Below are 111,055 nucleotides of genomic sequence, written 5' to 3' on the forward strand. Positions count from 1 at the left end.
ATTTATTCTCATTCAGTTTTTTCATATTTGAAATCTTTATTCTTTTTTTTAAATTACACGGCATTAGAATAAAAGCGTATATTTATCTTATCAGAGAAAGAGATATTTATATCTCTATATCGTATGCCATAAATAATAGGTTTTATGGCGGGAGATGATGTTTCTCCTTTAACCGCCTTTCAATAAAGGATAATGACGTCTAACAACATTCGACTTTAAATCGTCGAGGACCGTGTATTTGTTTAAATGGATATTTATAATTTTAATTAATTATATTAATTTTTGCATTCGTCGCGTTGTTATTTCATTTTTGTCCTCTTCTATTTTCTGCTCGATAAAGAATTATCAATTCAACACGGCTGAGCGTTATACAACTCTTTCCTACTCTGAGTTTTATAATTAGTAAGGCGGTGTCTAGTGAGGCAGAGCAATGCAATACTCAACTGAAGTACAAAATATGTGTCCTATCTCTCGTGGTCCACATCACGAGTCTGCACCCATTCCTGTTGAAGGTCGCTGGGTACAACCTAAAGATGTTATTGCAATTTCTGGTGTTAGCCACGGTTGTGGTACTTGTGCACCACAACAAGGTGCTGCAAAACTAACTTTAAACGTGAAAAACGGTATCATTGAAGAAGCATTAATCGAAACTATCGGTTGCTCAGGTATGACTCACTCTGCAGCAATGGCTTCAGAAATCATCACTGGTAAAACTATCCTTGAAGCACTAAATACTGACCTAGTATGTGATGCTATCAACGTTGCAATGCGTGAAATTTTCCTTCAATACGTTTACGGTCGTACACAAACGGCTTTCTCTTTAGACGGTCTACCAATTGGTGCTGGTCTAGAAGACCTTGGTAAAGGTTTACGTAGCCAAGTAGGTACGCATTACGGTACTCGTGAAAAAGGCCCTCGTTACATGGAGATGGCTGAAGGTTACGTTACTAAAATCGCACTTGATGACAACGACGAAATCATCGGCTACCGCTTCGTTAATATCGGTAAGATGATGGAATCTATCGGTAAAGGTGTTCCAGCAGATCAAGCAATGGAACAAGCAACAGGTCAATATGGTCGTTTTGACGAAGCGGTTCGCACAATCGATCCTCGTCACGAATAATCAGCCAAGCTGTTATCCATATATTCAATTACACCTAATTTGCTAAATTTATTGAGGATTTTATCATGGCTGCATTATTTGAAAGCTTTGATCGTCGTATTAACCAAATCACACCCGTTCTAGAACAATATGGTTTTTCTTCACTTGAAGAAGCGCGTCAATACATCGAAGATAAAGGTGTTAACGCTTACGATATCGTAAAAGAAACCCAACCAATTGCGTTTGAAAACGCATCATGGGCATATGTTCTAGGCGCTGCAATCGCACTAAAAGAAGGCGCAAAAACAGCGGCTGAAGCGGCTGAGTTTTTAGGCCAAGGTCTACAAGCATTCTGTATCCCAGGCTCTGTTGCTGACCAACGTAAAGTGGGTTTAGGTCATGGTCGTCTAGGTGCGCGTCTTCTAAGCAATGAAACTCAGTGTTTTGCATTCCTAGCAGGTCACGAATCCTATGCTGCGGCTGAAGGTGCAATCAAAATCGCGCTAAACGCAAACAAGGTACGTACTAACCCACTGCGCGTTATTCTTAACGGTTTGGGTAAAGATGCAGCTTACCTTATTGCGCGTATTAACGGCTTTAACTATGTACAAACTCAGTTCAACTACACGACTGGTGAACTTGAAATCGTTAATGAACGTCGCTTCTCTCAAACACAACGTGGCGAAATTAACTGTTACGGTGCTGATGATGTGCGTGAAGGTGTAGCGATTATGCACCGCGAGAATGTTGATATCTCTATTACAGGTAACTCGACTAACCCTACTCGCTTCCAACACCCAGTGGCTGGTACATACAAAAAAGAACGTCTAGAAGCAGGCCAAGATTACTTCTCAGTTGCATCAGGCGGCGGTACTGGTCGTACTCTTCACCCAGATAACGTAGCGGCAGGTCCTGCATCTTACGGCCTGACTGACACCATGGGTCGTATGCACTCTGACGCTCAATTTGCTGGTTCTTCATCTGTACCTGCTCACGTAGAAATGATGGGCTTAATTGGTATGGGTAATAATCCAATGGTTGGTGCAACAGTGGCTGTTGCAGTAGCAATTGAGCAAGCGCAAACCGCGTAAGCAGAAATTTAGAATCTTTATCTTCAAATAACGATAAAAGGCATGGTTTTAATTAACCATGCCTTTATTTTTTCAGCTAGTTGTTAATTTTGTTGAATATAAGAAAAAAATCTCTAAAATCCTCGGTACTCAATAAACTTGATAACACTTATACCTATAAAAAAGCAGGCTTATAGGTATAATCGGCTGTAATTAAGTTAAATCGTATTACGTCATTCAGTTAAATATTATTGCATGACTTAGTTAAGGAAACATCATGATCCAAGTAGTAGGTCACAAAAACCCTGATAGTGATAGCATTTGCTCAGCACTAGTTTGTACAGCGTTTCTTAAAGCACGTGGTCTTGAAGCGACAGCAATTCGTCAAGGCGAAATGAACCGTGAAACTCAACACATCCTTGAACTTGCTGGCGTTGCAGCTCCTGAGCTACGTACAAGTGTTGCTGGCGAGAAAGTATGGTTAGTTGACTACTCTGATCTTGCTCAAGCACCTGACGACCTAGCAGACGCTGAAGTTGTAGGTATTGTTGACCACCACCGTCTAGGTGATGTAATGACAATCAATCCAATGGAAGCATGGATCTGGCCTGTAGGTTGTACTTGTACTGTTCTATTTAACCTATTTAAGATTGAAGGCCACGAAATCACACGTGAACTTGCTGTTCTTATGATGTCTGCAATCCTATCTGACACTGTTGGCTTCGCATCGCCAACATGTACACAAAAAGATAAAGACGCAGTACACGAGCTTGCTCAAATTGCTGATGTTCAAGATCTTGAAGCATTCATTAAAGCACTACTAATTGCAAAGACTGACATTGAAGGTCTTACTGCTGCGCAATTAGTTGATAAAGATCTTAAAGGCTACCCTTTCAACGACCGTGACGTTGTTGTTGGTCAAATTGAACTTGCAACACTAGAGCAAGTTGACAGCATGATTGAAGAGCTTCAAGCAGATCTACAACGTCGTTGTGACGAAGAAGGTTTAGCGATGGCAGCACTAATGCTAACAGATATTACAACAAGTACGACTCGCCTACTTTACACTGGTGATTGGAACAACATTTTAGACGCGCATGCAAAAGATGGCGTTCTAATGATGGAAAATACGCTAAGCCGTAAGAAACAAGGCTGGCCTTGGCTACAAACAGTACTTGCTTAATTATTAGGTTTTAGTACTAGCCACCAAATATGACGCGATAGGAGCTCTCTCTTATCGCGTTTTTTATTCCAACACATTCTATAGTTATCGATATAAACTATCGTTATTAGCTGTCATTTTTTTCTGAAGCCAATACAGTGACCTTCTTTATTTTTGTCCTTTTTTTAAACAATTTATAATTTACACGACTGATATTAGAGCAAATACTTTAATTTTAAGCTCATTTTATTTGTATAAAAAAACAACGTGAAGAATAAAACACAGCCAAACAAACGCTATTTATGTGACAATTGTCAAATTTACTTAGTATTCTTTTTAGGTATACATATACTTCTCTCTCTAAAAATAATGCCGCCATTTAGCACCCCAATGGAAGAGCAAGAAGCTAATAAAAAGAGAGACAGTTAATGTCCATTAAAAAACGTTATATTACATGTGTTATTGGTCTAGCCATTTCGAGTCAAAGCTATGCTGCTGGCTACCAAGTATCAGAACATTCAGCTGCGGGTTTAGGTCGTGCCTACGCAGGCGATGCTGCCTTTGCTGATTCTGCCGCCGTGTTAGCTCGCAACCCTGCCGCGATGACCTTATTTAAACACGCAGAAGTTTCTACCGTAGCAAGTGTTGTCATACCTTCTGTTGATATTTACGATCATAGCTTTGATCAAGGCGCAAAAAATATCGCCCCCGTTAGCTTTGTTCCTGCGGGCTATTATATTCAACCAATCAATGACAAAGTCGCGGTTGGTCTTGCACTTTTCAGTAATTACGGTGTAACAACAAAGTACCCTAACGATTTCAACGCAGGGTTATTGGCAGGCAAAACGTCCCTTGAAACATTCAACTTTAATCCAAATATTGCCTACCGTTTAAATCCACACTTCAGCATTGGCGGCGGTGTTAGCCTTGTTTATGCTAATGCCGAGTTTGATCGCCGTTTAGGTGTACTTTCATTGGCGGTTCCTAATAGTCAACCAAGTGACCATGCAATCAACTTAAAAGGCACAAGTTGGGGCTGGGGTTGGAATATTGGCGCACTTTATGAATTAGATCAGAATAACCGTTTTGGCCTAAGTTACCGCTCACAAGTTAATCTTAACTTTGATGGTGATTTTACCGATTATTTAGGCTCAATAACCGGTAAACCACATAACACTGTTTCTGCTAACCTTTCGTTACCGCTCCCTGCTATCGCAGAGTTTTCTGGTTTCCATCAACTAAATTCACAATGGGCGATCAGCTATAGCTTACAGTGGACACAATACAACAAGTTTAAAGAAATTCGTGCCACTAGCTCACAATGTAAGCCAGGCTTTAATGGTCAAGTTGGTACCTGTTTACTGAAAAAAGAAAATTACAAAGATACCTATCGTTGGGCTGTCGGTACGACTTACACAATGAATGATGAATGGACACTTCGTTACGGTTTTGCCCTTGACCAAAATGCAGGCCAAGCAACACTAAGTATTCCAGATACTGATCGTTACTGGTATTCAGCAGGTGCGACTTACCACTTCAACCCAGATCTTTCTGTCGATATGGGTCTTTCATACATTCACAGTAAGAAAACCACCTTCGTTGAAGATAACAGTACGTTTACCTCTCGTGGTAAAGCGTATCTTGTCGCTGCACAGCTTAACTATCGCTTTTAATGCGTTGTAACTAATTAATTATTTGGAATAAATAACATGAAATTTAATTCAATCGCATTAATCGTCGCGTCTGCATTAAGCATGGTTGGTTGTGGTGGCGGTAGTCAAACAACCGTTAAACCAACCATTGATCCTGATATTGCAGACAGCTTAAAAGCAGAAACAAAGATTGATTTTGATTTACTGTCAGCTAATAAAACCATTGTGATCCCTAGCTATCTAGGTATGGATGCACAAGATGGCACATTAGCGACACGTGAAGGCGCAACTGCACCTGAAATCGCAATGGGACAAACCGATGGTTGGAGTACAACTCAGCCTATTACGATTAATTTCAAAGGTAAGGCACTTGATCCTGCAACAGCAGCGAATAGCTTTTACTTAATTAAATCAGGCGATCCTACCAACCCTGACGATACCACACAGCCTACACAATTATCCCAGCAAAACGGGGACTTTATGGTGACGGTTTCTGGCAATAGCTTAATTGTAATGCTGCTTAAGCCTCTGGATCCATCAAGTAACTATATGTTTGCATTAACAAATGATCTTAAAGATGTAAATGGTAAAGCGGTAGGTATGAGCAACTCTTACGCTTTACTAAAAGCTGATAGCACGCCACCAGCCAAAGCATTAATTCCAGCTCAAAAGATCACCCATGCAACAGAGGAAGCATTCCATAATATCGTTAAAAAACGGGATATCATTTTCTCTTCATGGTTTACCACATTATCTGTTGGCGATGTATTGTATGCTGCAAAAATGGCGACTCTACAGACAATTTCAAAACAAATTGAAACAGATGAGCCTGTGATTGCTAGTGACGACATAGCAAACCAAGATAATCTCTATAAAATAACACGACCGCAACTTGGTGGAGCAGATGGAGCAACAACACCTGCTGGTAATGAGATTTATACTGGAACCGTTTTTCTTCCTTATTATTTATCTACAGACAGCCATAAAATATCCTCAGCCCCTAACGCACCAGAGAAATATTTAGTCAGCCCTTGGAAAAGTGATATGCCAAGCCTTGCGAAAATTAAATATATTCTGACTAACGGTAGTGAAGCTGATAAACGCGCGATTGCTTCTCAACTTTCAGATCTACATATCTCTGACATAGATCTTGCAAAAGTAGCAACAGATAAAGCGACACAAATTAAAGTACTAACAGCACTGAAAGGTCAAAAGTTAACGCTAGCTAATGGTAAGCAACTCGATCCAGAAAGATTGATCACTCGTTATAGTCCTGTTCCCCAACTACAATCAGTTGCGGCAGTACAATATAATTTAATCATGCCGAAGTTGGACAAAGAAAACCAAGAAAAATGTAAGCAGTCAGGTTACAGCGTGACGATTTTCCAACACGGTGTAACATCAAATAAAGAGCAATTTGTTTATTCGAATCCAAGCTTACCTGACAAAATTATTGGTAATCAATGTCGAGCTATTTTTGCTATTGATTTACCTCTTCATGGTACTCGAGGTGTCGGTGGTAAGAACGCTTCAGAAGATCCAAAGATGTTTCTAAACTTTATAGATCTTGCTGTAGCTAGAGATAATTTACGTCAAAGTGTTATTGATGTTGTTAACTTGCGTGCAATCATAGGCAAAGTAATAACAGACTCTGATCCTAGTGAATTAGGGGAACAACTGTCAGCATTATCTCTTAATAATGGTGTAAGTTTTGCTGGTCACTCTCTTGGCGCTATTACCGGTGTTGATGTCGCAGACATCGCGAACAGAACTATATTTAATGACCAGTATAATAAAACGTTATTTAATATTGATACCGTTGCACTCGCAAACCCAGGTGCTGAGATACCATACTTACTACTAAACTCGCCAAGTTTTAGTGATCTCATTAAAGGTGGAATAGTTGACGCGACTAACCCATCATTCTCTAAACAATGTGGTAACACAAATCTTGCATTGTGTTTTAAGAGCTATATTGCACAGCTAAATACAAGTAAAGATTCAGGGAACTCACTGGCCCAAATAACACTCGATACTTTAAATGACAATTTTAATAAGTTTGCCTATGCCGCGCAAACCGTCATGGACCCAGCAGATCCAATAAATCACGCTTCATTTATTCCAAAAACAACCGCTGTTTTATTAGAAGAAATGAAAAATGATATGGTGATTCCAAATAAATCAACACAAGGCACGGATCCAATTTATTCACCATTTACAGGAACTACGCCACTTCTAAAACCACTACAATTGACTCAAACACTCAAGTCTGTAACAGGGTCACCTCTGAAAACAGCGGTGAGATTTGAGGGTGGATATCACAGTTCAGTGCTTACACCTCTGAATCCATCCGAGCTATCACAGCCCGCAACAGAACAAAGTATTGCTGCAACAAATGAAATGCAGAGTGTTATCGCCTCATTTATTAATAGTAAAGGAACATCGCTTACTATTAATAATGGCAGTGTTATTACTTCATTTTATGATTAATAGATAACAAAGAGACAATAGCCGAGTAAGCAATTCTTACTCGGTTTACTCATTTCGCATGTACTGCATTAAACTGCTTTTTTCATTTAAAATATTTGAAAAACAATCTACAAACTTACGTCCAATTATCTTTCCTTCTCGATAATCCATTTCTAAATCATCTTTACTACTCAATAGGGCTCGGCTCTTCAATGACTTTTCAGGCGCTATTTGGATAACTTGTAACCCATCGGGTGGATTCACTAAAAAATCATTCATATCTTGGTGAGTTTTGTAATATTGAAGTAACATTTCAATTACGTCGGAATTATTACTCTGCCTCGCTAATTTTAATAAACGTTCAATATTCATATGTGATAGCCAACTTTTATTACCAAAAATAGGCAGCTTCAATGCCTCTTTACTTTTACTATCCAAATATGAAAGTTCTTTCTGTATATCATCTTTATCTTTAATATCGATAGTGTCGTTACGGTATTGTTCTCGCCACTGTTCAAAACGGTGACTTAATTCATGATGAACCGTTTTAATTTTATCTACCGATTCATTAAGGCTAAGCTTATTAATATAATAGGGTAAGTAAGTTTCAACACTTTCACGCCAGTCATCAAAGATCCCCTTATCGGCATGATTGTCATGATCAAGAGGCTCAGTTCGAATCACAATAACCAGATCAGCCCCTCGACGCCATGCTTCTTTAGCCGGTATCGCAGCGCTCACACCACCATCAACCCATTCCAGCTCATTCATATTAACAGGTAAATTGTATAAAACAGGAATAGCACAACTCGCACGCAAAACTTCATACCAATCATCTTGGTACATCGGCATATAAATATCTTCAAGGGTATCTTTACGTGTTGCGCAGGCGAATGCCTGTCGATGTTGTAGGGTTCTTTTCGCGGTATGAAAGTCGAGGGCTAATTCGCCAGTGGGAGAAACGACTTGCAGCGCCCAATCAAGGTTCATTGGCTGTTGTTTGCTTAAGTACTTATACAAGCTAAAAAATTTATCTGTTGTCGTATAGTTTTGAATAAACTGATAGCCGAAACGTGGCTGACGGCTAATAAATGAAGATAAATTGAGAGCACCTGCAGATGTGCCTATATACAAAGCAAAAGGATCAAACTCGTGTGCTAAGAAACTGTCTAAAACACCAGCCGAAAAAATACCTCGCTGTCCCCCACCCTGAACAACTAATGCTATTTTCTTATTATGTGCATCAAAAAGCTGTGATGAAAAATGTGATATCGATTCTTCATCAAAAGCACTCAAACTAAACGGCAGATAATTCATTTCTCCCCCAAAGGTTAGAAAACACTCTGACGTAATATACGTATTTAATTTAAGAGTTGGAATCGCTTATAAAAAACAAGTTAAAGAAATTAAAGCTCTATCTTATCTTTTTAACTTGCCATTGTATTACGCTAATAAGGCTACTGCTGCGTAACTAAAGATTGTCGTTAGCGTCATTGTTGCTGTAACTACAGCAAGTTTCAAATTACTATCCATACTTCGCCCCTTAAAATCTTTCAAATGTAACATTTTGTTAACCATAGTATAGTTATGTTACAGCTTTGTTATCAATTAAATTGTACAGAATTTAAGATAATTATCACATTAATATCAATACTGTATATTGCATTAAATTTTCCACTGTCATCACGGACTATCGTTTGATGACATGGTAGAAGTGAGCGCATTATTTTCTTGGGTTGGAACGCCATTGAAATCATTACATTTTGCTTTCAACAAGTGTTAGCAGGGACATCAAATGAAACTTGCGACAGCACTGCTTATTATGGTTTTAGTGCTAACAGCGGAATTTGCAAAGTGATTAACGCCGCCTATCGATATCAAACAGTCGTTAGATAGCTATAATGAAAAAGCAGAAATTAGTTGCAGTAACATGCAAATAGCCCTTTAAAATATTGCTCTTATTTTCACACCTTCCTATAAAATAAGAGCAATTATCAACGTAGTGCGGTGGCATTTCATCCCAATTTCCATTGAATAAATAAATCTATTATCAAATAAACAACAAAATACTGTATTTCGATTTAATAACATCCATCGCTATTATAAAATTAATCTATATTTAAACTTTATTTTTATTCCTTACGTTAACCATTATCACAGTAATGAATAATTGAAGAAAAGGATGCTTAAAATGAAACCGATTTATATTGGTTTAGTTACCGTAGTTGCCAGTTTTAATACCGTTGCAAAACCGGTGGATTGGACACCAGGTATCAGTGGTGATATCTCGCTCTTGGCTGCATACACTAAAACAAATTCACAGTTTGATTCTGATAATGCCACCACCTCAAATTTGAATTCATCAGGTGATGATCAAGGTCACACACGTATCGCCCCACTTGGTACACTTTCATATACTTTCAGCAATGCTAAACAGCAATTATTTTTTGGTACTGATCGTTCTGATGTCGCTTTAGGGCGTTTCCATACTGAGCTTGGCTTTCGCCAACAACTTCAAGGAAACGGCACTGTTTCGTTAAGTTACATTCCTGGATTATTAGAATTAAAAACATGGCAAAACCCCTATTTAACAGGGGAGCCACGTGTAAAAACAGGAAGTAATGTAAAAGCGGTACGTGCGCAGTGGGACAATATTGCTGGCTCTATGTACTCATTAGATACTGCATATGGTCGTTATGAAGTAGATCAAGAAAAAAGTGGAGAAGGCTTAGCTATCGATCAAAATCTACTAGATAGAAACGCAAAACTCTTTTTTGTAGAAGGAAGCCACCTACTTCCACTGAGTCGAACACAAATGCTTCGTACCGCATTAAACTACAGTGGTATTGATGCTGACGGTAAAGCAATGTCTGCCGATATTTTTGGGGGTTCAGCCACTTTTATTCAAATCTTCCAGCGTTCAAGCCTAGCTTTTACTTTAAGTTATAAGAAAGCTTTGTTTGATGCAGAAAACCCTATTTTTGATAAGAAACAAGAAGAAGACCGTTTAGGTGCCTTCCTAGCTTATGAATACAAACAACCATTTGGTTGGAAGAATTGGGGCGTTGTTTCATTAGTGGGCTACAACACCACACAATCAAATATCAACTTCTATGATGCAGATACTATGCTTGTTAGCTTAGGTATGAACTACACCTTCTAACAACAATAAATGCCATCCCTTCTTCATTGTAAGCGATGAAAATTATGGCTCTGTTATGATACAGAGCCATAAATTTTACGAGACATAACACTACTTTTCTATTAGATTAACAGCACTTTACCAAAGTTAAAGAAACGTTACTGAGTATTATGGCTGTTAATAATCGCACTGCCGATGCATCACAAGAATCTCTGCATCGAATTTTTACAGTACCGGAAGCCCCAGATTCAACACTGGGTATGATAGAAAAAGAGCTATCAGAAAACTTAAATGAATTTCTGCGTACTCACATTGCTGCAACAGAAAAACCACTACTCGAAATAGAGAAAGACTTCTCCGATCCAGCAATCCCTGAAATACCGAGCTTTGTCTCCGAGCATACCCAATTTCTATTAAATAAGCTGGTTTCGCAATCAGTCCACACCTCAGCGCCAAGCTTTATCGGTCACATGACTTCTGCCCTGCCTTACTTCATGATGCCGCTCTCTAAAATCATGATCGCGCTGAATCAAAATCTCGTAAAAATCGAAACCTCTAAAGCTTTCACTCCTCTTGAGCGACAAGTTTTAGGGATGCTTCATAAGCTCATCTTCAATGAAAATGAAAGCTTCTATCAGCAATGGATGCATAGTGCTGACCATTCCTTAGGTGCTTTTTGTTCTGGTGGTACGATTGCTAATATCACAGCATTATGGGTAGCAAGAAATACAGTCCTAAAACCTGACGGGGATTTTAAAGGTATTGCCCAAGAAGGATTATTTCGTGCGATGAAGCACTACGGTTATGATGATTTAGCGATCTTAGTGTCTGAACGTGGCCATTACTCGTTAAAGAAATCAGCAGATGTATTAGGCATTGGTCGAGATAGCCTCATTTCAATTAAAACTGATGATGATAACCGTATCAACATCGACCACCTACAGTCGACGTTAGCTGATCTGAAACAGCGTAACATTAAACCCTTCGCCATTATTGGTATTGCAGGCACAACAGAAACAGGCAATGTTGATCCTTTAGATCAATTAGCAGATATTGCCACTGAGCACGATTGTCATTTCCATGTTGATGCAGCTTGGGGTGGCGCGACATTAATGTCTAATAAGTACCGTCATTTATTGAAAGGGATTGAACGCGCCGACTCTATTACAATCGACGCTCATAAGCAGTTGTATATTCCTATGGGTGCGGGCATGGTGATCTTTAAAAACCCAGAGCTCATGACGGCAATTGAACATCATGCTGAATATATTTTGCGTAAAGGATCGAAAGATTTAGGTAGTCACACCTTAGAGGGGTCACGAAGCGGTATGGCTATGTTGCTATACGCTAGCATGAATATAATTAGTCGCCCTGGCTATGAATTGTTGATTAACAATAGTATTGAAAATGCACGTTATTTTGCTGATTTAATTAAACAACAAATAGATTTTGAGTTAGTTACTGAGCCTGAGCTTTGCTTGCTGACTTACCGTTATGTTCCGGAAGCGACGCAAGAAGCATTGTTAATCGCTACAGATGAAGAGCGCGAAACATTACTGGAGTTACTTAATGACTTAACCAAGTTCATCCAAAAACGTCAGCGTGAATCCGGTAAATCATTTGTATCTCGTACCCGCATTACACCGGAAAAATGGCAGCATAAGATAACAACTGTGTTCCGTGTCGTATTAGCAAACCCACTCACGACAGAGACCATCTTACAAAACGTGCTAAGCGAACAACGTCAATTAGCAAAAGAAAGTACCATTAGTCTGCCAAAAATAGAAAACTTAACCGCAGAAATAATGAGAAAAAAGACCGCAAATCGATATAAATAAGCTGTTTATCTATATTATTTTTTTTATTATTTAGTGTTAACGCCCAGTTTTACTGGGCTTTTTGCATTTTATAACCATTAACAATCAAAAAATTCTATGTCTATCTTATGAATAATCTGCAAATCAACTATGAACAGCACATTATTGTAGTATGAATAGCTTCAATAATTGGCCAAATATCTACTTTCATCTATCGCATAGTGTTTCTTATTTCTAAGATAAGTATTCATTGCTCTATTTTGAGCACTGTTCAATAAATTGCCTTATTCACATTCTGTCATTATTTTTTTGTGTTGTTAACGATATGATCTCAATGTTGTTCTTTATTCTCATTACTAATGTTAATGAAAAGTTTGAATAAATGTATGCATTTGAGAATGGTTAACAATTACAGTTTTTGGTTAAAAAACAAGCAAAAAGACACCTCTTCATTGATTGATTTATATCAAGAAATTAGCTCATTTTTTTCTAGAAAAAAGGCCATATCACCGAATGATATGGCCTTTTTATTTCAAAATGTTTCACTGCAATATGCAATTTTTGATATCAGTTATATCTAGTATTGAAGGAAATTAATCCCCTGCAAACATATATCCTTCACCGTGAACGGTAACAAAAATCTGTGGGTTCTTTGGATCTAGCTCCATTTTAGAGCGCATACGACGAATTAAAACATCGATGGTTCTGTCGTTTGGCGCTTCTACTCGATGGCTTAACATGTTCAAAATTCGTTCACGGCTTAGCACCACATTTGGGTGTGAAGAGAAAGCAACTAATAGCTCATATTCAGCTTTAGTTAGCTTCACTGGAAGACCATTATGAGTCAGCGCTCGTTTGTTAATATCGAACTGCCATTCGCCAAAACGAATGATGTTATCTTCTTGCATTTCGACCAAGGTTTCGTCACGTGCTTTTTCCACTAAGGTTATGCGCCACAACAAGTTTTTTACTCGAACAAGGAGTTCGCGAAGCTCAAAAGGCTTAGTGACATAGTCATCTGCACCCATCTCTAAACCCACAATTCGATCGATACTATCAGTACGTCCTGTGACCAAAATAATACCCACTTCAGAGCGACTACGAAGCTCACGTGTAAGCATCAAACCATCTTCGCCAGGAAGGTTAATATCAAGCATGACGAGGTCGATTTTTTCAGTCGCCATGATCTCTCGCATCTGTGCGCCACTATCCGCTTGGCTAACCTTATATCCTTCATTCTCAAAATACCCGACCAGCTTAGTACGGGTAACAATTTCATCTTCCACAACAAGTACGTGATGAGTCATGTTTGTCTCTTTTAGTTTTTTAGGTGTTCTTACGAAACGTTAGCACAAACCGTAGTTATTCACAATTTGTCATAAACATGAGTTTGCTATTCATTCGTACCGTTAACCTTATTCACATCGTGGACATAAGATTACCCCATAAAATTTATAACGTCACCGTAGCTTACGGTGGGCATTCATTCTTAAATGGAATCATTCAACATGAAAAAACTTTGGCAGATGTTGACAAAACCAAGTAGCAAGTATTCGATTCTTGCTCTTGTATTTGTTGGTATTGTTATCACCCTTGTTGGTATCTTTGCTGCACATAAAGGTTTTGAGCACGCATCAACCAATGAATTCTGTATCGGTTGTCATACCATGCAGCAAAACTTCGATGAGTATAAAGAATCTGTTCACTTTAAAAACGCTTCTGGTGTTCGTGCTGATTGTGTTGACTGTCACCAACCTAAAGATTTAGTTGGTATGGTTCAAACTAAGCTGATGGCATCAAAAGACGTATATAACCAATTTATTACTAAAAAGATTGATACGCCTGAAAAGTTTGAAGAGCACCGTTTAGAATTAGCTCAAATGGTATGGGATCGAATGAAAAAGCAAAATTCGAGTACCTGTAAGAGCTGTCACAATTACTCTGCAATGGATCACGCTAAACAATCACCTGAAGCTGCTGCTGCAATGACAGACGCTGCTGCAAAAGACATGAACTGTATCGAGTGTCACAAAGGTATTGCACACGAACTACCAAACATGGCTGGCGGCTTCCAGAAAGACTTCCAAGGCCTACAAGCAGAAGCAGCTGCACAAGGTGCAACCGCTGACAAGCTTTACTCTCTTGGTGAGAAAGATATGTTCGCCACTGACGATGCTAACGCTAAATCAGAAGGTAAATTACTACCAGCGTCTGAAGTAACGGTACTTGAACGTAAAGGCGACATGCTAAAAGTTGAAGTAAACGGCTGGCTAGAGAAAGCGGGTAAAGGTCGCGTTATGACAGAATACATGGGTAAGCGCGTATTTAAAGCGACTATCCGTGGTGACATTAAAGCTAACGAGAAAATTATTAAGGAAGAAACTGATCCAGCAACTGACATCGTATGGCAGAACGTAACAGTACAAGCATGGATTACTAAAGCTGACATGATCGATAGCATCCAGCCTATCTGGAACTATGCAGAAGAAATGTACGGCTCTACTTGTAACGCTTGTCACGCGGCGCCAGCACCAGGCCATTTTACTGCAAATGGCTGGATCGCAAGTCTGAAAGCCATGAGCTCTTACTACCGTCTGTCTAAGACAGAAGAACGTACGCTACTGAAATATCTTCAGAACCACGGTAGCGATACAGGCGGTGCAGGTGCGCACTAATCCTGCAGCCTAATAACAAATAAATGATAGGCGGGTGATATCACTATCCCCGCCCCATCGATAAAAATTAAAGTTTAAGGATTCTCCAACATATGGCGACTCAAACTCATAAAACTGGCATCTCACGCCGCCGCTTCCTATCTGGCCTTGCAATGGCAAGTGCTGCATCGGTTGTAGGTCCTAGCCTTCTTGCTCCTCGTAAAGCAATGGCTGCAGAAGAAGCAAAAGCAGCGTTTTCTGGCGAAGTGTTATCTGGCTCTCACTGGGGTGCATTCCGCGCTAAAGTTGTTGACGGTGTTTGGACTGAAACAACGCCATTTGAAAAAGACAAGAACCCAACAGATATGATCCAGGCGGTACGTGAAGTGGTTTATAACCCTGCACGTGTTAAATACCCAATGGTACGTATTGATTGGCTAAAGCAAGGCTACAAGTCAGATACAACACAGCGTGGTAATAACCGCTTTGTACGTGTGCCATGGTCTCAAGCGTTAGACTTCTTCTACCATGAGATGGAGCGTGTTCAGAACAACTTCGGTCCAAGTGCACTGTACTCTGGTCACACAGGCTGGCAATCAGTGGGTAAACTGCATAACGCAGGTACCATGATGAAGCGTGGTGTTGGCCTTCACGGTACCAGCCTAGGTAAGATGGGTGACTACTCAACAGGTGCTGCTCAGGTAATTCTTCCTTACGTTGCTGGCGCAATGGAAGTTTACGAGCAACAAACATCATGGCCACTAGTACTTGAGCACACTGACACTATCGTTATTTGGGCATCTGACCCAATTAAAAACCTGCAAGTGGGTTGGTTAGTACCAGACCACAGCCCATACCAGTACTATGATCAACTTGCAGAGAAAGTGAAGAATAAAGAAATCAAAGTGATCTACGTCGATCCTGTGGTTTCTAGCACTCAAAAAGTGGTTGGTGGTGAGCAGATCCGTGTTAACCCACAGACTGATGTTCCATTAATGCTTGCTATTGCACATACGCTATACACTGAAAACTTATACAACAAAGACTTCATTGCTGATTACACAACTGGCCTTGATAAGTTCATGCCTTACGTTCTTGGTAAGACTGACGGTGTTGTTAAGAACCCTGAGTGGGCTGAAAAGATCTGTGGTATCAAAGCTGATGATATCCGTGCTCTTGCGCGCACAATGGCAAGTGGCCGTACGCAAATCATCGGTGGCTGGTGTCTACAACGTATGCAGCACGGCGAACAGTACGCGTGGATGCTCGTTGTACTTGCAGCAATGCTAGGTCAAATCGGTTTACCTGGTGGTGGTTTCGGTTTCGGATGGCACTACAATGATGCAGGTTCAATCACCTCGAATGGTCCACTAATGTCAGGCTTTAGTGGTGTTACAGGTGTTGCTCCAATTCATAACGGTTCATTTAACGGTTACTCTACTTTCATTCCAGTTGCTCGCTTTGTTGATTGTATCGACAACCCAGGCAAGACCATTAACTACAATGGTCAGAAGATTAAGTACCCTATTATGAAGATGGCGATCTTCAGTGGTAACAACCCATTTGGTCACCACCAAGATCGTAATAAGATGATCAAGGCTTGGACTAAGTTAGAAACTGTTGTATCGATTGAGCACCAGTGGACAGCAACTTGTCGTTTTGCAGATATCGTATTACCTGCAACAACAACTTACGAGCGTAACGATATCGAACAGTACGGTAACCACTCTAACGCAGGTATTATTGCCCTTCGTAAGATTGTTGAGCCAATGTACGAATCGAAAGATGACTTTGAGATTTTCCGTGAGCTATGTTCTCGCTTTAACCGCGAAGAAGCATTCACTGGCGGTAAGACGCAAATGGAAATCATTGAAGAGATCTACAACGGTGCGCGTCTGCAAGGCCGTGGTCTAGGCGTTCGTATGCCTAACTTCAAGAAGTTCTGGGAAGGTGAAGGTTTCATCGAGTTCCCTGCGGGTAAAGAGTGGGTTCGCCACGAATCATTCCGTAAAGAACCTGACCTTGAGCCACTAGGTACGTCTTCAGGTATGATCGAAATCTACTGTAAGACTATCGCAGATATGGGTTACAAAGACTGTCAAGGTCACCCAATGTGGTTTGAAAAGACTGAACGTAGCCACGGTGGTCCTCGCTCTGATCGCTTCCCGATCAACATGCAGAGTACGCACCCGAAAGATCGTCTACACTCACAGCTATGTTCGTCAACGGATTTCCGTGCGACTTACGCTGTTGCTGAGCGTGAGCCTATCTTCATGAACACTGAAGATGCTGCTGCTCGTGGTATCAAATCTGGCGATATCGTACGTGTATACAACGACCGTGGTCAGGTATTAGCAGGTGCTGTTGTAACAGATGATTACCTACCAGGTGTTTGTCGTCTACAAGAAGGCGCATGGTACAGCCCATTAGAGGGCGGTAAAGTAGGTACTATCTGTACTTACGGTGATCCAAACGTATTAACAGAAGACATCGGTACTTCTAGCCTAGCGCAAGCAACATCTGCAGCTGCTGCCCTAGTTCAGATCGAGAAGTACACAGGTGTTGTTCCTGCAGTAACAGGCTTTAACGGTCCTATCTATGAAGAAGGTATCGACCCACTGTTCCCTGCTATGGATAAGTAATTTTACTTAGCTAGTTGATTAAAATAAGGCGATGAACGAAAATTCATCGCCTTTATTTCACCTTTTTAAAATAGATTCCAATATAATGTCTTAAGTTATATTTGAATGTGTTTTATCTGTCTGGAGTGACAATGCAAGAATTTATTGCTTTCAACGAACAACGTGCAGAGATCTACTGGTGGATGTCATCACTTTTCGCTCGCGAACTCACTGATGCAGATCTACATGAATACCACGGTGGTGAAATGTACACATTCCTTTCAGGCTTAGGCATGACCGAGGAATTAAAAGCCCCCGTTGAAGCTTTTCGCGAAGTAATTAATCAATCAAACACACGTCCTGATGAACAACTTGAGCTAGCGGCAGATTTCTGTGGTTTATTCTTAAGTACACCAAAAACAGGCGCGCTACCTTACGCATCTATGTATGTAGGTACTTCTGGTTTACTTAACGATAAGCCAGCACAAGATATGAATGTACTAATGAATGATTACGCGATTGCACAGCGTAAAGAATTCAATGAGCCTGCCGATCACCTTGCGGTTGAATTGGATTTCATGGGTAACCTTATCATCATGGCAAACCAGCAAGAAACTGAAGAAAAGCGTGAAGAGCTAATGCAAGCACAGCTTTCTTTTATTAACACTATGCTGCTTAACTGGTTACCACTGTTTGTGAAAGAGTGTCAAAAACGAGATCAATTTGGCTTCTATGCTGCAGCGGCTAATTTATTATTGGCATTCTGTAAACTTGATGCGGCTTTCCTTGCCGGTGAATAATCAAGCAACATGTTAATAATTAAACCTCAGTATCGACTGAGGTTTTTTCTATCTGCATTTCAAATACACAAAAAATACTAAATACTTCTAATTTTCTATTTTTTCCTCTCTCGGTTAAATATTATTTATTTTTTATCCGAAAATTAAGTTGCATATTCAAGCATATTATTCGCATTTGAAATCAATACCACTTATTACGTTGATATTTTTAATCTTTAAATTTCAAAATCTTAAGCTCACGATTGATACCGCGAATTAATGAAAAGAATTCTCATTAAGAATATCAATGAGTTATTTATGCATCCCGCCATTTTTGATTTTTTATATTGTCATACAAAAATAAAAAATCTGATATAGATCAATCATCTCTCATCATTACAAGCATAAGATCTATAAGCTATTCCCTTAGCGTATAAGTATTCATAATAAACAAGGTTGATAGATGGACTCGCATGCAGCCCTTTTCGAGCTAGGCAAGAAGCGTCTTGCAGAGTTACGAGCAATGAAACCTCTTCGTGAGGAATCATTCAAAGATAAATTAGAACAAAATGGCATTACCCGTCGTGACTTCATGATTTGGAGTGCCACTATTACATCCCTACTGGCTTTACCTTTACCGTTTAGCACCATGGTTGCAGAAGCTGCAGAGCTTTCCGATCGCGTGCCTCTTATCTGGTTAAGTCTTGCAGAATGTACTGGCTGTTCTGAATCACTAACACGTACAACCACGCCAGATATTAGTACCCTTTTATTTGAACATGTTTCTCTTGAATACCAAGAAGTATTAATGGCAGCGGCTGGTCAACAAGCTGAAGAAAACCTCGAAAACGCAATGAAAGCGTACAAAGGCAAATACCTATTAGCAGCAGAAGGCGCGGTTCCTACTGCTAATAACGGTATTTATCTTACGCTTGGCAGCAAAGCTGAAACCGGTATGTCACTGATAAAGCGTGTGGCTAACGATGCAGCAGCCGTTATTTGTGTGGGTACTTGTTCTTCTTTCGGTGGTGTACAGGCAGCTCGTCCTAACCCAACGGGTGCGAAAAGCGTAGGTGCCGTGATTGATCGTCCAGTGATTAACGTTGCAGGTTGCCCACCAAACCCAGCCAACATCACGGGTACATTGATGTACTACATTATGTTTGGTCGTCTTCCTGCTCTTGATATGTTTAACCGTCCTAAGTGGGCATATGGCGCACGTGTGCATGATAACTGTGAGCGTCGTGGCCACTTTGATGCCGGTGAATTTGTCACTGAATTTGGTGATGACAACGCAAAGCAAGGGTACTGCTTATTTAAAATGGGTTGTAAAGGTCCATACACGTACAACAACTGCCCTACTGAGCGTTTCAACGCGCACACAAGTTGGCCTGTTCTTGCCGGTCATGGCTGTATTGGATGTTCTGAACCAGATTTTTGGGATGAAATGGCGTATTTCGAAAAACCATTAAGCCGTCAACCTTTACATGGTTTAGATGCCACTGCCGATACCATTGGCGCTGTGACATTAGGCGTTACTGCTATAGGTATTGGTGCTCACGCAGTGAGTAGTATTTTTGCAAAGAAAGTCGAGGAATAATTCATGAGCAAGCGTGTCGTAATCGATCCCATTACTCGTATCGAAGGCCACTTACGCATCGAAGTTGAACTTGATGCTAACAATGTTATTGAAAAAGCTTATGCCTCTTCTACCCTGTTCCGTGGTTTAGAGATCATCATGAAAGGCCGTACACCTTATGATGTAGGCCTATTAATGCAGCGTATTTGTGGTGTATGTACATCATCACACTACCTATGTGGCACATTAGCGGTTGAAAATGCCATTAATGCCCAAGTGCCTATTAACGCGAAATACATTCGTAGCTTGATTTTAACGTCACTTGAAATGCACGACCACATTGTTCATTTCTACCTACTACACGGCCTTGACTGGGTGGATGTGGTTTCTGCATTAAGTGCCGATCCTGCAAAAGCGGCACAAGAAGCAATGAAGTGGTCAAAAATACCAATGGCCGCGGGTGAAGGTGAACTACGCGCAGTACAAGAAAAAGTACAAGGCTTAGTAAACACAGGTAAGTTAGGCCCATTTGCTAACGCATACTGGGGCAACAAAACATATGCATTTACACCAGAGCAAAACCTAATTGGTTTATCTCACTACCTTAAAGCACTTGAAGTTCAACGTATTGGCGCTGAAATGATGGCAATTTGGGGTGGCAAAAACCCGCACCCACAATCTATTGTTGTTGGTGGTGTAACTTGTGTTCGTGACATGTTAGATCCTGCTCGCCTACAAGAGTTTAAACAAAAGTTTGTTCATGTCGCTGAATTTATTGAACGCGCCTACCAAGCGGACATTTTGATGGCGGCAGCGGCATTTGGCAAAGAGCCAAGTGTATTAGGCGGCTGTAACGTTAGCACTTTCATGTGTAGTGAATCTATTCAACTAAACGAAGAAGATCAGCTATTTACTGGCGGTGTTATTCGCAATAAAGATCTAACCAAAGCAGAAAAGGTTGACCTTAGCCTGATTGCTGAAGACGTGACCCACTCATGGTACAACGCTGATAAACCACAGCACCCATTTGATGGTACAACGATTCCTGAGCACACTCCGTTTATTGAACGTGACACCTTAGAAGGTAAACGTCCAACGATTAACGAAGCCGGTAAATATTCTTGGGTTAAATCGCCACGCTATAACGGCGAGCCTGTTGAAGTAGGCCCACTAGCGACTATTGCTGTGAACTACGCAAAAGGTAATCCATACGTTGTACCAGTTGTTAACGAGTTCTTAAAAACAACAGGATTACCTGCTGGTGCGCTATTTACAACATTGGGTCGTACAGCAGCACGTATGCTTCATACCTTGATCATTGCACGTAATGGTTTAACTACCTTTGAATCTATGGTCGCCAACCTAAATTCAGATCAAACTACGTACATTGAACCAACCATTGATCCTAAAAAAGAATACAAAGGTGTAGGTGTGATTGAAGCGCCTCGTGGTTTATTAAGTCACTGGTTACGTATTAAAGACGGTTTAGTTGAAAACTATCAAGCGGTTGTTCCTACCACATGGAACGCAAGCCCAATTGATGGCAACGGCAAAATTGCACCTTATGAAGCTTCTTTAGTCGGCTTAAAGTTAGAAGATCCAACTAAGCCTCTTGAAGTTCTTCGTGTGATCCACTCATTTGACCCATGCATGGCGTGTTCAGTACACGTGATGGATTACAAAGGCCAATCTTTGAGTGAATTCCGTATTCCAGCACAAGCAGTGTAAGGAAGGAATTTATGTCAACAGATACAGTGTTGTACAAACGATCCTATGTTTTCTCTTTTATTATACGTCTATGTCACTGGCTCCGTGCTTTTGCCATATTTGGTTTGGTGATCACAGGCTTTTATATTGCTTGGCCATTTTTGGTTGCGCCAGATAACACCAACGTATTAGAGCAAGGCTGGGTACGTTTTGTCCATGAAGTACTGGGGTTTGTCCTTATCGCTGTCACGTTAATTCGTGCTTATTTGTTCTTCTTTAGCCGCAGTAATGTTGAAAGACGTTCAGTAAAAGATGCTGTAAGTCCGAATAGCTGGGTAAAACAAATCAAAGCCTATTTTTGGGTTGGACAACCACCCCATCATGGTGCTTACGGCCCGTTACAGTTAGTGGTTTATGCGGGTATTTCTATCGCCGCTATTTTCATGTGTGTAACAGGTTTAACCTTGTATGCCAACGTGTATCACCTCGGTATGGGAGGTCTATTCTGGCAGCCAGCTGAGTGGGTAACCTATGCGATGGGCGGATTAGCTAACGTTCGTGAATGGCACCACATTGTAACTTGGGCGTTCATCGTGTTTGTCTTAATTCACGTTTACATGGTGATTTGGACAGGTATTCGATTCCGCAATGGCTCCGCTGACGCCATTATGTCGGGTTTTGATTACCACCCAGTGCACATTAAAGATAAGAACAAGGGTAGCGACCCTGTTCAGCATCAAACTCACCAAACAAACACTGACCATAAAGGCCACTAGCACTAATGAAGATATTGCTACTTGGTATTGGCAATGTCTTGTACGCCGACGAAGGAGTCGGCGTACATTTCGTCAATTACCTCACCGAAAACTACCGCTTTTCACACCCAGAACATCAGATTGATCTCGTGGATGGCGGTACCCTTGCGCATAGTTTGATCCCAACCTTAACCCAATACGATCACCTTATTGTGATTGATACCGTTAATGCTGCTGGTGTAGATGCTGGCGAAGTGTACTTTTTCGATTTTGATAAAGCACCACCTGAGATCGACTGGCAAGGCAGTGCCCATGAAGTAGAAATGCTGCAAACATTGATCATGATGGAATTGGTCGGCGATCGCCCTAAAACATTCGTATTAGGTGTTACCCCTACTGTACTCGAGCCGATGCATTTAGGACTAACACCTAAAATTTATGCTGCTATTCCTACCATGGAATCAGCCATTCTGAATCATTTAACGGATCTGGGCATTAGCTGCGAACGTGTGAACAATATTGAGATTAATAGCTTGATCCCAACCGCTTATAAACGAGGAGTAGAGGCATGAAATTAATTCAATTTTCTTTTAAATGCTCACGCCAAGTGCCGTTTTATGCGCAATTATGTAATGACTATTTAGCCAATGAGCCTTATGAAATTACCGTTGGTTTTGTTAAAAATCGTTATCTAATTGAAGCGGTCGGTGAACAAGCACAACTTGAAGCATTAGCTGAAAAAATTGCCAATGATTTCCTGCTTTCCATTTGGTTAGTTGAATCTAAAGTGGAAGAAATCATCCATCGTGAAGGCAGTGTTGTTCCTCTGGTTAATACTCAACACCACTTACCTTTTTGCCAACATTGCGAACCATTGTTAGGCGATAACCAATCGCCACAATTTGGTGAGCTAGCATTACCTTGTGCATGTTGTCATGGTGAGCAGCGTTTACATCAAGCAATTAGCACCAACCAAGTAAAAGTTTGGGCTAATGATATTCTTTCCAATGGCAATGTGTTATTTACCTTAACCACAGAGCAAGGTAAACATCAGGTATTCCAACTCAGTACAACACCGGTTTTAACCTCATCGCAGGAACGCCCACAAATTCTGATCTGTAACCCTAATAATGTACCTTCGCATTTCTTTACTCCATCAGAGCACGTACTCGCGTTATCAAGCCTTGAGAAACCGCGCGTGACTGTACAACCCAGAACACAGCATCGACAGTTACAAGCCCCCTTGTATGATTTGTGTTTTAGCTATAATCGCGTACTCACAGTACTTACTGAAATTTTACGTCAACAAGGCGTTGATTTCGTATTTATTGATACCAACCATTGGCAACCCTTAATTACATGGATTGAAAAAGGTTGGAGCCAAGTCGATAGCGATCCTGAACTTGATCTTCCTGTATCAATCAAAGCACTTGAACCTTTACACGATCAAGCCTGTATCAATGGTTTAAATGCCTATTGGCATAAACGTCGTATTCATTTCGATTATAAGATAAATCATCCAAACGATGTCCCCTCTCATGCGCTGCCTATTTGTGCGCTGCATGGCGGTAATATTGAATCAGGAAATGGACGAAATACCGCGGTTATTTATTTTGGTCGATACGCCGCAGGTGAGATTGTTTGCCAAGATAAATTTACCCGTACAGATAGCTTTTTAGTTTTACCTAGCTTGCCACAAACAGGTCATGAAATTATTCGCCTAATGGCAGCAGGAGAACAAGCAGCGATTCTTGCCAAATTTAAAGAATCGCTACCTTATAGCTATCAAGCCCTAAGCCAAATTAACCTTGCTGATAGTCATAATCAGCTATCAGGTTTATTTGCTGTTGCTGCCACCATTCTTGGCTTATCAACATCGAGTACTAATAGTATTCAATACTTAAACGATGCACTGATCGCTAAAGCATTACAAAATAGTGGTCAAAAAGGTCATCGTGTTGATTATTCATTAGATATGGTGAATGGCAAACGCACGATTGAATGGGCAAAAACACTGGGCAGCCTAATGAGTTTTTGCTTAGTTGTTGATGATTCAGAGCTTGATAAACTTGCTTTTGGTATCATGGATTCACTGGCTGACTATATTGCTAACTGGCTAGAGCGTATAGATGAAACCACGGGGTTAAATGCTGTTGTTTTAGCTGGCAGTGATTTTGCCAATGAAGTGTTGACTGAACGCCTATCACTCCGTGTGGGTAAAAACTTTGCAATTACTGTTAACCGTCAATTAGAACTCGATGGTAGCAACCTAAGTGCTGGCGCGTTATACCTAAAAATGCGTCGACGTTAATTCAATTAAAGCTCTATTTAGCTTTCGATAAATAGAGCTTTAATGGTCAATTCACATAACAACGTTCTCATTAATACATGAGTTATTAATTCGTGCTTATTCTTGCTATGTGAGAACATAACATTGCAAATGATTATCATTAATGCTTAATAGCCAATTTTTTGACGCCCTGTAAAGAAAAATGAATATATGCAATAGATATAACATAATATGTTAGGCATATAGCCACTAAGATCTCAATCTGAATATCGTGTTATTCAAATTATCTTCAGAATGTTCTAGATTAACTTCATACCTAGCCGGTAATTAGGCCCCTTGCCTAAAAATAATCTGAATTCATTGATTATTAAGCCTCATTCTCAAATGAGGCTTTTTTTATTCCCTTTTAAACTACACGGTTGTCTTTCATAAAAAATCTTATTCCGCTGCAAACGTGTAACACATAAACAAGCTGTGGGGATCCGGTAAATAATCAGCAAACGGTTCACAATATTCAAAACCAAACTTTTCATATAAACGACAGGCTGACTCAAAAAAATTATGTGAGCCTGTCTCTAAGCTAATGGTCTTAAACCCCCTATTATTGGCTTCAATTAAAACATGTTCTAAGAGCCTTGCTCCCACTCCTTGGTTTCGCGCATCAATCTTCGTCCGCATTGATTTCAGCTCAGCACTTTCAGCATTTAGACGTTTAATTGCAACACAACCAAGCAACATATCTTGCTTCCAACAGGTATAAAACGTCACATCCTCAGCCTGAAGTGCATCTAAATCTAACGCATGAACACTATCAGCAGGCGATGTTGCATACATATCTTCTAAATGCTCCATCAACAACTGAATGACTTGTGGGTGTGTTAAGTCACCAATTTTAATATCCATTTAAAATTCCTTTTACCATAATCTGAGCTGCTAACTACATACCTTGAAAACACGAGTTATAACATGATCGTACTAGGTAAACATTGACTTACCTATTATTTATAAAATGGCACCATAACGAAGTGTAAAATCCTTCCTCAATTTCTCACTCGATTTCTTTTCTAAGAATGTAAGCACTCTCTAGATTTGTAACTATTCTCAATAAAGTATGTATCAAAACTGAAACAATCGGCATTCTAAATAAATTGCACTAGAGATAAAACGCTTCAACATTTTTTTCACCTTTCAGCGTTTATAACTTACGGTGAATAACGACGTGGAGAAAGAAGGAAATCATTCCGCTATTTACATCGGTTTGGTTTGTAACCCTTCGAAATAAACAATGAATATGATTAAGCAAAAACTTTTTGGTGGCATGCCTTATGCCACCTTTACTTTCCTACTCGCGCTGTATTTTACAGCCATAGTTAACTTACCTGTATATAAAGCACTGATCGGAATATTTAGTCAGCTTGAAACCGTTAAACTTGGTTTTGTAATCACGATCCCGCTTTTCTTTCTTGCCTGCTTAAACTTTCTTTTTTCATTATTTAGCTGGCCAAAGATAAGCAAGCCGTTCTTTATTATCTTGCTGATTTTATCAAGTATGGTGAGTTATGCTGGGTTCAATTATGGCGTCATGTTTGACTACGGTATGATTGCCAACATCATAGAAACTGACAGCAGTGAAGCCAGCTCTTATCTCAGCTTATACTCTGCGATGTGGACACTTCTAATGGGTGTCATACCCGCACTGCTCATCTATAAACTGCCAATCAAGCCAATAACAAACCCTATTACATTTATTACAGCCAAGCTTGTATCAATGCTAATTTCATTAGTGGTAGTTGGATTAATTGCAGCCGTCTATTATCAGGATTATGCTTCGGTTGGACGTAATAATAGCTATCTGAAAAAAGTGATTATTCCCACTCAGTTTATCTACAGCACCATTAAATACGTAAAAAACACCTATTTCACCACCCCACAGCCTTATAAACAAATAGGTTTGGATGCAAAGCAAAGCGACGCTGCCTTAGCTCAAGCACATACAAAGCCAACACTGATGATCATGGTTGTAGGTGAAACGGCCCGTGCACAAAATTACGAATTGAATGGCTATCACCGTAACACCACACCCTATACTCGTGAGCTTGATATGATCTCTTTTCAAGACGTAACAGCATGTGGCACAGCAACGGCAGTATCGGTGCCTTGCATGTTTGCCAATATGAACCGAGACAACTTCGAACGCTCGCAAGCGGATAACCAAGATAATCTCCTTGATATCATGCAGCGTGCTAACGTTTCTCAGCTATGGAAAGAGAACGATGGTGGTGATAAATCAGTGGCGAAAAATATTACTAAAATCGAGATAGATCGTTCCCGTAAAGATGAGATGTGTAACGGCTCTACCTGTTATGACATGGCATTGCTTGAAAACATTGATAAGGATATCGCAGATCTAAACGGTAATCGCATGATCACGCTTCATTTAATTGGTAGTCATGGCCCCACGTACTATCAACGTTACCCATCAAATAAAGCGATATTCCAGCCTGATTGCCCACGAGCTGATATTGAAAACTGCAGCCAAGAGCAAATCATCAACAGCTACGATAATACGATTTTATATACTGACTATGTGATCAGCCAAATGATCGAGAAACTACAACAACTGAATGAGCAATATAATACTGCGCTGGTTTATATCTCAGATCATGGCGAGTCTCTCGGTGAAAACGGCACTTATTTGCACGGTATTCCTTATCGGTTTGCCCCCGAATACCAAACCAAAGTACCGTTAATGGTGTGGATGTCGCCAAGTTTTCAACAAACGAAAAATATTGACTATACCTGTTTAAAACAAGCAGCTAGCAAAACGGGCACCTACTCTCACGATAATATCTTTCATTCCATGCTGGGCGTGATGGATGTCAGTACCGAAGAGTATCAAGCAGAATTAGATATTTTCAGTCAATGCCGTGATAAATTTGCAACTGAAGTCGCGAAATATAACAATTAAGCATCATCAATCTAACGAATAAAAGAAAAGAGAATAACGAACCTAACAACCTATTCTCTTTTCTCGTTACTTAGCGTGCTGATCAACCATCGAACTTAAATATAATGAAATTATTACTCATTGAAGATCACCAAGATATAGCCAATATCATCTTCGACTTTTTTGAAATTAAAAGTTATACCCTTGATTACGCTAACAATGGCATCCAAGGATACGAACTGGCAAAGCAACATCATTATGATTTGATCATACTTGATGTCATGCTGCCACGTATGGACGGCTACATGGTATGTCAACAATTGCGTAAAGATGGCATCGATACTCCTATACTCATGCTTACAGCCCGAGATACTCGTGAAGATACATTAGAAGGTTTTGCAACGGGTGCTGACGATTACTTAATTAAGCCTTTTGATTTAGAGATCCTTGAAGCAAGGATTACCGCTTTAACCCGTCGCCGTAAAGGAAACACAGCGGCACAAATACTGCAATTTGGTGATTTATTCCTTGATCTCAAAACTCACATTGCTACCCGTGAAAACAGACAAATATCACTAAACCCTACTCTATTTACTATTTTGAAATTAATGCTGTTACGAGCACCAGATACCCTCACAAAACAAGAATTAATTAATACCTTATGGGGCGATGATGAACCTGAAAACAATGTACTACGTAGCCACATCTATCAATTAAGAACTCAAATAGACAAAGGCTTTAATCATAGCTATATCAAAACCATCCCTAAAGTGGGCTACCAGCTCATCAAACAGATTAAAGAAGATAAGCAACAATGAAAAAACTACGCTCTGCACGCGAAATAACGTTTTTCTATTTTGCTGTTGTCGCTATAGCCATGATCACCATCCACTTCGCTTTAGTTGAGTCAACAGTGGATGATCTCGAATTATTAAATGCACAAAATGCCCTAGAACACAAAACTGAAGATATTATAAATAAGCAACAAAACTCACCTTCAGAATTACAGTACATAACTCGCACCAGCCAAAGTTATGTGGGTTTAGCCAATGTTCCTAAGCACTTTGATATTGATAAAGATCTCCCCTATAACGAGGCGATCGAAGTATACCAACCCAATGGATACGCAACAGACTATTTTGTAATGAAACGTTTAATGACCAATAGTAACGGTCATCATACTGATCTCTACACTTTTTACTTTGATGAAATCTATGAGCTTAGTGAAGATCAGATCTTTAAAGAGAATATCGAGCAAGCCGTAATTTCAGTCATACTTTTAATTATCACCTTGACGATTATGCTGCTAATTTCACGCCGCCTAAACCATCCTTTATCGGTTCTCACCCATCAATTGCGACATCGCTCTGCCAATGATTTAAGCCCAATAGTCATCCCGCAAGGTGTTAAAACACAAGAGTTAACCATGCTTGTTGATAGTTTAAACCAGTACCAAGATCGTATTAAGCAATCCATCGAACGGGAGAGAGCATTTAATCGATATGCAAGTCATGAACTTCGCACACCACTCATGGTGATAAAGGGGTCAACCTCTTTATTAGCGCATTCTTTGGCCCCTGAGTTTATTGAAAAGCAACGGGATCGTTTATCTAGAGCCTGTGATGAAATGAATGACTTCGTTACAACGTTACTTTCTCTTACTCGTGAGGAAAATCTAGATGAGCTACAAAGCCGTGAGTTAACCAAAGACGAATTAGAAGAAATAGTACAAAGTCACTTACATTTGTTAAAGAATAAGCCCGTCGAATACCGTATTGAATTAAGCCACTCTATTGACATTAAAATTCCTAAAACCAGTTTAAAAATCCTAGTAGGAAATTTACTCAAAAACGCATTTTCTTGCACCGAGACAGGTTCAGTCGTGATTCATGTTACCCCATTACATATATCGGTTATTGATACAGGGATTGGATTAGAGAAAAAGCCAAGAGGTGTGGAAGGATATGGATTGGGATTACTCATATCCCGTGATATATGCCATAAATACGGTTATGAATTCGAGCTTCTGAACAACCCATACGGTGGTTGTACCGCTCAAATAAGCATTCAGCCTACTCAGTAGTTTCACAGTATCAACAATAAAAAAGGCAGCCACTGTATTCGACAGCGCTGCCTTTATCTTATTCATAGGATTGTTGCTTTATTCCAACTCAAGTTGCATCAGTAACAAATCTTCGCCATCAATAACCTGTGTGCGATTACTCTGGCAATGGCTGCAAATAATACTGCGCTCGTTATGCGTGGTTTCTTGCCCACACTCGAAACATGATAATACTAAGGGTTGGATCTGCATTTCAAATATTGCGTCATGACAAACCCCTTCTAACTTAAAGGTTTGAAAGGCTGTTTCTAATAACGCTGGTTCAACACCGCTTAAAATACCGACTTTTATAGCAACACGAGTCACTTTGGTCGCGTCATTATCTTCGGCATGTTGTTCGCATTGTTCAATTAAAGCGCCAACAATGGAATATTCATGCATTAACAAATCCTCGGAAGTAACTCACCTTGTGGTAAATCAAGGTAACGACGGCTACCCCATCCGCTAGTTAGGATTACACGACCTGCATAATCATCACTGACTTCACCAATAATGGCAGCATCACCACACGCAGCAAATGCGCTTAATACTTCTAATGCTTTTTCTGCTTGTTCTTGTGGTAGTGCGATAATAAATGTTCCTTCGTTTGCAAGATCAAACGGTTCAAAACCGTATAACTCACAAAGCCCACGTACTTCTTCACTTACAGGCACATCATCTTCAACCACATTGATACCAATGTCAGACGCTTGCGCCCATTCGTTAAGTACTGCAGATAAACCACCACGTGTAGCATCACGCATTGCATGAATATCAAGATCTGCGGCAATTAACGCCTCAACCGCTGGCCATAAGGTATTGCAATCACTAATAAGTTCAGATTCTAGCGTTAGCCCTTCACGTGCCATTAAAATAGCGGCGCCATGACGACCAATATCACGAGAAACAATGATTGCATCACCTTGTTTTAGGTTACGTACCGAAATGCCAGATTTAGTAATAGTGCCAACACCTGTGGTATTGATAAACAAACCATCCGCACACCCTTTAGGCACAACTTTAGTATCGCCGCACACGATTTTAGCGCCAGAAATACTGAGCTCATTTGCCATGCTATCAACAATGGTCTTTAGATTAGCAACATCAAAGCCTTCTTCGATGATCACACTGCAACTCAAATACTGAGGTTTTGCGCCCATCATCGCAAGGTCGTTCACCGTACCTGCAATGGCTAATTTACCGATATTGCCACCAGCAAAAAACAATGGCGAAACCGTAAAGGAATCGGTAGTAAAAGCCGTGTTACCTTCCAGTGTTAAAACCGCAGCATCTTCTTCATTACGAAGGATATCGTTATCAAACGCTTTAAAGAATAAGCCTTTGATCAGCTTATTCATTTCCTGACCACCGCCACCATGACTTAATTGAATCGACTTGGTTGTAGATAAGGTTGTTAAATCAATATCAGTCATTATTAAACGCCTCGGTAACGGAAATAAGCATTACATGCACCTTCAGAGCTCACCATACAGCTACCTAATGGTGTTTGCGGTGTACAACCACGTCCAAAGACTTTGCAATCTTGAGGTTTCGCTAAGCCGCGAAGAATATCACCACATTGACATGCTTTATGATCATCAATCGGTGTCATGGGTAAGCAATCCGCAAAACGTATTTCAGCATCACGGTGTTGATAAGCAGCATTTAATTTCAACGCAGAATTAGCAATAGGTCCTAAACCACGCCAGCGAAAACTATCGCGCACATCAAAACAACGTTTTACGGCTTGTTGAGCAACCGTATTACCCTCTTCTGTTACTGCACGCGTATATTGCACGTCGAGTTCAGGTTCACCCGCGATTTTTTGTTTAGTGATACGTAGAATAGATTCCATCACATCAACAGGTTCAAAACCTGCAACGACTACGGGAGTATTGTATTTCTCAACCAACGGACGATAAATCTTCGCCCCTTCAATCACACTCACATGTGACGGGCCAATAAACGCATTCACTTTTACCGCTGGATCAGCCATTACCGCATCAACAGCAGGCGGCACTAAAACATGGTTAATGTGAAAGTAGAGATTATTGATTTGGCGTTGCTCTGCAAGCTCAACTAAAACGGCGGTCATAGGCGTTGAGGTTTCAAAACCAATGGCAAAGAAAACCACCTCTTTATCCGGGTTTTCTGTCGCAATGGTTAAGCAATCAAGCGGATCGTAAATAGGTCGAATATCACAACCCTTAGCACGATATTGCGCCAAACTACCTTTTGAACCCGGAACGCGGATCATATCGCCAAGGGTAACTAAAATAACATTGGGTTGGCATGCCAGTGCAGCGGCATGATCAATACGTTCTTTGGGCATAACGCAAACAGGACAACCAGGGCCATGAATAAAATCAATATTCTCAGGTAGTAACTGCTTTAAACCATACTTCATGATGGTATGTGTATGGCCGCCACACACTTCCATCACTTTTAAAGGCTCAGGTAATTGTGGCGCTATGGCTTTTATCTGCTCGGCTAAACTCAGTACAGTATCAGCATCACGAAAGCCTTGATATAACTGTTTTAAGTCAAAACTCATAATGCTAATGGCCCTGCTTCAGCCAACAGTAAACGGTACATTTCTAAACTTTCTTGGGCATCTTTATCATCAATTTTGCTCATCACAAAACCAATATGGATTAATACATAATCCCCTAACGCCAAGGGCTCAGTTAATAAATGACAGCTTACTGTTCGCTTAACTCCCATGGTATCAACCGTGACACTATTTTCTTCAGGATGTAACTCAACCACCTGTGAAGGAATAGATAAACACATGATAATTATCCTTCAATCAGATTGTTGTTAATCCATGATACAAGTGGTTGGAAGCTTTCAGGATCTTTGGTTGATAATGAAATAACTTCAACATTAGGATTAAGTTTTTGTAGTTGCGCTTTTGCTTCTTCAATACTGAAATCAAAATACGGCAATAAATCACACTTAGTAATAAGAACGACATCAGCGCGGCGGAACATCACTGGGTATTTTTCAATTTTATCATCGCCTTCTGGTACTGAGACCAATACGATATTTTTATGCGTGCCCACATCGTAACTCGCAGGGCAAACAAGATTACCGACGTTTTCAACGAAACAAATATCAAGATCATCTAATTCAATATGATGAAGCGCGGAATGCACCATGAACGCATCAAGATGGCAGGCCGAACCCGTTTGAATTTGGTAGGCATTAATCCCTTGCGCTTTTAATCGATCAGCATCGCGTGATGTTTCTAAGTCACCTTCAACAACGGCATATTTCAGCGGCGTATACTGATGTAGATGTTCTAATAAGGTCGTTTTACCGCTGCCAGGGCTACTCATTAAATTAAATGCAGTCACATTCTTAGCATTAAAATGCGCACGATTATGTGCCGCTTCTACATCATTTTTATCCAGTATTTTGTGAATTACCGATAAGGTTTTTTTATCATTAAGCTGAGGGTTTGCTTGTAATTGGTGATGATGGTGATGATCACCACCAGCGAGTGAACAACCGCAATCTTGACACATAGGAGCTCCAACCGACATCAGTTTACCGACTCAACGAGATAAAGAGGTAAACCTTAAAAGACTAAAAGGTATAAAGTGGTCATTTAATATGCAATAACCAAAAATTTAGCCTCAATTATCTATGCTATAAAAGAATATTGCAATTGTATGACGATTTATTTGCGTAGAACTATGATTTACGATATTAGTAATAAAAGTTAATACGCAGGCAATGCGAACAATTGTCAGACTATATTCAGGCTTACTGACTATCATCTGACAATACAAATTGAAACGCATCGTATATTAGCGATATCAACATAATTAAAGAGAAAGTCATATGCATACTAAAGCATCAAGCTTAAAATCAAAGCTACTAAAAGCAGCTGTTCCTCTAGCACTTGCATGCGTATTTACCGCAGCTCCTGCTATGGCTAAAGAGGCTACCGTTGTTCCAGCTGCTGCTCCTCAGATTACAGCTCAACAGCAAAATATCGCTAACCGTATTGGTGTGATTCAACAAGAGCTTGCGGGTATCCGTAATCAGACTCTTCAATCTCACCCTGAATTGGTGAAAGAGCTAAAAGCTTACGAAACAGCTTTTAATAACAAAGTAAAAGAAAAAGGTTACAACCCAGAGAAGCTAATCAAACGCGCTCAAGAAATTCAACTTGAAGCACGTAAAGACGATTTATCTAATGCGAAGCGTACTGAGCTTATCAAAGAGTTTACTAACATTCGTATGGAATTAGCGAAACAGCAGCAATCTATCCTGTCTGATCCTGCAATTAGCAAGCAAGACAAACAAGTACAAAAAGATGTACTTACAGCTATGAAAAAGCAAGATCCTAAAGCAGAGAAACTGCTTACTGAACTAGATAGCTTAGTGAAACAATTCAAAAAAAGTTAATTCCTTTTATTAACTTTTAGAAAAAAGGATAGCACTATCGCTATCCTTTTTTATAAACAAAATTTGCTATCAGCACTACTCGGCGTCAATCACCTCAAAAAAAAGAGCAGCCATATTAGCTACTCTTTCTTCTTAACTTAATGTTTCATTAAATGGCTAAGCTTATAAACACATTGGCTTATTTTCGCTTAGCATTCTCATGCCTTTAATAATTTTAAATAGCCAATAAAGTACAGCAACGATAGCAATGGCAGCGCCAACAAATGGTAGAACATTTAACACACTATTCATTACATCGTGAAGCATTGAACCTTGCACCCAATAATCAGCACCGGCAACCATACCCGTTGTTGTTGCCGCTGTTACACCCAATACCACAAAAAATGTAAAGAATAAAAAGAAGCTACGGATAATGGAGTAATAGTGGCTATATGTAAGCTCGTCAGTACCTTTGTTTAATTGGTACCCTGCATAAATGATTGCCACAATACCAGAGGTAAGCAGTGTAAACGGAGTAAGAAAGCTTGCTATATACGCAAACCAAACGCCTTTTTTATTATCCTGTGTCATAACGTTAATCCATATCTGCAATAAAGGTAATGATTTAGCTCTAATTATCACAGGTATTTCAGCGACTTCAAGTTTCGCTGCAAATTAGAATGATCAGGATCAAAACAGGCTGTTTACACTTCGCTAAAGTCTGCTATAACACCCTAAACAAACAAATGCCTGTACATTTCAGCACAGGCATTTATAAGAGAATAGTTTGAAATACTATAGCTTTTCTTCGGCTGACTCGATCTCACTCCCGTCTTTAACACGACGGTGACCTTCTTGTAGATGAACAAAATCTACTAAATCATCGCCACTGACTTGGAATGCCTGGCCAAACCCTTTAACAAATAAACCTTGAGTCGGTGCTAAGCGGAACAATGAAAAATCTTCTAACCCACTTAAGCCTTCTACAATTTCACCAAAACGCGTTTGCAGTGCAGCAATTCCTTGATGCCAACGATCTGATTTTCGTTCAATCACACTCACATCAGCTTCAAACGTTAGACGCTTGCGGGCGTAAAGCACTTTAGATGCAGATTCGTCTTCAATCATCATTAAAGAGACTTGCGGGTTTTCAAGTAGATTTCTGGCATGTTTAGCAATTTGGCTAATTAATACGTAATAACCATCATCAAGCAAAGCGAACGGTGCATAGCTCACATTGGGTTTACCGTTCGCATCTACCGTTGCTAATTGTAGCGTTTGGCATGCTTCGCGGAATTCTTTAATCTCAGGACCAAGGCGATTTTGCAAACGTTCCTGTTTTACTTCACTCATGATATTTCTTCCTCAATTTGACTAGCTTTTCTTTGGCCTAGTTCTTCGACTAGATTTATTTAATTTGTTTTAACAACTTAAATTTCTCAATTTGCTCTGGGAACAAGTTACGATGTTTATCTCTACCTAAATAGACTTTAAATACACACTCGCCTGTTACGGCAAAAAAACCGATGAAGTAACTTTCCTTCCCCATAAAAGGTTTACTGACGAGCGCAACGTCCGAGACATGATCTAAACGTAAGTGACCATGTAACTCGCCCTCTTTACCCATTAGATTATAATATCCACGCGCTTCTTTGCCTTTTGGGAACGCCGCTTTTACTTCAAAGATAGAGCCCATTGAATGCACAATCGTAGTAACAGGTCCCCATTCAGGTAACGACTCTACGATTGTTTTCGCTAAATGGCCGGGCAATAAACACACCATTTCATCAGGGTAAGACATGACAACCTCACCTTCTGTTACGGCTAATTGCTCTGCGATTGAAACAGCATGAAGTTTTGGGTTATCAGTTAATAAATCAGCGACTTTCAATTTCAATTCTTCACGAGTGTATTGCTCAAACACCTTGGTTTTCCTTCTCTTTAGATATTTTTCTATACAACCAGCTTCCATAGAAAAAAAACTATTTATTGCGTCCATAAATTCTATGCATTTTTACTTTAGCCTTTGTTACTTAAACGTTCTCAATTGAGCAAGTCTAAGTCTTACATCATCGGCTAACTGTGCTCATGATATTAACGATCAAATAATATTGCAAATGATAATTGATATTATTCGTATTTCATGGATAATGATGTTTATACTGGTTATAAACATTAGTGTTACATCTGAAAAACAACTCTAATCTATTGAATAAACGGAATTATATTAAGAAATACACCATGCAAAAAACCGCAATTAAACATTTAGTTCACATTCCTTCATCTGTTCAATAAGGCGTACATTGTGAATATAAAACGTTATCTCATTGCTGGCTGTGCCTCTATTCTCTTCCACAGTCTTATTGTGTCAGCAATGCCAGAGAAGAAGATCATTACAGTCCCTCTTGAAAAGTCGACGAGTGTGGCTGTCAACTTAGTATCACTACCTAATATAAAACCAGAAACCATCGTTGCACCTGCTACGGCTCAGCCTTCAGCAATCGTGACTCCTCAACCGGTTGTTAAAAACACACCAGCGCCAAAAACAACAATGAAAAAGTTGGTCAAAAAATCACAACCTGAAAAGAAAAAGAAAACAGTTAAAGCTCCGGTTCAACCCACGAAGAAAGCCCCAAAAAAAATAGAAAAGAAGCCAGTAGTAACGAAAAATATTCAGAAAAAAGTTGAGAAAAAAACAGCGACTAAAAACGTAACAAATGCCCAACGAAAAACTGAGAAATTTGAACTTAAACCAACAAATTCTAGCCAGCCTGTGTCATCACAACTGGCATTAAATAAGACAACTAAAGCTAAAAAAACAACCGTTGGAGCACATTCACCTCAATTGGTCTCAAAACCCACGTTTGCCACGAAACCTTCCGCTGTGAAGTATCCACAATTAGCAAAACGTCGTGGTATTGAAGGCACAGTCTTAGTTGAAGTACTGATTGCAAAAGATGGTCATCAAGTTAAACAAAAACTGGTTAAATCATCTGGTGCCAATGTACTTGATGATGCGGCACTTAAAGCGATTAAAAAGTGGCGCTTCTCACCCCATATTGTTGACGGCATTGCTATTGCACACCGTGTTCAAATTCCCGTTCGTTTCAAATTGGATTAAATCATGCCTTTTATTGATAACCTCAACCAGCAACTTGGCCTAATGGCGTGGCCTCTTATTATTTGTTCTGTGCTCACTGTTATGATTTTAACTGAGCGTCTTATTCAAGTTTTGTTATGTACCGGTGTAGGCAAAACAAAAGTTACAGCACTCCTTGCTCAACAAAACCGTCACGACGAACACGCACTAGATAATTTAACCGAGGAGCTAAAACAGCAACGCCCTTTGCTTTATAAAGGAATTGCGATGTTAATTGCGCATCGCCATTTCATTAAACCATTACGTGAAGATGCTGCCGCTATTTGGTTAATACAAAAACGCACTGAATTACGTTCAGGTTTACGCTTATTAAGTCTGATTGGTGTTATTAGTCCGTTACTTGGTTTACTCGGTACAGTGCTTGGCTTAATTGATATGTTTACCGGTATTTCCCATTCAACAGGCTCTGTGACTCCCAGCGATCTTGCTGACGGTCTTGGTCTTGCTATGCGAACAACAGCTGCTGGTTTGATCATCGCACTTCCTGCCATTACTGGTGCACAACTACTTGGGCTATGGGCTGATAATGTTACGGCTAAACTAGAACACAGTTTAAACCGTTGTAATCTTTGGCTTGAAGGAATGAATGTTGACGCTGAAAACGGGAAAACATCAGCCTGTGATACCTGCGAACAAAACCCTGCCGTTAATGGGACTGCATCATGATCAAAGCCAACAGTAGCGTTTTCCAAACTGAGGAAATGAATCCAGACCTGACTCCATTACTGGATATTATTTTTATTGTCATGGTGTTTTTACTGTTAACAGCCACAGTGAAAATTAAAGCCCTCGATGTCGATTTACCACAAACAGCAACCAAAACATTACAGACAACCCAAGCCGATCCTATTGCTATTAATTTAGTATCAGAAGCACCTTATTGGGCACTGCAAGGTAAAAATATCAATCAATGGGATGACTTCAAAACAGCCTTGTTACAAGAAGTGAAAACTAACCCAACGAAACCTGTTGTGATTGGTGCAGATAAAGCAGCCTCTGTTGAACAAATGCTCAAATTACTCGCCTTCTTGCAAGAAAATAATATCAAAGCGACTCAGCTACTTATGGAAGAATCAAACAATGCATAAACTCTCTCTATTAAAAACCTCTTTATTGACGCTGGTGTTAGGACTTAGTAGCTACGCGCAAGCAAGTACGGACTCAGCAACTGAGAAAAATAAAATCATCAGTGCTGGTGCTTCAGTTACTCAAATCATTAACGCCTTAGATGCTAATGATCAAGTCGTCGCCGTTGATCTAACAAGTAAAGGATTAGTGGAGAAATCAACCCCTAAAGTGGGTTATCACCGCCAGCTTTCAGCTGAGAACTTAATGTCTTTATCCCCGACTCACCTTGTTGGTTCTAATGAAATGGGGCCACAAAGTACACTTAACCTACTTGAGCAATCAGGTGTTGAAATTGATATTGTTAACTCAGGGGAAACCGTCAAAGATTTGCTTACACGTATTGATCAGATTGCTAAACTCACTGATCATCAAGATCGTGCTGAAAAGCTAAAACAAAAGCTTAATGTTCAGCTAGATAAAATTAATACTGCAACAGCCAATATTAAGACTCCTAAAAAAGTCTTGTTCTTAATGATCCATGATGGTCGCCCAATTAACATTGCAGGAAGTAATACTACTGCAGATAGCATCATTACACTTGCTGGTGCTAAAAACCCTGCTGCAACATCAATCAGTAACTACAAGCCTATTTCTGGTGAAGCGCTGGTTACCATGCAACCAGATATTATTTTGTTGAGCACACGTACAGCTAGCAAGATCAAAAACATGCAAGATCTTATTGCCCAAATGCCATTAATTGCCGCAACACCGGCTGCAACAAATAATGCATTACTCACAATAAAAAGTACTGCGCTCATTGGTGGTTTAGGACTCGAGAGTGTTAATGAAGCTTTAAAGCTTAATCAGGCTATTTATCCTTAAATTACGCCTCTATCTTCCCTATTTATTCGTGCGTAAGGTTGTTGTTACATGTATGCAAAACGCTTCTCAGCCCATCATATTTATATAATAAGTATCGCCTTACTTATTTTTACAGGGCTTTCTTCTATTGTTATAGGTCCTATGGCGATCAGTTATAAACAAAGTTTGTTAGCACTATTACCCGGTGATCATGAACTTGCTAAACATGTCAGCCTAGTGATCCATCAAATTCGTTTACCACGTACGCTTCTCTGTTTTGCTATCGGTGCAATTTTAGCTGTATGTGGCGCTGTACTACAGGGACTGTTTCGCAACCCGCTTGCAGATCCTGGGATCATCGGAATCACTGGCGGTGCAGGCTTAGGTGCTGCATTGGCCATTGTCTTATTTGCCCCTCTCACCGCATCATTCCCTCAGCTTTTAAACTTCGCTATTGTGCCTATTTTTGCCTTTATTGGCGGCGCAATCAGCACAGTTTTAGTTTATCGCTTAGGCACAGATAAAAACGGCACATCGGTGATGATCATGCTACTCGCTGGTGTCGCGATAACCGCAATTTCAGGCGCAGGGCTTGGGTTACTCAATTATGTTGCCGACGATCAAGCCTTACGTGATTTATCATTGTGGTCAATGGGTTCACTGGCTGGTGCAACATGGACAGGCATTATTCTCGCCTATTGCACATTCGGGTTACTCTTTACCTATTTTTATCGTCATACCAGTAATTTAAACGCGTTGTTATTAGGCGAAGCTGAAGCTCGACATATGGGGGTTAACACCCAAAAACTAAAACGTAATTTAATTATTACATGTGCTGCGGGAGTGGGTATGACTGTTGCCGTTTGTGGCCCGATTGGCTTTATTGGCTTGGTTATTCCTCATGTGGGGAGAATGCTAACTGGTCCAAATCATAGAACCTTATTGCCAATTTCGGCTTTACTTGGCGGATTAATCCTCTTGGTTGCCGATATGATTGCTCGAAGCGCATTCTCGCCTCAAGAACTGCCGGTTGGGATCATCACCGCCATGTTAGGCGCGCCTTTCTTTATCTATTTATTAGTTAATCAAAAGAGTCAGATGTCATGACGTTAAATCATTCAGAAAAGGTCGATTTTACAGCAAGTAGCGACAAAGTCTGTGTTATTCAGGCTCGCGACTTATCATTACAATTCGGTGATAAAGTCCTGCTAAATCATCTTGATATTGATATTCACGCAGGAGAAGTCACCGCATTACTTGGGCCAAACGGTGCAGGTAAAAGTACCCTGTTAAAAGTATTATGTGGTGAGATTACGCCAAAATCAGGCACGGTTTCTTTCTTTGATCAACCGCTTAATAATTGGGCTCGGGAAGAATTGGCATGTCACTTAGGTGTTCTTCCACAACATAGCGCATTATCGTTTGCCTTTACCGCGAAAGAAGTTGTCGAGCTAGGCGCAATTCCATTGCAGCTCACTTCGCCTGAACTGAAAGATGCAACAGCATCAAGCATGCAATACGTTGATATTAACAATTTAGCTAAACGTCTCTACCCCACCTTATCGGGGGGTGAAAAACAGCGTGTACACCTTGCCCGGGTTTTAACACAACTCAGTAAAGCCGGTGATAAATGTATCTTGATGTTAGATGAACCCACCTCAGCACTCGATCTCGCCCACCAGCACCACACCTTACAAATTGCCCAAAATATGGCTATACAAGGCGCCGCTGTAATTGTGGTATTGCACGATTTAAACCTTGCAGCCCAATACACTGATCGGATGATTTTCCTTAACGAAGGAGAAATAAAAGCCGACGGAACGCCAACACAAGTTCTTACTCCTGAAGTAATAGATACCTTATATGGTTGGCCTGTCAGTGTTCATACTCATCCAAGTGGTGATTTTCCTTATCTTTTATCAGCCAATCATTCTGTTTTTTAACGTTTTATCTATTAATGACTAGATATACACAATAAATTGAAGCTATTAGCATGACAAACATCGAGTTTTTACGGTTAATGATCAATTAATTCAATCAAGTTGAATAGAAAGATTGCACAACGCAAAACACACAGTAAAATGTGATCGCAAGCGATTACATGTGTAATTAGTGTAAAAATAGTTTCTATCTTCTAATGCCGCATTTTACTGCGGCTTTAGTTGTTTATGATCCATGATAATTGCAACACCCTATAATTCGGTATCAAATTGAATAATTAAGTAGCTAATAACTAAAGGATCTTCATCTCTGCGAGTGAACTCGTAAGCCATAGACTACGTAATTAATCAATTTGGTATCAAAAACCTTTGTCAGATCCTAATCTGACCATGATAAGAAGAATAAATATGGCAACCATTAAAGACGTTGCACGTATGGCAGGTGTATCAACTACTACAGTGTCGCACGTGATTAATAAAACACGCTTTGTTGCAGAAGCAACGCAACAAAAAGTTTTGGCTGCAGTAGATGAACTTAACTACGCCCCAAGTGCAGTAGCGCGAAGCTTAAAATGTAATACAACACGTACTATCGGCATGTTAGTCACTAAATCGACTAACCCATTTTTTGCCGAAGTTGTGCATGGTGTTGAAGAATATTGTTATGGTGCAGGCTACACGCTGATCTTATGTAACACCGAAGGTAACTTAGAAAAACAACGTGATTACTTACGTATGCTTTCTGAAAAGCGTGTTGATGGCCTATTGGTTATGTGCAGCGATCTGGATCAAATGTTGCTCGATTTACTTGAGCGTAAAAATGATCTTCCTATGGTTATCATGGACTGGGGCCCAGAAAGCCCACATACTGATAATATTCTAGATAACGCTGAAAACGGCGGTTATATTGCGACTAAGCACCTTATTGAAAATGGCCATAAGAAAATTGGCTGTTTATCTGGACAAGTTGATAAGTCTACTTGTCAAGAGCGCCTAAAGGGCTTCCGTAAAGCGATGAAAGAAGCAGATCTCACTGTTAATGCTAATTGGCTACTTGACGGTGACTTTGAGTGTGAGTCAGCCGTTGAAGCTGCTCATAAGTTTATCGCAATGGAAGATCGCCCTACTGCTATCTTCTGCTTTAACGACATTATGGCCATGGCTCTGATCAGTACCTTTGAACAGGCAGGTCTGCGTGTTCCTGATGATATCTCAATCATTGGCTACGATAACATTGACCTTGCGCCCTACTTTGCGCCACCGCTAACAACTATCCACCAGCCTAAACGTCGTTTAGGTAAAAAGGCCATCGAAATCTTGCTAGAGCGTGTGAAAGACAAGAATCATGAGCGTCAAACCTTTGAAATGACGCCTAAACTTGTTGAGAGAAAATCGGTTAAAGATCTCAACTAATAAAATTTATCTTTCTATGTTAAGGAAAAGCCGATAAGTTAACCTTGTTGGCTTTTTTTTTACTTATAAAAAACAATCATGAGTATTTATAATTATAAAGCTTATTAAAATAAGCTAAGAACAAATACCTGAACCAATATCACATTTTTGAGAGCTTAGATTTAATATTAAAAGTATTATTTAATATAACTTTATATAGTCACGAACTGGCAAATTAATTGAAAGATTAAGACGCAAAACCACCGGCCTAAAAATTATGTTAATAATTCAAGGTAGCGGGGTTACCGAAGGATTATTATTGAACCGACAATATTATGACACAAACTTAACAATATATTGACAGTATCAATGTGTAGATTAATTAATCTATTTCCTCGCTCTTAATGTTTAGGTGACACTCATATTTTTTCACCGAGTAGAAGCATGGATAAACCAATATTAAAAGATTCATTAAAATTATTTGACCATTTTGGTTCAATAAAATCACGGTCGATGTTTGGCGGTTTTGGCATTTTTTCTGGTGATACAATGTTTGCATTAGTTGTGAACGATAAACTTCACTTACGTGCAAATGCTGAAACTGAAAAGGAATTCAAACAAGCTGGCTTGGAACCCTATGTTTATAAAAAACGTGGCTTCCCTGTTGTAACCAAGCACTATGCAATACCCGATCAATGGTGGGATGAACCCACAAAGATTGTAGCTCAAGGTAGGTATTCACTGGATGCAGCAGAAAAAGACAAGCAAGAAAAGGAGAGTTGCGTACCTGACCGAATTAAAGATTTACCTAATCTACGATTATCAAATGAAAGAATGCTGAAAAAAGCAGGCATAAACACTATTGAACAACTTCTAGCAGTGGGCTCTCTTGGCGCATATAAAGCACTTCAAGAATCACAAACAAGTCCATTGAGTATTGAATTGCTTTGGGCATTGGAAGGCGCAATTAGCGGTCAACATTGGTCAGTTATTCCTGAGCAACGTCGAAATGAACTATTATCTGCCTTATCTTAAAAATATAAGTTGTCTTAAATATAAAATACTTAGGAATAAAAGAGCCCCATTCTTTTATTTCTAAGTATACCTTTCAAAAATAATTTCCGTATTATCCTTATCTTCCTTTATAAAATTCAATATTTATTTGGTTTAATTGCATAATAACAAACTTTTGCCATTAAATTAATTCCCTCCGTTTTGCACTCCTTGATTTATATAAATGATAATTATCTTTATTTATATTCCATGCCTAATTATTTGCTAATACGACCAATAACCCATCTTCTCACTAATAAATAACGTGGCGCTTTAAACTGTCTTATCTCCTGCTGATTTTTTCACCAACCAATTGAAGAAAAAGAAATATTTATCATTAAATGAAATACAATGTCTGTTGTTAAGGTCTACATGTTTACTACTGCTACTGACTAAGATCGTATAAGCCCTATGTTTAGGGTGTTTTTTAAGGAATAACATGCGCATTTCGATCAAAAAAATTGACTCTTTATGGGTAAAGCCTTTGCTATGGCTTCAAGCTCACCACTATGGTCAAGTATTAAACCCTGCAAAGCTATGGGGACGTAAACCAGTCTTATTTTGGTTAGTCGCAGGTTTTTTTGGTTTTCTCGACCGTAAGAAGTCACCGATTCAAGATGTCATGCGATCTTTGGTCTGTGTGCGTGTTTCACAATTAAACGATTGTGCCTTTTGTGTTGATGCCAATGGTATGAAGCTCGCCGAACGTTGTGATTCAGAAGATAAAATTAAAGCACTCGCCAACTGGCAACACTCTACGCTGTTTACAGTTCAAGAACGCGCTGTGTTGGCCTACACTGAAGCGATGACAATAACAGGCAAACGAGTGACAGATGAAATGCTTGTCGCGCTACAAGAATGGTATAGCAGTGATGATATTATTGAACTCACTGCTTTAGTTAGCTTTCAGAACTTGTCGGCGAAATTTAACACTGCGCTCGATGTGCCAGCACAAGGCTTTTGTTCTCTTCCTATTACGCCTAACGATATTGCTCAAGATAACGTGCAAGCATCAGATAAAAACATAACGAAAAAGGATCAGGCAAATGAATAAGAAAAAAACGCTATTGCTGCTGGTCATTGTCAGCCTTATTGCGTTATGGCTACATTTTGATCTAGGCCAATACCTTACCCTTGAGTTCATCAAGCAAGAGCAATTAGCCCTACAAGCAAAGATTGAAAGTCAACTTTTCACTGCTTACTTGTTTTTCTTTGTACTCTATATTGCCGTGACAGCCCTTTCCTTACCCGGCGCTGCCATTTTAACGTTGCTTGGAGCGGCATTATTTGGTTTTTGGCCTAGCCTTATTATTATTTCTTTTGCCAGCACAATAGGTGCAACATTGGCTTTTCTATCAAGCCGCTATATTTTGCAAGACTGGGTACAACAGCGGTTTGGACAACGCCTCGCGACCATTAATCAAGGGATTGAAAACGAAGGCGCATTTTATCTATTAACGCTGCGTTTAATCCCTGTAGTGCCGTTTTTTCTGATCAACTTACTAATGGGTTTAACCCCGATTAAAACTCGTACCTTCTTCTTTGTCAGTCAGCTTGGGATGCTGGCTGGAACTGCTATTTATGTGAATGCCGGTACCCAACTGAGTAACGTTAATAGTTTGAGCGAAATCATCTCATTTCCTGTATTGATATCTCTTGTATTACTCGGGATCTTCCCACTGCTCGCAAAAACAATTATTAGTTACATCAAAAGCCAAAAGGTTTATAGCGGTTGGAAAAAACCTACAGCATTTGATCAAAACCTAGTGGTGATTGGTGCGGGTGCAGGCGGTTTAGTCAGTTCCTATATCGCGGCAGCCGTAAAAGCAGAAGTCACATTAATTGAACGTCATAAAATGGGTGGCGATTGCTTAAACACAGGTTGTGTGCCATCTAAAGCCTTAATCCGTGTCGCTCATAGCGCTTATGAGCTGCAACAAGCAAAACAATTTGGTATTGAAGCTAAAATTGAAAAAATCGACTTTAAAGCCGTTATGACTCGTGTTCACAACGTTATCAAAGATATCGAACCGCATGATTCTATTGAACGTTACAGCAAGCTTGGTGTGAATTGTGTCCAAGGTGACGCGACGATTTTGTCGCCTTGGGAAGTAGAAGTTAACGGCAAAGTGATCACCACACGTAATATCATTATCGCAACAGGGGCTTCCCCATTGTTGCCCAATATTTCAGGCTTAAACACAGTCAATCCATTAACGTCCGATAACCTATGGCAACTAGATACTTTACCTAAAAAGTTATTGATTTTGGGTGGTGGTCCTATTGGTTGTGAATTAGCTCAAGCGTTTAATCGTCTTGGCGCATCTGTCATCTTAGTTGAAATGGCAGATCAGCTACTTAATCGTGAAGATAAAGATGCAGCCGATTTAATCTATCAAAAGCTAACTCATGAAGGTGTTAGAGTACTTCTTAAACACAAAGCCGTTAGTTTTGTAGAGAAAGGATCTGCGCAATATCACCACGTTAAGCTTGATGATCTTACGACAGAGCAAACGGTCGACGTTGAATTTGATCAGGTTATTGTGGCGCTAGGTCGTGTTGCTAATACCAAAGGTTTTGGTTTAGAGCGCCTAAAATTAGCAACAAATCCACAAGGGACTATCAAAGTTAACCACTACCTACAAACACAATATCCTAATATATACGCTGTGGGTGATGTGGCAGGCCCTTTCCAATTAACTCATGCAGCCGCGCATCAAGCATGGTATGCCTCAGTAAATAGTTTGTTTGGTACATTCAAAAAGTTTAAAGCTGATTACTCGGTATTGCCTGCCGTTACCTATACTGCGCCAGAGTTAGCTCGAGTTGGTCTCAATGAAAAAGAAGCTATTTCACAAAATATCAATTATCGAACATATACTTACCCTATATCCGATTTAGATCGTGCGATTGCCGACAATGCTGCCGAAGGTTTCGTTAAAGTCCTAACCCCACCCAATAGCGATAAGATTTTAGGGATCACAATTGTCGGCCATCATGGCGGTGAACTACTGGCAGAATTTACCTTAGCAATGCGCTACAAACTGGGACTGAATAAGATTTTATCGACGATTCACCCTTACCCCACCATGAGTGAAGCCACTAAATATACGGCTGGTGTATGGAAACAGGCCAATGCCCCACAAAAGTTATTGGCAATGGTTAAACGTTATCATCAATGGATGCGTAAATAGGTCATTCGATACAAGGAATTAAAAAGGACGAAACTCTGATGATGAAAAAAAATGTACTAAAAGCCTTGTCGAAAGGCATCGCGTTATCGTTAACAATTTCTAGCTTCGCTTACGCTGAAGAAACGAAAGCACCTGCAAATGAAAGTCAAAGCTGGCAACAAATTGAACAAAAAGCCAAAGGTCAAACGGTCTACTTCAATGCGTGGGGTGGCAGTCAAGAAATCAACGACTATTTAAAATGGGCCGATAAACAATTACAAAAAAGTTACGGTGTAACTCTGAAGCAAGTCAAAGTCACCGATATCGCTGAAACGACCCAGCGCCTACTGGCAGAAAAAACAGCGGGGAAAAACACCAACGGTGGGGTTGATTTAGTTTGGATTAATGGCGAAAACTTCCGTTCAATGAAGCAACATCACCTTTTGTATGGTCCTTTTACTCAACAGCTGCCCAATTGGAAATATGTTGATACTAAGCTACCGATTGATCAAGATTTCAGCGAGCCAACAGAAGGCTATGAAGCGCCTTGGGGCGTCGGTCAACTCGTCTTTATTTACGATACCAGTGTGCTTAAACAACCACCTCAAAGCTTTAAAGAGCTATTAGCATTAGCGCAAAAGAATCCTGGTAAGATCAGCTACCCTCGCCCACCAGAGTTTCATGGTAGCAGCTTTTTAAAAGCAGCATTGCTAGAGCTCACTGACGATAAAAAAGCACTCTATCAGCCGTTATCATTACCCGCAGAAAAAACGCTATTTGATAACGTGACAGCACCGCTTTGGCATTATTTAGATCAGCTTCATAAAGTGGCATGGCGTGGTGGTAAACAGTTCCCAGCGGGCACTGCAGAAACCGTACAACTGCTTGACGATCAGCAATTATTATTAGCTATCACTTTTAATCCTAACGCTGCCTCAGCTGCAATTGAGAACGGTAATTTAACTGAAAATGCGAAAACCTATGCCTTTAAGCAAGGGGCATTAACCAATATTCACTTTTTAGCGATACCATGGAATGCATCAGCAAAAGAAGGGGCACTGGTTGCGATAAACTTTTTAATGAGCCCAGAAGCACAAGCGCGTAAATCAGACACCAAGATTTGGGGCGATCCAACAGTGCTAAAAGCCCAAGCCTTTAGCCAATTAGCTGAACCTTATAAGAGCCAGTCTTTTGAGCTTTATCCATCTATTGCCGAACCCAACCCTACATGGCTAATGGCTATTGAGCATGAATGGCAAAAGCGTTACGGACACTAAACTTTGTTATGTTGCTCTAACTGTTATTAAAACAGCCAGCCCATCACTGTGCTCTGCTCTTTCATCAGCAAGTTCAATGGCACGCTGGCTGTTTTTATTAAGCTTCTTCTAATTCGATTTGCACGTTAGGCTCAAACTCTTTACTGATCATCCAACATGCTATCCATGCCGTAATAGGTGCAACAATAATCAACGATAAACTACCAATTAATGTTCGTGCAATTTCGGCTGCCACGACTTTCATGTTGATAATTTGCATCACATCGTTACCACGACTCGCAAACAACATAATCATTGTTAAAAAACTGCCTGAATAGGCTAACAATAAAGTGGTTGTCATCGTCCCGATCACCGCATTGCCAACTCGAAAACCTGATCTCAACAAATCCATTTGATTCATGTCTGGCGCATTGATTTTTAGCTCTTCCATCGTTGCTGCCATTTCCATCGCAACATCCATTGCCGCCCCACTCGCCCCAATTAAAATCGCTGCATACAGAATATCTAGCATGTTTAAATACATGCCTGTTTCAAACAATAAGGGCTGAGCTAAAGGTTGTGTCATTCCATCTAAATGAAGTAACTTGCCGACCAACACACACAGAATCATGGTGACAATTAATCCAATAATCGTGCCTGCCAATGCCGCCTTTCCTTTTGCTGTCCAACCGGCAACGGACAAAATGATCAAACTACACAGCATTAATAAACACACGGCGGTGACTAACAAAGGAGAATAACCCGCCATAAGCCCAGGGATCAGAAGCTCTACGATGATCACAATAGATCCAATGAACGACATTAACGCTTTGGCACCGACTTTTCGTGCATACAGTAACAAGCCTAAACTAAAGGCGATTGCTAAGCCGATTAATGCAGGAAGACGATAACGAGATATCACCCTTGTACGTGTGTGATCATTCTTCGCTATCGCCACTAAGACGCGATCGCCAACCTGATAATATTCATCATATTCCATCGCACCATTCATCAAATTGTAGGCAACGACTTTTTTATTATTACTCAGCGTTAAATCTAACGCCTGCTCTCCCAGACGATTACTACCAATAATGGTGACCTTGCTGTTATTAACCGCAGTTACTTCACCGACTTTATAGTCAGATCCTGTTACACCTTGACTAAACATTTCACAACACGTCACTAGAAGAACGATAAAGGCTAAAATCACACCGCGCATGTTTGTTTCCAACTGCTTTAAAAACCACGAAAAAAGGCTGTCCAAGACAGCCTTTACCTAAAAATTAATCCCTAACTACCAATTTTTACGTTCATTAATGTCGCTAATGTTTTCGCCACTTGGGTGTTATCTTCAAAATTGCCAAATTTCTCAGCACCGACACCAACTGCAGAAAGCGGTAACTGTGTCGCGGTATGCGCATAGCTTGTCCAGTAAACACCTGCTCGTTGTGAAGTGATGTGCGCTACAGCAATGGCTACTGGATCATACCCACCATAAGTCGCATCATTATGCGTGCTGTAACCATCAAAATCGGTGATATTTTTAGCACGAAGTTCGTCATCGATATCCATCGCATGATTTAGCGTTTGCTGCTCTTCCTTCGTCAGCAACTTCAAACCAAAATGTTCATCTATATGCTTCATGAAGGCTTTACGATCGCCGTTATAAACACCTTGAAGCTTATCTTCGATAGACTCATCAACATCTTTTAGCTTATCTAACTGTACAAAATAGTTCTCACCTAAGCCTAAGCCCATACCACCAGTTTCATGATCGCCCGCTACAATAATTAGTGTTTCATCTTTATGGTGCTCATAAAAATCAACAGCCGCTTTTACTGCTTGATCAAATGCGATGGTATCTTGAATCACCGTTGATACATCATTAGCATGTGCCGCGTGATCAATTCGACCACCTTCTACCAACATGAAGAAACCGTCAGGATCGTACTTCAATGTTTCGATGGCTTTTGACGTCATTTGTGCTAGAGATGGCGTACTAAGATCTTTCTTACGATCAATTTCATAAGGAAGGTGCGATGAGGCAAAAGAGGCGAAAACCTTTTGCGAGTTCGTTGGATGGAAGGCTAAGAAATCCGCCGAAGAATCAGCACCAATAAAAGTGTGGTAGCCTTTTTGTTTGAACCCATCAACAAGGTTCTTACCGTCTTTACGTTTACTGCCTTCACCATTAATAAAGTGACGAGAGCCACCACCGGCAAAGAAATCGACATTCGATGCTAGGTAATCATTGGCAATTTCGTTTTCGTTATCGCGACTAATGTTTTTAGCAACAAAAGTTGCTGGTGTCGCATGGGTCAAACGTGTAGTGGTAACAATACCTGTTGCCATCCCCTTATCTTTCGCAGCATCCAATGTTGAGCGTAACTTATGCCCTTTTGGATCCATTGCAATAACGCCATTATCCGTTTTTACTCCGGTCGCTAATGCTGTACCTGCTGCTGCAGAATCGGTTACTAAAGTATTGGCTGAATGGGTGGTAATAATGCCTGCTACAGGCATTGCATTAATGGCTAAACGTTGTGTCTGATCCCCATTTTGTTGCTGCAAGTAGTATTCACTGATCTGACGTTGGGCTGTCCCCATACCGTCACCAATCATAAAGAATACATATTTCGGCGCATCTGCTGCATGAGCACTTAAAGAAAGAAGTAAAGATGATGCAATTAAAGTGGGTTTTAAAATAGACATTGTTAACTCGCTGTTTTTATTGAATGCGAGCAAGCTACATTGCATTTATTAAACAATTCTTACAAAACACACTATATGCTTTATGGGTATTATCAATGGAATCAATATCACCTTATTAACGCATCCATTCATGATGAAGCTGCTCACTGTCGCCTAAATAATCGAGTAACCAACTGACAGCTGGGCTCAACGTTTCTGTATTCCATGCTAAACAACAGGGACTCATTGAAGGCTTCACCGCGAGCTCTTTTTCCACCAGCTCTCCTGATTCAATTTTACTGATCGCCATATGGCTAGGAACAACAGAAATGCCTAATCCAGCCTGTAAACATTGAAATGCACTGTGCCAACTTGGCACCATGATTCGACGTTGGTTATCCATTAGCCAAGTTGTTCGTTTAGGTAACGTTCGAGAGGTATCTTCTAAACAAATCGCAGGATATTGCGCTAATTCAGAAGGCTCTAACGGATGCGATGCCATTGCTAAAGGATGATCTGGCGATACCACAAACTTCCACGTTAAAACGCCCATATCACGATAATCAAAGCTGCCACCAATTGGCACTGCAGCAGTTGCGCCAATGGCAATATCAGCCCGCCCATCAGCTAAGGCATCCCATACCCCATTAAACACTTCCATTGTTAGGTGCAACTCTACATCTGGAAAATGTAAATAGAAATCTCGAACAAGGGTATTTACTCGACTTTGGCGAACCACAGTATCAAGCGCAACAGAGACATTTTCTGACCAACCATTCGCTACCCGTTGGGTTTGATATTTAATGGTATCCATCTGTTTAATAAGTTTGCGCGCTTCTTCGACGAAATACTCACCAGCGGGTGTCAATTTAACCTGCCGGTGCAATCGAACAAATAATTCGACAGCTAATCGCTCTTCTATTAATCGAACAGTATAACTAATCGCACTAGGGACCTTATGTAATTCTTCAGCCGCAGCAGAGAAGCTGCCACGACGGGCAACTACGTCAATAACTTGGAGATCGTTGTATGAAAACATATCAAATCAAATTTTTTGAAAGCAATGTTGAAATATTAGCGTTTCACAGCGATTTAAACCAGTATTACACTACACATATGTCATATAGATATAGTTATAATAAAAATGAATAAACAACACGCTAAACCATCAAAAATCACCCTATTTTGGTTCGCTTGCTTAAGCATGCTGGGCTTTTTAGCCACAGATATGTATTTACCTGCGTTTGAAACGATTCGTGCCGACTTTGCTACAACCCAATCTCTAATCGGCCTTTCGCTAAGTATCTTCTTACTTGGTATGGCATTAGGCCAACTGGTTTACGGCCCACTGTCTGATCGTATTGGACGTATTAAAGTACTACTTGGCGGTATTGCGCTATTTAGCCTTGGCTCTTTAGCCTCTGCTTTTGCGTCAAACATTGAAGTGTTCTTATTAGCACGTTTCGCTCAAGCATTGGGTGCATGTAGCGCAACGGTTATTTGGCAGGCAGTGGTTGTTGACCGTTACGAGGGTAAAACTTCTGAGCGTGTATTCGCAACCATTATGCCGCTTGTCGCGTTATCTCCAGCATTAGCACCATTATTAGGCGCACTGCTTGAGCATCACGTAGGCTGGCGCAGCATCTTTATTGCATTAGTCGGTTTTGGTGCTGTTTTAGCAATGCTAACGCTTAAAGAAAAAGAAAGTGCTGCATTAGATAAAGAGCAAGAAAGCGTAACGGTTCAACTACGTAAAGACTATAGCCAAATCCTACGCTCTAAAAAGTTCTGGGGTAACATGGTTATTTTCGCAGCATGTTCTGCGGCATTCTTTGCTTACTTAACAGGTTCGCCATTTGTTATGTCTGCAATGGGTTACTCAGGTGCAGATATTGGCCTAAGCTACGCACCACAAACTGTGGCATTTATTGTCGGTGGTTACGGTTGTCGTACTTTATTAAACCGTTACTCAGGTAAGCAACTTCTACCGTGGATTTTAGCGCTATTCTTTGCAAGCGTAGCAGTAATGTTCGTTATCTCTACGACAACAACAGTAACAACAATCTGGCCTATCTTAATCCCATTCTGCTTCCTAGCTGTTGCGAATGGTGCGATTTACCCGATTGTTATTAGCTCTGCACTGTCTGACTTTAAAAACTGTAGCGCAACCGCTGCTGGCCTGCTTAACTTTATGCAGACTATGGTGTGTTTTGCAGCAAGTGGTTTAGTTTCAGCGTTTGCTGCACACGGTCTGTTAACAGTAACAACTGGCATGTTCATTACTGGCTTTATTGCAATCGTTGGTTTTGTCCTAGTCGTTCAAGCTCGTAAAGATGAGCAAGATGTTGAACTACAAACTGCGTAATATGCTTTAACCCATCTACATACTGGGTTAACACAAGGGGGAGCTGATAATTCAGCTCCTCCTTTTTTGTTTCCAGTCTATTCAACGTGCTCGTCCACCTCAGCTAGACATGAAGCCACTCGCAAAATACAGAGCTTGAAATGAAATATCAGAATAAAAGCGTCGACAAAGGAAGATTTTAACTAGCCAATAATTGCTTGGTATTAGATTTAACATTAGTAATTGGTATTAGATTTAACATTAGTAAAGTGATGTGACATTCATTCAAGCGTCAATCTATTGAGCAACTAAGGTATTTCCAATGCTAGATACGTACCTCTCTTACATCAAAATATTAACGAAAGACTTTGCGAAATATTTTCTCGCTACGGTGTTAGTACTCAGCATAAAAGGTGAATTGTTCAACATCGGCTTGCGAGTTTGGTCAGACAACGAGATGTCATTTTATGAAGATGGTTTGTGGCAAATCACTTTGATCTTATCATTCTTGATTACTTGTTGTGTGATGATAAATAAATATGCACCTGAGTAGTTGCTCTATAATGCGATTTCTTAATCAAATACAGCATTAGATAAAGAGCAAAAAAGCGTAACGCTCACTACGTAAAGAATGGAGCCAAATCCTACGCTATAAAAATTCTGGGTAACATGGTAATTTTTCAGCGTGTTCTGAAGCATTCCTTGGTAGCTTATTTAACAGGCATGTTCATTACAATGGTTAAACCCTAAAGCTTGGATTGCATGTGTTGCTGGTGTGTCAATGTTTTCAGAAGCCAATAACAATCACATCTTTTTAAGTTTTGTATTTATTTACTTTATCGTTTGTTATCTATCATTATTTTCTTGGTCTCTCTTAGGCAGCAAGGTCACTCTCTTCCTTAATAACGAACTGAGACTAAAAGTATTCAATCTTTTTATGGGCTGTTTATTAATTCTCACCGCTTGTTATTTACTCTATACACAATTTAGTTAATGAATAAATCCACTTAATAGGGAGCTAATCATTAGCCCATATTTTCATACCTCACATCTCGCTTTCAAATCACCTTAATTAATACCAAAAAATTAAACTTTATATTAATCAATTACGTATTAGCTTTAATGTGTAAATGGAGAGTAATTGATGACAAGCAGACAAGAGTCACTATCACGTATCATCGAGATGGCTTGGGAAGATAGAACCCCGTTTGAAGCGATTGCAATACAATATGGTCTGGATGAACAAGGTGTGATCAAGCTAATGCGCCAACACCTTAAGCCAAGTAGCTTTAAACTATGGCGACAGCGCGTATCAGGAAGAAAAACCAAACACTTAAAATTGCGCTCACCATATGTCAGTCGTGGTTACTGTCCGACACAATACAAACAGCGTTAAACACGTTTTATAGGGTTATTAATGCGCCCTATTCTTACAGCACTTACCATTAATTTAATATACAGTTAAACGTGAATCTCTTCCTTTCAGCTCTTTAAACTTACCAACTTGACTAACCTTCATACTAAAAAGGCTTATTTCCTAACGTTCTAATTTTACCTCGATACTTTCCTTTTACTGTGTAGCAAAATTTTTCTTCACCAGCAACCTACTTTAACGTAGCAAATAATATCTATGTCGCATTATTAATTGTGATAATAAATATCAACTATTTTTATATCCTTACTAAGAAATACTTTTACTAAAGCTAAAATTAGAGAATTAGCAAGGTAAGTTTAATTATTTCAATATTCATCTATATAATTCAATATTTAAGTAAAAACTCTATTATTTAAATTCAAAAGTAAAATAGCGCTAACATATAGGCTTAATATAACTTTCTCCAATTTTGAACATTAATTATTCATAAAAAACATATCATCCAAGCCATTGACTAGAATGAAAAATTACATTTTATTCATCTTTTTATTTTCCTTAGTAAAAAAAATTATTGACTGAAATAAGTATTCTTTTTATAAGTGCAATTGATAAGCGATATCATTTTCGCTTGTTAATTATTTTATCTATTAGTAATTGGTTGGAGAAATAAATAATGGCAAATACTATTGCCTTATTAGGTAACCCTAACTGTGGTAAAACGACTCTGTTTAATGCCTTAACTGGCGCAAGACAACGCACAGGCAACTGGGCTGGAGTTACTGTAGATAAAAAAGAAGGAAACTACTCTTACCATAATAAGAATATAAATATTGTAGATTTGCCTGGTATTTATTCTATGTCTTCATCCGATGAACAAGGTTCACTCGATGAGCGCATCGCTTGTGAATATATTCTTTCTAATGAGGCTGATCTTGTCGTTAATATTGTCGACGCGGCCAATATTGAGCGAAATTTATATTTAACATTACAACTTCTTGAAATGAAAATTCCATGCATTGTTGTACTTAACATGTTAGATATTGCTAAACAAAAAAATATAAATATCGATGCGGAAAAGTTAGAATCTGAACTTGGTTGCCCTGTTGTTTCATTAGTTGCAAATAAATCTAAAGGACTCGATGATTTAAAAGGCTCGATTGAAAAACATTTACAAACAAAATCACTGCCTCGTCTATTTACTCAATTTCCTATTGAATTAGACCAAACCATTTCTCAGCTTTCTGACGTATTCGATGATCAAATAATTGTTAATAATAGAAAGAAATGGCTTGCTATACGCTTACTTGAATCAGATTCATCAGCCAAAAAATATATAAACGGTACAGATATCACCTCTTTTGTCTCTCAATTACAAGCCGATTTTTCAAGCACACATAATGAAAATATTGACTTATTAATTGCTGATGCGCGCTACCAAACTGTCGCCGAGATCATTCATCATTGCATCTCAAGTTACCATGCAGGACAGCATAATCTGACTCAATGGATCGATAAGATTGTACTTAACCGTTATCTGGGGATCCCGATTTTCCTCATCGTGATGTATTTAATGTTTTGGCTATCAATAAATATTGGTGGAGGGCTTCAACCTATTTTTGATGAAGGCTCTGCAGCAATATTCATTAATGGCACCGCATGGTTATGTTCATCACTCGGTTTTCCTAGTTGGCTAACTGCAATTTTATCACAAGGGCTGGGTGGCGGTATAAATACCGTTATGCCCTTTATTCCTCAAATTGGTTTGATGTTCCTTTATCTATCAATATTAGAAGATAGTGGTTATATGGCGCGAGCAGCGTTTGTTATTGATCGCTTTATGTCTACGATTGGATTACCAGGAAAATCCTTTGTTCCGCTTATTGTAGGGTTTGGTTGCAACATACCTTCCATTATGGCGTCACGTACCCTCGATACACCAAGAGATCGTATCTTAACGTCTATGATGACACCCTTTATGTCTTGTGGCGCAAGGTTAGCAATTTTCGGCGTTTTCTCAGCAGCTTTCTTCCATGGTATGGGAAGCTTTGTCGTCTTTTCTCTCTACTTGCTTGGTATTTTTGTCGCCGTTATTACTGGTTTTGTGCTGAAGAAAACCTTATTAACGGGTGAAGCATCACCTTACATAATGGAATTACCAACCTACCACCTCCCAAGCGCTAAAACGACGCTTATCCATAGCTGGAGTCGCTTACGTGGATTTTTAGTCAAAGCGTGTAAGATCATCATTCCGATTTGTGTGCTAGTAATGGCGTTGAATAGTGTCAATTTTAAAGGACAAGTTATTGAAAGTAATAACCAACAGAATTCAGCCCTATCAGAGATTGGTCGTTGGGTAACACCTGTATTGTCTCCCCTTGGCGTTAATGAGAAAAATTGGCCAGCCAGTGTGGGATTATTAACAGGATTTTTAGCAAAAGAAGTGGTTGTCGGCACTTTAAATACCCTATACACCGCAGAGTTAAGTAACAATCAAGCCGCAGATGATGGGCAATCTTTCCACCTACTGCCTGAATTAAAGGTGGCCTGGCAAGATACCATTGATGGTGTTGCCAATAGTTTTTCTTTATCAACACTTAAAAATCCGATAAAAGCCAGTGAGGCTGACGGCTCAATGGGAACAACCGCAATGGGGCAAATGCACCAAGAATTTGGTTCAATGGCGGGTGCCTATGCATACTTAATCTTTGTTTTACTTTACGTGCCTTGCGTCTCTACTATTGGTGTTATCGCCAAAGAAATTGGTCGAAATTGGGCTTGGTTATCGACAGCATGGGGAGTGGTTGTCGCCTACGCGCTTTCAATCGCCTTCTATCAAACCGCGACTTTCAAAGCACATCCATTAGAAAGTCTGCTGTGGTTATTTTTTGCTTTGAGTATCGTCACTGTATTTATTATAGGGATTAAGCGCTTATGCAATAAAGTCGATTGGCAAATGTCGATACCAGACACACCTGCGACACATAACTGCGGAGGATGCCATTAATGATATCGCTAATTACAGTAAGAAATACGGTACGTGATGCAAAAATCATTTCCTTTAGCCAACTTACAAAGCGTTTGAAGTGTGAGCCAAGATGGTTAAGTGCATTATTAGATGAATTAATTTTACGTGGAAAAGTTGAGAAATGTGATTCATCGCCTTCTTTAGCTTGCGGGAAACATTGCCAAAATTGCCAAACGCAGACAACAGACCCTGTCTACAAATGGTGTGAAAATAAAATCGCTATTTCGCTATGCTAATAGCTAAAGCATAATGAAAAAAGACCAACATATGCGTGGTCTTTTTTTATGTCTTATCAACACCTAGCGTCTTAGGTAGAGCCTACATTCTCGAAACATCTTTGATTCACTTTAGCGCTTTTTTTGCTAGCTCAAACCATTGCAATGCTTTTTGCCTTTGTGATTCGCCATACAATTGAACGAATATTTCGTCATGTAATCTTTAGAAGAGCTAAGAGCAGTAATACGCCCTTCAACATACGATAAGGTTAAAGGTTATTTGCAAAACAATAATGCAGTGATGTCACTCTTGAACTTTGCGGAATGATCGCCGTATTCATATAGGCCTACCTAATGATAATTGAAAATAGGATCAATCTTTGTATTGAATTTCTTTCATTTCCATCAGCGATTTTACGTCAGCACTGTACTCTGCAGTCGGTCTTATCAGTAACCGAGGAATACCTATTGGCTCACCGGACTCTAAGCAATAACCGTAGCTACCTAAACGAATTCGCTCTAACGCCAATTTGATTTTGGGCAAAAGTTTTTGTTCTCGTTCAACAATTCTTAAAGCAATGCCTGATTGCTCTTCTAACGTTGCGCGATCACTGACATCACTTAAATCACTCGCATCTGCCGTGTGCCCCATTTCCTCTCTCGCAGATTGAATGTGATGAGATGTCGACTCATAGAGAGCAATCAATCTTTGTTTAAAAAACGCCAATTGATAATCATTCATGTAATTATCTTCAGGCTCTTGCAATATTTGTTCTTCAGTTAGCATTCTAATTTCAGTGTTGTTCATGTTATTTCACTCATGTTATTAACAATCAAACAATCTAAAAGCTTGCCTTCCAATTCATCATCTAATGTATCTGCGATAATTTCGACACGGCTTTCAGCACACTCATCAAGCTCAACCTGTGTGATTCCATCTGCCGTTTTGTTATAACCAAAGATCCCATCAGAAGTAATAAACACGGCCTTCATTCGCTCAACATTCAATGTTTGAAAGAGCTGATGTAATGATTGACGATCAAAGACTTTTTCAGATGCAAAACGCCAGCCAATACTTTTGAAACCTTCACCTTGGTTAGTAGCTTTTATCATGCCACTTTCAGGTATCAGCTCTTCTGATAGTGCTTCTTCAGATACACTTGTCTGCCTATCACGATGGAGATAAGACGTCGGTAATACTTCTATACGGGTCTCACCATCAAACTCATTAAATGGGATCACACCATGTTTAGCAAAAATCACTTTGGTTTTTAGGCTCGCAACTTGCGCGACAAAAGCTTTCAACTTTTCTTTATCTTCTGCTTGATAAAGATCGGTCTTGTTTCCTACCACCGTATCGGCAATTGCAATCTGTTGCCTAAAGGTATCATGTGAGGTATAGCGAGGATCGGATAACTTCCTTGCATCCACTAATGTGATATTTTTCTGTAACGATAAGACATCGCGATAGTATTCAGTAGAGAGCACTTGCATCACTTCTTTAGGATGACCAAGCCCTGTGGGTTCGATGATCAAACGATCCGGTTTTGCTTCTGAAAGTAGTTGATTAAGCGCAATTTGCATTGGTAACCCAGCGGTACAGCACATACAGCCACCAGGTACTTCGCGGATAAATATTTGTTGCTCGTTACCGCCTTGACCTTGCAGTAAACTACTATCGACACCAATTTCACCAAATTCATTCACCAGCACAGCCCAACGCTCGTTATCAGGTTTACTTTTCATTAAGTGAAGAATGGCTGAAGTTTTCCCGACGCCAAGAAACCCAGTAATAATGTTGGTTGGTACCGCTAAAATTGGCGATGATATCTTAAAGCTCATTAGCAATCCTCCTGTATCCCTGAACCAGTTCGTGGTTAGCAGATACAACCGATTCAGAAAAAGCGGAATATTCAGGTGGGACTTTCGAAATACTATTTAAGTCAAAACCTGTACCAATATTCGTCATTGGCGGGACATGAAAATTTTCAGGCAGATCTAATCCATCGACAACGCAGTTATGACGGATCACACACCCTTCACCAATAACGGCATTAAATACCACAGAGTTGAAACCAATAAACACATCATCACTCACCTCACACGGCCCATGAATGATTGACCGATGAGCAATAGAAGAACGCTCACCAATAGTGACTGCAGCCCCCGCTTTTGAGTGAATAACCACACCATCTTGAATATTGGTATCGCGTTTGATCACAATTGCATCCATTTCGCCCTGCTCATTTACTTCATCAGCACGTATTACGGCATAAGGCCCAATGAAAACGTTATCTTCTACAATCACTTTGCCACAAATAATCGCAGTAGGATCAATAAACGCAGTTTCAGATATTGTTGGCATATGCCCTGTAGGGTTTCTTCTTAGCATCTCTTTTTCTCTTCACTATTCGCGCAATCATTCGCAACTTTTAATTCCCCCCTTACAGCAAAGTCGTACAGGGAATAGTTCAGTCACTACTCACGCAGTAAATCAAACATTAATGAAACGTTATAACATAACAATAATGGGTTATCTAGATGCTACTCGTACGTAAATATCAATGGTGTTTATTCTAACTAAGCTTATTGTAAAACAATTGATCAACACCGCCACGATGTCGCTTTCAACACATCGTTTTACTCTCTTTAATACATCTCAGTAAATCCCGTTCTTTCTCTTACTATATTCTCATTTTCGCTACCCATAATTGCACAACCACAATCTGAATAATTATCCAAGTTGGGTTCTTCTTAAAAAACACACCACTTAGTCAATTGTTAACATGCTATTACATCAATTTTCGCCAGCTACATTTAAACGTTAACCCTTGGTTTTAATTAGAATATAAAACCAACAAAAGACTAAGAATTAAACAATAAATTAACAAATTAAATTATTTTCAATTTTTTATTGCATAGAATTACAACTTAAGTAATATAAACCACAAGTGAGAACAAATGCAGAATAAGCGCATGGGCATTCAAGTTAGAAACATTAATAAATTCTATGGTAAGCATCAGGTTTTACACGATGTAACCTTCGAATGTAATAAAGGTGAAACGCTGGTTTTACTTGGCCCAAGCGGTGCAGGTAAAAGCTCTTTACTACGGGTATTAAACCTATTGGAAGATGCTTCTGCTGGCGAGCTGAGTATTGCAGAAAATTATTTTGATTTTAAAAAAACAATCGTTGAAAAAGATGGTTTAAAACTGCGTCGTAAAGTTGGCATGGTATTCCAACAATACAATTTGTGGCCCCACAAAACTGTGTTGGAAAATTTAATAGAAGCACCAGTAAAAGTGCTCGGTATCGATAAAGCTCAAGCGAAAAAAGAAGCGTTAGAGCATTTATCAAAATTACAGTTAGCAGATAAAGCCGATGCATGGCCTTTGCAACTGTCTGGCGGCCAACAACAGCGTGTTGCAATTGCACGTGCGTTGATGATGAAGCCTGAAGTGTTGTTATTTGATGAGCCTACTGCGGCGCTTGATCCTGAGATCACAAGCCAAATTGTACAAATCATCAAAACATTAAGCGGCACAGGCATTACCCAAGTTGTGGTTACCCACGAAGTGGATTTTGCAAAAAAAATCGCCAGTCATGTGCTTTACATGGAAAACGGCAAAATTATTGAACACGGCAGTAACGAGGCGTTTAGTCACCCTAAAACCTCACAATTTGCTGACTACTTAAAACATTAACGAATTATATCCCCCTCTATATTCGTTCGTAACAGACGCATGGAGTATCGCGATGAACAAAATTTTATTAGCTAGCATTATCGGTCTGGTTTCTTCTCAAGCTATGGCGCAAGACATTAAGTTTGCGATGGAAGCAACCTATGCCCCTTTTGAGTACATGGATGAGAATAATCAAATCCAAGGCTTTGACGTTGATATTGCTAAAGCCCTATGTAAAGAGATGGATGCTACCTGTACTTTTCATAACCAATCTTTCGATAGCTTAATTCCAGCTCTTAAATTCAAACGATACGATGCAGCTATTTCAGCAATGGACATTACTGAAGCGCGTCAACAGCAAGTCAGCTTTACTCAACCTTATTACGATAACGCTGCTGGCTTTATTTCAATCAAAGGTAAAGTCGCTGATGTTGCCGCCCTTAATGGTAAGCGTGTTGGGGTACAAAATGGTTCGACTCACCAGAGCTATTTAACCGATCAAATGTCAGGTGTAACTGCGGTTCCTTACACCAGTTACCAAGATGCCTTTATTGATATGAAAAATGGCCGTATTGATTCGATATTTGGTGATACTGCTGTTATCGCTGAATGGTTGAAAAAAGACGATAACCTTGCGTATGTAGGTAAGCCTGTGACAAACCCTAAATACTTCGGTAACGGTTTTGGTATCGCAGTAAACAAAGGCAACCAAGAATTGGTTACACAGTTGAATACGGCACTCGCTAAAATTAAGCAAGATGGCCAGTATCAAGTTATTTTTGATAAGTACTTTGGTAAGTAAATTATGATGTTATCGGGATATTCTCTTTCCCTGTTAGAGGCTAGCTGGATGACAATCCAGCTCGCTTTTACCAGTTTAGCGGTTGGATTGGTGCTGGCTATGTTGTTTGCTGGCGGTGAGATGTCTCGATTTCGCTTCGTGGCATGGCCAACGACAGCCTTAGTGACAGTATTACGAGGCTTACCTGAACTACTGATTGTTTTATTCATCTTTTTTGGTTCAGGTCAGATTTTATTTTACATCACGGGTGATTATATCGAGATCAGCCCTTTTCTTTCAGGTGTTATTGCGCTTTCACTGATTTTTGCCTCTTATGCGGCGCAAACTATCCGTGGTGCCATTAAAGCTGTGCCTAAAGGACAAAGAGAAGCAGCCAGTGCGCTTGGGATCAGCAAAGCAAGAACATTTGTCGCTATTATTATTCCCCAAGCGATCCGTCATGCATTACCAGGGTTAACTAACCAATGGTTGGTGTTATTAAAAGATACCGCCTTAGTATCGCTCATCGGTGTGACGGATCTTCTAAAACAAGCACAGTTAAGCTCTGCAGCAACGCATGAAAGTTTTACTTGGTATGCAACAGCTGCGGCAGTGTATTTAGTGATCACTCTAATTACACAACAAATTATTAAACGGATTGATGCGAAATATAGCGCTCAAGAAGGTTCAAGCAACGACAAAAAAACGGTTGTTGAAGGAGCGATGGCATGAATGAACAACACTTCTGGCAATTAATGGATGGCCTTGCCACCAGCTTACAATTGACCGTTGCATCGTTATTAGTTGGCTGTACTCTCGCTCTCTTAATGACGATGACATTGATTTTAAGAACCCCTGTTTTGCATTGGTTAAGCCGTGGCATCATTACCCTATTTACGGGTACACCTTTGTTAGTTCAAATCTTTTTGATTTACTACGGACCGGGGCAATTTGAAGGTATTCGTGAAAGCTTTGTATGGCAATGGCTCAGCCAACCGTGGTTCTGTGCGATGTTGGCACTAGCATTAAATACTGCCGCTTACAGCACTCAACTGTTTAAAGGGGCGTTTGATGCAATTCCTAAAGGTCAATGGCAAGCATGTCGTGCGTTAGGCATGGAGACCAAAACGACATTACATACCTTGTTACCTTTTGCCATTCGTCGTTCTGTACCGGCTTACTCTAATGAAGTAATTTTAGTGTTTAAAGGTACATCGCTTGCCAGCACTATTACTATTATGGATATCATGGGTTACGCTCAACGTATTAATGCTCAAACCTACGATACGTTAACTGTGTTTGCCATTGCTGGTGCTATGTATCTTACCGTTAATGCCCTGCTTTCTATTGCGTTTAGACTAATAGAGAAAAAAGCCTTGGCGTTTGAAGTGGCGAATTAAATTTCATCTTTCACCGATTAAAAAGCCGATAATACACTTATCGGCTTTTTTATTTTTAAAGGTTAAGCTGAAGCAAATGTTTTATTTCTCACTGTTTGTTGCTCTTCTTTTCTATTAGGCACAGTGTCTTTTACTTTTAAGAAAATACAAGGTACACCCATCGCAGCCATAAACCAGAACATATTTATTTCAGAATGATGCATTAACCATCCGCAAAATACAGATACAAGCGCTAATACAAAACCTGCAGGAATAGCATGGTATAATGACTGTAAAGAAACATAATTATGTTTTCGATTTTCTTCCACATAACGAACCGAAGATAAAATCGTACCAGAGAACGTAATACCATGTAGAATCTGACAGAATATAAGCACATATATATCATTTGTCGCTGCGGTTAATCCCCAACGCACCACAACAGCAATTGCAGCAAGTCTAAATAATGTTGATACTTTCCAATTAGCGAACGCTTTACGACTAATTAAGTAAAAAACGATCACAGAAATTGTCGATAGGCTCCATAAATAACCAATCGTATCAGAGTTTAGCCCCTGTTCTTTCCAGTAGACGGTACTGAAGAAATAATAACCACCATGGCTTCCCTCTAACAAAGAAGCGACCAATAAAAATAATAGTGTCTCTTTACAACATAAGACTTTGAAAATATTCTTTCTTTTTTGCTCATCATGGTGGCATACCATAGGTACTGCTGGCTTCATTAGCGTACCTAGTAATGTTGCACCCAAGCCAATAGCTCCCATGATTGGTACAGAACTGACACCAAAGTTCTGAACAACCCATCCCATACAAGCTGACGCAACCGTTAATGCAACCGCTCCCCATAAGCGAGTGTAGCCATAATCGAGTCTATCATCTCGAGCATAGTGATTTGATATCGCATCCGAAATCGCTACCGCAGGACCAATTGCTAAATTAAATAACACGAGTAGTAATGCAAGTACCCAAAATGTTGGCGTAATCGTACCTATCCAGATAAACGCAATAAAGCCTAGCAAGCTTAAAAACATTGACCAACGAAGGAACGGTATGAGATGCCCAACCTTGTGAAATAAAGGTGTTAATGTAAAGTTGATCACACAGCGAGCGGCAAGTCCAAAACCGATCAGCATCCCGATATCGGCATCTGAAATCCCTAATTTTTCTAACCATAATCCTCTAAAGGGTAAATACACCCCATACGAGAACCAGAACATAAATTGATACGTGGACATCCATACTGATGGTCGACAATTAAGCATTCGTACGATTACTCCTTTCAATGTTTGAGTAACAGTAACGAAAATAGTTATCATTAACAATTTGAAGAAATACCAAAAAATAATTAAAAACAGCCACATTACATGACTGCTTTTAGAATAAACTGAAAAATATTTTGATTTATTCCTTTAATTTCTAATGTTTTCTCAAAACAGATGTTGCGAAAATGTAAAATAATCTATCTTTATAAATGTGCGTCTATATTACGACTTCTATAAATAAGATAAAAAGGGAGATGAGCATGTCTTTAATCCTATCCATTAAGCGGTTTTTGTTTGTGGTTTTAGTTGTAACTCCCCTCGTTTCATCAGCCGATGAAATGACACCGAAACAACAATTTGAGATCGGGAAACAAAAAGCCCTTGTTTGTATGACATGCCATGGTGTCGATGGTATTTCAGCAACGGATACCTATCCCAACTTACAAGGCCAAAAGCAACAATATTTGGTCGCTGCACTTAAAGCATACAAACAGAATCAACGTGTTGATGGTTTAGCGATATTAATGCAGGGTTATGCTAAAGATTTAAGTGATCAAGATATGAAGGATCTCGCGTATTACTTTAGTACAGTAAAAACAGATACCAGCCATCAATCACAATAAACGGCATTACTTGCTAAGGTTATGACGATGGATACTCAGTATAATTATAAAATCGTTAAGTACTTTATGATCGCGAGTGTTAGTTGGGCGTTCATAGCTATGTTAATTGGTGTTATTTTAGCTGCGCAACTTTATTGGCCTGCCCTTAACCTCGATTCTGAATACTTTCAATTTGGTCGTCTCCGTCCATTGCATACTAATGGCGTCATTTTTGGCTTTGTCGTCAATCTTTTAATGGGAACGTCCTTTTATATTGTTCAACGCACCTGTAAAACACCGCTATATAACAACACTGCTGCTTGGTCTGTCTTTTGGGGTTGGCAATTTATCCTTCTTCTTGCCCTTATTACCCTGCCATTAGGTTTTACTACCTCAAAAGAGTACGCCGAACTTGAATGGCCAATTGATGTCTTAATTGCTGTTATCTGGGTGATGTACGCCATCGTGTTTTTTATGACTGTCGCCAAACGTACCGTTCATCATATCTTTGTTGCTAACTGGTTTTACGGCGCGTTTATTATTGTTATTGCGATGATTTTTATTGCTAACAATCTCGAATTGCCTGTCACGATGTGGAAATCTTACTCTATTTACTCAGGGGCTGAAGATGCTATCGTGCAATGGTGGTGGGGACATAATGCGGTTGGTTTCTTATTAACCGCTGGCATCATTGGTATGAACTACTATTTCATTCCCAAAATTGCCGAGCGCCCTATTTACTCTTATCGCTTATCTGTTATTCATTTTTGGGGCTTAGTCGGCTTTTATACTTGGGCTGGTACGCACCATCTTATTTATTCTTCTGTGCCAGATTGGTTACAAAATCTCGGCATTGTGATGTCGTTAATTTTATGGCTTCCCTCATGGGGTGGCGCGTTTAATAGCATCATGACCTTGCTCAATAATAAGCAGAAACTTAAGCACGATTACATTATGTGGTTTTTCTTCTCTGCCATTGTTTACTACGCGCTAGCGACTTTTGAAGGGCCATTATTAGCCATTCGTTGGTTTAATATGATTGCGCATAATACCGATTGGATCATCGGTCATGTGCATTCAGGAGCCCTAGGTTGGGTTGGCATGTCTGCCATTGCCGTATTTTATTACTTTATTCCTCGTTTATATGGTCACGAGCAATTGTGGTCAAATCGTTTAGTTAAATGGCATTTCTGGTTTGCGCATATTGGGATAGTACTTTATGCCGTTGCACTGTGGATAGCTGGAATTGGACAAGGCTATATGTGGCTAAAAGAAGATGCTAATGGCTCTCTTAGCTATAGTTTTGTCGAAGCGATGAACTTCAGTGCACCGTGGATGTTAGTTCGCTTTATCGGTGGTGCGTTGTTTGTGTTAGGTATAATTTTAATGATTTATAACCTATACAGAACGCTAAAACAGCCAAAACCTAGATCAGTTAAGCATCAAAATGCAGCAACAGAAAAGGTAGATACTCATGATTAATAAAGATTTTACCTCATCTGTAGTGATCCTTATTGTTGCAACAACTTTGGTTGCTGCCTTTTCATTCTTAGTATGGGTACTTCCTGCTTTTTTTTACCAAGATAAGTTAATTGCACAATCAAGCGCGAAACCATTAACCGCATTAGAAGTTGCTGGGCGTGATATTTATATCAGTGAAGGTTGCCATACTTGTCATACCATGATGGTACGTCCATTAAATGCAGAAATTAAACGTTATGGACGATATAGCCGAGAAAGTGATGATATTTATGAACATCCCAATTTATGGGGTTCAAAACGTACTGGACCTGATCTCACTAATTTAGGTCGAAAATATTCTGATCAATGGCACATCATTCACCTAAGAAACCCTCGTGATGTTGTACCAACTTCGATTATGCCCTCTTATCCTTGGCTCTTTGAACAAGTACTTGATGGTGAAGATATTGATGCAAAACTAATTGCATTACGTACGCTTGGTGTTCCTTACACTGATAAGGAAATTAAACAGGCACGATTAGAAGTAAAAGGTAAAACCAAGGCACAGGCATTAATCGCCTATCTACAAAGTCTGGGACAAGATCAAGGAGTACGACCATGAGTACTTTTTGGAGTGGTTGGGTCATTATCCTAACCCTTATTTTTCTCGCAATTATGATCGTCGTTGTTGCGTACTACTGGAAGAAAAACAGTGCAGCCAACGCTAATCGAACCGTCGATAGCTTTGATGGTATCGATGAAAACGATGCCGCCGTACCAAACCTTTTACTTCTTTCTTATCTTCTCGCTTTCATTATCGCTGCCGTTTTTTTGGTGCTCTATCCTGGCATGGGAAACTGGCAAGGACTCATGAAGTGGCAATCAAGTAGTGAAGCGGCTTCAACCTCTACTACTTCATTAGCCAAACAAATTAGCCAAGTACCTAATAGTGATACATCATTTCAAGCATTAAGTACCTCGCCTGAAATTGTGGTCGCTGGGCGTGCTTTATTTCAAACCCATTGTGCGGCTTGTCATTTAAATCAAGCACAAGGTCAGCTTCATTTCCCTAATTTAAGTGATACCGTTTGGCTTTATGGTGGTAGTGATGAGGCGATCCATCATTCGATTGTTAAAGGTCGTAACGGAGTCATGGCTGGTTGGAAAGATATTCTGACTGAAGAAGAAATTGAGAATGTTTCATATTATGTCGCTTCACTTGAAAAAAATCGCATTATCTCAGAGCCAGCGGTCAAGCTTGAACTCGGTAAAACCGTATTTGATGCTAACTGTACGGCTTGTCATGGCAGTAATGCAAAAGGTAATACTGCGATTGGTGCGCCAAATCTAACCGATAATATCTGGCTTCACGATGGCAGCGTTGAAGGTATTATTTCAACGGTAAAATATGGCTTGAACAATCTCATGCCTGCTTTTGAAGAGCAACTCAGCGATAGCGAAATTCAAGCATTAGGGGCTTATATTCGCCACCAAGGAAATAGACAAAACGAGAAACTCGCAGCACTTGATCCGGATATGGTTAGTAAAGGGCAATACCTTGCTTATGCAGGAGATTGTATTGCTTGTCACACTGGTGAAGGTGGCGAACCATTTGGTGGCGGTTTAGGATTTTTAACGCCATTTGGCACGCTTTATTCTACCAATATTTCAGCACATCCAACCTATGGTATTGGGGATTACACCTACGATGAATTTTATGATGCGCTACATAAAGGTAAAGGCAAGCATGGTTACCTTTATCCAGCGATGCCCTACTCGTCTTATCAGTATGTGACAGATGAAGACACACAAGCACTTTGGGCTTATATGCAATCGCTTAATTTTGTGAATACTCGTAATGAAGAAAACAAGATGATGTTCCCAAGTAATATCCGGTTAGGACTACTTGGTTGGAATATTGCCTTTCTTAATACCGACCCTTTGCAATACCCAGCAGATGCCACCGAACAATGGAAACGGGGTAAATATTTAACCATGGGGTTAGGCCATTGTTCGGAATGTCATACTCCACGTAACGTTGCACAAGCTTTGATAGAAAAAGAGTTATTCCAAGGCAATTTAATTGATGGCTGGAAGGCTCCGGATATTACCGCAACAGAGTTATACCAAGACCGTTGGGATGTAAAAACATTAACCGAGTTTTTAAAAACGGGTCATTCAGATAAAGGAACCGCATTTGGTGGTATGGCGGAAGTGGTACAAAACAGTACCCGCTTCTTAACAAAGCAAGACGTTGCAGCCATTGCGGAATACTTGATCACTGGTGATAAATATAACGAGTTAGATAGCTCGGTTCCTCAGCTTAACCCACCAGGCTTTGGTGACTTGGTGCCAGCCAATGTTGATATTCAAACCGTAGAGCTAAAACCGTTAAGTAGCAACGATCCTGAAAACGAAGCCAAACTATATGGTGTGTATGTGCAAACCTGTGGTGCATGCCATGGTAAAGACGGTAAAGGTAGGAAAGGGATCGCCCCTACGCTGCTTAACAACGGGATAATTATGCACAGTGATCCTTACGATACGATTGCCGTTACCATTCGTGGTTTATCGCCAAACTTCATGGAACAAGACAGTAACTTTATGCCTATGAGTAGCTTTAACTCGGTGCTCAGTGATGCCAACCTTGCGAAATTAATTAGCTTTGTCCGCGATAAGTTAGGTGATAGAACTGTACCTGTTACACCACAAGAAGTAGCAGAGGTAAGAAAAGATTTAATTAAAGGTGGCTATGCTGGGAATATACACTCCATGACAACACCAGAACAAAATCAGCCCAATAGCATAACAGAATGAGCGATTATCTAAATGGAATATATCGCTACTAATTGGTTAACATGCCATCAACAGTAACAATATTTACAATTAATATGCATTTTCTGTCTGCTTTTTATTGCCTAAGCAAAATTAATAGGTATCATCAAATTTCAATCCTTTGAGTAGAGGCGCGCTGCCTAAAAGTATCCGGATGGAGGGTGACACCTTTGAAGTCTGGGGAAAGGAGTCGGCGCCGAAGTGTTTGTTGTGTCGTCAACAATCGCTGGGTCTGCATTAAATAAGTGCAGAACTGCCATAGTTATTTTGTCTATGGAGCGCTACCCTAAGGGATACGAAGAAGTATTTTTTCTCCTGAAATCTGTTTCTCTATCCTTTCGGTAGATCTCCACCTAATATAGGTGTTTAAGAGATCCATGAATCTAGTTCAATATTCTGACTCCCTGCTATCAGTTGTACCACCCTTACTGGCGGTTGTTTTAGCAATCACTACACGACGTGTATTGTTATCACTTGGCCTTGGTATTGTTGCAGGCGCAATCCTTCTTAATGATTACAGCCCTTTAGCGGCGCTTCAATATATCGTAAATAAAGTTGTAGGCCTTGTTTGGGCAGACGGTGCTGTAAATAGCGGTAACGTTAATATGATCATCTTTATGCTTTTGCTCGGTGGTTTGATCAGCTTAATGACAGCAACAGGTGCCACTAAAGCATTTGCTGAATGGGGTGTTCGTCGCTGTAAAGATCGCCGTAGCGCAAATATGCTAACGGGTTTAATGGTTTTTGCTTTCTTTATTGATGACTTTTTCCATAGCTTATCTGTGGGGCCTATTTGTCGCCCAGTAACAGATCGCTTCAATATCTCACGTGCAAAGCTTGCTTATTTACTTGATTCAACGGCTGCACCTGTTTGTGTTATCACGCCAATTTCTTCTTGGGGTGCTTACATTATTGCTATTCTTAGCGGTATTTTAGTAACAAACCATATTACCGATATCAGTGCTATTTCATTGTTTGTTCAAATGATCCCAATGAACTTATACGCCGTGTTTACGCTATTAATGGTTATCGTTGTTATTTTCTTCCAACTTAACATTGGTCCAATGCGTCAACACGAAGCATGGGCAGAAGAAGGTAAGCTTTGGGATGAATCTAAAGGCCACCCTAAAGGCTTAGAAATTACGACTGAGTCTGAAGGCCAAGGTACTATGATTGATATGGTATTGCCTATTCTGACACTGACAGTCTCAAGCGTTATCTTTATGATCATCAGTGGTGCTGAAGTATTAAGCGCAAAAGGCGAGGCTTTTAGCTTAATTGCTTCTTTAGAGCATACCGATCTAGGTGCTTCATTGGTTAATGCATCTTTATGTAGCCTCGCTGTTTCTATTCTTCTAGCTTTACGTTTAAAGCTGCCACGTAAGACTTGGTTAACTGCGGCACCTCAAGGTGTACAAGCGATGATCCCTGCAATCATTATTCTACTTTTTGCATGGACGATCGGTACTGTTGTGAGTGATATGTCTACAGGCCAATACCTAGCCTCTTTAACAAAAGGGGGGTTCCCAACGGAATTACTACCAGCGTTAGTCTTCATCCTTTCATGTGCAATGTCATTTGCGACAGGTACAAGCTGGGGCACGTTCGGTATTATGTTGCCACTTGCTGGTGATATGGCGGTAGCAAGTGATGCTCACCTATTAATGCCGATGTTATCTGCAGTACTTGCAGGTTCGGTATTTGGTGATCACAGCTCACCTATTTCAAGCACAAGTATCTTGTCTGCAACAGGTGCAGGTAGTCACCATATGGATCACGTTATGACTCAGCTTCCTTATGCTATTACTGTCGCTTTTGGCGCACTATTAGGTTATTTGGCAATGGGTATCTTATCTTCAACAATTGCGGGTATTGCAGTAAGCTCTGTTTGGTTCCTTGCATGTTGTACGATTCACCTACGTCGTCATAAGAAACAACTGCAAGCGGTAACAGCATAAATAAATACATTAATATTAGATCATAAAATCTAATAATCCCCGTTCGTTTTAATACGCATTTGCTTTATGCTAAGTATTAGACAACGGGGATTTTTTTGTATAAAAGCTAGGAAATAGAATGGAATACTTACATACCATGGTACGAGTGAGCAACTTAGATGCTTCACTGGATTTTTACTGTAACAAGCTTGGTTTGGTAGAAATTCGACGAAAAGAAAGCGAACGTGGACGTTTTACTCTCGTATTTTTAGCTGCACCTAATCAGGCAGAAACAGCAAAAGAAACACAATCGCCTTTATTAGAACTAACTTATAACTGGGATCCAGAATCGTACACTGGTGGCCGTAATTTTGGTCACCTCGCTTTTGCCGTCGATAATATTTACGATTTATGTGCTCATTTACAAAATAATGGTGTTGTCATTAATCGCCCACCCCGTGATGGACATATGGCATTTGTTCGTTCACCTGATGGTATTTCGATTGAACTGCTACAAAAAGGTGACGCACTAGAACCCGCTGAACCTTGGGCTTCGATGCAAAACCAAGGTGAATGGTAAGAAATAGCTTTTGTTTGTCGGTATTATTTTATTCAATAATACCGACAGTTTTAGAGCCTTTAAAGCACAATAATGCCAAGTTGACTTAATAATTGCTCTTGTTGCCAGTCGCAAATTTTTACACCGTTCAAATTCACACGTCGAATATCAACCCCCTCTAAATCCACATGACAAAGATCTGCGTCTTCTACAACGCATTGACCCCACTGTTCAGAGGAAAACTCACCGCGACTTAAGTCAGATCCTTTAAACGATGTTGCCAACAAATTAGCCCCATTCCATCGGTTTTCAAACAGTTCGCACTGCTCTAATTTTATGTCTTCGAAATTGCTATAACGTAAATTGCAGCCAGTGATAAATGCCGAGCAAAAGAAAGTGTTATGGGTAATATAATTTGCAAAAGAAGCATATTGAAAATCAACGCCTTGGAGATTAGATTGTCGCATTTCTATGCCAAAACACTGCGCATTACGAAAACTAGCCATTGACAAATTACACTGCTTAAAACTCGCATCTTTGAGCTTTGAATAGGAAAAATCACAGCCTTTGTCATCCCCCACATCAATAAAATTACAGTTGATAAAACTCGCTTCAACTAAATTTGCACGTGAGAAATCACAACGATAAAACTGACAATTTTCAAAAATAGCTTCGGACAATTCTTGTTTAGAAAAGCTTTCATCTTGATAGCACTGACCTACAACATGCATACATTATCTCTTCTATTACTCTGCGACTGATCAAAAAAAAGCACAATTACTGATTGCTCAATAATAGCGCTTTCTCAATCTATTAGAACTTATTATTTAATTACTTATGAACATCACAATTCGAAGCTACTGATGATACTTGTTTTACATCTTTAACATCATAAGTATTCTGTAGGCTATGGAAAACAGTCGCATTGTAGTAATCACCATTTTCAATACTAAATGTAATTGAGTAGTTCATACCTGCAACCACTTGCTGTGTTACATGATAGATTTTACCGAGCTGATGCTCACCAGGGATTGCTTTAACGGCGTCTTTTGCTGCTTGTTCCACTTCAGGTGTTATGTCACCTTGTGCCCAACCACCAACGATTGCGTGAGAAAAATTACAACTTTCTTGCATATTCGCCTCATTCGAAGTTACGTCTTTTGCAGAATTACATGCAACTAATGTAACTGAGCTTAAAGCAATGAGTAAAACTTTCTTATTCATCATCAAATCCTAATTCACATTTTCTGCATATATATCAACAGAAAACATGATTAAGTGCAAATATACTTTATTCGAACGGTGATTTATTGCTATAAGTAATGATATAAAGCAATTATATTTGCATTTTTATATGACATACTTGCGATAAGATTGCTGATTAATATCTTCAATCTCGACTGTGACGCAAATATCATTCTGAAACATTGCTGCCACTTGGTGCAAGATGACTTCCGATAGATTATCTTTTTGCTTTGGATCTCTACCTGGAAGTACCCTTACGGTAATATGAACGAAAGGCTTTTCGGTTGTCCCTGTACGATATAACTCATAAGGTATGGCACGGGTTTTTATATCTTCTTCATCAAAAAGCCCTGAACTAAACGTCGCGTAATGCGTTGTTGCCATTAATTCATTTAAATTAATCTCTGTTTCAAGATCTTTGGCATATTCAATAATGCAATGCGGCACAGCTTATCTCCTGTATATGAATAGCTTATTTAATGACACTAGCATATATAAATAAGAGAACTCTTAGTTTGATCAGCTTTTTGATAATAAATACATTTAATATCTGAGTTCTTTTGCTTTCTGTGATTCCTGTACAAAAATAGCTCTTTTCTGTTACGTTAAATCACTGAGCATAACAATTAAAATGTTAGTACTTTTTCCGCCTTTAGTGTCCAACTTGCTAAATCATCTAACGAGCCTATTTCACAATCTTCAATGAGCAATGACTCAGACAGCCCTCGCGCACAACAACAGGTTTTACACAATTTGACCTTGCTTCCTTGTGCAATAAGGATTTCAAGCATTTGTTGAATATCATAGCCTTCTACCGGATTTTGCTGTTTCATCGCGCACATCACAGCATCAGACATTAAAAACAATTTGAGACTTACAGGTTGTTCTTCCTGTTCATTAAGTTTAATGGCTAAGCGTAATGCATTAAAAGGACGCTCAGAGCCATAAGGAGCGTCATTGATAACGATTAAAATAGTTTGCATTTAATACCCATCTAAAAAATAAAATCAATTGCCTTTATTGTCACACAAAATGAGATTAAATATATAAAAACCCCAAACACTACTGATCAATAATAGCAATAGTCAATTAATATCACAGTTCACATTTTTAATGTCTTTACGTCACTGTACGTCTACAAAACATTCAGTTAGTACACATTATTATCTCAAATTCACGTTATATGCATATTCTACTATTCTCAACTCGAATAATTTGGCACATTACCGCCTCAGTTGATTTAACACGTTTATTCATAGCAGCTGAAGTGTACTTAACCTCTAGAATGAGAACATAAAATGAGTCATCGTCTTCAACTAACCGATGCACCATCGGTCCTATTTTTATTTGGTCTTTCTGGTGCCGGTAAATCTTTTGTCGGTGATGTCATTGGTGCTCATGACGATTGGTTTGTTTACCATGCAGATGACGATTTAACTGATGAAATGCGTGAAGTTATTGCTGCGAACAAGCCTTTTACGGATGAAATGAGAGATGATTTTTTTATTCGTATCAGTCAAAAAGTTAATCACTTCCGGACTCTTTATCCCCGTGTAGTGGTTACACAAGGTGCTTATAAAAAACAACACCGTGATTTCCTACGTCAAAGTATCACAGACATAGATATGATATATGTCACTGCAACGGACTCGTTGATTCACCAACGTTTAGAGTATCGTATCAATGGTATTTCTAACGAAAGTGCAGACGCTATAAAGCATATTTTTGAAACACCTGATGATACTGTAAAAACAATTTTTAATTGTGAAGGCAAGACTTCTATCATTGCGCAATTAAACCGTTTTTATAACAATATACAATAAAAACATGATAGATAAGATCATTAAATTTTATGTTTATAAATTTAACCTTGATGCTACCTTGTTACTTTTATAACTTCCTTGAAATATTTACCCCGTCACGTTTCTCATTATTTCCCCTTAACTATATGAACACTTTAGCATAGACTTATACATTGTATGTCTATGGATTCATATTAAGGTGTCTGTGTGAATGGGTTAAAACAGTATCTTCTTGCCATTTTAGTACCATTGGTTGCTATGGTGACTATTTTAAGTCTCTATTTTTACCAGAAAGACAGTGTTCAGCTTGCAGAACATATCAAAGAAAATGAACTGCGCCAGTTAGATTCTCTTATACAAATTAGTTACTTACATCTAAACACTATCACTGAAGATTTAAACCGTCTCACTTATCAATTACAGCAAGAACCTCTTCATGAACCATTACGGGTCTTGGAAAAGGCAAATGTACTAAAACAATTTAAGAGCATCCTTATTACCTCAGAGCTCTATGACTCCATTCGATTAATTGACTATAAAAACAGCCAAGTTCTTCTCCTGGACAAGGTGAAAGATGGCTTTCATATTGATTACAGTAAAGTCATTGAAGAACCACAAGAATTAAAAAATATAGATCATACATTTTCTCTTAATAATAAAATAAGCTACATTTATAAACATCAAAATAAAGTATCATTTTATCAACATTTAAAATTAGAACACAGCAATTGGGTTGTGCAGCTAAGTTACCACCAAATCCCTGTTAGTAATATTGCAAGCAATAAAGAGCGTACAAATTTTATTATTAACAATGATGCAAAATGGATCACACAGCCATACTTAAACAAATCACTGACCCCATCAAGAGATGATAATACAAGTTCTGATGACGTACTTTTCTCTGTTACCTATCCTTATTTATGGAACGCTGTAAAACGATTAAACAAAGGACAAACGATCATTGGTGACTATCTCTACACCTATACCCCACTGATATTTAAAGATAAAAAATTAAATAAAAATATAGATAAAAACACATCTGAGTGGGTGTTAATTTCCTCACTAAATTTTGATAAAGAACTGAACAATCTGTATTTTTCTAATTTTACACGAATACGTTTAACCGCCATTTATATTACGTTTTTTATTTTAATTATTAGCTCAGCAATGTTGATACGACGATTAATTAAGAATCGTAAAAATGAACAGACATTACGTAAGCAACGAGATCAAAATCTAAAAAGATATACGGCGGTTATTAAAAATAGCGAAGATGGTATTGTAGCACTCAATAAAAATAGAGAAATTACAGCGATTAATGACGCTGCTTTTAAAATACTTAATATTCATTCTCGCGCTTTACAAAAACCATTAATAGGTCTCTTCTATTCAAAACAAATTCAAGATGAACTCACAACCTTACTTAATACTATTGATCAATTACCTAACACAGAGCATTTAAAGACTCATATAAAACTTAAATATAAACGTTCAAAACACCTTGAAGTTATTGCAACTAAGCAAGTTGATAATGTTGAAGATAACATTTTACTTCATATTGCTGATATAACTTATTGGGTTAATCGTGAGAAGAAATTACAAGCCTTATCTCGCGCAGCAGAACAAAGCGCAGAATCCGTTATCATTACCGATAAAAATGGCTTTATTCAGTATGTAAATACGGCTTATGTAAAAATGAGTAACAAGCCTTTAAATCAGCTTATTGGTAGCCACAGCTCAATTTGTATTAATGACTATATCGATAATAAGCATGAACAAGATGAACTCATTAGCAAATTAGTCTCAGGACAATCCATTCGCCATGTTATTACCAAAAAAACGGATAACGATATAATTTATATGGATTATACCATTTCACCTATTCGCGGTGATGATGGCAATATTTGTAACTACATAGCAACAAGCAAAGACATAACAGACAGAGTCAGTTATGAAAATAGATTACACCGTCTTGCACACTATGATGCATTAACCCAGTTACCGAATAGAACAATGTTTACTCAAGATATTGCACACAGCATGCAAGAAGCAATTCGACATAAGGCTCAAATTGCTATCATCGTGATCGATTTAGAATTAACAAAACAGCTTCATGAATCCATGAGTAATGAAGACATTGAAAAAATCCTTTTAATTGTCTCAAAACGGATAAAATCTAATTTACGTGAGACAGATGTTTTAGCCCGTATTGATACTAATGAATTTGGCATTTTAATCAGATCATTTCACGATTTACAAACAATCACGCAAGTGGCTGAACGATTACTACAAAATACTAATGCGCCGTTATCTATCGATAGCCAAGTACTTTCTATCTCAACTAACATTGGTATTGCATTAAGCTCAGACACCGAATCAGACCCAAAGCTGATACAAAAATACGCTCACATGGCCTTATATCGCGCTAAAGGATTATCCGGTAGCAACTACTGCTATTTCACTGAATCGATGGAAGCGGAAAACATTCAGCGTTTAATACTTGAGTCTGACCTTCGGAAATCCGTTGGTAGTGAACAATATGAATACTTCTATCAACCTAAGGTGAATGCCAATACACACACACTGTGCGGTGTTGAAGCCCTACTACGTTGGAAGAACAGCAAAGGAGAATACCGTTCACCTATTGATGTTATCCCTGTTTTAGAATCATCCGAGCTTATTATCGATGCTGGGCGTTACCTGATAAATCAAGCATGCCTTCAATTAAAATCTTGGCAAGACAAAGAGTATTACTTTGATATTGCAATCAATATTTCTGCAAGACAGTTATTAGAAGCCGACTTAGTAGAAACAATAACACAAGCGATTAACAATACGGGTTGTAACCCTCATTTTCTCGAACTTGAATTAACAGAAAGCGTGCTCATGTGTGATGTTAATTTTGCTTTAAAACAGCTTAAATCTTTACGTAAACTAGGCATTAAAATCGCTATTGATGATTTCGGAACTGGTTACTCTTCCCTCGCTTATCTTTCGCGCTTTCCTATAAACATTCTAAAAGTCGATAGAGAATTCATCAAAGATCTGCCTTTTAACAAAGACAGTATTACGATTTGTCGTTCTATCATAGAACTTGCTCATAATTTAAATTTAACAATTGTCGCTGAAGGTGTTGAAACAGAAGTTCAACTTAAGTTCTTAGAATCTCTCGGCGTGGAAGAATTACAAGGCTTTTATTTTGATAAACCATTACCATTATCCGATTTTGAGAGGAAATATTTAAACACAAATGAAATAAGGTCAACTTTAAGTTGAAAACAAGGTTCTCATCATTCTTAATGTGTCTTATTATTATGGTAATGAAATTGTTATGTAGGATGCTTTGATGAGCTTTGATGACCACTTAAATAACTTTATCAAGCAGCGCGATCAATTTGGTGGCACAGCCCAACAACGGCAGCAGAAACGTAATAGCTATGTCGTTGTCGATGCAACGGATCAAAGTAAAGCCCGTGAGTCGATGGCTCGTGAACAAGAATTAGCTGCAAAACGTGCTGAATTTGAAACCAAACAACACCATGAACGCGTGAGTGGGCGTTGTGTTTTACCAGATGAAGCACAAACATTGGAAAACAATAAATTACAAGCAAGACCGGCAGATCCTAGTCGTATCGCATATATACAGCAGCTTAAAAAAGATCTAAAACTCAAAAAATACAGTAACTGATTTTATCTTCATTCATCAAAAGGAAGCTATCGCAATAGCTTCCTTTTTTATTGTAAATAACCAAATAAAATTACAATAAGTTTTAATCACAATAAATAGAACACAAAAAACAAGCACAAATTACAGCATTGAATACTCTTAAAGTGTAAATCGCTCAATTTTTTTAATTTTTTATCCAAATAAATCAAAAAACATCTGTGCAAAAAACAACCAATCTTATATTGTGAGAAATTTCCGTTTTTTTTCAATTGCATTCATAATAACTAAAATTTCATTTTAACCTTCGTATTACAGTGCACATTTCGTTATAAATATGACTCAACTTACTGATTTAGGCAAAAACAATAAGATAAGCATATGTTTTATAATAAAAATTAAATTTAAAAGATGGCATTTATGTAATTTTTATTTGCAGTTTTAACCTTCGAAAAATAACAACCGTCAACGCATAAAAATAAAACAATTCAATAACATCAAGAGCACCAGAAAGTAACTTCATTTACTTTTTAAAGTAGGTATATTCGATATTTTATACAATATCACCACTTAAAGCTTAATTGACTACTACATTATAATTTGAATAGCAATATGGTAAGAATACCTTTTAAACGTTAAAATTAGCGTCAAAGAAGTACAATAGAAGATTATCGATGAACACAACTATTCAAATTAATGAGCTCGAATCATTGCTCATAGCAATAATCGTGCTTTTTCTAGGTTACTTTATTAATAGTAAAGTTGCGATTTTAAGAAAGTATAACATTCCAGAGCCGATTGTTGGTGGCTTGGTTGTTGCTGTTATTATAACAATTTTTCATTTCCAAGGGTTTGATATTAGCTTCAAGCTAAGTATGAAAAATGCATTAATGGAAATGTTCTTCGCAACAGTTGGCCTTGCTGCTAGCTATAAACTCTTAGCGAAAGGTGGATCACGTGTCTTCTTATTCCTAGCCTTAGCAACGGTATTTATTGTTATTCAAAATGCTGTTGGCGTTGGCTTAAGTAAGCTACTTGGTCTAGATCCATTACTGGGTCTTGTTGTTGGCTCGATTACATTATCAGGCGGTCATGGTACAGGCGCCGCTTGGGCACAAACCTTCTCGACTGACTATGGCTTAAATACGCTTGAATTATCGATGGCATGTGCAACATTTGGGTTAGTCATGGGGGGTATTATTGGCGGACCTGTCGCACAGCGTCTTATTAATAAATACAACCTAAAATCAGATTTTGGTGAAAGTGGTAATCACCATATTGATCACCCTGATCTTGTAACATACAGCGACAAAGAAGAAGATCGTATTACCTCAAAGAATACAATTGAAGTGTTATTTATTCTTCTTGTCTGCGTTGCTGGTGCATCACATGCTAAAGAGTTTGTTGATAGCTTTGGTATTAGCGCACTTCGGATTCCTGAATTTGTTTACGCACTTTTCATTGGTGTCTTCATTACTAACTTTTGTGAAGGCACTAAGTGCTACAAAATCAATAAGGAAACCGTTGATGCTTTAGGTACTATCTCGTTATCCCTATTCCTTGCAATGGCCTTGATGAGCCTGCATTTATGGGAATTAATGGATCTCGCATTACCTATGTTGGTGATTCTTATCGTACAGACCATCGTGCTCGCGCTATTTGCTTACTTCGTAACTTTCCGCGTAATGGGTAAAAATTACGATGCCGCAATTATTGCTGGCGGCCACTGTGGCTTTGGTATGGGTGCAACACCAACAGCTGTAATGAACATGGGGGCACTTGTATCTCGAAATGGGCCATCACCACAGGCATTTATGGTTGTACCTATTGTTGGTGCTTTCTTTATTGATATTACTAACCTACTTGTACTACAGGGCTATATAAGTTTCCTTGGTCACTAATAGTAATCACACTTCATAGTTCATAAAGGGGAAAGAGATGCACTCTTTCCCCTTTTGTTATTCCTTTTGAAACACTCAATAACGCCACAAATAAATAACACCCCCATTACATTCACCTCTCAATTAAAACGCTATTCAAATTCAGTTACACTCTAACTTTCATACTTTCAGCTCATTTGTAACAAACAATTTCTAGCCAATTTTAAATTTAAATAATCTTGATAAGATTCGCGCACTTTAAAAAACCCATTTAGATATAACATTATCTTTGTTGGCAAAGTGATCTGCTGACATCGCCTTAATTGAGAAAAGTATGAAAAAATTTGATAGAGCAATGCAGATCTTACTTGCTGGATTCTGCATTAATTTGTGTATGGGTATTCTTTACGCATGGAGTGTTTTCAAAAAAGCACTTGTTGTTGATTTAGGCTGGTCAAATGCCGACGCTTCGCTACCTTATACGGTTGCCATTATTACCTTCTCATTATCATTATTGGTGGCAGGTATTCTGCAAGACCGTATGGGTCCACGTCGAGTACTCATCCTAGGTACAGTGATGGTTGGTCTAGGTATGATCATTTCAAGCTTTGCTACCACGCCTACGTTACTGATCGTAACATTCGGTATCTTAACAGGTAGTGGTATCGGTTTTGGCTACGCGTGTCTTAGCCCATCTGCAATGAAATGGTTCCACCCTTCGAAGAAAGGTCTAGTTAATGGCTTAATTGCAGCAGGCTTTGGTTTAGCAGCTGTATACTTAGCCCCGCTAACATCTTTCCTGATTAAAGAAGTTGGAATAAATACAAGTTTCTTAGTATTAGGTATTGCTGTACTTATTATTGCAGTGCCTCTTGCTTGTACCATTAACAATCCACCAGCAGGCTATACACCAGAAGTCCCTTCTGGCTACGATGTAAATAATAAATCAGGTAATGCTGCAGATCTAAACTGGCGTGCAATGCTAAAAACACCACAGTTTTACTCTCTTTGGGTAATGTATGCATTTGCTTCTGCATCAGGTTTGATGATCATTGGTAACATCACCTCTATTGCAGCAACACAAGCAAATATCGCAGATGCTGCATATTTAGTTGTAATTTTAGCAATATTCAACTCTGGTGGCCGTGTAGTTGCAGGTATCCTATCTGACAAGATCGGTGGCATTAAAACCCTCATGATTGCCTTTATTATGCAAGCAATCAACATGGTAATGTTCGCAACGTTTAAGTCTGATTTTACGTTAATTATTGGTGCAGCCGTTGCAGGTATTGGTTACGGAACACTGCTTGCAGTATTCCCATCAATCATTGCTGATTTCTATGGTTTGAAAAACTATGGTGCAAACTATGGTGTACTTTATACCGCTTGGGGTGTGAGTGGTTTCATTGGCCCTGTCGTAGCGGCGTTCGCTGTTGATACTACAGGTACTTACACACTGGCATATACCGTGTGTTCTATCATGCTTGGTGTCGCGGTTGTGCTTTCTTTTGTGACTAAAAAAGTAGATTCAGTCGCACTGGCAGCAAAAGCGACAAACGCATAACGAACTAAAATATAAGTAAGAAAGACTCAATTTTTATTGAGTCTTTCTTTATAAGACAATATTCCCCAATTCGCAAAAAATTCAAAACACTAATTCGAATAATAGAAAAAAATCAGACTTAAATACTTAATACATCGACTAAATATGATATTTAAGTTTAATCTACGACAAAATACCAAACAATTTAACTACAAAGCAGCACTCCCACCAAACCGCATAAAAAATCATAATTATGCAAATTGAACATCTTTGAAGATATCAAGATACAACTTAACCTCTGCGTTCACCAACTTAAAACACCCGTTTAAATAAGGCCACGGCGCAATAATCACGCCAATACACTCATTATTTTCAATCCCTAACCTCACACTATTCAAAGCACCCAGCATGAATAATTAGTCACATATGGTAATGATTATTATTTTATTCTAATTTTCATCTTGTTAGCTTTTCGTGATCTATATCTTTTCGTTCACTAGACCTTTTATTTTCTCTTCCTATAATTAACAACTGTTAACATGTTGTTAAAATTATTAACGATCTATTTTTAATTTCACATCAAGACCAACAAAGGAAGGTACAAATGGCTAATAAATTATCAGTGGTATTTGCGGCGTTAGCCTCTTCAACTGCCCTTTTTGCTGCAAACGCCAATGCTGAAACTACGTTAGACAAAGTGATGAAACAAGGTTATGTCCAATGTGGCGTAAGTGCAGGTCTACCTGGCTTTTCAAACCCTAATGCAAAAGGTCAATGGGAAGGCCTTGATGTAGAATTCTGTCAAGCTATTGCGGCAGCAACTATTGGCGATAAATCGAAAGTTAAATACATCCCACTGACAGCAAAAGAGCGTTTCACTGCACTACAGTCTGGTGAAATTGATGTTTTATCGCGAAATACTACATGGACACTCCACCGTGATACCTCTTTAGGCCTCAACTTTACCGGTATTAACTATTACGACGGTCAAGGCTTTATGGTTAAAAAAGACATGGGCATAAAAAGCGCTAAAGAATTAGATGGTGCGGCAGTTTGTGTGCAATCAGGAACGACTACGGAGCTAAACCTTGCTGATTACTTCCGTGTTAATGGTATGACTTATAAGCCAGTTGTATTTGATACAGCACCTCAAACATCTAAAGGCTTTGATTCTGGTCGTTGTGACGTATTAACAACGGATCAATCTGGTCTATATGCTCTGCGTTTAAACTTAAAAGATCCTAATTCAGCTGTTGTACTACCAGAAATTATTTCTAAAGAGCCTTTAGGCCCTGTAGTCCGTCAAGGTGATGACCAATGGTTCAACGTAGTTCGCTGGACGCTCTTCACTATGATCAATGCTGAAGAATTCAATGTAACTTCTGCTAACATTGATAAATTAGCGAAAGAATCAAAAGATCCAAATATCCGTCGTCTTATTGGCTTAGATGGACCAAAAGGTAAAGGCTTAGGACTTAAAGATGATTGGGGCTACCAGATTATCAAACAAGTAGGTAACTACGGTGAGAGCTTTGAGCGTACTGTCGGTGAAGGCTCACCACTTAAAATTAAACGTGGTTTAAACGCGCTTTGGACGAACGGTGGTATCCAATACGCACCACCAATTCGTTAATCACACGCATAGATATTTATTGAAAGAAACATAGTACAACGTAGCACTATATAGGGATTCGGCAACGGGTCCCTACTTTTACATCTCAATAGGAACTGAGGTTGTTGTATGGCTCCTACACCACATACATCGGATGTATCGAATCCAAAGTCCAAACAGAACATTTTTTATAACCCAACTTTCAGAGCGGTTATTTTTCAACTTATTGCTGTTATTGGGCTAGTGTTCTTTTTTTACTCCATCGTAAATAATGCCCTTACCAATTTAGAATCACGAGGTATCTCGACAGGATTTGACTTTCTTAACCAAGAAGCCGGATTTGGTATTGGCTTAACACTGATTGATTACGATGAAACTTACACTTATGGGCGAACCTTTGTTATTGGATTACTAAATACTGCGTTAGTTGCAGGATTAGGTATTATCCTTGCCACAATTATTGGCTTTATCATGGGCATTGCTCGACTCTCTTCAAATTGGTTAATCAGCCGTTTAGCTGCTGTTTATATTGAAGTCTTTCGTAATATTCCTTTATTACTGCAAATCTTTTTTTGGTACTTTGCAGTACTCCAGGCACTTCCCTCTCCTCGACAAAGTATCAGCTTAGGCGAAGCTATATTTTTAAATATTCGCGGACTATCTATTCCTAGCCCTATCTATGGCTCGGGCTCTGAAATTGTTGGATGGTGTTTAGCCATTGCTGTTGTTATTTCTTTGTTCTTTTATCAATATGCTAAGAAAAAACAACAACAAACAGGTCAACAACTTCCCGTACTATTAACCGTAACAGGATTAGTTTTAGGCTTGCCGTTAATCGCCTTTTTTGTCACAGGTATGCCCATTGATTTGGAATATCCAGAACTTAAAGGTTTTAACTTTAAAGGTGGAATAACCATCCTTCCTGAACTTGCAGCCCTTTTACTGGCACTAAGCATCTATACCGCTTCATTTATTGCTGAAATTGTTCGTTCAGGTATCAATGCTGTTAGTCATGGTCAAACCGAAGCCGCTGAAGCGTTAGGGTTATCGAGAAATAAAACCTTACGCCTTGTCGTTGTACCGCAAGCACTGCGTATTATTATTCCGCCGCTCACCAGCCAATATTTAAATTTAACCAAAAACTCATCGCTTGCGATGGCCATTGGCTATCCCGATCTTATTTCTGTCTTTGCAGGAACAACCTTAAACCAAACAGGTCAAGCTATTGAAATCATAGCAATGACTATGGCTGTCTATCTCACATTAAGCCTATTCACCTCTTTGGTGATGAATATCTATAACAAGAAAGTCGCGTTGGTAGAGAGGTAATCACTATGAATAAACATCAATTTCAACCCGATCTACCGCCACCAGCTAATACCGTCGGGATTATAGGCTGGTTACGTACCAACTTATTTTCCTCTTTGACCAATAGTATCGCGACATTTCTCTTAGGCTATTTTGCTATTTTAGGCATTTGGTACATCGTTGAATGGGCATTTATTAATGCTGACTGGACAGGTGATAGCCGTGATGCATGTACCAGTAGTGGTGCATGCTGGACATTTATTAACGTCCGTTTTGATCAGTTTATGTTTGGCTTTTATCCAACAGAAGAGCTGTGGCGACCTAAACTTTTTTACGCAACATTAGCCCTGTTCATTGGACTATTAGCTTACGAAAAAACACCTTATCGTGGATGGATATGGCTATTTTTCGTCAACATTTATCCATTCATTGCCGGCTTCCTGCTTTATGGTGGCGTATTTGGTTTACCGATTGTTGAAACGCACTTATGGGGCGGCCTATTAATTACCTTAGTAATTGCGATTGTTGGTATTGTGGTTTCTTTACCCATCGGCGTCGTACTCGCCTTAGGGCGACGTTCAGAAATGCCTATAATTCGTAGTATTTGTACGGTTTATATTGAGTTATGGCGAGGTGTTCCACTGATCACCGTACTCTTTATGGCATCGGTGATGCTCCCTCTTTTCCTTTCCGCCGAAATGGAAACCAATAAATTATTCCGCGCACTTATTGGTGTGGTGATGTTTAGTGCCGCTTATATGGCAGAGGTTATTCGTGGAGGCTTACAAGCAATCCCTAAAGGGCAATATGAAGCAGCGGATGCATTAGGTTTAACGTATTGGAAGAAGATGTACCTTATCGTTTTACCTCAAGCGTTAAAGATTACCATTCCCTCTATCGTAAATACGTTTATCGGCTTGTTTAAAGATACCAGCTTAGTCCTCATTATCGGTATGTTTGATGTATTAGGTATAGGGCAAGCAGCCACCAGCGATCCTGAATGGTTAGGCTTTGCAACTGAAAGCTATGTCTTCGTTGCTTTAGTCTTCTGGATTTTCTGTTTTGGGATGTCACGTTACAGTATTTATTTAGAAAACAAATTACACACTGGGCACAAACGTTAGCAAGGACAGCATTATGACGAGTAGTACTTCAAAACCTAACACGGATAACACCAGCTCTGATCTTATGATCCAGCTAACTGATGTGAATAAGTGGTATGGTCAATTCCATGTTCTGAAAAATATTAACTTACAAGTAAAGAAAGGCGAGAAGATCGTGATTTGTGGTCCTTCAGGATCAGGTAAATCAACCATGATCAGATGTATTAACAGCTTAGAAGAACACCAAAAAGGACAAATTATTGTTGGCGGTACAGAGCTAACTGATGATTTGAAAAATATCGAATTAGTACGTAAAGAAGTCGGCATGTGTTTCCAGCACTTCAACCTCTTCCCTCACCTAACGGTATTAGAAAATTGTACTCTTGCTCCTATTTGGGTGAAGAAAATGCCAAAGAAAGAAGCAGAAGCGTTAGCGATGAAGTACCTTGAGCGGGTACAAATTACCGATCAGGCGAATAAATTCCCAGGACAACTTTCTGGTGGTCAGCAACAACGTGTTGCTATCGCCCGCTCACTTTGTATGAATCCGCAAGTTATGCTTTTTGATGAGCCTACATCAGCACTCGATCCTGAAATGGTTAGAGAAGTGCTTGATGTTATGGTTGAATTGGCAAATGAAGGCATGACGATGCTTTGTGTGACTCACGAAATGGGGTTTGCACGACAAGTTGCTGATCGGGTTATATTCATGGATCAAGGTGAAATCATTGAAGAAAATAATCCACATGATTTCTTTGATAATCCAAAATCTGATCGTACCCAATTGTTCTTAAGCCAAATATTACATTAAGCCGTATAATTTAAATGTTTCAAAGAAAACAAGTGATTAGTAGCGCTAACCATAGTTACTTTGAAACATTTACTTACACATTTGTCTGATTTTCATCGCCGCGGTTAAGTAATATACGAGCTAAGTGATGATAACGTGCTTCAGTACAAATATTTTAATGTTGAGTGCTTAGTTAAACTTGCTTTTATGGTAATTTAGCCTCATATATAAATTAATAGTCTCAATATAACTACCCTAAGGGGATTTTTATGAACGATCGTATAGTTAATCGTGACGGCGGTTACGAAGGCTTACTATCTACCAACAAGGTTCTACGTAACACCTACTTCCTACTTTCGTTAACTTTGTTATTTTCTGCAGGTATTGCAGGTGTAGCGATGGCAATGAATGTACCGCCTGTACACTGGATTGTATTACTTGTAGGTTTCTATGGTTTAATTTTCTTAACCGAACGTAACCGAGATAGCAGCTTAGGCTTAGTTTTCGTCTTCGCACTGACTGGATTTATGGGTTATACCTTAGGTCCAATTCTAAACATGTATGTTGGCGCGGGTATGGGCGATGTTGTAATGACTGCCCTAGGTGGTACAGCAGTAACTTTCCTTGGCTGTTCAGCTTACGCACTAACAACTAAACGTGACCTATCGTTCTTAAACGGTATGTTAATGGCAGGCTTTATCGCAATTCTTGTTGCAGTGGTTGCTAATATCTTCTTGAAGATGCCAATGCTGTCACTTGCTATTAGCGGTATGTTTGTTCTGTTCTCATCAGCTGCAATTCTATTGACTACACAGTCAATTGTTCGTGGTGGTGAAACAAACTACATTTCAGCGACAGTAACGTTGTACGTTTCTATCTACAACCTGTTCCTAAGCTTGTTGCAAATTCTTGGTGTTATCAACAGCGATAATAACTAATAGCAACCGCTATTCTTAATACTAAATGCCCGCTATCTTGCGGGCATTTTTATATCAGCAATAGTCAAATACATCAACATAGTGAACAGTTTTACTTGCAGCGCCGTACCACACTCACTATGCTTTGAGCCGTAATGAATACCGAGGCTCACCATGCTTGAATTTAATAAAAAAGAAATCGAAACAGATGCACAAGGCTATCTGAAAAATGTTAGTGACTGGTGTGAAGAACTTGTCCCTTTACTTGCAGAAGAAGAAGGGATTGATCTTTCTGCTGCGCACTGGGAAGTGATCCATTTTGTACGCGAATTTTATTTAGAATTTAATACATCACCGGCTGTCCGTATGTTGGTTAAAGCAATGGCGAAAAAATACGGCGAAGAAAAAGGAAATTCTCGTTATCTTTATCGCCTATTCCCTAAAGGACCAGCAAAACAAGCAACAAAATTAGCCGGATTACCGAAACCAGTAAAATGCATTTAATTCACTACTGTTACTAACCCTCTGTGGTCACAGGATACGCATTGACTTGCTATTTTGTGACCCTCTGTTATTGACAACAATGTCTACTTAATCGTAAATCCATCAACATGCCGCCATTCCAACTCTTCCGTTGTTATTGACTTAACATCAGCGAGCTTTACCCCGCTCCCTAACCAAAGTAATAACGCATCTATATTTTCTTTTTCACCACAAGCTAAAATTTCCACACTGCCATCAGGTAGGTTTTTCGCATAGCCTTTTAAACTGTATTTCAACCCTTCATGAGCAGTGTGAAAACGAAAACCCACCCCTTGCACACGGCCTGTAATATTCGCTCTTATACATAACTGTGACATTCATCACCTCAAGTTCTAAGTAATTTTGTCGATGTATATGTAGTTACACCATCAATGTTATCTCGCAACCACTTATCTATGCTCATTAGGATGTAAGTATGAAAGAAGTCGCTTTTCGATGGATCGATAAATACCTTATACATTTAAAAATTACAGAAAAATTTTACTTACTTTTTCTTCTTCCGTTTGCCGCTATTATCTTTGTTAGTGCTATTTTAGTTGATGCCGCCTCTCAACAACGCTTAGAAATAACACAGCAACAACTAAAGCTGACCGCTAACATCCTCCAACAACAAAATATTTCTTCTACTGATGCTGCCATTTTACTGCAAAATAGCGCAATAAAAGTGACAAATTCATCATCAGATTCTGTATTAGTGAATGGTCAAAATTATAGTTTACAAGCTGTCACACAGACTGGATTATTTGATTATTTATCAACAACTCAGTTTATAGTCACTGGCATTTTATTGGTTATTATTCTTGCTTCTGTGTACTACATCATGACCTTCATTGGCGGTGCGATGTTTAATATGCAAAAAGCGCTACAAAGTTTAGCCGATGGGGATCTCACCCACCGATTAAATTTCTTTCCTGTTCGAGATGAATTTAGCCTGATTGCTATCACAATTGATAAAGTCGCAGAACGTGAACAACAGTTAGTACTCGCAACGCAACAAGCTGTCGCGCTTATGCAACAAATAAGTGTGGATTTACATCGTCGCAGTGATAACAGTGGTGATTTATCACAATCTCAACAAAGCCATTTAGATTCACTCGCAAGTGCGACTGAAGAAATGGCAAGCTCAATTCGTGAAGTTGCTACCCACGCCCACGAAACATCACTGCAAACTCAAGAAGCACAATCGGTGAGTGAAAATGGTCGTGTAAAAGTAAGCGAAACAAAAAATGCCATTTCGATTCTTTCTAATGAAATTAATTCCGCCGCTCAAGCAGTATCTGCGTTAGATAGCAATGCGGCAAAAATTGATGACGTTGTCACAACCATTAATGGTATTTCAGAACAAACTAACCTACTTGCACTAAACGCAGCAATTGAAGCGGCACGTGCGGGTGAACAAGGGCGTGGGTTTGCCGTGGTTGCAGATGAAGTACGTACCCTTGCTGGGCGTACCCAAAGTGCTACTGTTGAAATTCAGCAAATGATTGAATCACTGCAACAAAATAGCCAACAGCTCATTGCTGTTATGAAAAATACCGTTGATAACGCCATTAACAGTGAACAATTAATGGATTCTGTTGATAGCGAAATTGGCCAAATTAACGAACGAAACCAAGGGATATCTGATCGTAGTTCCGAGATTGCAGCAGCTGCAGAACAACAAGGTGCTGTTGCTGAAAATATCGCAAGCAGCGTTGAACAGGTTCGCACCCAATCCAGTCAGATAGCACAGATGATCAGTGAATCTAGTAATGAGATTGAACAACTGAGCCAGCAAGCACAAACCCTTGAACACTTAATGAGTGGTTTAAAAGCCTCATAACCAGTTCCATTGCTTAAATCCTCTTTTATGCCGCTATCTTGTTTGTATCCGATAAGATAGCGGCTTTTTCATTTGATTTTATATGCCTAGAGAAAGATAATACGCCCCCACTCGAATTCCATACTGGGCATGTTCATGACAGCTTCTATTTATTTGGTAAAAGGCCGCGAAAAATCACTACGTCGTCGCCACCCTTGGGTTTTCTCTCGCGGTATTGATCGCATTGAAGGTAAACCAGGCTTAGGCGAAACCGTCGATATTTACGACAACAAAGGCGAATGGTTAGCAAAAGGCGCTTATTCACCACAATCACAAATTCGCGTTCGCGTATGGAGTTTTGAGAAAAACGAAAATATCGACGTTAACTTCTTGATTAAACGTCTAAACCAAGCACAAGGTTTGCGCGATATTTTAGCTCAGCGTGATGGCTTAACAGGTTATCGTTTAATTGCAGCAGAATCTGATGGCCTACCGGGCATTACGATTGACCGTTACCAAAACTTTTTAGTTTGTCAGTTACTCAGTGCTGGTGCTGAAGCACAACGTGATGTGCTGATTGAAGCGCTTCAACACTGCTACCCAGAATGTAGCATCTACGAACGTTCTGATGTTTCTGTGCGTAAAAAAGAAGGCTTGAAACAACGTACAGGCGTTCTTCATGGTGAAGAGCCACCTAAATTTGTAATGATTGAAGAAAACGGCGTTAAAATTAACGTTGATATTGTTGGTGGTCATAAAACAGGTTTCTATCTTGACCAACGTGACAGCCGTGAAGCTTCTGTTAAATACGTTAACGGCAAACGTGTACTTAACTGTTTCTGCTACACCGGTGGTTTCGGTCTTTATGCACTGAAAGGTGGCGCTAAAGAAGTGGTTAACGTTGATGTCTCTCAACACGCGCTTGATACTGCATTACAAAATGCACAAGACAACGGCTTCCCTGTTGAAAATGCACAATTCTTAAATGCTGATGTATTCAAATTACTACGTGAGTACCGTGATCGTGGCGAGTTATTTGATGTTGTGATTATGGATCCACCAAAGTTTGCTGAATCTAAATCTCAGCTTGTTGGTGCATGCCGTGGTTACAAAGATATCAATATGCTAGCAATGCAAATTCTTAAACCTGGTGGTACGTTACTGACTTACTCTTGCTCAGGTTTAATGGATAACGGCTTATTCCAAAAAATCATTGCCGATGCCGCTCTTGATGCGAAGCGTGATGTTCAATTTATTGAGCGTTTTAGCCAAGCGGCGGATCATCCATTAGATAGCGCCTACCCTGAGGGTTTCTACCTAAAAGGATTTGCGTGTTACGTTAAGTAATCATCAAATTAGCTTTAATTAGTGCCTAATGTAACGAAAGCCCAATGAGCATAACTCATTGGGCTTTTTATTTTCTAACTGTTTATAAGCTTAATTACAAATAGACATTATTTGTCATTGGTATTAATAAAAGAATACAATAAGAAAATACCAATAGCGCATTTAGCTATCAACAAATACAAGGAATTAACATGAAATTACGTACAGCACTTTTAACCTTAGCCGTTTGTGGTGTGAGCTTCTCTTCTTTTGCTAACGTTTCGCTTACACTACCCGACTCAGCTGATCTTGTGCTTGTTAATGGTACAAAAGCGCAAGGTAACGGCCCACTGTCATTAAAAGATGGTGATAATCAAATCGCTTTTCGCTATGAAACTAATTACCGTGAAAACGGCGATACTCACCTATTCAAATCTGAAGTTGTGATCGTCACATTTGATGGTACAGACGCACACTACACATTGAATCTACCTAAAATTCATAGCCAATATGAAGCTAGAGCATTTAACAAGCAGCCAAATGTTGTAATTACAGACAAACAAAATAATGATATCGCCATTAAGCAGGATGTATTAATCAAAAATGGCGTGCAAATTGGACGAAATTTTCAGCAAGAAATCGCTAAGTATAATTTAAGTAACGCACCAGCAGCTCTAACCACTGCTATTTCTGTTTCTGTACCTCAAGTACAACAAATTGCTGTTGAAAAAAGTGGAAAAGTCGATCAAGCCTACGTAACCAAGATGCTAAATTACTGGTACAAAAAAGCAGACAAGGCTACGCAAGAACAATTCAAATCTGCTATTAACAAATAAGTAATTTATAAAACTTTTTCTAATCAATAGGATAGCTTACAACTTGTGGCTATCCTACATATTGCATTATAAAAACACTGCGCCAAAAAAGCATTTAACCAGCACTCCTCCGACCACAAAAAAGCCCTAAATACTGTTGAAGACTTGCTTTTAATTCAATAACAGCAAGTTTATTTACATTTTTTTTACACCTTTCCGAGAGCATGTCTGAAGATCAGTACATCGCATCGTGCAAATTTAGCTATCAGCATTATAGTTTTTTTACGGCACTCAAAAAGATTCACAAAAGAATAACGGACAAACTGAGTGTTGCTTATTTTACTGAAACTAAAAGGATACCTAATGGATAATGGTAAACATGGAACGATGAGGAAAGGGATTTTCACTCTTAGTACTCTAACTATGTCATGCTTATTTGCATTCAACGCACAAGCTGCTGTTGATTGTACTGACCTTACAGAATGGAAAAGTGACAGCGTTTATACTGGCGGCGATCAAGTTAAACAAGCGGGTGTTGCTTATAAAGCAAATTACTGGACACAGAATAATTCTCCGAAAGACAACAACGGTCCGTATTCACAATGGGTTCAACTCGATCTTTGTTCTGGTGGCGAGCCACCTATCGACCCACCAGTTGATCCAGTAGAAAATGCAGCACCTACAGCAAGCCTTACAGCACCAACAGCAACAACGGCTATCACAACCGGTGAAACTGTTCTCATCAAAGCAAATGCAACCGACACTGACGGTACTATTGCGAAAGTTGACTTCCTAGTCGACGGACAAGTTGTTGGTTCAACAACAACAGCTCCATACGAGTTTGCATGGACCGCAACAGAAGGCGTACATAGCCTTTCAGTTATGGCTTTTGATGATAAAAATGCAGCAAGTAGCCAAGCAAGTGTTAGCGTCGATGTTGCACCTGAAGGACCTGTTAACGAAGCGCCTACCGTTTCTGTTGCTGTTTCAGCGACAAGTGTGGAATTAGGTGAAGTTATTACCATTACTGCTGATGCTGCAGATACTGATGGCACGGTAGAAAAAGTTGATTTCTACGTAAATGGCGCACTGGTTGGCACCGCAGCTACAGCCCCTTATGCTCTTGAATACACAACGGTTCAAGCTGGCAATGCAAAAATCTTTGCTCGTGCAACTGATGACCAAAACAAAACTTCTGATTCTGCCGTAAGTTCTGTTGCAGTTAATGGCGCTGTTGTATCAAATGGTTGTCGTCCTGACGGTTTATACCAAACTGAAGGCGTAAATGTGCCTTACTGTTCTATCTATGATGAAGATGGCCGTGAAATGATGGGGGTTGATCACCCTCGTCGTGTTATTGGTTACTTCACTAGCTGGCGTGCAGGCGATGATCCTCAAAGTAGCTACTTAGTTAACGATATTCCATGGGAACAACTAACTCACATTAACTACGCATTCGTTAGTATTGGTGAAGACGGTAAAGTTAATATCGGTGACACATCAGATCCAAGTAATGCCGCTGTAGGTATGGAATGGGATGGCGTTGAAATCGACCCAGCACTTGGCTTTAAAGGTCACTTCGGTGCACTTGCAACAGCAAAAGCGAAACACGATGTTAAAACATTAATCTCTATCGGTGGCTGGGCTGAAACAGGCGGCCACTTCGGCACAGATGGTGGTCGTGCAGCTGATGGTGGATTCTACACGATGACAACAAATGCTGATGGTTCTATTAACCATGCAGGCATTGAGAAATTCGCCACATCTGCTGTTGAAATGTTACGTAAGTACAAGTTCGATGGCCTTGATATTGATTACGAATACCCAACGTCTATGGCGGGTGCAGGTAATCCATACGATAAAGAGTTCATGGAACCGCGTCGTCCATACCTATGGGCTTCTTACCAAGAACTGATGAAAGTACTTCGTGAAAAACTGGATGTTGCTTCAGCAGAAGATGGCATTCACTACATGCTAACGATTGCAGCACCATCATCTGGTTACCTACTACGTGGTATGGAAACATTTGATGTAACGAAATACTTAGATTATGTAAACATCATGTCTTACGACTTACACGGTGCTTGGAACGACCACGTTGGTCATAATGCTGCGCTATTTGATACAGGTAAAGATTCAGAGTTAGCACAGTGGAACGTATACGGCACTGCAGCATACGGTGGTATTGGTTACCTTAATACTGACTGGGCTTACCACTACTTCCGTGGTTCAATGCCTGCTGGTCGTATCAATATCGGTGTTCCATACTACACCCGTGGTTGGCAAGATGTTAAAGGTGGGGATAACGGTCTATGGGGTCGTGCAGCACTACCTAACCAGTCTGAGTGTCAGGCTGGTACTGGTGAAGGCGAGAAGAACAACTGTGGTTACGGTGCTATCGGTATCGACAACATGTGGCACGATCTTGATCCAAATGGTAAAGAAATGGGTGCCGGTTCTAACCCAATGTGGCACGCGAAAAACCTTGAGCAAGGTATCTTCGGTTCGTACACAGCCGCTTATGGCTTAGATCCTGTTAATGATCCACAAGATAAACTTGTTGGTTCGTATACCCGTAATTACGATGATGTCGCTGTTGCACCATGGCTATGGAATGCAGAGAAGAGCGTATTTATCTCTACAGAGGATAAAGCATCGGTTGGCGTGAAAGCTGACTACGTAATTGATAAAGAAATCGGTGGTATCATGTTCTGGGAGCTTGCAGGCGACTACAACTGTTACTTATTCGATGCAAACGGTAAGCGTACTAACACTATTGACGCAACTGAAAAGGCATGTGCTTCTGGTAACGGTGAGTACCACATGGGTAATGCTATGACGAAAGCTATCTACGATAAGTTTAAGTCAGCAACTCCATATGGTAATACAATCGCAACAGGTGCAATCCCAACTCAAGCAATTGATATTGCAGTTAACGTTAGCGGCTTCAAAGTTGGTGACCAAAACTACCCTATCAACCCAACCGTAACCTTTACCAATAACACAGGTACTGATTTACCGGGTGGAACTGAATTCCAGTTTGATATTCCAGTATCTGCACCCGATAACGCGAAAGATCAATCTGGTGGTGGTCTGAAAGTCATCTCTTCTGGTCATACTCGTGGTGATAACATTGGTGGCTTAGACGGAACAATGCACCGTGTTGCCTTTACTCTGCCTAAGTGGAAAACATTACCAGCGGGTGAAAGCTACGAGCTAGACTTTATTTACTACCTACCAATCTCAGGCCCTGCTAACTACTCAGTGAATGTAGATGGTAATGAGTATGCGTTTAAGTTTGAGCAACCAAACCTACCTATCGGTGATTTAAATGCCGATGGTGGTAATAATGGTGGCGGCGATACGGGTGGTAATAATGGCAACTGTGATTCAGATGGCCTAAATACTTACCCTAACTGGCCTCAGACTGATTGGCAAGGTACGCCAACTCATGCTGGTAGCGGCGATGAAATCATCCATGATGGTGCTGTATACAAAGCTAACTGGTGGACATCATCAGTACCAGGAAGTGACGGTAGTTGGACGAAAGTTTGTAACATCTAAATCAACGTCTAAGTAAAGTCCTACAAGCAGGTAGTTCGCTACCTGCTTTTTTAGTCACTGAAATCTAGAAAATAGGCTTTTATATAAATAAGATCGTTTACGTGGTTATTTTTCAACGCAATTTCATTTTTTCCAATAAAAAGAATTATTTTTACTTTAGTGAGCACCAATGTATTTTTAACCTTTAAAACAATCACTTAGCAACCTATCGACGACTAAGCGTGTGATTTACACATCCCAGATAAACTGATATCTATAAATATAATTAAATGCTGTTCTTTTTTATAACTCACTGTTATTTAATGTTTATCTTTAATCCTTTATGAAATAAACACCACCCAACACATTCCCTTAAGGCATAGCGCTACATTCACACTACCTATTAATTCGTTATTTTTATGCTAAAGTTTAGCCCGCAAAACATCCACGTAAGCATTGTTCGATGGTAGTACTGACTTAATGAAAAAAGCGATATGTCTAATAATTCTGATCATGTGTTCTTTGTCATTCCAAACATCAGCACATGCTCTCCATACTGAAAGAAAGAATACTGATATCGTTGTAGATTATGTTTACCAAAAAGCACATTTGAAAAACAAAATTAACTACGACGTATTTAAACAAGCCTTTATTGCGTATAACAAAACCAAGGGCAAAAAAAAGTCGTTACTAACAATCATTGATTATAGTAAACCTTCGACACAAAAAAGATTTTATGTAATTGATTTAAAACAAAACAAATTACTTTACAAAACATACGTATCGCATGGCATGAATAGCGGTTTGCTTAAAGCCGATAAGTTTTCGAATCAAGTAAATTCGCACAAGACGTCACTGGGTACATTTTTAACCGAATCGACTTATATAGGTGGTAATGGTTATTCTCTTAAACTAAATGGCTTAACCCGTGGTAAAAATGACAACGCCCTAAAACGCTATATTGTTATTCATGGTGCAAAATATGTTTCTGAAAAGTTTATTAAACGTAATGGCTATTTAGGTCGTAGTTGGGGCTGTCCAGCCCTACCTGAAGCAATTGCAAAGAAAATTATTGATACTATCAAAGGCGGTAGTGTTATTTTTGCTTACGCTTAATTTATTCATTGAAACGGGCTGTTAGTATTTAGCTAAAATAAGTTAAATGATAACAGCTTTTTTGTACCTCTATTTTCAATCAAGCCTTTTACTCCCTATAACTCATCCGTTAAGTTGTGATTTACTGTGTAATGTTAGAATGGTTTTAATTTTTCGAGGTTTAGTATGAATAAAGCACTTGTTGTTATTGATTTTATTAATGATATCGTTGATTTAAACGGGAAAATACCTAGTTGTGCTCAACAAGTTATTGATAATAATACAATTGAAAATGCAAACCGCTCAATTCTATGGGCACAAAGCCAACATATTCCTTGTATTTATGTCAAAGTAGGTTTTCATAATCACTATCTCGATCTCCCCCTACACTCGCCAATGTTCGGTAAAGCGCAATCTATCAATGCATTAAACTTGAACGATTGGGGAACACAATTTCATCAAAATTTACTGATAAGTAAAGACGATATTGTGATCACTAAACCAAGAGTCAATCCTTTCCATAACACACAGTTAGATAGCGTATTAAGTGCAAATAAGATCACTGATATTTACTTTTGTGGGGTAAGCACAACATGGGCGATTCAATCTGCGGCTAGAGATGCTCATGATAGAGATTATCAGGTGCATATTATTGCAGATGCTTGTACAGCGGCAACAGAAGAAGAACACAATATTTCACTTGCAACCTTGGCTCGCATAGCAACAATACACCAATCAACGAATATTAAATAAAAGCGATGTGAGTTTCATACTGGTATGAATGGTTGAAATAAATAAACCGCATAATCTTTTTTATAGCAACAAGATATTATGCGGTTTTATTATGATTTAAATATCATCTTCCCAAGGCATATCAGGAAGCGCTGCTAAGTTTTCGCTATAACGCTTGAGATCAAATTTACCATCATTTTTCATAACATCAAAAACTTCAATGGATAATGCGCACGCTATCATTTGAATTGCTTCATCTCGTGGTGTACCTGTCATTACAAGACGCATTAGCGTTTCTTTAACAACTAACGGCTCACCGTCAGCAAGTTGATTTTCAACCGTCTCAACAAGCATATCGCCTGTCATGATATCTTCGTTTTCCATTTATAACAGCCTATCTAAAATTTGACATATTCTAACTTAACTCGTTAGGTAATAGCTAACCTAGACCAATAAGCTAAACAATATGTTTAATCATTAACCTTAAGCAATGATAACAACGCAGGTGTTGCCTCTTTCATTGATGTAAACGAATGCTGAGCCTGAGCAGTTAATTCTATATTATGACTATTTACAAAAACCGCATAGGTATTAGCATTCAGTGCTGACATTAAGCCAGTACGGCTATCTTCTACTGCAACCGCCTTTTCAGGCAGCACACGCATTGTTTTACAGGCCTGTAAATATACATCTGGCGCAGGTTTATTATTTGCCACTTCATATCCACTGAATACATGCTCAAAGAGTGCTAACCAGCCATGTTGCGCTAAAACACCTTGCACGTAATCTTTTGGAGCTCCGGTGACGACAGCCATCGGCACTTTACCCGATAAGGTTTTGAGCAATTCATCCACACCAGGCATCGGTGGTATGCCTTTTTCAACGATCATCTTCTCTGTTAATGCTTCCATCTCTTCAATCATTACCGTTTCCGTTAGCGGTATATTGTATTGATAGATAAAGTGCTCTGCGATCTGAGGCCAAGTTACGCCAGCGTACTGAGACATGAACGTCTCAGAATTTAGTTCAACGCCATAGCTAGCTAAATACTGACTCCAATTCACAGCATGAAAGCGCTCAGAGTCAACGAGTGTGCCATCAAAATCAAAAAATATCGTTTGCATGTACTACCTGAAAAATACGAATAATTCTTACTTTATAGCACGACTATGATTATCCATGTAGCTTGTTAGTTAAACATTTGTAGGGATCGTACAAGCTGCATTCTGTTCAAGTAATCTCATTACCTGTTTGATTTCAACGGCAGGGCTAAAATAGAAACCTTGAATATAGTGGCAGCCCATTTTAGATAAAATACGCACTTGAGCTTCAGATTCAACACCTTCAGCAACAACATCTAGGTTTAGCTTTCGGCTCATATCCATCACGAGAGAAACTAAAATTTGGCTTTCAACACTATGTTCTATATCAATAATGAAACTTCTATCAATTTTAATGACATTTGGTTTATTGGCGATAATAGCTGACATTGAGGAATAACCTGTGCCAAAATCATCAATCGCAATAGATATCCCTTTTTGAGAAAATTCAGATAATAATTCCAAAATATTATTACCTTCATCTAATGCTGCAGATTCGGTTATTTCAATCATGATTTTATCAAACGGTAAGTTATATCGTTCAATAACATCGTAGATATATTTTTGATCACAGCTTGAGAACTCACGAACAGAACGATTTATAGATATACAAATATCAGTAAAACCCTGCTGACGAATATCTGCAAGATCACAACACGCTTTATCAAAAACTATTTTCCCAAGATCACCAATCAGGCCATATTTCTCTGCCATCTCAACGAAAATAACAGGTGATATATACCCTTCTTCTTCATCAAACCAACGCGTAAGAGCTTCAAACTTACATACTTTACCTGTTTCAATGTCAATGATTGGCTGATAATAAACTTGTATTTTATATTCTGATATAGCTTTAATTAGACGATCTTTCAATCTTAATTGACGTATATATTCCGCTTGTAATTTTCCATCATAAATAGAAATACCATTGCACCCATTACGCTTTTGTTCATACATTGCATAATCAGCATTCTTTAATAAATCTAGATGTGTAAAACCACTTTCTGGATACGACGAAATACCAATACTAATTGTAATATCCAATTTAATAGTGTCGATATAAATAGGTTGAAGCAATACGCCTATTAAATCTTCAGCATATTTTTTAGCTTCAGAAGATGAGTAGCCTTTGAGTAAAATAGCAAATTCATCACCACCATATCTACAGACTAAACTGTCATCACTACAATGTTTTAATAACGTTTCAGCAATATATTTTAGAAGTTTGTCACCTACAGCGTGACCGTATAAATCATTGATTGCTTTAAAGTCATCAAGATCAATAAATAGAATGGAAAACGCCTGATAACAACGATCGTCTGCTTTGTTGTCTTTAACAAATACGAGTTCTTTTTCTACCATTTCACTAAAACAACGGCGATTCATAAGTGTGGTTAGCGCATCATTATTCGCATAAAAACGTAATTTTTTTTCTGTTTGTTGGCGTACGCTAACGTCATGAAAAACACCAAGATAGTTAACGACTTCATGATTATCATCTTCAATTTTATTTATTGTCATTTCTTCAGGATAAACATGACCATTTTCCCGGCGATTATAGAGCAGTCCTTTCCATTGGCCTGTCGTTTCCACACTATGCCACATGTTTTCATAGAACCGTTTATCATGCATGCCAGACGCTAATATGTTTGGATTTTTTCCGATCACATCCTCTTTTTTATATCCTGTCACTTGCTCAAATGACTTATTTACCGTAACAATATTATTGCAGTGATCAGTAATAACAATACACTCTGAAGTATTATCAAAGACAGTTTTTGCTAAATTCAATTGCTGAACAGTTGATATTGATTCTGTGATATCAGTTAACACACCAGCTATTTTTTCATTTTTACCAAAAGCATCAACTTCAACAACACGACCTTCACACTTAAACCAACGATCAGTTAAATTGCTATCATTATTAACTGAAGAAGGATTTGTTCTAAATTCAAAACTAAATAACTGACACTTATTTTTTTTAATTTTTTTGAAAGCATTAATTGCAGCTCTTCGCTCATCTTTATGAATGATTGATATCCAATCATGAAGCGAATTAACTTTACCACTTTCAACTTGCAAAAGATCCCATATTTTAGGTGATGTTATTGTCTGATTATTTGAAAAATCATACTCCCATACACCTTCTATAATTGCATTATAAGTAACATGTAATTTATTTGATGTTATAGAGAGCTCTGATGATAAATGATAAAACTCAGTTATATCTTGAACAATGCCACGTACTAGGTTTGTATTTCCATTATCATCTTTAAATATATTCGATTCATTTCTAACATATTTAATTTTCCCTCTCGGCAATAATAAACGATATATAATATTATAGCTTGAATGTGATGATATTATTATATTATTCATAAAATGAATAACACGATCTCTATCTTCAGGATGGATGTATTCCTGAACTAATTTCAAATTTGGCGTTAGCTGCTTATCGACTTCATAAATATGGTATACTTCTTGACTCCAAGTAAATGTGTTTGTCTGTACATCCCATTGCCAATTACCCAACTTAGCAACACGTTGAGATGACTCCATCTCACTTAACAACAGCTTTTGCTCAGCTAGTAATGCTAAGTAATGAAGCTCTGAACCTAATTGTTGACCAATACCCTCACACCAATTAAATTGTAAAGGTGTTAAAGTAGTGGGTTGTTCAAACAAGCAAACGAGGATACCTATCACATCATCATATTTTGAAAAAATAGGAATACCTAAATATGCTTCAAAACCATACTCAACCAGTAATTTATCTTTAGGATAAACAAGATACGCTTGCGAGCTCAGCAAGTATATTGCACCGCTTTCTAACACTTTACGACAAGGTATATCATCTAGCATATAGCTAATATTACTGACTTTTTTGTTACCATTGACGTAATAAGCTAATGACGTTGCTTTTGTACCAGTTTTATTAAAATAGGCTATATAAAAATGATCTGGCTTTAATTCATCATATACCGATTGCATGGTTTTACAGATAAAATCTTTACCATATTGGTTTCGTTTTAAAGCTTTTAGTTCAGTAACCATTAAATGCTCTAACCTAGCTGTTCTGAATTTGATTTATTTATAAAGTTTATGATTTGAATATACAGTATCATTTAATTGAAAAAAAGTTTCTAGACATAGATGCCTAGATTTGTCATGCCTATTTTGATTTAAATCAGATTACGTATTAGCTTTTAAGCAATAATTCTATGTTTTATTGCATTTTGAAAATAAATATATGAAACTTATTCTATAAAACTTTAGCCTTTAAGGCTTTTATCATATAAGAAATACTATCTTACTGATTGAAATATCTTACTATTTTCAATAATTGATATAATCAATATTAATAGTATCGTGTTTAATTTAATATTTAATTCAAATATATTACATATTAAAAAGATAAAAAGGAGCCAAAAGCTCCTTTTTTATCATTAATTAACGAGAGATATCTAATTGATTACCTGTAACCCCATTAGTTCGGAACCAACCAGCGATACTAAAACGACGTTGTGTTGCTGGCAACACTTCATGAGGGAAGAATTCAGATAAGAATACAACTAAACGCCCCGCTTTTGGGTCTAATGTTGCTAATTCATTATCATCTAAATCATACATTTTTAAACGACCACCGTGTTCGGGTAGCCAATCATCATTAAGGTAAAATACCGTTGTTAATTTACGATTTTCTTGACCACGAAAACAATCTAAATGCTTTTGATAGAAATCACCGTGCTCATATTTGGCAAAATGTGCTTCATATTCAAATAAGCCAAGAAAAAAGTGACGATTCACCTCTAGGCGAATTTCATTCATTTGTTTTAAAAAATTGGCAACAGGCTCTCCCATCTCAGCCGAGAGCCATTGAATTTTATCGCTTCGAATAGATTTTTGGGTGGTATATTCATCTTTTCGGCCAATTCCCGCTTGGCTCCAATCATCGGGAATGCAAGCTTTAAGTGCTTTAACCTCATCCTGAGCTAAAAAGTCATCCCAGACAAACCAACCTTGCGTGAATAAAGCATCAATAAGTTTGTCGTAATTCATATTCGTTCCAATCGAGATAAAAAAAGATTTATATCGCCTGTTGGGGTTGAGAGCAAATCAGAAAATTTATACTCAAATGCAATTTTTCTACTGCTGAGATGTTTTGTTACACCATTAATAAAAACCACATTATGATTAAAATAAATGATATTGTGTTTGCTGGTTTTTACTTAATTCATCAATCGACTTTACCCCATGGAAATGCTCAATCCATGCAATATTACTTCTCGGAAACTCTATTTTAATAGCTTTTTTAATGTGTTTTTTCAACGCACTAGACTCAGATACAATATTCTGCTCAATGTAGCCAAACTGCTTAAACACATAATCTGTTGATGACTGTTTCAATACTTTAAAACCACGATCTTTTTTAAAAGTCAGTACTTCAAATGCATCACCAACCTGCATCGACTTTAAAAAACGTTCACAACCGGATTCAACCTGAGAAATATGTAACTTTGACATTAGCAACCTCTTAATCAAGTAAATCTGTTTTCGCTATCAATTTACAAAAATGTGCTTTTATGAGTACTTCACTAATAAAAATCACTGTCAGTACTTCATCTTTCACTGTAAACGCAACCCTAAATGCAACATCAGGTTTCACAATAATCTTATATTCTAAGACTCTCAATTTAGAAGAAAAAGCATGAGGTACCGATTTAATTTTACCATTATGTAACGTTAATAAGAGCGGTAATCGTTCACGAAGGTCACACATGATTGCTTCTTCGTAACAGGCATGTTGATGGAAAAACTTACGTAAATGTCGATTGTTATCTATACAAATATTCATGCTTTTTTCTTTTCATATAAGAATTTTAAAAAGCATACGCTGCAGACTAATAGTTAGAAATATAAATATTTTTAAGGGAGGGTTAAGTGATAGTTAATCTCTAGAAGCTAAATGATAGCCCTTAAGATAGGGCGTACCATTAAGTTTTTATTTTTGCTATACGTTATTTAGCCGTTACACGCAGATTATTTTTATTATCTCTATTTTGGCGAATATGTTCATCACTTTGAACAATATTCTCCTGCTTTGCTAGGCGATCATATAGCACAACATTGACGGAGGCAGCTAAATTCATGCACCCAACAGTAGGAACATAAACAACATGATCGGCTTTGTCTGCAACATCTTGTGCGATTGAACCATCTTCAGGGCCAAAGATGTAAATCGCTTTTTCTGGATGCGTAAAATGAGGAAGTAATGTTGCGCCTTCTGCAAAATCGACACACACAATCTTCATATCTACGGGTAGATCATCAATCATTGATGCTACCCCAGTCAAAGGAATTGTCTGTTGCATTTGTTTCGTGTCAGTTTGAAACTTTGCCGCTTTATCATATCGGGTTCCTGTATATAAAACCGCATCCGCCTGATAACACCCTGCAGCTCTTAGTACTGCTCCAACATTTGTAGGGCTTTTAGGGTTAGTTAACCCAATAATGACTGACGCCTCTTTCATTGCTAGATGTACCTTTTCATTGTAATAAAAACGAAGATTAGAGCTTTATTTTACCAAAGCTCTAATAATGACGATATTGATCGTTGTGCTCAACAATCAACGGAATTAATGAGGAGTTAGTCTATTTCTTCGTGTTCTGCGATGCGAGCACGACGAAGTGCAGCTTCTTCCATCACAGCATTTATTTCCGCCATCACGCTATCAATATCTGCGTCGGCATCAGTTTCAACATAAATACCGGTTAGTTCAGTCTCTGGCTTTAATGTTCCAGCTTCAAATAATGCCCACATTTCTTTTGCGTATTGTGTATTAAGCAACTCAGGTACATATTGACCATAATAGTTAGCCATATTTTTAACATCACGCTCAAGCATCCATTTGGCGTTATTATTGGCTGAAGCATCTACTGCTTGCGGTAAATCGATAATTACAGGCCCATTAGCATCCACTAACACATTAAATTCTGATAAATCACCATGAATAAGGCCGATGCATAGCATACGTTTAACATAGTTAATCATTAGCTCATGGTGGTGTAGTGCCTGATCTTTAGTTAGCGTGATATCGTTGAGTCGAGGTGCAACATTGCCATTTGCATCAGTGATCAACTCCATCAATAATACGCCATCAAAACAGCCATAAGGAACAGGAGCCCTTATATCGGCTTTAGCTAATAATGATAGTGCGTCAACTTCAGCCTGCTGCCACACTTTTTCTTGTTCATCACGGCCAAACTTAGAACCTTTTTCCATCGCTCGTGCACGACGGCTATTACGTACCTTCCGCCCTTCTCGATATGAGACAGCTTTTTTAAAGCTACGTTGATCTATTTCTTTGTAAACTTTAGCGCAACAGATTTTTCCACCACTGCGAACAACATATACGGAAGCTTCTTTGCCACTCATCAATTGTGATAAAACATCATCAATAAGGCCATCCTCTACAAGAGGTTGTAATCGTGGGGGTATCTTCATTGCACCTACATAAATTAATTACAAAACAAACTTTCAATTTATCGCATTATCACTTGCTTTGAATTTTTAACAAGTATTGAAATCAATTTATTCTTATTCTCTTCAAATCGCTCTTATATTTACTAAGAAATCGTTCGATTTGGTGAGTGAAAGTGAGCTTCTAGTACTACTAAATAATTGAACCAACATCAAATCGACAAATGTAATATACCGTGTATCTATAGTGAAGTATTTCGGCTATCACAATACCTCTACTAAATTTACCGAAGTTATGCTTACTTGCCTTCCTCACGCTAATCTTTAACAAAAAAAATAACAACTATTAATGATCAGCAACGCTTTTAGCCAAGGAATGCATATGAACAAAAGAATTAAATATCTTCCCTTCTTATTACCTCTATTTAGCTTTAATGCTCAGGCAAACTCAATCGAGTGGGTTAATGGTAAAACCAAGGTCGTTAATGGCGATACCGTTATATACAATGAACAATGTTATATCGCACAAAATAATCCAGGCTCATGGGAAACACCTTCACCATCGTCTAATTGGTTTTGGCAACCGACCGAATGCGGTGGTTCTCCCCCTCCAACATGCAAGGATAATCAAGAGTTAATCGATGACATTTGTGTCGATATTGTTGAACCTGTGGTCTGTCCAAATGGTCAAATATTGGTTGATAATATCTGTGTCGATGAAACAACACCTCCGGTATCTGATATCACGTTATGGATTGCGGGAGAAACAAAAGTTAATAACGGTGATATTGTTAGCTACCAGTCTCAATGCTTTGAAGCTAAAAATGGTCCTGGATTATGGGAAACACCTAAGTCATCATCATGGTTTTGGAATGAAACAAGTTGCCCAGATACGCCCCTAGAACCGATTGAGTGCCCTGACGGCTCTACCGCACCAACGATTGCAGAATGTCCTACTGAACCACCAACAGAAGTTACTTGCCCTGACGGCACTATCGCCGAAAACTACGATAGCTGCCCTGCAACACAAGCTATTTTTGTTAGCCCTAATGGCAACGATAATAATAACGGCTCATTCACTAAGCCTTACAAAACCCTAAAGAAAGCTTTATCTCAAGCTAAAGCAGGCAGCATTATTGAACTGGCAGAAGGCCGTTATAAAACAGCAGAAGTCATTGATAAGGCTAACGGGATCAGCGAAGCACCCATAGTGATCAGAGGAAATAACAGCGTCTTTGATGGCACCATAGATATTACGACACCATGGCAACGACACGACGGTAATATTTACAAAACGCAAATCAATCAAGATATTTGGCAACTGTTTATTGACGATAAAATGGTGATGTCAGCGCGTTGGCCTAATGCTCAATTAAGTGATGGCTCACTGTGGGATATGAAGTCGACATGGCGTCATCAAGCCCCTGAAAGTCGTTTCGGTGAAATGATTGATGAACGCCCGTATGAAAAGATCACTGTTAAAAACAGTGGTAATGAATATCAACCTCTTCCTAGTGATGTAAACACACAATCACTAGCTGATTCAGGTATTGATGCAACAGGTGCCATTGCCATCATGAACATTGGTTCTTGGTTGAACTGGGCACAAGTGATTGATAATCACACGGTTGGTAGTGATCGCTTTACCTATAGTACCGATTTTTCTCAATCAGGCACTGCGATGAAAAAAGCCGCTACTAATATGCTCTCTAAAGGCAATTTTTGGGCAAATAAAAACGGCAAATATGAAGAAGGCCACTATTACCTTGAAGGTAAACTCGCGCTATTAGATAGTCCCAATGAGTGGTTCTTTGATAAGCAAACGAAAACCGTTTATTTATGGGCAGCCGATAATGCTGATCCTAACCAGCTTCATGTGCGTGGTAAGCAACAGACCTATGGCTTAACAATCCGAAATTCTAGCCACCTTATTTTCGATAATGTCGACTTTTTTGCGACAGCATTTACAGTGATAAGCTCACAGTCTATTACCTTTAATGATCTTGATGCGAAATATTACGCGTATTCAAAGCGCATGTTAGGTGACTTAACTCGCCCTCAAACCATTAAGTTTATTAATAACAATAAAGCCATCACAGAAACACACAACAAGATCACCAATAGTTACCTTGCTTACACTGATGGACCTGCGTTTGAGATGATCAAAGAAAACAGTAACGTGGTAGATAATAACCTTATCCATGATATTGACTATTCAAATCTAGGTACAGGTGGTGAAGGCTCCATTAACATGGCTTCACAAAGCCAGAATATCACTTTTAGCAATAACACTTTTCATACCGCAGGTAACTCTGAAGGTGTACGCGTTGGCGCTCGCTCTAAAGTCATTGGTAACCATGTATACAACACCAGTCTATTACAACATGATGGCGCAGCAATCAATGTGGGGATTGATGAACAAGCAGGCACAGAGATCGCTTATAACTGGGTACACGATACACCAAAAGCAGGTGTTCGTTTTGATGGTGTCGAAGGTGCGGCTAAAACAGGTAAAGATGGCTTAGTTCATCACAACGTTGTGTGGAATAGCGCCTTCAATATTATTAAAGGTGATACGCAAGGTACGTACAATAACTTGATGTTTAATAACATCATCACAGATCTAATCATCTTCAATAAAGCGTCAGCCGGTGGATTAAATTATAGTTCTGAAACGCTAAACAACTTAGTAGGGACACTTCAAGGGCGTAAATCGGGTACTAGCGAGCAATTAACTGTGCCGGGTATGGTAGCGAATAATATAACAGGTAATACATCTGAGATCTTAAGTCACTTAAGGGGCGCTTATTGGGGTGACTTTAGACCGAAAGATAACGCAATGACCATTGATATGGGAACAACTAACAGTAGCTTAATGGCGATTGATTATCTTGGCTCTTTCCCTGATATTGGTGCTTATGAATATGGAGCCCCTAACACTTGGATTCCAGGTCATAGGCATTCAATCGCCTCTAACCCTGTCCCTTTTGATAAGGCTGCCAATGTTGAGCTGAATATTGAATTAATGTTCTCACAGGATCTCAACCGATTTAGTTATGATGTCTACTTAGGTAAGAATATCGACGCCTTATTACCCATTGATAAAGTAGATAATAAGTATAGCTTGAATGATCTTTTGCCAAATACCCAATATTACTGGCGTGTCGATGTTACCGATGATAGCAAAGTAACGACTGGAAATATTTGGTCATTTCATACTAAGTAACCAAAAGAAAGCCTCAGTCTCTTTGATTGAGGCCTTCTTAATATCACCGCTATTATTACAGCGGTGATATTATCCAATAATCCACTTATCTCATTGATATATATCATATTTATAACATCAACAAGCTTAAAAAAATAAAAGATCACCGAAAATAAGTAAAAATATTTGATAATGAATAGCATATTAAAAGTATACTCTTATCTAGATCTTTCGCTAATATACTAAATAATTATATTTTCATTTGTTATATAAATAGGATTATCTCATTGAACTTTATTTCGGATAATATTGTAGCAATAACATTATCTTTATTACTCTTTAACTTTGTTATTAGTTGGTTATTTCGTTCTAAAGCGTTTGCCATTATTCGAGGCGTTATTTTAACTTTTTATAGTTTAGTTTTTCTTAGCTTATTTAGTACGTTAGTGAGTGTTATACCTCCCTTCATTATATTACTATTATGCAGTTTAGTATTTATAGACACCTTTCTTCTTCTACGACCAAAGATGCAACCTTTTTGGGTTAGAATATTAATTAATTGGCCTGGGCAATGGTTTTTAGGATCAACAATAATCGCCTTCCCTTGGGCAATATGGTTACTTTTTTTCAAAAGTGCCGACTTCTTATATGTTCCCTATATACTCGGTCTGATAGGTGTCTTACAAAATTTTCGCATAAACGAAGAGAATATATTTATTGACCTTAATAATAAGGCTCAGCCATCAGATTTGAGTCGATTAGATTTAGCAAATCCGACTTCAAATAGTGATGAAAATCTACATATTATACAATTAACAGATCCTCATTTAGGTCCATATATGTCTGTTGCTAGGCTCGAGCGCATTTGCAAAAGTGCAGTAGCGAAAAAGCCGGATCTCATTTTGTTAACGGGTGATTTTTTAACCATGGAATCAAAAGGATCAACACAAGTACTGTCACAATCACTGAGCCCACTTAAAGAATATAGTGGAAAAGTATTTGCATGTATGGGTAACCATGATTACGAAGCGCCTGAAATAGTAAAAGAAGCATTAGCTAACAATAATATTCATTTATTAATTGACGAGGCTCAGATAGTACAAACTCGTCTAGGCCCCGTTCAAGTTATTGGCTTTGATTTTCATTTTAAAGATAGAGCGTCAAAACTTCTTAGAGCAATTGGTAACTTACCTAATAAAAGCAAAGTCATTGCAAGTATTGCAATGTTACATGATCCAACACATATCCGAGATATTCCGACAAAGAGCCACTCTATAGATTTATTTTTAAGTGGTCATACCCATGGTGGGCTTATAGGGTTAGTGAGCCTCGGTTTTAAAACGACGGTGATCAGTTTATTGTCCAAATCCCCTGATCATGGGCTATGGGGAATGGAAAACACAAAATTATATGTACATCGTGGCACTGGTCATTATGGTTTTCCTTTTCGGTTAGGTGTTCCGACTGAACATAGTGTTATCAACGTTATCTTAAATAAATCAAAATAACATTAACTGAGTAGTACAGTGAACAACTCACTGTACTACCTTCTTTTAGTGACCAATGCTCTCAAATAAGCTTTAAGTACAAGTATGCGTAATAACGGCGGTTTAAAACAAAATAGGAAAGCAACCAGAAAAAGACAGGGCTAACTTTTTGATTAGACTAGAAACAACAAAGCCCCAGCGTGAGCTGAGGCTTTATCGTTTATACTGGTGCCCGAGGACGGACTTGAACCGTCACTCCCGAAGGAAACGGATTTTGAATCCGTCGTGTATACCAATTTCACCACTCGGGCTTAATTATTAGAGAATGGAGGCGCGTCCCGGAGTCGAACCGAGGTCCACGGATTTGCAATCCGCTGCATAGCCACTCTGCCAACGCGCCATTTTTACTTCTCAATTAGATGGTGCCCCGGGCCGGACTTGAACCGGCACAGCGCGAACGCCGAGGGATTTTAAATCCCTTGTGTCTACCAATTCCACCACCAGGGCACGCAATTTCTTGCGATGGTTAGACACCATCTATGATTACCGCTTTCGCCATAATCTTTAATTTGGAGCGACACACGAGGTTCGAACTCGTGACCTCAACCTTGGCAAGGTTGCGCTCTACCAGCTGAGCTAGTGTCGCATAGATTCTCATAAGAGAATGGAGGCGCGTCCCGGAGTCGAACCGAGGTCCACGGATTTGCAATCCGCTGCATAGCCACTCTGCCAACGCGCCATTTT

96 protein-coding genes, 5 tRNA genes and 3 riboswitches are annotated in these 111,055 nt (G+C 39.1%); of the genes, 64 read left to right on the plus strand and 37 right to left on the minus strand.

Annotated features, from left to right (window positions below; genetic code table 11):
* The first annotated feature begins 141 nt into the window (after nucleotides 1-141).
* Nucleotides 142-209, plus strand: a riboswitch (Fluoride riboswitch).
* A gap of 221 nt (nucleotides 210-430) precedes the next feature.
* From C9J45_RS13720 to C9J45_RS13740, 5 genes are all read left to right on the plus strand, one after another.
* Nucleotides 431-1,123: an iron-sulfur cluster assembly scaffold protein gene (locus C9J45_RS13720; RefSeq protein ID WP_005368217.1), complete on the plus strand. Its 693-nt coding sequence runs from the start codon at nucleotides 431-433 to the stop codon at nucleotides 1,121-1,123.
* A gap of 65 nt (nucleotides 1,124-1,188) precedes the next feature.
* Nucleotides 1,189-2,193, plus strand: coding sequence for a GGGtGRT protein (locus tag C9J45_RS13725; RefSeq protein WP_107206433.1), 1,005 nt, complete (start codon nucleotides 1,189-1,191; stop codon nucleotides 2,191-2,193).
* 256 nt (nucleotides 2,194-2,449) lie between these two features.
* Nucleotides 2,450-3,355 (plus strand): manganese-dependent inorganic pyrophosphatase, encoded by a 906-nt coding sequence (locus tag C9J45_RS13730; RefSeq protein WP_107206432.1) that lies wholly within the window; start codon nucleotides 2,450-2,452, stop codon nucleotides 3,353-3,355.
* 407 nt (nucleotides 3,356-3,762) lie between these two features.
* Nucleotides 3,763-5,007: an outer membrane protein transport protein gene (locus C9J45_RS13735; protein ID WP_107292659.1), complete on the plus strand. Its 1,245-nt coding sequence runs from the start codon at nucleotides 3,763-3,765 to the stop codon at nucleotides 5,005-5,007.
* Nucleotides 5,008-5,043: 36 nt separating this feature from the next.
* On the plus strand, nucleotides 5,044-7,476 hold the full coding sequence (locus tag C9J45_RS13740) for a VolA/Pla-1 family phospholipase (protein WP_107292660.1): 2,433 nt from the start codon (nucleotides 5,044-5,046) through the stop codon (nucleotides 7,474-7,476).
* Between the two features lie 45 nt (nucleotides 7,477-7,521).
* On the opposite strand, the gene C9J45_RS13745 is transcribed toward C9J45_RS13740, so the two are convergent.
* Both C9J45_RS13745 and C9J45_RS13750 read right to left on the minus strand, forming a co-directional pair.
* A complete protein-coding gene (locus C9J45_RS13745; protein WP_107246975.1) occupies nucleotides 7,522-8,772 on the minus strand; it encodes a patatin family protein in 1,251 nt (416 codons plus the stop codon).
* 126 nt (nucleotides 8,773-8,898) lie between these two features.
* Complete coding sequence (locus C9J45_RS13750; protein WP_107206428.1) at nucleotides 8,899-8,988, minus strand: YnhF family membrane protein; 90 nt, start codon at nucleotides 8,986-8,988, stop codon at nucleotides 8,899-8,901.
* A gap of 658 nt (nucleotides 8,989-9,646) precedes the next feature.
* Between C9J45_RS13750 and C9J45_RS13755 the strand changes: the two genes are divergently transcribed.
* Nucleotides 9,647-10,618: a DUF2860 domain-containing protein gene (locus C9J45_RS13755; protein WP_107292661.1), complete on the plus strand. Its 972-nt coding sequence runs from the start codon at nucleotides 9,647-9,649 to the stop codon at nucleotides 10,616-10,618.
* A 149-nt stretch (nucleotides 10,619-10,767) separates the two neighbouring features.
* Nucleotides 10,768-12,435, plus strand: coding sequence for a pyridoxal-dependent aspartate 1-decarboxylase PanP (gene panP, locus C9J45_RS13760; protein WP_107246972.1), 1,668 nt, complete (start codon nucleotides 10,768-10,770; stop codon nucleotides 12,433-12,435).
* Between the two features lie 572 nt (nucleotides 12,436-13,007).
* Here the strand turns inward: panP and torR are convergent.
* Nucleotides 13,008-13,721, minus strand: a complete 714-nt coding sequence (torR, locus tag C9J45_RS13770) for a two-component system response regulator TorR (protein WP_107206424.1) — start codon at nucleotides 13,719-13,721, stop codon at nucleotides 13,008-13,010.
* Nucleotides 13,722-13,922: 201 nt separating this feature from the next.
* Between torR and torC the strand changes: the two genes are divergently transcribed.
* From torC to C9J45_RS13810, 8 genes are all read left to right on the plus strand, one after another.
* Nucleotides 13,923-15,089, plus strand: coding sequence for a pentaheme c-type cytochrome TorC (gene torC, locus C9J45_RS13775; protein ID WP_107206423.1), 1,167 nt, complete (start codon nucleotides 13,923-13,925; stop codon nucleotides 15,087-15,089).
* A 92-nt stretch (nucleotides 15,090-15,181) separates the two neighbouring features.
* Complete coding sequence (gene torA / locus C9J45_RS13780; protein ID WP_107206422.1) at nucleotides 15,182-17,710, plus strand: trimethylamine-N-oxide reductase TorA; 2,529 nt, start codon at nucleotides 15,182-15,184, stop codon at nucleotides 17,708-17,710.
* A 131-nt stretch (nucleotides 17,711-17,841) separates the two neighbouring features.
* The gene (torD, locus tag C9J45_RS13785) at nucleotides 17,842-18,489 is read left to right on the plus strand and encodes a molecular chaperone TorD (protein WP_107261489.1); all 648 of its coding nucleotides are present in this window, start codon (nucleotides 17,842-17,844) and stop codon (nucleotides 18,487-18,489) included.
* Between the two features lie 442 nt (nucleotides 18,490-18,931).
* Nucleotides 18,932-20,068, plus strand: a complete 1,137-nt coding sequence (locus C9J45_RS13790; RefSeq protein ID WP_107206420.1) for a hydrogenase small subunit — start codon at nucleotides 18,932-18,934, stop codon at nucleotides 20,066-20,068.
* 3 nt (nucleotides 20,069-20,071) lie between these two features.
* Entirely contained in the window at nucleotides 20,072-21,775 is a 1,704-nt protein-coding gene (locus C9J45_RS13795) for a nickel-dependent hydrogenase large subunit (protein ID WP_107246969.1), read from the plus strand.
* Nucleotides 21,776-21,786: 11 nt separating this feature from the next.
* On the plus strand, nucleotides 21,787-22,530 hold the full coding sequence (gene cybH, locus C9J45_RS13800) for a Ni/Fe-hydrogenase, b-type cytochrome subunit (protein WP_107287624.1): 744 nt from the start codon (nucleotides 21,787-21,789) through the stop codon (nucleotides 22,528-22,530).
* Between the two features lie 5 nt (nucleotides 22,531-22,535).
* The gene (locus C9J45_RS13805; protein WP_107206417.1) at nucleotides 22,536-23,081 is read left to right on the plus strand and encodes a HyaD/HybD family hydrogenase maturation endopeptidase; all 546 of its coding nucleotides are present in this window, start codon (nucleotides 22,536-22,538) and stop codon (nucleotides 23,079-23,081) included.
* Nucleotides 23,078-24,820, plus strand: a complete 1,743-nt coding sequence (locus C9J45_RS13810) for a hypothetical protein (RefSeq protein ID WP_107287626.1) — start codon at nucleotides 23,078-23,080, stop codon at nucleotides 24,818-24,820. Before C9J45_RS13805 ends, C9J45_RS13810 begins: the two co-directional genes overlap by 4 nt.
* A 417-nt stretch (nucleotides 24,821-25,237) precedes the next feature.
* Here C9J45_RS13810 and C9J45_RS13815 read toward each other — a convergent pair whose 3' ends face one another.
* Nucleotides 25,238-25,702: a GNAT family N-acetyltransferase gene (locus C9J45_RS13815; protein WP_107206415.1), complete on the minus strand. Its 465-nt coding sequence runs from the start codon at nucleotides 25,700-25,702 to the stop codon at nucleotides 25,238-25,240.
* Between the two features lie 382 nt (nucleotides 25,703-26,084).
* On the opposite strand from C9J45_RS13815, the gene C9J45_RS13820 reads away from it, so the two are divergent.
* The 3 genes from C9J45_RS13820 to C9J45_RS13830 all read left to right on the plus strand — a co-directional run bounded on the left by C9J45_RS13820 (nucleotide 26,085) and on the right by C9J45_RS13830 (nucleotide 29,829).
* Nucleotides 26,085-27,767, plus strand: a complete 1,683-nt coding sequence (locus tag C9J45_RS13820; RefSeq protein ID WP_107292662.1) for a phosphoethanolamine transferase — start codon at nucleotides 26,085-26,087, stop codon at nucleotides 27,765-27,767.
* A 104-nt stretch (nucleotides 27,768-27,871) separates the two neighbouring features.
* Nucleotides 27,872-28,564, plus strand: a complete 693-nt coding sequence (locus tag C9J45_RS13825; RefSeq protein WP_107292663.1) for a response regulator transcription factor — start codon at nucleotides 27,872-27,874, stop codon at nucleotides 28,562-28,564.
* Nucleotides 28,561-29,829, plus strand: coding sequence for a histidine kinase dimerization/phospho-acceptor domain-containing protein (locus tag C9J45_RS13830; protein WP_107292664.1), 1,269 nt, complete (start codon nucleotides 28,561-28,563; stop codon nucleotides 29,827-29,829). Before C9J45_RS13825 ends, C9J45_RS13830 begins: the two co-directional genes overlap by 4 nt.
* A gap of 78 nt (nucleotides 29,830-29,907) precedes the next feature.
* Here C9J45_RS13830 and C9J45_RS13835 read toward each other — a convergent pair whose 3' ends face one another.
* The 5 genes from C9J45_RS13835 to hypB are packed head-to-tail and all read right to left on the minus strand — an operon-like array spanning nucleotide 29,908 to nucleotide 33,377.
* Nucleotides 29,908-30,249 (minus strand): hydrogenase maturation nickel metallochaperone HypA, encoded by a 342-nt coding sequence (locus C9J45_RS13835; RefSeq protein WP_107206411.1) that lies wholly within the window; start codon nucleotides 30,247-30,249, stop codon nucleotides 29,908-29,910.
* Nucleotides 30,249-31,280: a hydrogenase expression/formation protein HypE gene (hypE, locus tag C9J45_RS13840; protein WP_107206410.1), complete on the minus strand. Its 1,032-nt coding sequence runs from the start codon at nucleotides 31,278-31,280 to the stop codon at nucleotides 30,249-30,251. Before hypE ends, C9J45_RS13835 begins: the two co-directional genes overlap by 1 nt.
* 2 nt (nucleotides 31,281-31,282) lie before the next feature.
* Nucleotides 31,283-32,401 carry a hydrogenase formation protein HypD gene (gene hypD / locus C9J45_RS13845; protein ID WP_105060057.1) on the minus strand — a complete coding sequence of 373 codons (1,119 nt, stop codon included), beginning with the start codon at nucleotides 32,399-32,401 and terminating at the stop codon, nucleotides 31,283-31,285.
* Nucleotides 32,398-32,640 carry a HypC/HybG/HupF family hydrogenase formation chaperone gene (locus C9J45_RS13850; protein WP_005368247.1) on the minus strand — a complete coding sequence of 81 codons (243 nt, stop codon included), beginning with the start codon at nucleotides 32,638-32,640 and terminating at the stop codon, nucleotides 32,398-32,400. The genes hypD and C9J45_RS13850 overlap by 4 nt, the downstream gene beginning before the upstream one ends.
* A 5-nt stretch (nucleotides 32,641-32,645) precedes the next feature.
* Nucleotides 32,646-33,377 carry a hydrogenase nickel incorporation protein HypB gene (gene hypB / locus C9J45_RS13855; protein ID WP_005368248.1) on the minus strand — a complete coding sequence of 244 codons (732 nt, stop codon included), beginning with the start codon at nucleotides 33,375-33,377 and terminating at the stop codon, nucleotides 32,646-32,648.
* 319 nt (nucleotides 33,378-33,696) lie between these two features.
* On the opposite strand from hypB, the gene C9J45_RS13860 reads away from it, so the two are divergent.
* On the plus strand, nucleotides 33,697-34,266 hold the full coding sequence (locus tag C9J45_RS13860; protein WP_107292665.1) for a hypothetical protein: 570 nt from the start codon (nucleotides 33,697-33,699) through the stop codon (nucleotides 34,264-34,266).
* A gap of 162 nt (nucleotides 34,267-34,428) precedes the next feature.
* On the opposite strand, the gene C9J45_RS13865 is transcribed toward C9J45_RS13860, so the two are convergent.
* The 3 genes from C9J45_RS13865 to hutX all read right to left on the minus strand — a co-directional run bounded on the left by C9J45_RS13865 (nucleotide 34,429) and on the right by hutX (nucleotide 36,169).
* Nucleotides 34,429-34,836: a hypothetical protein gene (locus C9J45_RS13865; protein WP_107206407.1), complete on the minus strand. Its 408-nt coding sequence runs from the start codon at nucleotides 34,834-34,836 to the stop codon at nucleotides 34,429-34,431.
* 204 nt (nucleotides 34,837-35,040) lie between these two features.
* Nucleotides 35,041-35,598, minus strand: coding sequence for a heme utilization protein HutZ (gene hutZ / locus C9J45_RS13870; protein ID WP_045130810.1), 558 nt, complete (start codon nucleotides 35,596-35,598; stop codon nucleotides 35,041-35,043).
* Nucleotides 35,599-35,653: 55 nt separating this feature from the next.
* Nucleotides 35,654-36,169 carry a heme utilization cystosolic carrier protein HutX gene (gene hutX, locus C9J45_RS13875; protein WP_107206406.1) on the minus strand — a complete coding sequence of 172 codons (516 nt, stop codon included), beginning with the start codon at nucleotides 36,167-36,169 and terminating at the stop codon, nucleotides 35,654-35,656.
* A gap of 381 nt (nucleotides 36,170-36,550) precedes the next feature.
* On the opposite strand from hutX, the gene C9J45_RS13880 reads away from it, so the two are divergent.
* The 11 genes from C9J45_RS13880 (at nucleotide 36,551) to C9J45_RS13930 (ending at nucleotide 48,169) form a co-directional block, all read left to right on the plus strand.
* Nucleotides 36,551-37,366 carry an energy transducer TonB gene (locus tag C9J45_RS13880; protein ID WP_107206405.1) on the plus strand — a complete coding sequence of 272 codons (816 nt, stop codon included), beginning with the start codon at nucleotides 36,551-36,553 and terminating at the stop codon, nucleotides 37,364-37,366.
* A 3-nt stretch (nucleotides 37,367-37,369) separates the two neighbouring features.
* Nucleotides 37,370-38,071 carry a MotA/TolQ/ExbB proton channel family protein gene (locus C9J45_RS13885; protein WP_107261503.1) on the plus strand — a complete coding sequence of 234 codons (702 nt, stop codon included), beginning with the start codon at nucleotides 37,370-37,372 and terminating at the stop codon, nucleotides 38,069-38,071.
* Nucleotides 38,068-38,493, plus strand: a complete 426-nt coding sequence (locus C9J45_RS13890) for a biopolymer transporter ExbD (RefSeq protein ID WP_107261505.1) — start codon at nucleotides 38,068-38,070, stop codon at nucleotides 38,491-38,493. The genes C9J45_RS13885 and C9J45_RS13890 overlap by 4 nt, the downstream gene beginning before the upstream one ends.
* Nucleotides 38,486-39,355 (plus strand): hemin ABC transporter substrate-binding protein, encoded by an 870-nt coding sequence (locus tag C9J45_RS13895; RefSeq protein WP_107261507.1) that lies wholly within the window; start codon nucleotides 38,486-38,488, stop codon nucleotides 39,353-39,355. Before C9J45_RS13890 ends, C9J45_RS13895 begins: the two co-directional genes overlap by 8 nt.
* A gap of 48 nt (nucleotides 39,356-39,403) precedes the next feature.
* Entirely contained in the window at nucleotides 39,404-40,441 is a 1,038-nt protein-coding gene (locus C9J45_RS13900) for an iron ABC transporter permease (protein ID WP_107206402.1), read from the plus strand.
* Nucleotides 40,438-41,277, plus strand: coding sequence for a heme ABC transporter ATP-binding protein (locus tag C9J45_RS13905; protein ID WP_107261509.1), 840 nt, complete (start codon nucleotides 40,438-40,440; stop codon nucleotides 41,275-41,277). Before C9J45_RS13900 ends, C9J45_RS13905 begins: the two co-directional genes overlap by 4 nt.
* 405 nt (nucleotides 41,278-41,682) lie before the next feature.
* A complete protein-coding gene (gene purR / locus C9J45_RS13910) occupies nucleotides 41,683-42,687 on the plus strand; it encodes an HTH-type transcriptional repressor PurR (RefSeq protein WP_107261511.1) in 1,005 nt (334 codons plus the stop codon).
* 198 nt (nucleotides 42,688-42,885) lie between these two features.
* A riboswitch (cyclic di-GMP riboswitch) is annotated at nucleotides 42,886-42,976 on the plus strand.
* 134 nt (nucleotides 42,977-43,110) lie between these two features.
* On the plus strand, nucleotides 43,111-43,701 hold the full coding sequence (locus C9J45_RS13915; protein WP_105060044.1) for a TfoX/Sxy family DNA transformation protein: 591 nt from the start codon (nucleotides 43,111-43,113) through the stop codon (nucleotides 43,699-43,701).
* A 457-nt stretch (nucleotides 43,702-44,158) separates the two neighbouring features.
* Complete coding sequence (locus C9J45_RS13920; protein WP_107292666.1) at nucleotides 44,159-44,773, plus strand: carboxymuconolactone decarboxylase family protein; 615 nt, start codon at nucleotides 44,159-44,161, stop codon at nucleotides 44,771-44,773.
* A complete protein-coding gene (locus C9J45_RS13925) occupies nucleotides 44,766-46,913 on the plus strand; it encodes an FAD-dependent oxidoreductase (RefSeq protein WP_107292667.1) in 2,148 nt (715 codons plus the stop codon). The genes C9J45_RS13920 and C9J45_RS13925 overlap by 8 nt, the downstream gene beginning before the upstream one ends.
* Nucleotides 46,914-46,951: 38 nt before the next feature.
* A complete protein-coding gene (locus tag C9J45_RS13930) occupies nucleotides 46,952-48,169 on the plus strand; it encodes an ABC transporter substrate-binding protein (RefSeq protein ID WP_107287631.1) in 1,218 nt (405 codons plus the stop codon).
* A gap of 97 nt (nucleotides 48,170-48,266) precedes the next feature.
* Here C9J45_RS13930 and C9J45_RS13935 read toward each other — a convergent pair whose 3' ends face one another.
* From C9J45_RS13935 to punR, 3 genes are all read right to left on the minus strand, one after another.
* Entirely contained in the window at nucleotides 48,267-49,367 is a 1,101-nt protein-coding gene (locus tag C9J45_RS13935; RefSeq protein ID WP_107206396.1) for a YibE/F family protein, read from the minus strand.
* A gap of 71 nt (nucleotides 49,368-49,438) precedes the next feature.
* Complete coding sequence (locus C9J45_RS13940; RefSeq protein WP_107206478.1) at nucleotides 49,439-50,860, minus strand: alkaline phosphatase; 1,422 nt, start codon at nucleotides 50,858-50,860, stop codon at nucleotides 49,439-49,441.
* Nucleotides 50,861-50,975: 115 nt separating this feature from the next.
* Nucleotides 50,976-51,878 carry a DNA-binding transcriptional activator PunR gene (punR, locus tag C9J45_RS13945; RefSeq protein WP_105060039.1) on the minus strand — a complete coding sequence of 301 codons (903 nt, stop codon included), beginning with the start codon at nucleotides 51,876-51,878 and terminating at the stop codon, nucleotides 50,976-50,978.
* Between the two features lie 105 nt (nucleotides 51,879-51,983).
* Between punR and punC the strand changes: the two genes are divergently transcribed.
* The 5 genes from punC (at nucleotide 51,984) to C9J45_RS13975 (ending at nucleotide 57,819) form a co-directional block, all read left to right on the plus strand.
* Complete coding sequence (gene punC / locus C9J45_RS13950) at nucleotides 51,984-53,204, plus strand: purine nucleoside transporter PunC (protein WP_107287632.1); 1,221 nt, start codon at nucleotides 51,984-51,986, stop codon at nucleotides 53,202-53,204.
* A 301-nt stretch (nucleotides 53,205-53,505) separates the two neighbouring features.
* Nucleotides 53,506-53,736 carry a hypothetical protein gene (locus C9J45_RS13955; RefSeq protein ID WP_107246936.1) on the plus strand — a complete coding sequence of 77 codons (231 nt, stop codon included), beginning with the start codon at nucleotides 53,506-53,508 and terminating at the stop codon, nucleotides 53,734-53,736.
* A gap of 591 nt (nucleotides 53,737-54,327) precedes the next feature.
* Entirely contained in the window at nucleotides 54,328-54,579 is a 252-nt protein-coding gene (locus C9J45_RS13965; protein WP_107246933.1) for a TIGR03643 family protein, read from the plus strand.
* 652 nt (nucleotides 54,580-55,231) lie between these two features.
* The gene (gene feoB / locus C9J45_RS13970) at nucleotides 55,232-57,562 is read left to right on the plus strand and encodes a Fe(2+) transporter permease subunit FeoB (RefSeq protein WP_107287633.1); all 2,331 of its coding nucleotides are present in this window, start codon (nucleotides 55,232-55,234) and stop codon (nucleotides 57,560-57,562) included.
* Nucleotides 57,562-57,819 carry a FeoC-like transcriptional regulator gene (locus C9J45_RS13975; RefSeq protein WP_107287634.1) on the plus strand — a complete coding sequence of 86 codons (258 nt, stop codon included), beginning with the start codon at nucleotides 57,562-57,564 and terminating at the stop codon, nucleotides 57,817-57,819. The genes feoB and C9J45_RS13975 overlap by 1 nt, the downstream gene beginning before the upstream one ends.
* 352 nt (nucleotides 57,820-58,171) lie before the next feature.
* Here the strand turns inward: C9J45_RS13975 and C9J45_RS13985 are convergent, their stop codons facing one another.
* Genes C9J45_RS13985 through C9J45_RS13995 form a run of 3 tightly spaced genes read right to left on the minus strand, consistent with a single transcriptional unit; the run spans nucleotide 58,172 to nucleotide 60,190 of the window.
* Nucleotides 58,172-58,606, minus strand: a complete 435-nt coding sequence (locus tag C9J45_RS13985) for a TraR/DksA C4-type zinc finger protein (RefSeq protein WP_107246928.1) — start codon at nucleotides 58,604-58,606, stop codon at nucleotides 58,172-58,174.
* The gene (locus tag C9J45_RS13990) at nucleotides 58,603-59,640 is read right to left on the minus strand and encodes a GTP-binding protein (protein ID WP_107287635.1); all 1,038 of its coding nucleotides are present in this window, start codon (nucleotides 59,638-59,640) and stop codon (nucleotides 58,603-58,605) included. The genes C9J45_RS13985 and C9J45_RS13990 overlap by 4 nt, the downstream gene beginning before the upstream one ends.
* Nucleotides 59,630-60,190, minus strand: a complete 561-nt coding sequence (locus C9J45_RS13995) for a carbonate dehydratase (RefSeq protein ID WP_107206387.1) — start codon at nucleotides 60,188-60,190, stop codon at nucleotides 59,630-59,632. Before C9J45_RS13995 ends, C9J45_RS13990 begins: the two co-directional genes overlap by 11 nt.
* Nucleotides 60,191-60,774: 584 nt before the next feature.
* On the opposite strand from C9J45_RS13995, the gene artP reads away from it, so the two are divergent.
* From artP to artM, 4 genes are read left to right on the plus strand one after another with little or no spacing between them, the layout of a single operon-like run.
* On the plus strand, nucleotides 60,775-61,503 hold the full coding sequence (gene artP / locus C9J45_RS14000; protein ID WP_107206477.1) for an arginine ABC transporter ATP-binding protein ArtP: 729 nt from the start codon (nucleotides 60,775-60,777) through the stop codon (nucleotides 61,501-61,503).
* A gap of 52 nt (nucleotides 61,504-61,555) precedes the next feature.
* Nucleotides 61,556-62,284: an arginine ABC transporter substrate-binding protein gene (locus C9J45_RS14005; RefSeq protein WP_107287636.1), complete on the plus strand. Its 729-nt coding sequence runs from the start codon at nucleotides 61,556-61,558 to the stop codon at nucleotides 62,282-62,284.
* 3 nt (nucleotides 62,285-62,287) lie between these two features.
* A complete protein-coding gene (artQ, locus tag C9J45_RS14010; RefSeq protein WP_107246923.1) occupies nucleotides 62,288-62,995 on the plus strand; it encodes an arginine ABC transporter permease ArtQ in 708 nt (235 codons plus the stop codon).
* Nucleotides 62,992-63,663 (plus strand): arginine ABC transporter permease ArtM, encoded by a 672-nt coding sequence (artM, locus tag C9J45_RS14015; protein WP_107206384.1) that lies wholly within the window; start codon nucleotides 62,992-62,994, stop codon nucleotides 63,661-63,663. The genes artQ and artM overlap by 4 nt, the downstream gene beginning before the upstream one ends.
* A gap of 62 nt (nucleotides 63,664-63,725) precedes the next feature.
* On the opposite strand, the gene C9J45_RS14020 is transcribed toward artM, so the two are convergent.
* Nucleotides 63,726-64,925: a 3-phenylpropionate MFS transporter gene (locus tag C9J45_RS14020; protein WP_107292668.1), complete on the minus strand. Its 1,200-nt coding sequence runs from the start codon at nucleotides 64,923-64,925 to the stop codon at nucleotides 63,726-63,728.
* Nucleotides 64,926-65,185: 260 nt separating this feature from the next.
* Between C9J45_RS14020 and C9J45_RS14025 the strand changes: the two genes are divergently transcribed.
* The 6 genes from C9J45_RS14025 to C9J45_RS14050 all read left to right on the plus strand — a co-directional run bounded on the left by C9J45_RS14025 (nucleotide 65,186) and on the right by C9J45_RS14050 (nucleotide 72,340).
* Nucleotides 65,186-65,548 carry a cytochrome c gene (locus C9J45_RS14025; protein ID WP_107246920.1) on the plus strand — a complete coding sequence of 121 codons (363 nt, stop codon included), beginning with the start codon at nucleotides 65,186-65,188 and terminating at the stop codon, nucleotides 65,546-65,548.
* Between the two features lie 27 nt (nucleotides 65,549-65,575).
* The gene (ccoN, locus tag C9J45_RS14030; protein WP_107246918.1) at nucleotides 65,576-67,009 is read left to right on the plus strand and encodes a cytochrome-c oxidase, cbb3-type subunit I; all 1,434 of its coding nucleotides are present in this window, start codon (nucleotides 65,576-65,578) and stop codon (nucleotides 67,007-67,009) included.
* On the plus strand, nucleotides 67,002-67,610 hold the full coding sequence (gene ccoO, locus C9J45_RS14035) for a cytochrome-c oxidase, cbb3-type subunit II (protein ID WP_107206380.1): 609 nt from the start codon (nucleotides 67,002-67,004) through the stop codon (nucleotides 67,608-67,610). Before ccoN ends, ccoO begins: the two co-directional genes overlap by 8 nt.
* The gene (gene ccoP, locus C9J45_RS14040) at nucleotides 67,607-69,805 is read left to right on the plus strand and encodes a cytochrome-c oxidase, cbb3-type subunit III (RefSeq protein WP_107292669.1); all 2,199 of its coding nucleotides are present in this window, start codon (nucleotides 67,607-67,609) and stop codon (nucleotides 69,803-69,805) included. The genes ccoO and ccoP overlap by 4 nt, the downstream gene beginning before the upstream one ends.
* A gap of 136 nt (nucleotides 69,806-69,941) precedes the next feature.
* A riboswitch (Lysine riboswitch) is annotated at nucleotides 69,942-70,115 on the plus strand.
* A gap of 85 nt (nucleotides 70,116-70,200) precedes the next feature.
* Entirely contained in the window at nucleotides 70,201-71,781 is a 1,581-nt protein-coding gene (locus C9J45_RS14045) for a Na+/H+ antiporter NhaC family protein (protein WP_107246915.1), read from the plus strand.
* A gap of 118 nt (nucleotides 71,782-71,899) precedes the next feature.
* On the plus strand, nucleotides 71,900-72,340 hold the full coding sequence (locus C9J45_RS14050) for a VOC family protein (protein WP_107206377.1): 441 nt from the start codon (nucleotides 71,900-71,902) through the stop codon (nucleotides 72,338-72,340).
* Nucleotides 72,341-72,399: 59 nt separating this feature from the next.
* On the opposite strand, the gene C9J45_RS14055 is transcribed toward C9J45_RS14050, so the two are convergent.
* The 4 genes from C9J45_RS14055 to C9J45_RS14070 form a co-directional block, all read right to left on the minus strand.
* Entirely contained in the window at nucleotides 72,400-73,050 is a 651-nt protein-coding gene (locus tag C9J45_RS14055) for a Qnr family pentapeptide repeat protein (protein ID WP_107206376.1), read from the minus strand.
* A 100-nt stretch (nucleotides 73,051-73,150) separates the two neighbouring features.
* Nucleotides 73,151-73,543 (minus strand): cystatin domain-containing protein, encoded by a 393-nt coding sequence (locus C9J45_RS14060; RefSeq protein ID WP_107259534.1) that lies wholly within the window; start codon nucleotides 73,541-73,543, stop codon nucleotides 73,151-73,153.
* A 126-nt stretch (nucleotides 73,544-73,669) separates the two neighbouring features.
* Nucleotides 73,670-74,011, minus strand: a complete 342-nt coding sequence (locus C9J45_RS14065) for a 5-carboxymethyl-2-hydroxymuconate Delta-isomerase (RefSeq protein WP_006645414.1) — start codon at nucleotides 74,009-74,011, stop codon at nucleotides 73,670-73,672.
* 179 nt (nucleotides 74,012-74,190) lie between these two features.
* The gene (locus tag C9J45_RS14070) at nucleotides 74,191-74,547 is read right to left on the minus strand and encodes a DsrE/DsrF/TusD sulfur relay family protein (RefSeq protein ID WP_107206374.1); all 357 of its coding nucleotides are present in this window, start codon (nucleotides 74,545-74,547) and stop codon (nucleotides 74,191-74,193) included.
* Between the two features lie 315 nt (nucleotides 74,548-74,862).
* Here C9J45_RS14070 and C9J45_RS14075 point away from each other — a divergent pair, with 315 nt between their 5' ends.
* The 11 genes from C9J45_RS14075 (at nucleotide 74,863) to tusE (ending at nucleotide 88,687) form a co-directional block, all read left to right on the plus strand.
* Nucleotides 74,863-75,387, plus strand: coding sequence for a hypothetical protein (locus C9J45_RS14075; RefSeq protein ID WP_107287639.1), 525 nt, complete (start codon nucleotides 74,863-74,865; stop codon nucleotides 75,385-75,387).
* 186 nt (nucleotides 75,388-75,573) lie between these two features.
* Nucleotides 75,574-78,642, plus strand: a complete 3,069-nt coding sequence (locus C9J45_RS14080; RefSeq protein WP_107292670.1) for an EAL domain-containing protein — start codon at nucleotides 75,574-75,576, stop codon at nucleotides 78,640-78,642.
* Nucleotides 78,643-78,712: 70 nt separating this feature from the next.
* A complete protein-coding gene (locus tag C9J45_RS14085; protein ID WP_107206371.1) occupies nucleotides 78,713-79,054 on the plus strand; it encodes a hypothetical protein in 342 nt (113 codons plus the stop codon).
* 650 nt (nucleotides 79,055-79,704) lie between these two features.
* The gene (gltS, locus tag C9J45_RS14090; protein WP_107246909.1) at nucleotides 79,705-80,931 is read left to right on the plus strand and encodes a sodium/glutamate symporter; all 1,227 of its coding nucleotides are present in this window, start codon (nucleotides 79,705-79,707) and stop codon (nucleotides 80,929-80,931) included.
* Nucleotides 80,932-81,244: 313 nt separating this feature from the next.
* Nucleotides 81,245-82,474 carry an OFA family MFS transporter gene (locus C9J45_RS14095; protein ID WP_107206369.1) on the plus strand — a complete coding sequence of 410 codons (1,230 nt, stop codon included), beginning with the start codon at nucleotides 81,245-81,247 and terminating at the stop codon, nucleotides 82,472-82,474.
* 583 nt (nucleotides 82,475-83,057) lie between these two features.
* Entirely contained in the window at nucleotides 83,058-84,086 is a 1,029-nt protein-coding gene (locus C9J45_RS14100; RefSeq protein ID WP_107206368.1) for an amino acid ABC transporter substrate-binding protein, read from the plus strand.
* Nucleotides 84,087-84,194: 108 nt separating this feature from the next.
* Nucleotides 84,195-85,394 (plus strand): amino acid ABC transporter permease, encoded by a 1,200-nt coding sequence (locus C9J45_RS14105; protein WP_107206367.1) that lies wholly within the window; start codon nucleotides 84,195-84,197, stop codon nucleotides 85,392-85,394.
* A 5-nt stretch (nucleotides 85,395-85,399) separates the two neighbouring features.
* Nucleotides 85,400-86,497: an amino acid ABC transporter permease gene (locus C9J45_RS14110; RefSeq protein WP_107206366.1), complete on the plus strand. Its 1,098-nt coding sequence runs from the start codon at nucleotides 85,400-85,402 to the stop codon at nucleotides 86,495-86,497.
* Between the two features lie 13 nt (nucleotides 86,498-86,510).
* Entirely contained in the window at nucleotides 86,511-87,287 is a 777-nt protein-coding gene (locus C9J45_RS14115; protein ID WP_369917481.1) for an amino acid ABC transporter ATP-binding protein, read from the plus strand.
* A gap of 248 nt (nucleotides 87,288-87,535) precedes the next feature.
* Nucleotides 87,536-88,204: a Bax inhibitor-1/YccA family protein gene (locus tag C9J45_RS14120; RefSeq protein ID WP_005368338.1), complete on the plus strand. Its 669-nt coding sequence runs from the start codon at nucleotides 87,536-87,538 to the stop codon at nucleotides 88,202-88,204.
* Between the two features lie 153 nt (nucleotides 88,205-88,357).
* Complete coding sequence (gene tusE, locus C9J45_RS14125; RefSeq protein ID WP_005368340.1) at nucleotides 88,358-88,687, plus strand: sulfurtransferase TusE; 330 nt, start codon at nucleotides 88,358-88,360, stop codon at nucleotides 88,685-88,687.
* Nucleotides 88,688-88,770: 83 nt separating this feature from the next.
* Here tusE and yccX read toward each other — a convergent pair whose 3' ends face one another.
* Nucleotides 88,771-89,043: an acylphosphatase gene (gene yccX, locus C9J45_RS14130; RefSeq protein ID WP_107206365.1), complete on the minus strand. Its 273-nt coding sequence runs from the start codon at nucleotides 89,041-89,043 to the stop codon at nucleotides 88,771-88,773.
* 98 nt (nucleotides 89,044-89,141) lie between these two features.
* Here yccX and C9J45_RS14135 point away from each other — a divergent pair, with 98 nt between their 5' ends.
* The 6 genes from C9J45_RS14135 (at nucleotide 89,142) to C9J45_RS14160 (ending at nucleotide 98,059) form a co-directional block, all read left to right on the plus strand.
* Entirely contained in the window at nucleotides 89,142-90,548 is a 1,407-nt protein-coding gene (locus tag C9J45_RS14135) for a methyl-accepting chemotaxis protein (RefSeq protein ID WP_107206364.1), read from the plus strand.
* A gap of 135 nt (nucleotides 90,549-90,683) precedes the next feature.
* Complete coding sequence (locus C9J45_RS14140) at nucleotides 90,684-91,874, plus strand: class I SAM-dependent methyltransferase (RefSeq protein WP_107292671.1); 1,191 nt, start codon at nucleotides 90,684-90,686, stop codon at nucleotides 91,872-91,874.
* Between the two features lie 191 nt (nucleotides 91,875-92,065).
* On the plus strand, nucleotides 92,066-92,689 hold the full coding sequence (locus C9J45_RS14145; protein WP_107206363.1) for a DUF2057 domain-containing protein: 624 nt from the start codon (nucleotides 92,066-92,068) through the stop codon (nucleotides 92,687-92,689).
* Nucleotides 92,690-93,031: 342 nt separating this feature from the next.
* Nucleotides 93,032-96,232, plus strand: a complete 3,201-nt coding sequence (locus C9J45_RS14150; RefSeq protein ID WP_107292672.1) for a glycosyl hydrolase family 18 protein — start codon at nucleotides 93,032-93,034, stop codon at nucleotides 96,230-96,232.
* Between the two features lie 459 nt (nucleotides 96,233-96,691).
* Entirely contained in the window at nucleotides 96,692-97,327 is a 636-nt protein-coding gene (locus tag C9J45_RS14155; protein ID WP_199187088.1) for a murein L,D-transpeptidase catalytic domain family protein, read from the plus strand.
* A 165-nt stretch (nucleotides 97,328-97,492) separates the two neighbouring features.
* Nucleotides 97,493-98,059, plus strand: a complete 567-nt coding sequence (locus C9J45_RS14160; RefSeq protein WP_107259544.1) for an isochorismatase family cysteine hydrolase — start codon at nucleotides 97,493-97,495, stop codon at nucleotides 98,057-98,059.
* Nucleotides 98,060-98,155: 96 nt separating this feature from the next.
* Here C9J45_RS14160 and C9J45_RS14165 read toward each other — a convergent pair whose 3' ends face one another.
* The 8 genes from C9J45_RS14165 to C9J45_RS14200 form a co-directional block, all read right to left on the minus strand.
* Nucleotides 98,156-98,422, minus strand: a complete 267-nt coding sequence (locus C9J45_RS14165) for a hypothetical protein (protein WP_107206359.1) — start codon at nucleotides 98,420-98,422, stop codon at nucleotides 98,156-98,158.
* Between the two features lie 86 nt (nucleotides 98,423-98,508).
* The gene (locus C9J45_RS14170) at nucleotides 98,509-99,162 is read right to left on the minus strand and encodes an HAD family phosphatase (protein WP_107206358.1); all 654 of its coding nucleotides are present in this window, start codon (nucleotides 99,160-99,162) and stop codon (nucleotides 98,509-98,511) included.
* Nucleotides 99,163-99,231: 69 nt separating this feature from the next.
* Nucleotides 99,232-102,192: a GGDEF and EAL domain-containing protein gene (locus C9J45_RS14175; RefSeq protein ID WP_107292673.1), complete on the minus strand. Its 2,961-nt coding sequence runs from the start codon at nucleotides 102,190-102,192 to the stop codon at nucleotides 99,232-99,234.
* Nucleotides 102,193-102,588: 396 nt separating this feature from the next.
* Nucleotides 102,589-103,197, minus strand: coding sequence for a 2OG-Fe(II) oxygenase (locus C9J45_RS14180; protein ID WP_107206356.1), 609 nt, complete (start codon nucleotides 103,195-103,197; stop codon nucleotides 102,589-102,591).
* Between the two features lie 135 nt (nucleotides 103,198-103,332).
* On the minus strand, nucleotides 103,333-103,662 hold the full coding sequence (locus C9J45_RS14185) for a hypothetical protein (RefSeq protein WP_107206355.1): 330 nt from the start codon (nucleotides 103,660-103,662) through the stop codon (nucleotides 103,333-103,335).
* 10 nt (nucleotides 103,663-103,672) lie between these two features.
* Complete coding sequence (locus C9J45_RS14190) at nucleotides 103,673-103,993, minus strand: hypothetical protein (protein ID WP_107246900.1); 321 nt, start codon at nucleotides 103,991-103,993, stop codon at nucleotides 103,673-103,675.
* Nucleotides 103,994-104,156: 163 nt separating this feature from the next.
* Nucleotides 104,157-104,669: an RNA methyltransferase gene (locus C9J45_RS14195; RefSeq protein ID WP_107206353.1), complete on the minus strand. Its 513-nt coding sequence runs from the start codon at nucleotides 104,667-104,669 to the stop codon at nucleotides 104,157-104,159.
* Nucleotides 104,670-104,785: 116 nt separating this feature from the next.
* Nucleotides 104,786-105,643 carry a PA4780 family RIO1-like protein kinase gene (locus tag C9J45_RS14200; RefSeq protein ID WP_107292674.1) on the minus strand — a complete coding sequence of 286 codons (858 nt, stop codon included), beginning with the start codon at nucleotides 105,641-105,643 and terminating at the stop codon, nucleotides 104,786-104,788.
* 358 nt (nucleotides 105,644-106,001) lie between these two features.
* Between C9J45_RS14200 and C9J45_RS14205 the strand changes: the two genes are divergently transcribed.
* Together C9J45_RS14205 and C9J45_RS14210 are read left to right on the plus strand one after the other, a co-directional pair.
* Nucleotides 106,002-108,845 (plus strand): right-handed parallel beta-helix repeat-containing protein, encoded by a 2,844-nt coding sequence (locus tag C9J45_RS14205; protein ID WP_107292675.1) that lies wholly within the window; start codon nucleotides 106,002-106,004, stop codon nucleotides 108,843-108,845.
* Between the two features lie 266 nt (nucleotides 108,846-109,111).
* On the plus strand, nucleotides 109,112-110,332 hold the full coding sequence (locus C9J45_RS14210) for a metallophosphoesterase (RefSeq protein WP_107287645.1): 1,221 nt from the start codon (nucleotides 109,112-109,114) through the stop codon (nucleotides 110,330-110,332).
* A 205-nt stretch (nucleotides 110,333-110,537) separates the two neighbouring features.
* Here the strand turns inward: C9J45_RS14210 and C9J45_RS14215 are convergent.
* From C9J45_RS14215 to C9J45_RS14235, 5 genes are all read right to left on the minus strand, one after another.
* Nucleotides 110,538-110,622: transfer RNA gene (locus C9J45_RS14215), tRNA-Leu, on the minus strand.
* A 15-nt stretch (nucleotides 110,623-110,637) separates the two neighbouring features.
* Nucleotides 110,638-110,711, minus strand: a tRNA-Cys gene (locus tag C9J45_RS14220).
* Nucleotides 110,712-110,731: 20 nt separating this feature from the next.
* A tRNA-Leu gene (locus C9J45_RS14225) sits at nucleotides 110,732-110,818 on the minus strand.
* Nucleotides 110,819-110,881: 63 nt separating this feature from the next.
* Nucleotides 110,882-110,957, minus strand: a tRNA-Gly gene (locus tag C9J45_RS14230).
* 19 nt (nucleotides 110,958-110,976) lie between these two features.
* A tRNA-Cys gene (locus tag C9J45_RS14235) sits at nucleotides 110,977-111,050 on the minus strand.
* Between the last annotated feature and the right edge of the window lie 5 nt (nucleotides 111,051-111,055).

Origin of the sequence: Photobacterium sp. GB-1 (assembly GCF_003026165.1) — a bacterium.
Classification (GTDB): Bacteria; Pseudomonadota; Gammaproteobacteria; order Enterobacterales; family Vibrionaceae; genus Photobacterium.

Bases quoted from the DNA above. Each gene is read 5' to 3' on its own strand.
- C9J45_RS14135 (WP_107206364.1), top strand. From the start codon at position 89,142: ATGAAAGAAGTCGCTTTTCGATGGATCGATAAATACCTTATACATTTA.
- C9J45_RS13725 (WP_107206433.1), top strand. From the start codon at position 1,189: ATGGCTGCATTATTTGAAAGCTTTGATCGTCGTATTAACCAAATCACA.
- C9J45_RS14060 (WP_107259534.1), bottom strand. From the start codon at position 73,543: ATGAATAAGAAAGTTTTACTCATTGCTTTAAGCTCAGTTACATTAGTT.
- C9J45_RS13825 (WP_107292663.1), top strand. From the start codon at position 27,872: ATGAAATTATTACTCATTGAAGATCACCAAGATATAGCCAATATCATC.
- C9J45_RS13730 (WP_107206432.1), top strand. From the start codon at position 2,450: ATGATCCAAGTAGTAGGTCACAAAAACCCTGATAGTGATAGCATTTGC.
- artP (WP_107206477.1), top strand. From the start codon at position 60,775: ATGGGCATTCAAGTTAGAAACATTAATAAATTCTATGGTAAGCATCAG.
- C9J45_RS13805 (WP_107206417.1), top strand. From the start codon at position 22,536: ATGAAGATATTGCTACTTGGTATTGGCAATGTCTTGTACGCCGACGAA.
- C9J45_RS13965 (WP_107246933.1), top strand. From the start codon at position 54,328: ATGACAAGCAGACAAGAGTCACTATCACGTATCATCGAGATGGCTTGG.
- C9J45_RS14005 (WP_107287636.1), top strand. From the start codon at position 61,556: ATGAACAAAATTTTATTAGCTAGCATTATCGGTCTGGTTTCTTCTCAA.
- C9J45_RS13850 (WP_005368247.1), bottom strand. From the start codon at position 32,640: ATGTGTTTATCTATTCCTTCACAGGTGGTTGAGTTACATCCTGAAGAA.
- C9J45_RS14165 (WP_107206359.1), bottom strand. From the start codon at position 98,422: ATGGAAAACGAAGATATCATGACAGGCGATATGCTTGTTGAGACGGTT.
- C9J45_RS13795 (WP_107246969.1), top strand. From the start codon at position 20,072: ATGAGCAAGCGTGTCGTAATCGATCCCATTACTCGTATCGAAGGCCAC.
- C9J45_RS14155 (WP_199187088.1), top strand. From the start codon at position 96,692: ATGAAAAAAGCGATATGTCTAATAATTCTGATCATGTGTTCTTTGTCA.
- C9J45_RS14170 (WP_107206358.1), bottom strand. From the start codon at position 99,162: ATGCAAACGATATTTTTTGATTTTGATGGCACACTCGTTGACTCTGAG.
- tusE (WP_005368340.1), top strand. From the start codon at position 88,358: ATGCTTGAATTTAATAAAAAAGAAATCGAAACAGATGCACAAGGCTAT.
- ccoP (WP_107292669.1), top strand. From the start codon at position 67,607: ATGAGTACTTTTTGGAGTGGTTGGGTCATTATCCTAACCCTTATTTTT.
- punR (WP_105060039.1), bottom strand. From the start codon at position 51,878: ATGTTTTCATACAACGATCTCCAAGTTATTGACGTAGTTGCCCGTCGT.
- C9J45_RS13955 (WP_107246936.1), top strand. From the start codon at position 53,506: ATGCTAGATACGTACCTCTCTTACATCAAAATATTAACGAAAGACTTT.
- panP (WP_107246972.1), top strand. From the start codon at position 10,768: ATGGCTGTTAATAATCGCACTGCCGATGCATCACAAGAATCTCTGCAT.
- C9J45_RS14175 (WP_107292673.1), bottom strand. From the start codon at position 102,192: ATGGTTACTGAACTAAAAGCTTTAAAACGAAACCAATATGGTAAAGAT.
- C9J45_RS13905 (WP_107261509.1), top strand. From the start codon at position 40,438: ATGACGTTAAATCATTCAGAAAAGGTCGATTTTACAGCAAGTAGCGAC.
- C9J45_RS14190 (WP_107246900.1), bottom strand. From the start codon at position 103,993: ATGAATATTTGTATAGATAACAATCGACATTTACGTAAGTTTTTCCAT.
- C9J45_RS13865 (WP_107206407.1), bottom strand. From the start codon at position 34,836: ATGACACAGGATAATAAAAAAGGCGTTTGGTTTGCGTATATAGCAAGC.
- C9J45_RS14095 (WP_107206369.1), top strand. From the start codon at position 81,245: ATGAAAAAATTTGATAGAGCAATGCAGATCTTACTTGCTGGATTCTGC.
- yccX (WP_107206365.1), bottom strand. From the start codon at position 89,043: ATGTCACAGTTATGTATAAGAGCGAATATTACAGGCCGTGTGCAAGGG.
- C9J45_RS13915 (WP_105060044.1), top strand. From the start codon at position 43,111: ATGGATAAACCAATATTAAAAGATTCATTAAAATTATTTGACCATTTT.
- C9J45_RS13935 (WP_107206396.1), bottom strand. From the start codon at position 49,367: ATGCGCGGTGTGATTTTAGCCTTTATCGTTCTTCTAGTGACGTGTTGT.
- C9J45_RS13820 (WP_107292662.1), top strand. From the start codon at position 26,085: ATGAATATGATTAAGCAAAAACTTTTTGGTGGCATGCCTTATGCCACC.
- gltS (WP_107246909.1), top strand. From the start codon at position 79,705: ATGAACACAACTATTCAAATTAATGAGCTCGAATCATTGCTCATAGCA.
- C9J45_RS14195 (WP_107206353.1), bottom strand. From the start codon at position 104,669: ATGAAAGAGGCGTCAGTCATTATTGGGTTAACTAACCCTAAAAGCCCT.
- C9J45_RS14115 (WP_369917481.1), top strand. From the start codon at position 86,511: ATGACGAGTAGTACTTCAAAACCTAACACGGATAACACCAGCTCTGAT.
- hypB (WP_005368248.1), bottom strand. From the start codon at position 33,377: ATGTGTCAAGATTGCGGTTGTTCACTCGCTGGTGGTGATCATCACCAT.
- C9J45_RS13920 (WP_107292666.1), top strand. From the start codon at position 44,159: ATGCGCATTTCGATCAAAAAAATTGACTCTTTATGGGTAAAGCCTTTG.
- C9J45_RS14180 (WP_107206356.1), bottom strand. From the start codon at position 103,197: ATGAATTACGACAAACTTATTGATGCTTTATTCACGCAAGGTTGGTTT.
- torC (WP_107206423.1), top strand. From the start codon at position 13,923: ATGAAAAAACTTTGGCAGATGTTGACAAAACCAAGTAGCAAGTATTCG.
- C9J45_RS14120 (WP_005368338.1), top strand. From the start codon at position 87,536: ATGAACGATCGTATAGTTAATCGTGACGGCGGTTACGAAGGCTTACTA.
- C9J45_RS13985 (WP_107246928.1), bottom strand. From the start codon at position 58,606: ATGAACAACACTGAAATTAGAATGCTAACTGAAGAACAAATATTGCAA.
- C9J45_RS13745 (WP_107246975.1), bottom strand. From the start codon at position 8,772: ATGAATTATCTGCCGTTTAGTTTGAGTGCTTTTGATGAAGAATCGATA.
- C9J45_RS14045 (WP_107246915.1), top strand. From the start codon at position 70,201: ATGAATCTAGTTCAATATTCTGACTCCCTGCTATCAGTTGTACCACCC.
- C9J45_RS13830 (WP_107292664.1), top strand. From the start codon at position 28,561: ATGAAAAAACTACGCTCTGCACGCGAAATAACGTTTTTCTATTTTGCT.
- C9J45_RS14110 (WP_107206366.1), top strand. From the start codon at position 85,400: ATGAATAAACATCAATTTCAACCCGATCTACCGCCACCAGCTAATACC.
- cybH (WP_107287624.1), top strand. From the start codon at position 21,787: ATGTCAACAGATACAGTGTTGTACAAACGATCCTATGTTTTCTCTTTT.
- punC (WP_107287632.1), top strand. From the start codon at position 51,984: ATGAATAAACAACACGCTAAACCATCAAAAATCACCCTATTTTGGTTC.
- C9J45_RS13895 (WP_107261507.1), top strand. From the start codon at position 38,486: ATGCATAAACTCTCTCTATTAAAAACCTCTTTATTGACGCTGGTGTTA.
- torR (WP_107206424.1), bottom strand. From the start codon at position 13,721: ATGACTCATCACGTACTTGTTGTGGAAGATGAAATTGTTACCCGTACT.
- C9J45_RS13885 (WP_107261503.1), top strand. From the start codon at position 37,370: ATGCCTTTTATTGATAACCTCAACCAGCAACTTGGCCTAATGGCGTGG.
- C9J45_RS14105 (WP_107206367.1), top strand. From the start codon at position 84,195: ATGGCTCCTACACCACATACATCGGATGTATCGAATCCAAAGTCCAAA.
- hypE (WP_107206410.1), bottom strand. From the start codon at position 31,280: ATGACTGATATTGATTTAACAACCTTATCTACAACCAAGTCGATTCAA.
- C9J45_RS13750 (WP_107206428.1), bottom strand. From the start codon at position 8,988: ATGGATAGTAATTTGAAACTTGCTGTAGTTACAGCAACAATGACGCTA.
- C9J45_RS14200 (WP_107292674.1), bottom strand. From the start codon at position 105,643: ATGAAGATACCCCCACGATTACAACCTCTTGTAGAGGATGGCCTTATT.
- C9J45_RS13930 (WP_107287631.1), top strand. From the start codon at position 46,952: ATGATGAAAAAAAATGTACTAAAAGCCTTGTCGAAAGGCATCGCGTTA.
- C9J45_RS14140 (WP_107292671.1), top strand. From the start codon at position 90,684: ATGACAGCTTCTATTTATTTGGTAAAAGGCCGCGAAAAATCACTACGT.
- C9J45_RS14070 (WP_107206374.1), bottom strand. From the start codon at position 74,547: ATGCAAACTATTTTAATCGTTATCAATGACGCTCCTTATGGCTCTGAG.
- hutZ (WP_045130810.1), bottom strand. From the start codon at position 35,598: ATGAGTGAAGTAAAACAGGAACGTTTGCAAAATCGCCTTGGTCCTGAG.
- C9J45_RS13755 (WP_107292661.1), top strand. From the start codon at position 9,647: ATGAAACCGATTTATATTGGTTTAGTTACCGTAGTTGCCAGTTTTAAT.
- C9J45_RS14160 (WP_107259544.1), top strand. From the start codon at position 97,493: ATGAATAAAGCACTTGTTGTTATTGATTTTATTAATGATATCGTTGAT.
- C9J45_RS13925 (WP_107292667.1), top strand. From the start codon at position 44,766: ATGAATAAGAAAAAAACGCTATTGCTGCTGGTCATTGTCAGCCTTATT.
- C9J45_RS13975 (WP_107287634.1), top strand. From the start codon at position 57,562: ATGATATCGCTAATTACAGTAAGAAATACGGTACGTGATGCAAAAATC.
- C9J45_RS14145 (WP_107206363.1), top strand. From the start codon at position 92,066: ATGAAATTACGTACAGCACTTTTAACCTTAGCCGTTTGTGGTGTGAGC.
- C9J45_RS13740 (WP_107292660.1), top strand. From the start codon at position 5,044: ATGAAATTTAATTCAATCGCATTAATCGTCGCGTCTGCATTAAGCATG.
- purR (WP_107261511.1), top strand. From the start codon at position 41,683: ATGGCAACCATTAAAGACGTTGCACGTATGGCAGGTGTATCAACTACT.
- C9J45_RS13815 (WP_107206415.1), bottom strand. From the start codon at position 25,702: ATGGATATTAAAATTGGTGACTTAACACACCCACAAGTCATTCAGTTG.
- artM (WP_107206384.1), top strand. From the start codon at position 62,992: ATGAATGAACAACACTTCTGGCAATTAATGGATGGCCTTGCCACCAGC.
- C9J45_RS13940 (WP_107206478.1), bottom strand. From the start codon at position 50,860: ATGTCTATTTTAAAACCCACTTTAATTGCATCATCTTTACTTCTTTCT.
- C9J45_RS14205 (WP_107292675.1), top strand. From the start codon at position 106,002: ATGAACAAAAGAATTAAATATCTTCCCTTCTTATTACCTCTATTTAGC.
- torA (WP_107206422.1), top strand. From the start codon at position 15,182: ATGGCGACTCAAACTCATAAAACTGGCATCTCACGCCGCCGCTTCCTA.
- C9J45_RS13810 (WP_107287626.1), top strand. From the start codon at position 23,078: ATGAAATTAATTCAATTTTCTTTTAAATGCTCACGCCAAGTGCCGTTT.
- C9J45_RS14050 (WP_107206377.1), top strand. From the start codon at position 71,900: ATGGAATACTTACATACCATGGTACGAGTGAGCAACTTAGATGCTTCA.
- C9J45_RS14025 (WP_107246920.1), top strand. From the start codon at position 65,186: ATGTCTTTAATCCTATCCATTAAGCGGTTTTTGTTTGTGGTTTTAGTT.
- C9J45_RS14185 (WP_107206355.1), bottom strand. From the start codon at position 103,662: ATGTCAAAGTTACATATTTCTCAGGTTGAATCCGGTTGTGAACGTTTT.
- torD (WP_107261489.1), top strand. From the start codon at position 17,842: ATGCAAGAATTTATTGCTTTCAACGAACAACGTGCAGAGATCTACTGG.
- C9J45_RS13890 (WP_107261505.1), top strand. From the start codon at position 38,068: ATGATCAAAGCCAACAGTAGCGTTTTCCAAACTGAGGAAATGAATCCA.
- C9J45_RS13900 (WP_107206402.1), top strand. From the start codon at position 39,404: ATGTATGCAAAACGCTTCTCAGCCCATCATATTTATATAATAAGTATC.
- C9J45_RS14085 (WP_107206371.1), top strand. From the start codon at position 78,713: ATGAGCTTTGATGACCACTTAAATAACTTTATCAAGCAGCGCGATCAA.
- feoB (WP_107287633.1), top strand. From the start codon at position 55,232: ATGGCAAATACTATTGCCTTATTAGGTAACCCTAACTGTGGTAAAACG.
- C9J45_RS13860 (WP_107292665.1), top strand. From the start codon at position 33,697: ATGCATACTAAAGCATCAAGCTTAAAATCAAAGCTACTAAAAGCAGCT.
- C9J45_RS14150 (WP_107292672.1), top strand. From the start codon at position 93,032: ATGGATAATGGTAAACATGGAACGATGAGGAAAGGGATTTTCACTCTT.
- C9J45_RS14100 (WP_107206368.1), top strand. From the start codon at position 83,058: ATGGCTAATAAATTATCAGTGGTATTTGCGGCGTTAGCCTCTTCAACT.
- C9J45_RS13790 (WP_107206420.1), top strand. From the start codon at position 18,932: ATGGACTCGCATGCAGCCCTTTTCGAGCTAGGCAAGAAGCGTCTTGCA.
- C9J45_RS13735 (WP_107292659.1), top strand. From the start codon at position 3,763: ATGTCCATTAAAAAACGTTATATTACATGTGTTATTGGTCTAGCCATT.
- ccoO (WP_107206380.1), top strand. From the start codon at position 67,002: ATGATTAATAAAGATTTTACCTCATCTGTAGTGATCCTTATTGTTGCA.
- artQ (WP_107246923.1), top strand. From the start codon at position 62,288: ATGATGTTATCGGGATATTCTCTTTCCCTGTTAGAGGCTAGCTGGATG.
- C9J45_RS13835 (WP_107206411.1), bottom strand. From the start codon at position 30,249: ATGCATGAATATTCCATTGTTGGCGCTTTAATTGAACAATGCGAACAA.
- ccoN (WP_107246918.1), top strand. From the start codon at position 65,576: ATGGATACTCAGTATAATTATAAAATCGTTAAGTACTTTATGATCGCG.
- C9J45_RS13720 (WP_005368217.1), top strand. From the start codon at position 431: ATGCAATACTCAACTGAAGTACAAAATATGTGTCCTATCTCTCGTGGT.
- C9J45_RS13995 (WP_107206387.1), bottom strand. From the start codon at position 60,190: ATGCTAAGAAGAAACCCTACAGGGCATATGCCAACAATATCTGAAACT.
- C9J45_RS14075 (WP_107287639.1), top strand. From the start codon at position 74,863: ATGAGTCATCGTCTTCAACTAACCGATGCACCATCGGTCCTATTTTTA.
- C9J45_RS13990 (WP_107287635.1), bottom strand. From the start codon at position 59,640: ATGAGCTTTAAGATATCATCGCCAATTTTAGCGGTACCAACCAACATT.
- C9J45_RS14020 (WP_107292668.1), bottom strand. From the start codon at position 64,925: ATGCTTAATTGTCGACCATCAGTATGGATGTCCACGTATCAATTTATG.
- hypD (WP_105060057.1), bottom strand. From the start codon at position 32,401: ATGAGTTTTGACTTAAAACAGTTATATCAAGGCTTTCGTGATGCTGAT.
- C9J45_RS14055 (WP_107206376.1), bottom strand. From the start codon at position 73,050: ATGCATGTTGTAGGTCAGTGCTATCAAGATGAAAGCTTTTCTAAACAA.